Raw genomic sequence first — 114,706 nt, forward strand, 5'->3', positions numbered from 1 at the left:
TCGGGCTTCACGCGGCGCACCGTGTCGATATATTCATCCAGCTTCGGAATGTCGCTGTTGTGGCTGAACAGGTTCAGCGTCAGATAGGCGCGGCGACCATGGGCGTGGCAGAACTCCACCCCCTCAATCACATCCTCCAACGAGAACTGCGATTTGGTGCGCAATGACATATCCGGTGTGCCCAGATAAACCGCGTCGGCCCCGTACAGCACCGCCATTTTCAGCTTTCGAAGATTGCCCGCAGGCATCAAGAGTTCCGAGCGCCGACCGGGCGTATTCGTGGGCGTGTTTTGTGTGGTCTGGTTGGTCATGGCATCACCGTTTTGTTCGCGCATCTGGCGGCTTGACGTAAATTGCGAAGACCCCGCGCAATCCTTGCCGGGGTCTTCTGATTGGATTTTTATCAAATGAAATCAGAGGCCCAGCTTGGCCGTCACAATTTCATTCACCGCTTTCGGGTTGGCCTTGCCGCCGGTGGCTTTCATCACCTGACCGACAAAGAACCCAACCAGTTTGGGGTTCTGTTTCGCCTTCTCGACCTGGGCCGGGTTGGCGGCAATCACCTCGTCCACGGCGGCCTCAATCGCGCCCGTATCCGTCACCTGTTTCATACCGCGCGCCTCGACAATCTCGGCCGGGTCGCCGCCTTCGGTATAGACGATTTCAAACAGATCCTTGGCAATCTTGCCGGAAATGTCGCCTTTGGTGATCAGCGCAATGATCCCGCCCAACTGTTCGGGGCTGACCGGGCTGTCCTTGATCGAGTGGTCTTCTTTCTTCAGGCGACCAAACAGCTCGTTGATCACCCAGTTGGCGGCCAGTTTCCCGTCGCGCCCGTCGGCGACCTTTTCGAAAAATGCGGCGTTTTCGGCCTCGGCGGTCAACACGCCCGCGTCATATTCCGAGAGGCCAAAATCGGTCACAAACCGCGCTTTTTTCTCGTCCGGCAGTTCCGGCAGGGTCTTGGCGATATCGTCGACCCAATCCTGTTCGATCTCCAGCGGCAGCAGGTCGGGGCAGGGGAAATAGCGGTAGTCATGCGCTTCTTCCTTCGAGCGCATCGACCGGGTTTCGTTCTTGTCCGGGTCATACAGGCGGGTTTCCTGCACGATTTCACCGCCATCTTCAACAATGGCGATCTGGCGACGGGCTTCATATTCAATCGCGGCCTGAATGAACCGCATCGAATTCATGTTCTTGATCTCGCACCGGGTGCCGAGATGCGAGAAATCCTGGGTTTCCATGTATTTCTCATACTGACCCGGGCGACAGACCGACACGTTCACGTCAGCACGCAGGTTGCCGTTTTGCATATTGCCGTCACAGGTGCCCAGATAACGCAGGATCTGGCGCAGCTTGGTCACATAGGCGGCGGCCTCTTCGGGGCCGCGAATGTCGGGGCGCGAGACGATCTCCATCAGCGCCACGCCGGTGCGGTTCAGGTCGACAAAAGACATGTTCGGATCCATGTCATGCACCGATTTGCCCGCGTCCTGTTCCAGGTGAATGCGTTCAATGCGCACCTTGCGGGCCACGCCGGGGGCCATATCGACGATCACTTCGCCTTCGCCCACAATGGGGTGATAAAGCTGCGAAATCTGATAGCCCTGCGGCAGGTCCGGGTAGAAATAATTCTTGCGGTCAAAGGCAGAAAACAGGTTGATATCCGCCTTCAGGCCCAGCCCGGTGCGCACCGCCTGTTCCACGCAATATTCATTGATCACCGGCAACATGCCCGGCATGGCGGCGTCCACAAAGGCCACGTTCGAATTGGGTTCGGCCCCGAACTTGGTCGACGCGCCCGAAAACAGCTTGGCGTTGGAACTGACCTGCGCATGGATTTCCATCCCGATGACAAGTTCCCAATCTTCCTTGGCGCCCGCGATAACCTTGGGTTTCGGGGTTTCATAGGCGAGATGATCCAGCATGTGTGCGTTCCCGTGTATTCGTTTCCAATGCGTTCTAGGGCAGGGCGCAACAAGGGGCAAGAGGGCGAGGCCTTTCTATGTGCTGCGCAAAGAGGTGAAACCCCATTTTCTGCAGCACAAGAGATGCGCAGACTGTAACAGTTTCGGCAAAGCTTTGCGCATGACGTGCCACAGCGCGCTGCGGGCTTGCCCATGATGGTCAGCTTTCTTACGTCACGCGGATGGGATTGTCTGTGCGCCACTGGGGGTGATGTGATGATGAAAAAATGGGTGTTTGCCGTTGCTCTTCTGGTCTCCGGATGCATGTCAGGAGAAACGACCGAGATGGTGGCATCGCGATCGGAGCCGACGCTGACAATGCGCTGGGATCATCTGGACCACGGGGCGGCCTGGACCTCGGCCGCAATGACGGCGCTGGAGGCCCATGGGGCCGGGCTGGCAGGGCTGGTGCCTGCCGATATCGCCGATTGGTGCCCGGATTACCCGAACCAATCCGCCACCGGGCGAAATGCGTTCTGGGCGGGGATGTTGTCGACCTTGGCAAAACACGAAAGCACATGGCGCCAAACTGCGGTTGGTGGCGGTGGCAAATGGTATGGTTTGGTGCAAATCCTGCCCGGCACCGCCCGTGGCTATGGATGCGAGGCGCGCAGTGGGGCGGCGTTGAAAGATGGCCCCGCCAACCTAAGCTGTGCCGTGCGCATCATGGCCCATACCGTGCCGCGTGACGGGGTGGTTTCGCGCGGGATGCGGGGCATGGCGGCCGATTGGGGGCCGTTCCATTCCGCGAAGAAACGCGAAGATATGCGCGCCTGGGTGCAGTCGCAGCCCTACTGCCGTGTGCCCAGCTGACCCATGAGTTTTGAGGCATGAGTATTGGGGGCGGGAGGCCCTCAGCTTACGCTTCGGGCCGCTTCCGGTGGCCTCGCTTCGCTCGGCAGGGGCTCTGCCCCTCGCCCTGCGGTCTCACCCCGGGATATTTTTGATCAGGAAATGAAGGGGGCGAGATCTGCCGCCCCCCCAAGGGATTGGTGATCCGTTACCCGTTCAGGATCCGCCCCACCATTTCCTGTGTGTCGCTTGACAGCTCTGCTGTGGCCAATATCCGCTCCAGCTGTGCTTTCATCAATGCCTGGCGGTCCGCGTCCCAACGGCGCCAGGTTTCAAACCCGGTGGTCATGCGCGCGGTGATCTGGGCATTGACCGGGTCGAGCTTGATCAACCAATCAGCAAAGAGCGCATATCCCTTGCCGCTCGCCTCATGAAACCCTGCCTGGTTCATCATCAGAGCGCCAAAGACCGCGCGGAACCGGTTGGGGTTTTTCCAATTGAAATCAGGATCTTCGGTCAGGCGGGTCGCGATGTCGGCGGCCTGATCCGGGGCGCCATGGGCCACTTGCATGGCAAACCATTTGTCCATCACCAGCGCATCTCCTTCGAAACGCGTGCGGAAATCGGCCAGCGCCGCCTCGCCTTTTTGTGCTTCGAGCAGGCATCCCAACGCGCCCAGTCGCAGGGTCATATTGTCCGCCGCGTCATATTGCTGCTGCGCCGCGGCCCCCCCATCGAGGCGCGTGGTGAGTTTCAACATTTCCAGACCCAAAGCGCGTTTGCCGGCCTGTTCGGCATTGGGTTTGAACGGCGCGCTCACCGCCATCTCTGCGCTGAGACGCGGCAGAAGATCCTGCAAGTGTTCGGCCATCTGCTGACGCAGGGTCTGGTGGGCATTGTAAATCGCCATCGGGTCAGGGGTGACACCGCCATCGGCCAATGTCTGCGCCAGATCATCCTGCCCGGGCAACCCCATCGCCAGGGCGCGGAAGGCGGGATCCAGGCTGTCGTCGCGCAACATCGCGGCGACCGCGTCCAGATAGGCCGTGGTCGGCGCGCGCTCGCCGGTGATGATGCGGATCAAAACGTCTTTCGCCAGGGCGCGCCCGGCTTCCCATTTGTTGAATGGATCGGTGTCATGGGCCAAGAGGAAGGCGCGTTCCTCGGCCGAACTGTCACGCTCCAGAATGACCGGAGCCGAGAAGTGCCGCAGGATCGAGGGGGTGGGCTTGGCCCCAAGCCCGTCGAAGGTAAAGCTCTGCCTGGCCTCGGTCATCTCAAGGATCTGCGTGCCCAACACTTCGTCCCCGTTGGGACCCAGCAGGCCCACCGCGATCGGGATGTGCTGCGGCAGCTTATCCTCCTGGCCGGGCGTCGGCGGGGTTTCTTGTTTAAAATGAAGGGTGTAGGTGCCATCTTTGAAGTCATCCGTCACCTTCAGGCGCGGGGTGCCGGCCTGTTTGTACCAGCGACGGAACTGGGTCAGGTCGCGCCCGGTGCTGTCTTCAAAGACACGGACCCAATCCTCGATCGTGGCCGCCTCGCCATCGTGCCGGGTGAAGTAGAGATCGAGCGCCTTATAGTATTCCACATCCCCGACAAGCGTCTTCATCATGCGGATCAGCTCGGCGCCTTTTTCATAGATCGTGGCGGTGTAGAAATTGTTGATCTCCACAAAACTGTCGGGCTGCACCTGATGCGCCAGAGGCCCATTGTCTTCGCGGAACTGACGCCCGCGCAGCGCAATCACGTCATTGATCCGGCACACTGCCTTTGACCGCATGTCGCCCGAAAACTGCTGATCGCGGAACACGGTCAGCCCCTCTTTCAGGCTGAGTTGGAACCAGTCACGACAGGTGATCCGGTTGCCGGTCCAGTTGTGGAAATACTCATGCGCGATGATCGCTTCGATCCGTTCGAAATTCGCGTCGGTCGAGGTGTCGGGGCTGGCCAGCACGGCGGAGGTGTTGAAGATGTTCAGCCCCTTGTTTTCCATCGCCCCCATGTTGAAATCCGACACAGCGACGATCTGGAAGATATCGAGGTCATATTCGCGGCCATACACCTCTTCATCCCATGTCATGCTGTCCTTCAGCGCCTGCATGCCAAAGGCGGTCTTGCCCTCATCCCCCGGGCGGACCCACAGTTTCAGATCGACCTTTTTGCCGGACATGGTGGTAAAGCTGTCATCGCGCGCCACCAGATCGCCCGCGACCAGCGCAAAAAGATAGGCGGGTTTGGGCCAGGGGTCATCCCATTCGGCCCAGCCGTCACCCGAGGCTGACGGGTTGCCGTTCGACAGCATCACCGGCTCGCCCCCTTCGATCCGCACCTTGAACGGCGCCATCACGTCGGGGCGGTCGGGGTAAAATGTGATGCGGCGAAACCCTTCGGCCTCGCACTGGGTGCAATACATGCCGTTTGACATGTAAAGCCCCTCCAGCGCGGTGTTGGCCTCCGGGTTGATTTCCACCTCGGCGTCCCAGGTGAAGGGCGCATCGGGAACAACACACCGCAGCCCGCCATCGACGATCTCAGGGCGGGCATCCGTACCGTCAATACGTGAAGAAATCAGGGTAAGATGTTCGCCATGAAGGAAAAAATCTTTGCTTTTCGCCGCCGGGTTGGGCGCAAACCGGATCTTTGACAGGACCCGCGTGGCGGTCGGGTTCAGTTTGAAGGTCAGCTCGACCTGCTCGACCAGAAAGGCGGGCGGGGTGTAATCGGCGAGATAGATTTTCTGCGGGGTTTGATCGGTCATGGGGAACGCCCTTTGTTCTGTGGTTGGCGCTAACGTAATCGGCCCGCGAGGGGGCCGCAAGGTGGGGATGAAGGGGAGGAGCGATCTGGCCGGGGCACCGTGAAATCGCCGGTTCCAACTGCAGTATCGCATCACTTTGAAGGTCAGGATGGTGCGATTGATCCGTCGGTTCAGTTTTCCTTGACCGACCCGATGAGGAACTCGGTTGTATACGGGGGCGCACTGATGTTTCCTATCTGAAACACGCGTCGACACGCCCCGCGTCTATGACGCAACGTAGGAGGTACTTCATGGCTGACACCATCACCCGCGCCGGATTGACCGTGGCGCAAGACCTGGCTGATTTCATCGAGGGCAAGGCGCTGCCCGGCACGGGCGTCGACGCAAATGCCTTCTGGTCCGGCTTCGCCGAAATGGTCGCTGACCTCACGCCGAAAAACCGCGCGCTTTTGGAAAAACGCGCCGATATGCAACGTCAGTTGGATGGCTGGCATATGGCCCACAAAGGCCTGCCCCACGATCTGGCCGCGTATGAGGCGTTTTTGCGCGACATTGGCTATCTGGTGCCAGAAGGCCCGGATTTTCAGGTGGAAACCATCAATGTGGACGCCGAGATTGCCACGACGCCGGGGCCGCAATTGGTGGTGCCGATCATGAACGCCCGGTTCGCGCTGAACGCGGCCAATGCGCGCTGGGGCAGCCTTTATGATGCGCTCTATGGCACCGACGCGATGGGCGATTTGCCGGAGGGGGCGGGATATGACGCGGCCCGTGGAGCGCGCGTGATTGGCTGGGCGAAAGACTTCCTTGACAGCGCATTGCCGCTGAAGGGCGCCGGTTGGGCAGATGTCACTGGCTTGTCTGCGCAAAACGGTCTGGTGATCTCGACCAAGACCGGCACCGCGTCGCTGACCGATCCCGCGGCCTTTGCGGGATTTGCTGCGGACGGGTCGGAGTTTGTCTTCAAACACAATGGCTTGCACGTGATTGTTTGTGTGAACCCCTCTCATCCCATCGGCGAGGATGATCCGGCCCATATCTCTGACGTGATCCTTGAAAGTGCGGTGTCCACGATCATGGATTGCGAAGACAGCGTTGCCGCCGTGGATGCCGAGGACAAGGTGCTGGCCTATGCCAATTGGCTGGGCCTGATGCGCCGCGATCTGGAAGACCGGTTTGAAAAGGGTGGCAAGACGATCACCCGCCGCATGAACCCAGACCGCGCCTATATCGGTGCCGATGGCCAGAAGCTGACCCTGAAAGGGCGCGCGCTGATGCTGGTGCGCAATGTTGGCCACCTGATGACCAACCCCGCGATCCTGACCGCCGAGGGGGATGAAATCGGCGAAGGGCTGATGGATGCGATGATCACCACGCTCATTGCCATGCATGACCTGTCGCGCCCCGATGGCAATTCGCTGACCGGGTCGGTTTACGTGGTGAAACCCAAGATGCACGGGCCCGAAGAGGTGGCCTTCGCGGATGAGATCTTCACCCGTGTCGAAGCGGTTTTGGGCCTGCCGCGCTACACCGTGAAACTGGGCATCATGGACGAAGAGCGCCGCACGTCGGTGAACCTCAAGGAATGTATCCGCGCCGCCAAGCACCGCGTGGCCTTTATCAACACCGGTTTTCTGGATCGCACCGGGGATGAGATCCACAGCGCGATGGAAGCGGGGCCGATGATCCGCAAAGGCGACATGAAAGGGGCGAAGTGGATTGCCTCTTACGAGGACCGCAATGTGGATATTGGGTTGGCCTGCGGGCTGAAGGGCAGGGCGCAGATCGGCAAGGGGATGTGGGCCATGCCCGACCGGATGGCCGACATGCTGGACCAGAAAATCGGTCACCCGATGGCGGGGGCCACCTGCGCCTGGGTGCCCAGCCCAACCGCCGCCACGTTGCACGCGACGCACTACCATCAGGTCGATGTGCTGGCACGGCAGGGCGAGCTGGCCGAGGGCGGCGCCCGTGGCACGTTGGAGGATCTATTGACCATCCCGGTGGCCGAGGGCGCCAATTGGTCCGAGGGTGAAATCCGCGAAGAGGTGGAAAACAATGCGCAGGGCATTTTGGGGTATGTGGTGCGCTGGGTCGACCAGGGCGTCGGCTGTTCCAAAGTGCCGGACATTCATGATGTGGGCCTGATGGAAGATCGCGCCACCTGCCGGATCAGCTCGCAGGCCCTGGCGAACTGGCTGCATCACGGGGTGGTCAGCGAAGACGAGGTGATGGCGGCGATGAAGAAAATGGCCGCAATTGTGGACGCGCAAAACGCCGGTGATGCCGCCTATCGCCCAATGGCGCCCGGCTTTGACGGGCAGGCCTTTCAGGCCGCGTGCGACCTTGTCTTTAAGGGGCGGGCACAGCCGTCAGGCTATACCGAACCGGTGCTTCACGCGCGACGCCGTGCGTTGAAAGCGGAACGGACCCGTTAAGGGTCAGTTCCAGTTAAGTGCCAGTTAAATGCCAGATAAATGTATGGGGAAAACAATGACACTCACCGTGGATCAGGCGCGCGACATTATTCGCGTCGCGAAAGAAAAAGGCTTGGCCGAGGGGATGAAGCCCCTGTCAGTTGTCGTGGTGGATGCGGGCGGGCATGTGATGGCCTTTGAACGCGGCGAGGGCGCGCCCCCGGGCCGGTTCGATATTGCGCAGGGCAAGGCCTATGGCTCGATCATGTTGGGGATCGGCGGCACGGCGCAGCGCGACCGGGCCGAGGCGCAAAGCTATTTCATCCTCGCCGCAAACGGAGCTTACAACGGGCGTCTGGTGCCCGTGCCGGGTGGCATTCTGGTGCGTGATGCGGCGGGGGATGTCGTCGGTGCCGTGGGGGTGACGGGTGACACGTCTGAAAACGATCTACTGGCAGGGGCTGCCGGGATTGCGGCGGTGGGCCTGACCGCGGAGGGCTAGGCCACACATCAGCGAGGTCTGACCTGCGGCCTGAAAACGGCCGCACCCCGCCGGGGCAGGGTGCGACACAGCAGGGGTCAGCTCTCGGGGATGAGGACTTGGTCGATCACATGGATCACACCATTGCTGGCCCCCACATCAGCGGCGGTCACGGTGGCGCCGTTGATCTTGACCATGTCGCCCGACGCATCGACGGTGACGTCAACGCCGTTCACGGTGGTCGCGGCATCAAGCTTGATCACATCGGCGGCCATCACTTTGCCTGGGACCACGTGATAGGTCAGGATCGCGGTCAGCTGGTCTTTGTTTTCCGGCTTCAGCAGCGTGTCCACCGTGCCCTCGGGCAGGGCGGCAAAGGCCTCGTCGGTGGGCGCGAACACTGTGAACGGGCCGTCGCCCTTCAAGGTGTCAACCAAACCAGCCGCATCCAGCGCGGCGGCCAGGGTTGAAAACGATCCGGCAGAAACTGCGGTTTCCACGATATCGGAACCATTATCCCCTGCAAATGCAGGGGCAGCAGCCAGCGGAGCAAGACCAAGGGTCAGGGCCAGGGTCATGTCTTTCATGGTGGGCAGGTTGAGGGGCATTTCAGATCTTCCTTTCAGTCGATTTGCGTTTGGTGAATAAATATTGAATGATGTGAAAACAGCTGAATCTCAACACACGCTTTCGTGAGATGAACAATTTTGAAATTAGGTGAAAAATCCACCGGGCAGATTTTCCCAAGACGCAAGACCAGGTGCAAAAAAGGAGCAAAAACATGCTGTCTGACACGCTGATCGACCAGATCGACGCCTATCGAATCGGTCCGAAAATCCACCAATTGCGCACGGATAAACGTCTGGGGTTGGCTCAGTTGGGGGAACATACCGGCCTGTCGGCGGGGATGCTGTCAAAGCTGGAACGTGGCGTTGTCGTGCCGACGCTGCCCACTTTGGTGCGCATCGCCATGGTATTTGGGGTGGGGCTGGATCATTTTTTCACACCAGATGATGCCATGCCGGTTGCCGTTCATGTGAAGGCAGATGACCGCATTCAACTGCCAATCGAGGGGCCGGACGGTGTCAGCTATCTGTTCGAAAGCCTCGATTTTCCAGTGCCCGATCGGGTGATGGAGGCTTATCTGGCAGAGTTCCCGGCGGGGGCCAATCCCTCAAAACCCCACGCCCACGCAGGGATGGAGCTGGTCTATGTGCTGTCAGGGACGCTGACCCTGACCATCCATGGGGCACGCCGTTGCCTATCCAAGGGGGATGCGTTCTATTTCGATGCGGATTACGAACATGGGTACGAAAACGCCGAGGGCACACAACCCAGCCGGGCCTTGGTGGTTGTTGTGCCCAACCCACGACGCAGCCCGGATTTGGCCTCTGGTTGACCCCACGTCGCGTCGCCTCACTTCCCGGTCAACAGGGGTTCGCCCGTGGTTTCCAATCTGTTATCAGCAACAGGACGCGCAACATTCACCAACTCGGAGCAGATATGACCCGCCCCGTCATCGGCATCATCGGCAATTCCTATATTCTGAACGATCAATACCCGACCCACGCGGGCGGGACGATGAACTCCGAAGCGATCAGCCAGGTGTCGCAGTGCCTGCCGCTGATTGTGCCCAGCCACCCCGATTTTGTCAGCGTGGAGGAGCTTCTGGAGGTCTGCGACGGATTTCTCTTCACCGGCGGGCGTCCCAATGTGCATCCGGAAGAATACGGCGAAGACCCCACGGATGCCCATGGCGAGTTTGATCGCTGCCGCGACGCGATCACCCTGCCGCTGATCCGCGCCTGCGTGGAGCGTGGTCAGCCGTTTTTCGGCATTTGCCGCGGCTTTCAAGAGGTGAACGTGGCCATGGGCGGCACGCTTTACCCCGAAATTCGCGACCTGCCCGGGCGCATGAACCACCGGATGCCCCCGGACGGTACGCTGGACGAGAAATTTGAAATCCGCCATGACGTGCATTTCGACGCGGGCGGAGTGTTTCATAAGGTGCTGGGATCCACGCAGGTGCGCACCAACACGCTGCACGGGCAGGGGATCAAGACGGCAGGCCCCCGCGTGGTGATCGAAGGCCATGCCGATGACGGAACGCCTGAGGCGATTTATATCAAGGACGCGCCGGGGTTCACCCTGTCGGTTCAATGGCACCCGGAATACAAGGCAGCCGAAGATCCGGTGTCGCGCATGTTGTTCGAGGCTTTCGGCGATGCGGCGCGGGAATGGAAAACCCGGAAAACCAGCTGATATCTGGCGTCAGGACGCCTGACAGATCAGCCGGGCTTCAAATTCTTTCAACACCCGACGCGCGGTTGGGCCATAGCGGGACGGTGCGGACCTGAGCTCAGGAAAAAGGGCAAAAAGCTCCTCGCGCGTTTCGTTGATCAGTCCATCAAGCACAGGCTCTGCCGGGTGAAAGCTCTCACTCGGGACGCCTTCGGCAAAGATGATCTCATGCCGGTCAAAGAGCAGGTGATAATAGGTGACCTCTGGCCGGACCTCGCGATAGATCCGCCTCGCGTCCACCAGATGTTTGGCGGGGATCAACACTTCGTCTTGTCCAAACATCAGATTGGCGTCGCCCCCCCCATAAAGCATCCGATGCTGGGGGCTGACCAGCAGGGCACGGCTGTTGCCAATGGCCCCCTTGCATATCCGGATCGGGGCAAAGCGGCCCTTACCCACAACCGAGCGGGCACCGATCCATCGCACCGGTTGCAGGCCGTGATCGCGGGTGATCACCAGATCGCCGGGCTGCAGATCCTGTACCGGGCGCGGCCCGAACGGCGTGTCGATCCGGGTATTGCGGGCAAAGCAGATGATGATCTGCTCCATATTGCTGAAGGTGACCACCGTTCCGTCGCTGAGCGTGGCGGTGCCGCTTTCGGGGTCTGTTGTGCTGATGCTGACATCAGACCAATCATCCACCAACCCGTTCAGATCAAGGATGTCCGTGTCCAGATCGTCGCTGTCCTCGCCGCCATCCAATGTGATGGTCCCGCCAGAGCCATCCAGCGCATCGGTGGGGTCCAGCTCAAACCGATCCGATCCCGTGCCGCCGCCTGCCGTGTCTCCGGCCCCGACATGCAGAAGGTCATCGCCTTCGCCGCCCTCCAGCGTGTCTTGCCCGGCATCCCCGGACAAAGTGTCATTGCCACCGTCGCCCTGGATCAGGTCATTGCCGTCCCCCCCGGACAGGCTGTCATGTCCGCCCTGCGAAGGGTCTGGCACAGGGGTAAAGGTGACATTGGTCAGGTGATAGTCGGACCCGTCGGTCCCATCGGTTTGGGGGTTGGCCGTAAATTTGATTTCATCAAAATTACCATGACCGGAAATGGTGATTGTGCCATTGCCGCTGCCCGATCCCTGTTCGGTGAAATCCCCTTCGGCCACCAGGACGCCGTCATTGTAGACCGCCCAATGCCCCACTTCGCCATAGCTGGAGGTATAAAGATCGGCAAAGCTGAAACTGGCCTCACTTGCCTCGCCATCAAGCGAAACCGTGACGTTTTCCGACAGGCCCGAGGCCAGATCATAGCCAATCTGCGACGTGACCGCACTGTCGCTGTCCGATATCGTCCCGCTGGCCCCAAATCCCCCCCCGGCATAGGTTGAGATATTGGCAGAGCTGGCTGAGGTCAGCGCCCCCCCTTCGACATTTTGCGCCGTAACGGTATAGCCGTTTGACGTATCGCTGAAATTCCCTTCGTTGATCGAAACGGGGGCTGGGGTGTCGCCGGATAGATTGCCGTCCCCTTGAATGACGTCATCGCCACCGCCCCCCTCGACCGTGTCAGACCCGCTGCCGCCATAGATGGTATCACTGCCAAACCCGGCGGCAACCTGATCATCCCCGCCGCCTGCATCAATCACATCATTATTGTCACCCGCAGCGCCATCGCCGCCATCCACCTGTTCGCCATCTTCATCCGTAAAGGTGTCGTCAATGACGTCATTGCCGTCGCCACCTGTCAGAACATTGTCGTAACTCGTATAGCTTGGTGCGGATATGACAGAGGCCGAGCTGACCGTGTCGGCGGGACCATAATCTGAGACGAAGTAAACGTTTCCGTCACTTCCAAGATAATACGTCCCCGTTTCCACCTCATCGGTATAGGTCTGGCCCCCATATGTCCCGCTCCAGCTCCAGCTGCCGCCACCAAGAGAGCTGTCAGCAGTGAAATCGATAAGCGAGCTGGGAATCGTATCCCCAGCGTCAAGCGAACCGTCACCAAGTTGTACAAGATAGCCGATCGGCATTGTGTTTTCCCACCTTCACGCAATTGCGCCTACAGCCCCACAGCTGCCGGAGCATCATGACCGGGAAGTGGTAAGAAAGCCTGAATCACTCCGCCCACCCAAAAGGTCGGGAAGAGATTTCTGTTGACTATTTTATATAAATACCAGTGGTTAACGTGGGTCCGCTCTGTGCCGGACCGATTGGTTATGCCGCAAGGTTCAACGCGCGGGTCTCATAGCCCCGCAACACCATCCGTGCGGTCTGGCCATAAGAATTCGGGGCGGCGCGCAGCTCGGGAAACAGCTGAAACAACTCTTCGCGTGATGCGTCGCTGACAGCGGCCAGCCCCTGATGCCCGGGATGAAAGCTCTCGGTCGGGGCCCCTTCGGCAAACACCACCTCATGCTGATCAAACAGCAGGTGGAAATACGTCACCTCATTGCGGTCTTCGCGGGTGACGGTATGCCCGTTGATCAGATGCTTGGCCGGGATCATAACCTCGCTTTGATCAAACAAAAGCCGGGTGTCCACGCTTTGATGGACCATGCGGTGCTGCGGGCTGACCAAAAGCGCGCGGTCGTTGCCAAAGGCGCCTTTGGCGAAACGGATCGGGGCCATATCCCCCCGTCCAACAACAGATTTTGAGCCGACCCAACGCAGCGGTTGCGCGCCGTTATCGCGCGTGATCACCATGTCGCCGGGGCGCAGATCCTGCACGCGGCGGGGGCCGTAGGGCGTTTCAATCCGTGTGCCCCGGGTGAAGCAAATGATCAGGTTCTCGATGTTGGAGAAGTTGACAATCGTGCCGTCGGTCAGGGTCGCGGTGCCGTTTTCCGAATTGCCCGCGTCAAACACCACATCCGACCAGTCATTGACCAGCCCGTTCAGATCCAGCGTGTCCACGTCACTGTCATCGGCATCTTCGCCGCCATCCACGGTGATGGTGGGGCCCGACCCGTCCAGCGCATCGGTCAGATCCAGATCGAACGTGTCCGACCCAAAGCCACCTTCGGCCGTATCGCCCGCCCCAAGGGAAAAGCTGTCGGCCCCGTCACCGCCATAAAGCGCATCCTGACCTGCGCCGCCGATCAGCGTGTCATCGCCGTCTTCGCCGTAAATCGTGTCATTGCCTGCACCGCCGTCCAGGCTGTCATTGCCGCCTTCGGGGATCGGGGTGAAATGAATGTCGGTGATATCCACCGCATGGGTGACAGTGTCGCCATTGGCATATTCGATGATGATCTGCGACACAGGGCCAGCAATTTCCACCAGCAAAGAGGCTTCAGGGCTTGAGGTTTCGTAGTTGCCATTGCCGGTGGCCGAGTTGCCGCTGATCAGAATGCCGCTGCCGCCGGTCAGGATGACAGGTACCGGATTGCCATCCGCATCAAAGGCGGTGATCGTGATCTGGTCGATGTGATTTCCCACCACCGCATCCAGATCGTTGATCCGGAAGGACACATCGGTCACCTCTCCGGTCACATTCGCCCCGGTTGCAGCCGCGAAGTCGACCGTCAGAACAGCGGTTTCCGCATCCCCGTTGCCGTACAGACGCCCTGCAGAGTTGGTATCGTAGCCGTCGGAGCCGACATATTGCGTATTGCCGGTTTCCACTGCGAAGGTGGTGGCGTTGTTGCCCGGATCCGTGAAGCCGACCGTCACATCAATGTCACCGGTGTTCTGGGTGAACCCGCCAGACAAGTCGGTGCCATCGCCGCCCTGATCGGTCCAGTCCAGGACCTCTTCGGTGGACAGGGGTGTGTCGGGGTGACCGAAGTCGCCATAGATCAGGTCATCGCCCGCCCCCGCCAGAACCGTGTCATCGCCACCACCCGCTTCGACCTCATCCCCCTGACCAGAGGCGCCAGAACCATGACCGTCATCAATCGCATCGCCTTCCGGGTCGCCGGAATAACTTGCGTCAATGACGTCGTTGCCATCGGTGCCCTCCACCAGATCATCGCCCAGAAACTGATCGGAATAGGTGAAGGCAATGTCCCCGGCCGAGGCATCGGGGCTGGTATCATAGTCCAGAACTTCGTAATCGCGCCCCACGATAAGGGGCACTTCGGACATGGTGTGGTAGCCGGCCGCCCCCCCCGACAACACGTGGAAGGTGGCCACCTGAAACTCTTCGCCGGTGACCGTGTCACGCAGGGTCCAGACCTCTTCCGCCTCGACGGCCGCGCCTGTGGACGTGTCCGTCCCGATCGTCACATCGGCGGTTGCGGTTTCCCCGCCGCCATCATCCCCATCCAGCGTCAACCCCTCGATGCCCGCTTCATTATCGGTGATGGTGGCAGAGCCCACAGCCGTGGCCGGGCCGCTCCACGACACGGTGGCGCCAACTGTCGACCCTAAGATGTTCAGGGGGTCGGTGTCGTAAAACTCTACATCATACGTCGCCATGGGCTGCTCTTGCGGTCTTTGCGTCAAACGGGTTGGGCCGGCGCGTGCGGGGGGTGGCCCGCTGCACAATTCGGCTGATTGTTCTCAAATCGCGGAAAATTCGGTCCAAATTTGGGCAAAATTAAATCAATTCACGGAAAAACCGCCCAAATCCAAGGGGATTCAGGCGGTTTCTTGTAGAAAACAATCTCTGCGCGAGCGCCTTGGGCGCGGTTCCATCAGGTCAGAAAGCGGAACTGATCCATCAGCGGCAAGCGGCGCGCGCGGGTGCCGGTCAGGTCATAGAGCGCATTGGCCAGCGCCGGGGCCGCAGGGGGCGTGCCCGGCTCCCCGACACCGCCCATCCGCTCCATATTTTGCAGAAGTTTCACATGAAAACGCGGTGTGTTGCGCATCCGAAGGGCATCGTAATCGGGAAAGTTTTCCTGCTCTGCCATCCCGTCCGAAAAGGTGATCTGGCCGTGTAGGGCGGCGGACAAGCCAAAGATTGCCCCGCCGGTCAGCTGCGCCTCGACATTCAACGGGTCCAGCACCGTGCCCAGATCCGCGGCAATCCACATATCGCTCATCCGGATCAGCCCGTCCTCATCGCGCCGCAGCTCAACCACCTCAGCCACGGCTGTGCCGAAACTGAAGGTGAAGGCCACGCCGCGCCCAACCCCGTCGGGCGTTCTTCCCGTCCAGCCCGCCATGTCGCGCACGGTTTCCAATACCGTGGCCGAGGGCGCGTGTTCCGGGCGGATGTGGCGCAGGCGAAACTCCAGCGGATCCACCCCAGCCGCGTGGGCCAGTTCGTCAATGAAACTTTCGTGGAAAAACGCGTTCTGACTGGCCCCGACGGATCGCCAGAACCCCACCGGGATCGCCACATCCGCCGCATGGCCTCGGAAGCGTTGGTTGGGGATCGCGTAGGGCTGGTCATGCGCCCCCTCGGTCAGCGTGTTGTCCGCCGGGTTCATTTCGACGCCAAGCATGTTGGTCAGCAGTTGCTTCATGATCGAGGGCGCGGCCATCTGGCCGTCCAGTGCGGCAATGCGCTCGCCGTCCAGCGTGGCGCTCATCCGCGCAATCGCGCCGGGGCGATAGAAATCATGGCGCATGTCTTCTTCGCGCGACCAGGTGGTTTGAACCGGCACGCCGGGCAAGGCCATTGCCACCCGGGTGGCGATCTCGGCGTAATCCACCATGGCGCGGCGTCCGTAACCGCCGCCGAGGAAGGGCGTATGAACGCTCACGTTTTCGGGGTCCACATCCGCCGCCGCCGCACAGGCATCACGCACCAGCACGGGGGCCTGGTTGGGGGACCAGACCTCGACCTTGTCCTCCTTGATCAACACGGTGGAATTCATCGGTTCCATCGTTGCATGGGCCAAATAGGGCACGCGGTATTCGGCAGAAATGGCAGCCCCGGCAAAGGCAATGTCGGCATTGCCATCATCGCGCAGGGTGACATTTGGATCCGTCGAAAATGCCGCTTCGATTTTGTCGAAAATCGCTTCGTTTTCAGCGGGGTAGGGGGCGTCTTCCCAGGTGACATCAATGGCGTTCACCGCTTCGATGGCCAGCCATGTGTTGGTTGCGATCACCGCCACGCCGGCGCCCAGATCCACCACCTTCTCGACCCCGGGCATGGCTTCTGCTGCGCTGGCGTCAAAAGCGACCATGCCACCGCCCAAACGGGGCGACATGCGGACGGACGCAAATTTCATCCCCGGCAGGCGCACATCAATGCCAAACCCGGCGGTGCCTGTGGCCTTCGCAGGCTGGTCCTTGCGGGGTTGGCTTTTGCCCAGATAGCGCCATTCGGACGGGGGTTTCAGGCGTGGGTCCTGTTCCGGTTTCAATGCGGCCGCTGCGGGTGCCAGATCAGCGTAAGGAATGCGCGTGCCATCCGGTGTCACCACAAACCCGCCATCGGTTTTCAACCGATCAACACCCAAACCTGATCGGTTGGCGGCGGCCTGCAATAGGGTCGCGCGGGCCGAGGCCCCGGCCTGTCGCATCCGGTCAAACGCATCCAAAGTGGTGGTCGAGCCGCCGGTGATTTGCAGCGACAGCAGTTTCGGAAAGGCCTGAGCGATGCTGTGCCCCCAGCCATTGGGTGCCGGATCCTGACTGACCGTGTAATGGCGATCCGCCGTGACCGCTGCGTTGTAATAGGCTTTGGCCGCGGGGCCGTGCAGAACATTGACCGCGTCCAGATCCACGTCCAGCTCTTCTGCGACGAGGGCGGCCAGCGTGGTCATCACCCCTTGCCCCATCTCGGCCCGAGGGGTGATGATGGTCACACCGTCCTGGTTGATCATCACCCAAGGGTTCAGCGCGCCATCGTCTTGCGCGATTGGATTGTCCGGCGTTTCGGCCAGTTTATAGGCCCCAAAGGCAACACCGCCCGCGACGGCGGCAGAGCTGACCAGAAAGGCGCGGCGGGTAAAGGTTTTCAGCTTGCCCATGTTACGACAGCTCCATCTGCTTGGCCGCGTCATGAATGGCGGCGCGGATGCGCGGATAGGTGCCGCAGCGACACAGGTTTCCTGACATCGCGTCGTCAATTTCGTCATCGGTCGGGGTTGGGTTTTCCGTCAACAGATTGGCGGCCTGCATGATCTGACCCGACTGGCAATATCCGCATTGCGCCACTTGATGGGTGATCCAGGCCTGTTGCAAAACGCTTAACATCTGCGGCGTGCCGAGACCCTCGATGGTGGTCACAGGTCCGTCCACATCTTCCAGCGCCACCTGACACGAGCGCACGGCCTCGCCGTTCACATGCACGGTGCAGGCACCACAGGCGGCCACGCCACAGCCGAATTTGGTGCCGGTCAGGCCGATCTCATCGCGCAGCACCCAAAGCAAAGGCACCTCGCCGGGCAGCTCAACCTTGTGGGTCTTGCCATTGATGGTCAGGTCATGGGGCATGTGCAGTCCTCCCTTTGGGGTGGCGTTGGCAATCTGCGCGTCGCAGTCGCGCGTATCGCTGTGTGACGGCTTTTACTCAATGACAAAGTGGGTGCAAATTGTCAGTAAGTCAATTGACAAAATGTGATAAATCTGTCAGTATGAAACGATGAGTTCTGCCGCTGAGAAAATCACTGAGTTCATCGCCGCCAACGCACCCGAAATCGACCAAAAGCAAACGACCATTTTCATGGCTGCGCTTGAGGTGTTTCGCCTGTACGGGTTTCGCCGGTCGTCGATGGAAGATATTGCCAAGGCCGCCGGCATGTCGCGCGCGGCGCTTTATCTGCATTTCAAGAACAAGCAGGATCTGTTCTGTCGCCTTGTGGTGGTGTTCTTTACGCAGGCGGTGCAGGACATGCGCGCCGAACTGGCCCGCGATCCGGCGCGCCCGGTCACGGATACGCTGGTCGCCGCGCTTTTGGCCAAAGGCGGGGCAGGGATGGAGGCGCTGTTCAACTCGCCGCACGGGCATGAGTTGATGGAGGTGAAAACCTCCGCCGCCGAGGCAGAGGTGGCCCGGGGCATGGCCGATCTGGCTGCGGTTCTGGCCACCTGGTTTGACGAGCAAGCCAAAGCGGGGCGGATCGATCTGGACATTCCGGCGCTGGATCTGGCCAAGACTATGTTGGATGCGCTGGATGGGGTGAAATCCAACGCCACCACCTATCAGGAATATACCGACGGGATCAGCCGTATTGGGCGGGTGTTCGGCAAGGCGCTGTCCGTTTAACCCCTCAATTTGATCCTTTGCGGTCCGCCATGAAGGCTGCCAGTCGGGCGACACCTTCTTTGATATCCGCTGTCGAGCGCGCATAGGAAAACCGCAGGGTCTGCGCGCCCCGGCGTGGATCGAAATCAAGCCCCGGCGTCACCGCAACCCCCGCCTTTTCAAGGATCTCTGCCGCAAAACCCAGGCTGTCTTCGGTGTGCTCGCTCACATCACAATAGATGTAAAACGCACCATCCGCAGGGGCAAATTTACCAAAGCCGATTTTGGGCAGCTCTTCGGTCAGAATGCGCCGATTTTCCGCGTAAGTAGAAAGGTTTGCGTCGAGTTCCTCACGTGAATTCAGCGCGGCAATGGCGGCGATTTGGCTCGCATGTGGGGCACAGATGAACATGTTCTGGGCAATGCGCTCCACATGGCGAATGTGATCCTCGGGCACCACCATCCAGCCCACGCGCCAGCCGGTCATCGAGAAGTATTTCGAGAAGGAATTGATCACATATATATCGTCTGACACCTCCAGCGCCGACACCGCTCGCCCATCATATTGCAGCCCGTGATAAATCTCGTCCGAAATAAAGCTGGTGCCCTGATCGTGGCAGGTGCCGATCAGCGCCTCCAGGGCCGCATGGTCCAGCATGGTGCCTGACGGGTTGGCCGGCGAGGCGGTGAGCATCCCCTGCAGCCCGGCAGGAATGTCGGACGGAACTGGCTGATAGCGGTTCTCGGGCGCGGTCTGCAGGCCCACCGCCTCGATGCTCATCGCTTTCAGGATCTGACGATAGGATGGATAGCCGGGTTCGCCCAGCCCCACCTTGTCGCCCGCGTCAAACAGCGCGGAAAAGGCCAAGATAAAGGCGCCAGAGCTGCCCGGTGTGATCACAACTCGGGCCGGATCCAGATCGACATTATACCAATCTTTATAAAGGCTTGCGATGCCTTCGCGAAGTTCGGGAAGGCCCAGGGACACCGTATACCCCAGCGCGTCTTTTTCCATCTCTGCCACCAAGGCCTCTCGTGCGGCGCGGGGGGCCGGTGTGGCTGGCTGACCCACCTCCATATGAATGATATGGCGTCCTTGTGCCTCGGCGGCACGGGCCGCTTCCATCACATCCATCACGATGAAGGGGGCCACCTGGCCACGGGTCGATTTGCGCATTTTATCCTCGGGAAATGAACCGGTTTGATCCGTCTGGTGCCGTGCGCCCGATTGAAAGTCAACCGGGCAGCCCTTTGAAATCCGTCACGGGGCCGGGACAATCTGCCGCGCGACCTCTCGCTTGTTTGATCGCCCAAGTCCACCTGTGGGCTTGGCCCGCCTTGCGCAATCGCCTATGTCGGAGAGAACACTCGTTTCAACAAAGAGAGAGTTCCATGAACCGCATTACCACCATCCGTAAGATGGCCCTGACATCCGCCCTGCTGATCGGGGCCGCGATGCCCGCGTCGGCGCTTGACCTGACCAGCATGAGCGACGCCGAGCGCCAGGCCTTTCGCGATGAGGTGCGGGCCTATCTGCTGGACAACCCCGAGGTCATCATGGAAGCGGTCAGCGTGCTTGAGGAACGTCAGGCCGCACAGGCGGCCATGGATGATCTGGAACTGGTCAAGGTGAATGCCGAGGCGCTGTTCAATGATGGCTATTCCCATGTCGCGGGCAATCCGGATGGTGATGTGACCATTGTGGAATTTGTGGATTATCGCTGCGGGTATTGCCGCAAGGCCTATGACGAGGTGACGGAGCTTTTGGAGAAAGACGGCAATATCAAGCTGATCCTGAAGGAATACCCGATCCTGGGTGAGGACAGCCTGAATTCGGCGCGCTTTGCGGTGTCTGCCCAACAATTGCTTGGGGAAGAGGCGTATGACAAGCTGCACCACGAGCTGATTTCCCTGCGTGGATCGGCCAATATCGAAAACCTGATCGCCACGGCGGATGGGTTGGGGCTGGATGGCAAGGCGATTGCCGAGGGGATGGCGTCCGCGCGGGTGGACGAGATCCTGGGCGAAAACCATGCACTGGCCCGCCGTCTGAAAATCACCGGCACCCCGGCCTTCGTGATCGGGGACACCATGGCGCGCGGGTACATGCCGCTTGCTCAAATGGAAAGCTTTGTTGCGGAAATTCGCGCCGCCAACTGATGTGTACAGCGGGGCTGTTCAGGGTCGGGCGGTCTGATATGATCGCCCGAAAAACATGTGTCAGGAGCAGCCCGGTGCGTAATGTTCGCCTATTCATCTCGACAATTTGTGTTCTGCTAAGCCTGCCGCTGATGGCCCTGGCGCAGTCTACAACCTCATCAGATGGCGGGCTTTCGGCCCTGGCGCGGCTATCTGGAAATGGGGTCGTGGTCGACAGCAACTGGGGCGGGCTTGATCTGACGATCGAAATGACCCGCCCGGTGCCCTGGCGCGTTTTCACCCTGGATCAACCGCGCCGCTTGGTCATTGATTTTTCCGAACTGGACTGGACCGGGCTGGACCGCGAGGCGGTGCTTTACGAAAGCGACAAGATCGCTGATTTGCGCGCGGGTCTTTATCGTCCTGGGTGGTCACGCCTTGTGCTGGACCTGAACGCGCCCTTCTCGGTCATGCAATCGGAAATGCGCAGCGATGATGGCGTGACCCGGATGATACTGGGGTTGAAATCTGTTTCGGATGACGTGTTTGCCCAAGAGGCGGGGGTGCCAGAGGCGGTCGCCGCAGAACAGACGATCCTGCCGGTTGCTCCTGTCTCAACCCGGCAGCGGGGCGATGGGCCGTTGGTTGTGGTTCTCGACCCCGGTCACGGTGGCATTGATCCGGGTGCATCGCGCGATGGGGTGGTTGAAGCAGACCTGATGCTGACCTTTGCGAAAGAACTTCGGGATGTGTTGTTGCGCAGCGGTGGGTTCGAAATTGTGCTGACCCGCGAAGAGGACCACTTTGTTTCGCTGGAGGAACGGGTCCTGATTGCGCGCCGGGCCGGGGCCGATGTGTTCTTGTCTTTGCATGCAGACGCCCTGGCACAAGGGCGCGCCACAGGGGCCACCGTTTATACGCTGTCTCAAGAGGCGTCCAATGTGGCGTCGGAAAAACTGGCGGAGCGGCACAATCGTGGTGATCTTTTGGCAGGTGTCGATCTGAGCCGTCACGACGATGAAGTGGCCCTGGTCCTGATGGATCTGGCCCGCACCAACAATGCGCCGCGTTCGAATGCTTTGGCCGATGCGCTGGTCGAAGGCATACATTCCGCCACCGGGTCGATCTACAAGAACCCAAGACTTCAGGCCGGGTTTTCGGTGTTGAAAGCCGCAGATATTCCTTCGGTCCTGATCGAGCTGGGGTTTATGTCCTCGCCAAAGGATCTGGCCAAAATGGTTTCACCGGATTGGCGAAAGGATGCTGCGACGGGGATACGCGATGCGTTGCAGTACTGGGCCATTCAGGATGCGGCCCAGGCAGATCTTTTGCGAAAGTAGACCTGCGTGGATCAAGGTCGTCGCTTGTGGGACAGGAGATGTTATGAAATAACATTGCGGAACACGATGGGCCACCGCAAGCAGAGGTTAAAATGGGTCAAACGTCGCGACAAAACCTGAATACCAGCTTGCGCCGGAAACGCTCTCGCCGTCCGCCGATGCAGGAATATGATGCTTTGCCCCCGGAGCTGCGTCGATGGTTGTCCCAAGCGGCATTGCAATGGGCGGCCAGGCCGGTTCTGGCAGCCTGGCACAAGGCGCTCAGGGAGAATGGGGGATGTGCGCAGGGGGCAATTGCAAATCTGAACGCGGTTGAGGCGCGCTTGTTGGCGCGCGATGCTGCCAAAGTCTGGGGAAAGGGGCATCCGGTTGCACTATCCGGCAACACCCGCGACGCACAAACGCAAAAAGCGCCGACCCTGTAAGAGATCGGCGCTTTCGCGTGACTTTGGTATTGAACGCGATCAGAGCCCTTTGGCGCGATAGCTTTTTGCGATCCGGTCGATCGATACGATATAGGCCGCCATGCGCAGATCCGGCACGTCATCGCGCGAATGCCACACTTCGCGCATTGCCTGATAGGCGGTCCGCATCGTGTCATCGAGACCCGAGCGCACCAGCTCCAGCTCATCCGCGCCGCGCAGGTATTTCTCCTTGAATTGCGGGGTCATCGACCAGGCGTCGCCCAGATAGCGGTCGAGCCGTTCCAATTCGTCCACCACCAGCTGGTGACGCGCCTCTTCCTGGCGGCGCTGCATCCGGCCAAAGCGGATATGGCTGAGGTTCTTGACCCACTCGAAGTAGGACACGGTCACACCACCTGCGTTGGCATACATGTCGGGGATGATAACTGTGCCCTTTTCGCGCAGCACATCATCGGCCCCCGCGGTCACCGGGCCATTTGCGGCCTCAATGATCAACGGGGCTTTGATGCGATCGGCGTTGGACAGGTCAATCACCCCTTCCAGCGCGGCCGGGATCAGGATGTCGCAGTCCTTTTCCAGAACCTCTTTGCCGTTTTCGACATATTCTGCATTCGGGAAACCTTTCACACCGCCATTGGCGCCGATCCAGTTGCGCACGGCTTCGACGTCCAGACCATGGTCATCGACCAAGGCTCCATCGCGTTCGATAATGCCGGTGATCAGCGCGTGGTCTTCTTCCGACAGGAATTTCGCCGCGTGATAGCCCACATTGCCCAGCCCCTGCACGACGATGCGTTTGTCAGCCAGCTTGCCCGACAGGCCTGCCATTTCCTTGTCTTTCTCATGGCGGAAAAACTCGCGCAGGGCGTATTGCACGCCGCGCCCGGTGGCCTCGACCCGGCCCGAGATCCCCCCCGCGTGGGGCGGTTTGCCGGTCACACAGGCCTTGGCGTTGATGTCGGTGGTGTTCATCCGTGCGTATTGGTCGGCGATCCAGGCCATTTCCCGTTCACCCGTGCCCATATCGGGGGCAGGGACGTTTTGCGACGGGTTGATCAGGTCGCGCTTGGCCAGCTCATAGGCAAAGCGGCGGGTGATCAGTTCAAGCTCATGCTCTTCATATTCGCGCGGATCGATGCACAGACCGCCTTTGGACCCGCCAAAGGGGGTTTCCACCAGCGCACATTTATAGGTCATCAGGGCGGCAAGCGCCTCCACCTCATCCTGGTTCACGGCGCTGGCGTAGCGGATCCCGCCCTTGACCGGCTCCATATGTTCGGAATGCACCGACCGGTAGCCCACGAAGGTCTTGATCTCGCCGCGCAGGCGCACCCCGAAACGCACGGTATAAGTGGCGTTACAGACGCGGATCTTCTGCTTCAAACCGGGGGGCAGATCCATGATCTCGACCGCGCGGTCGAACATCAGGTCTACGGATTCACGGAAAGAAGGTTCTTGTGTTGAGGTCATTTGGGTGCTCCTGACTGCTGACCGATGACTCCGCAGGCGAATCGATGCCTGCGTCACTTTCACGCACACCCTATGCCGCTTTGGTTAACAACACATCCCGAAAATGGGAAATGTGAAGATTTGTTCTGGAATTCAGCTTGGGACCAAATCCAATTGAAAACAAACGGTTGCTAAGGCGTTTTGGCAAATGTGAACTGCATTGTTTGCGCCCTAATTTTGCCACAAGGATAGGGTTAACTCCTTTCGAGTAGGGATTGGGTGGCCCTGGTGCGGACGATTTCAGCCGCGCCAGCGAAGGGCCTTTTGCAAGGAAAGGGGATTTCAGGATGCGGTTTGCAGATTGGAAAACTCGGAAAAACCAACCGATGGACCGCGCGAGGACGCGCATTGTCCGACACTTTGCCCGGTTTCGGCGCGAAGAGGACGGATCCTTGATCATCTTCTCCCTGTTTCTGATCATCGGGATGCTGATCATCGGCGGGTTTGGTGTGGATCTGATGGTTTACGAAGCCCAACGCACGCGTGTGCAGGCCACAACCGACCGTGCCGTGCTGGCCGCCGCCCATCCCAACCAGACGCCCGGTGCCATTCAGGACCGCAAAGACGTGGTGATGTCCTATTTCACCAGTGCCGGTCTGGGGGCTTATATCTCTGAAGACGACATTAAGGTCGAAGCCTCTGGCACAGCCAGCGAAGTGTCGGCAGAGGCACGATTGCATGTCGAGCCATTATTGCTGCAGTTTATCGGCGGTAAGGGGTTTGACGCCGTCGGCAGCGCAACAGCAGCACAATCTGCGGGCCTGTCCGAAGTGTCTTTGGTCGTGGATATTTCCGGCTCGATGGGGGACCCGTCCAGCACGGGGCAATCCAAGATGTACGAGCTGAAGAGAGCCGCGAAAAAATTCGTGAATATCCTGTTGTGCAACCCGAACAAACCAGATCAGACCACGGATTGCATCATGCCTGCCGGCACCACATCCGTGTCCTTGGTGCCCTATGAGCAGCAGGTTGTTGCTGGGGCAGGGCTGCTGAAGAAATTCAGACGGCAGGGCGCGCATGATTTGTCTTATTGTGCAAGCTTTTATGAGGATGAGTTCACCACCACGGCGTTCAATGCAAACCTGGATATCCGCCAAACCGGCGTCTTCGATGGATCTACATCCTCCAGATACGAAAGCCCGAGTTCAAGCCGCTTTCCCTGCAAGACGCAAAGCTGGCGTGAAATCACACCGCTATCAACCTCGCACACAGCGTTGGCGACACGGATTGATGCGCTGCAACATGGCGGCTGGACCTCAAGTGATATTGGTCTGAAATGGGGGGTGACCCTTCTTGACCCGTCGGTCCGTTCGGTGGTGGACGGGCTTATCATCGACAAGGTGGTGGACAGTTCGTTCCTGGGGCGTCCGCGAAACTTTGGTGCCGAGAACAGCCAGAAGGTTGTTGTTCTGATGACGGATGGGGAAAACACCCGGCAGCCCTATTTGTACGATGAATACCGTTCCGGGCCATCGCGCGTGTGGATCGGGAATGACGGGGACACAAACCGGATGAGCATCCATTACGAAAACGACCCGGACACGGACAGTGACGATCAATGGTTCTGGCCATTCCTCTACAATGACAGTGTCTGGCCTTATAACGGACAGTTCATGGATCACCCTTATGGGGAAAACGACGGGGCTTCCTATTGTCGCGACCGCCGCTATTGGGGTTGCAATGGATGGGGAACCGAACGCGGCCCGGCCGTGAAGCTCACCTGGCAAGAGGTCTGGTTGAAGAAGCGTTGGGGCTGGTGGATGAAAATGCCCAAATCCCCGACCACCAGTGTCAAGAATGATCCGCCTGGCGTGTGGATCAACCGCTCAGGCCAATATATGGCCGATTCCGGTGGTGACGTTCGATACTATACCGATACGGATGACAACAAGGACGAGCGTCTGTTGGCGCTGTGTGACAAAGCCAAGACGGCCGGTATTGATATCTACACCATCGAGCTGGAAACCGACGGCGGTGGCACAGGTGGCAGTGTTTTGGAGAAGTGTTCCTCTGGGGAGGGGTACTATTTCAAGGTCGAAGGTGTTGACCTTGTGGAGACCTTCTCAACCATTGGCCAGAACATCGCTAAGTTGCGCTTGACCAAATGAGCAGGGGATTGCGATGAAACGTCTTAGATCACTCTGGCGGCGGATCCGCGGCGAAAAGGGCAATGCCACGATTGAATTCGTGATCCTGTTTCCGGCCTTCATGACCCTGTTCCTGACCTCGTTTGAAATCGGCATCTACACCATGCGGTCGGTGCTTTTGGAACGGGCACTGGACGTCAATATCCGCTTGTTGCGGTTGGGAACGCTTTCCCCCGCCACCACCGACGAGTTGAAGCGCCGCATGTGCAGCGAGATGATCTTTTTCCCGACCTGCACCACGGATCTTGCCGTGGACGTCCGTGGCATTTCGCAAACCACTTGGGATCTGCCGACAGGGGCCATTCCCTGCCGCAACAGGGTGGATGGGGTCGATCCGGGCAATTTGCTGTTTGCGCCCGGGGGGGATGCTGTTCCCACCCTGGTGCGGGCCTGTCTGGTCATGGATCCGTTTTTCGCCCCGACCCCCTTGGTGATCGACATGCCGCTTGATCCGTCAGGGGGATCTGTCATGGCGGCCTGGTCCACCTATGTGGCTGAACCGTAAGAAGGAAAAGAAAGATGTTTTTGACACTCCGCAATTTCCTGAAACGCGACGACGGCTCATTGTCGGTCGAGGCGGTGATCATCCTGCCGGTGATCCTTGTGGTCTTCATGGCAACCTACACCTATTTCGATCTCTTTCGGGCGAAAAGCCAATCGCTGAAGGCGAATTATGCCATTTCCGATATGCTGTCCCGGGATGACAACATTTTGAAGACAGAGCTGAAAGGGGCGGGAAAACTGTTCCGTTACCTGACACAAAGTTCGCCCAACAGTTGGGTGGCTGTGACTGTTGTGCGTTGCAAAAGGAATTGTGACAAGGCCAATCGCAGACTTGTCGTGGCAGGGTCTCGCGACCAGAATTGGAATAGGCACCTGACCACGTCACAGCTTCGTGCGCATTACAAAGACCTCATTCCCAAGATGTATCAGGGTGAATATCTGCTGATGGTGGAAACCAAAGCGCCGTACATCCCGCCATTTCACGGGGATTGGCATGGGATCTATCCTGTGGAAATGACCGACCTCGTTATCACCAAACCTCGTGACGCCCCAAAAATCTGTTTTGAAAACGCAGATTGCAACCCAACCTGATCCGGGATGCAGACACGAACAAAAGGCGCCACGGCGCCTTTTGTGCATTTTTGCAAAGACCTTTGCCGATTTGCGCAGATTGGTTCAAAGACAAAGAGCTCTTAAATTTGGAACGCGACGCAATCCGCATCCGTTAGGAGGTTCCCATGTCGATCCGACCCATTCTGTCGTCCAATTCTGCCACCCCAACCATCGAAGGGGCAGGGGTGCACCTGCACCGCGCCTTCGGGTTTCACGCCCCCGACGCCTATGACCCTTTCCTGCTGTTTGACGATTTCCGCACAGATGACCCCGCCTTGTCGCAACCAGGGTTTCCCTGGCATCCCCATCGCGGCATCGAAACAATCACCTATGTTCTGGCGGGGGAAGTGGAGCACGAAGACAGTCTTGGCAATGCCGGGCGGCTTGGGGCCGGGGATGTGCAATGGATGACGGCGGGATCTGGCATCCTGCATCAGGAAATGCCGATCGCGAACACCATAGGCCAGATGCACGGGTTTCAACTTTGGGCCAACCTGCCGCGTGACCTGAAGATGACCGCCCCCAATTATCAGGACGTGCCCTCGGCCGAAATCCCCGTCATTCAGGAAGATGACGGGACCGTCGTTCGCGTGATTGTCGGAACTTTCTGGGATCGCAAAGGTCCGGTGGACGGCATCGCCGCCGATCCGCTTTATCTTGATATCTCGATCCCTGCCGGCGTCACCCGCACCTTGCCCATCGATACCCGGCGTCAGGCCTTTGCCTATGTGTTCGAAGGGGGCGGTGTGTTCGATGATACGGCCCCGCCCCAAGGTGTGCTCCTGGAAAAAGAGGTGATGGGGCAAGAGGTCAACATCCGCGACCTGTCCGGCAACCGGACCGTGCTTCGCTTCGGCGCCGGGGATGACATCCGGGTGCAGGCTGGTCCGGAAGGGGTGCGCTTTCTTCTGGTCGCCGGTGCGCCCATTCGTGAACCTGTTGCGTGGCATGGACCAATTGTCATGAACACGCGCGACGAACTGCGCCAGGCCATGGCGGATCTCAGAAACGGAACATTCATCAAGCCTGCGCACTGATCCTGCTGGCCGCTGCGGACCTCAGACCCGGAAGGTCCGCAGCGTCATGCCCTTCACCCGTTGGAATGGATTGCCAATCCTTGCGTAAATGTTACAAGAGGTTTGGTTGGCGGAAACGAGTGGAAAAGAGTCGCGAAAAGACCATGAAGGTGTTGGATCTTCCCCCTGTTTGGCTGTTGGGAATGATGGCTTTGGCCTTCGCGATCGCGCGGCTTTTTCCTGGCATCACGGTTGACTTGCCCTGGATGAAAGCTGTTGGGGTGGGGCTTGCCGGGCTTGGCCTGATCATTATGGCCGCAGCGATGTGGGAGTTTCTGCGGGCCAAAACCACGATCATTCCCCGCCAGATTCCCAGTGCGTTTCTGCAACGCGGCATTTATCGACTGTCCCGCAATCCGATCTATCTGGGGGATGCCCTTGTGCTTTTCAGCGCAATCCTTTGGTGGGGCGCGCCTCTTGCGCTGCCCCTGGTTCCTTTGTTCATCCTTTTGATTACACACAGGTTTATCAAGGGGGAAGAGCGGGGGTTGCGGGCGAGATTTGGTGCCGAGTTTGAAGTTTGGGCCGGAAAAACGCGCCGTTGGCTGTGATGGTTTTTGAAACAAAATTGTCGCAATGCGGCGAAAAAGGATAGTATATTGCGCTGCGCCTGCGTATGGTCAGCGGGATCACGCGATAAAATCTGGGGCAGGACAGGGCTAAACCCACATCCCCCCAATGATGGGAGAAGAGGAAAAGACACGTGAAGATCGGTACTCCAAAGGAAGTCTTCGACGGTGAAAACCGGGTCGCGATGACCCCGGACAGCGCCAAGTTGCTTCAGAAACTCGGATATGAATGCATCATTGAAACCAAGGCCGGTCAGGCCGCCGGGTTCTCTGATGAAGCCTACAAGGACGCAGGGGTCGAGATTGCCAAGACCGCGGCCGCCCTGTGGAAAGAGGCAGATATCATCGCCAAGGTGCGCCAACCCAATGATACGGAGCTCAAGCGCCTGAACAAGGATAAGACCTTGATTTCCTTCTTCAATCCCGGTGGGAATGAAGGTGGCATGGAAAAGGCCAAGAAATCCGGCGCCAATGTGATTGCCATGGAAATGGTGCCGCGCATTTCGCGCGCCCAGAAAATGGACGCCCTGTCGTCGATGGCCAATATCGCGGGCTATCGCGCGGTGATCGAAGCGGGCAACAATTTCGGCCGGTTCTTCACCGGTCAGGTGACCGCCGCCGGTAAGGTGCCGCCCGCAAAGGTTCTGGTGGTTGGCGCCGGTGTGGCCGGTCTGGCCGCCATTGGCACCTCGACCTCGCTGGGCGCGATCACCTATGCGTTTGATGTGCGCCCCGAAGTGGCCGAGCAGGTGGAATCGATGGGCGCCGAGTTCGTCTATCTCGATTTCGAAGAAGAACAGCAGGATGGCGCCGCCACCGGTGGCTATGCGTCTGTCTCCAGCCCGGAGTTTCGCGAAGCCCAGCTGGCCAAGTTCCGCGAGCTCGCCCCCGAGATGGACATTGTGATCACCACCGCGCTGATCCCCAACCGCGAAGCCCCCAAGCTGTGGCTTGAGGACATGATCAAGGCGATGAAGCCGGGCTCGGTGATTGTTGATCTTGCGGCGGAAAAGGGCGGCAATGCCGAGGGCACCGTGGCCGACGAAAAGGTCGTGACCGACAATGGCGTGACCATCATCGGCTACACCGATTTCCCCTCGCGGATGGCGACGCAATCCTCGACGCTTTACGCCAACAACATCCGGCATATGATGTCCGACCTGACCCCGGAAAAGGACGGTCAGATCAACCATGATATGGAAGATGACGTGATCCGCGGTGCAACCGTGACCCATCAGGGCGAGATCACCTTCCCACCACCGCCGCCCAAGGTGCAGGCGATTGCCGCCAAGCCGAAAGAGGTGGTGCCGGAGCTGACCCCGGAAGAGAAGAAAGCCAAGGAACTGGCTGACTTTAAACAACAAACCAAGAACCAGGTGACCCTGCTTGCCATTGGCGCAGGTCTGATCATGGGCGTGGGGCTGATCCCGGATATGCCGGCCAGCTTCATGCAGCACTTCATCGTGTTTGTCCTGTCGGTCTTCATCGGCTTCCAGGTGATCTGGAACGTGGCGCATTCGCTGCACACGCCCTTGATGGCGGTGACCAACGCTATCTCCTCGATCATCATTCTTGGCGCGCTGATCCAGATCGGGTCTGGCGGGTTCCTCGTGGGGCTGCTCGCGGCGCTTTCGGTCTTCATGGCCGGTATCAACATCTTCGGTGGCTTCCTGGTCACCCGGCGCATGCTCGCCATGTTCCAGAAATCTTAAGGAAGGGCAGGGACAATGGAAAATTCGTTTACCATGGCAGCCTATGTGGTGGCTGGCGTTCTGTTCATCCTGTCGCTGGGCGGCTTGTCGGGACAGGAAAGCGCGAAACGCGCGGTGTGGTATGGCATTGTCGGCATGGCGCTGGCGGTGTTTGCCACCCTGATTGGCCCCGGCGCGGGCCTGTGGTGGCTGTCGATCATCCTGATCGCCATTGGCGGCGTGATCGGCACCTTTGTGGCGCAGCGCGTTCAGATGACCGAAATGCCGCAACTTGTCGCCGCGATGCACTCGCTGGTCGGTCTGGCCGCGGTGTTTGTGGGCTTCAACGCGGAAATGACCATCAATCTGGTTGAGGCCGCCAAGGCCGCGGGGGAAACCCTTGAGGGCACTTTTGCGATGCTTGTGGCCAAGAAGGAGCCGATCGAGATCGCGATCCTGAAGGTGGAGCTGTCGCTGGGGATCTGGATTGGCGCGGTGACCTTCACCGGGTCGGTGATTGCCTATGGCAAACTGGCGGGCAAGGTGACCTCGGCGGCAACCAAACTGCCGGGCGGGCATATCCTGAACGCCACAGCCGCTGGCCTGTCGCTGATCTGCCTGATTTGGTACCTCAATTCCGGTGCGCTTCTGCCGCTGATCATCCTGACCGTTGCGGCGCTCTTCATCGGCTACCACCTGATTATGGGCATTGGCGGCGCGGACATGCCAGTTGTTGTGTCGATGCTGAACTCCTATTCGGGCTGGGCCGCAGCTGCCATCGGCTTCTCGCTGGGCAATGACCTTTTGATCGTGGTTGGCGCGCTGGTGGGCTCGTCCGGTGCGATCCTCAGCTACATCATGTGTAAGGCGATGAACCGCAGCTTCATCTCGGTGATCCTTGGTGGGTTCGGCGGCGAAGCTGGTCCGGCGATGGAAATCGAGGGCGAACAGGTCGCCATTGACGCCGAAGGCGTGGCGGCAGCTCTGGAAGACGCGGACAGCGTGGTGATCATCCCGGGCTACGGCATGGCGGTTGCTCAGGCACAGCAAAACGTGGCGGAACTGACCCGCCGTTTGCGCGCCAAGGGCAAAGAAGTGCGCTTTGCGATCCACCCGGTGGCAGGCCGTCTGCCGGGCCACATGAACGTGCTCTTGGCCGAGGCCAAAGTGCCGTATGACATCGTGCTGGAAATGGACGAGATCAATGACGACTTCCCGGACACGGATGTGGCCATCGTGATCGGGTCGAACGACATCGTGAACCCGGCCGCGCAGGAAGATCCGAACAGCCCGATCGCCGGGATGCCGGTTCTGGAATGCTGGAAAGCCAAACAGGTGTTCGTGTCGAAACGCGGTCAGGGCACGGGGTATTCGGGCATCGAAAACCCCTTGTTCTTCAAGGAAAACACCCGGATGTTCTATGGCGATGCCAAGGCCAGCCTCGACACGCTGCTGACGATGATTTCGTAAGAAACGCAGAAACAGACAATGAAGCGGGCGCCAGGGATACACACCAGGCGCCCGTTTTCTTTTGCACACGCCCTTGTTGCGCAGGCCGTCACCCTCTAGACAAGATCGATGTCCCAAAGCACTGGAATACTCCTAAAACTCGCCTCCGTCGCGTTCATCCTGTCGATGCAAAGCCTGATCAAGGCGATGCAGGGTGCTGTGCCGCCGGGGGAAGTGGTGTTTTTTCGCGCGCTTTTGTCCATCCCGTTTCTTCTAATCTGGATCTGGTGGATGGGGCGACTGCCCGTGGTGCTGAAGACGCAGAACCTGGGAGGCAATGTGCTGCGTGGCATCATGGGGGCCTGCGCCATGGGGCTGACCTTTGCCTCGCTCACCTATCTGCCACTGCCCGAGGCCACAGCGATTTTCTATGTGGCCCCGATCCTGACAACGGTGCTGGCCGCCATCTTTCTGCGCGAACCTGTGCGCCTGATCCGGGTCAGCGCCGTGGCGGCTGGGCTGATCGGGGTTTTGGTGATCCTCTGGCCGCGGCTGGGTGGGTTTGCCGACGGGGCGGATGAGCAGGCCGCGCTGCGCGCCTTTGGCGCCATGCTGGCGTTAGGGGCCGCCTGTTTCATGGCAAGTGCGAAAATCCTGGTCCGGCGTCTGGTGGGCAAAGACCATCCCTCGACCGTCGTACTATACGCCGCAATTTGCGCGAGCCTCGCCGCCCTTGTTACCGTGCCGTTTGGTTGGGTCTGGCCCACGCCCACCCAGTGGGGCCATCTGGTTGCCGCCGGGTGTCTGGGGGCCGTGGGGCAGGCGCTTTTGACCTCGGCTTACAAATACGCCGACGCCTCGACCATTGCGCCGTTTGACTATTCCTCGATGATCTTTGCGATCCTCTTTGGCTATCTGGTCTTTGCCGAATGGCCCGAGGTGCAAACCCTGATCGGAGCCGCCATCGTCATCGGAGCTGGCGGGGTGATCTTGTGGCGCGAGACCCGGCTGGGGCTGGAAAGCACCAAGGCGCGGCAGGTCTCGCCGCCCGGACGATAGGGTGGCAATTCCTCGCGCATCTCTTTGTGCCCGCCTGATAAAGTGCTGGATGCAAAGGGAAAAATGCGCTAGTTTGCCTGCAATACCCCACACTTAGATGGGGGTCTCTGGCTGGGGCAAAGATCCCGAAGAAATAAAAAAGCCGGGGAAATCAACAAAGAACGAGCGGTATTTAAAGCAGTGACAGGCGGCAATCATGACTGAAATGGTGTATGGCGCGATCCCGAAAGCGGATGGCGATCCTATTCTTCCCCGTTGGTGGCGCACCGTCGACCGATGGTCGATTTCCTGCGTACTGGTGTTGTTTGGGCTTGGCATCCTTTTGGGGTTGGCCGCGTCGCCCCCCCTGGCAGAACGCAACGGGCTGGATTATTTCCACTATGTTGAACGCCAGCTTCTGTTTGGCACCACGGCCTTGGTCACTTTGTTTGCGACCACAATGCTAAGCCCCACAATGGTGCGCCGCCTGGGCGTAATCGGATTTGCGCTGGCCTTTGTCGCAGTGGTCATGCTGCCGGTGCTGGGCACGGATTTCGGCAAAGGGGCGGTGCGCTGGTATTCGCTTGGTTTCGCCTCGTTTCAGCCATCCGAGTTTCTGAAACCCGGCTTTGTGATTGTGGCCGCCTGGCTGATGGCCGCCAGTCATGAGTTGAACGGCCCGCCGGGCAAAGCCATGTCGCTGGGTCTGCTGGTGGTGATTGCGGCCTTTCTGGTGATGCAGCCGGATTATGGCCAGACCGCGCTGATCGCGTTTAGCTGGGGGGTGATGTATTTCCTCGCGGGCGCGCCGATCTTTGTCCTCGTGTCGCTGGTGGGGCTGGTGATCTTTGGCATGACCGTGGCCTACAACAATTCCGAACATGTGGCGCGCCGCATTGACGGGTTTCTGAATCCCGAGGTCGACCCGACGACCCAGCTGGGCTATGCCACCAACGCAATCCGCGAAGGCGGGTTCTTTGGGGTTGGCGTGGGCGAGGGGCAGGTGAAATGGTCGCTGCCGGATGCGCATACCGATTTCATCATTGCCGTGGCGGCCGAGGAATACGGGCTCATTCTGGTGCTGGTGATCATCCTGCTTTACGCCACCATCGTGGTGCGCAGCTTCATGCGCCTCATTCAGGAACGCGACACGTTCATCCGTCTGGCCGGCGCCGGGCTGGCCGCGATTTTCGGCGTTCAGGCGCTGATCAATATGGGGGTTGCGGTCCGGTTGCTGCCCGCCAAAGGCATGACTTTGCCGTTTGTGAGCTATGGCGGATCTTCGCTTATTGCAGGCGGCATCGCATTGGGTATGTTGCTGGCTTTCACCCGTTCGCGCCCACAGGGCCGGATGCAGGATGTGTTCACGCAACGACACTGACAGGCGACCAGACCGACATGACCCAAACCCAACCTCTTCTCGTGATTGCCGCCGGGGGCACCGGCGGCCACATGTTTCCTGCTCAGGCTCTGGCCGAGGCGATGCTGCGCAAGGGATGGCGGGTGAAGCTGTCGACCGATGCGCGCGGTGCGCGGTACACGGGCGGGTTCCCGCATGTGGTTGAGGTCGAGGAGGTCAGCTCTGCCACCTTCGCGCGCGGCGGCATTCTGGCCAAAGCCCTGGTGCCCCTGAAAATCCTGGGCGGCGTGTTGTCGATGGCGTGGCGTTTGCGCCGGGACCGCCCGGCGGCGGTTGTGGGGTTTGGCGGCTACCCGTCCATTCCGGCCCTTGGCGCGGCCTGGATGCTGGGCCTGCCGCGGATGATCCATGAGCAAAATGGCGTTTTGGGGCGGGTGAACAAACGCTTTGCCGACAAGGTGGATTTCGTCGCCTGCGGCACCTGGCCGACCAAAGCCCCGGAGGGATCCAACGCTATTCCCACCGGGAACCCGGTGCGCAGCGCGGTTCTGGAGCGCGCGGGTGCGCCGTATATCTCGCCCGGCGATTACCCGATGTCGATCCTAGTGATGGGCGGCAGCCAAGGCGCGCGCGCCTTGTCTGACACTGTGCCAGTCGCTATCGCAGCCCTTCCTCCGCATCTGCTTCACCATATCTCGGTCAGCCACCAAGCGCGCGAGGAAGATCACGACCGGGTTGTGACCTTTTATAACGACCACGGCATTCGTGCCGATGTGCAACCGTTTTTCACCGACATCCCCCGCCGCATGTCCGAAGCGCAGCTGGTGATCAGCCGGGCGGGGGCGTCGTCCGTGGCGGATATCTCGGTGATTGGTCGCCCGTCGATCCTGATCCCATACCCCCATGCCACCGAAGATCACCAGACCGCCAATGCGCGCGGGTTGGTGGATGCACAGGCGGCTATTCTCATCCCCGAAAGCCAGTTGGATGTCGGCGTCTTGTCGACCCAGATTGCCAACGTGCTTGACCATCCCGAAGGGGCCAGCCAAATGGCCCGTGCCGCCCTGTCACAGGGCATCCCCGACGCGACCGAGCGCCTCGTGGCGCTGGTCGAAGACCTGACAGGACCAAAATCATGAATGCAGCTGCCACCAAATTGCCTACCGAAATGGGTGCGATCCACTTTGTTGGCATCGGCGGCATCGGCATGTCGGGCATCGCCGAGGTGTTGCTCAATCACGGGTATCGCATTCAGGGATCGGATCTGAAAGCGTCCAAGATCACCGACCGGTTGGCGGAACTTGGGGCCAAGATCTTTATCGGTCAGAAGGCCGAGAACCTGGAAAATGCCGAGGTGGTTGTGATTTCTTCCGCCATCAAACCGGGCAACCCCGAGCTGGACACGGCGCGTGCGCGTGGCCTTCCCGTGGTGCGCCGGGCCGAAATGCTCGCCGAACTGATGCGCCTCAAGTCCAACATCGCGGTGGCGGGCACCCATGGCAAAACCACGACCACCACCATGGTGGCCGAACTGCTGGTGCATGGGCATATCGACCCGACCGTGATCAATGGCGGCATCATCCACGCCTATGGGTCAAATGCGCGGATGGGGCAGGGCGAATGGATGGTGGTTGAAGCCGATGAAAGCGACGGCACCTTCAACCGTCTGCCCGCAACCATTGCCATTGTCACCAATATCGACCCCGAGCATATGGAGCATTGGGGCGATTTTGATACGCTGCGTCAGGGCTTTCTCGACTTTGTCTCAAACATCCCGTTTTACGGTCTGGCCGTGTGTTGCACTGATCATCCCGAAGTGCAGGCGCTGGTGGGCAAGGTCACCGACCGTCGCGTCGTCACCTACGGCTTCAACGCCCAGGCAGATGTACGTGCGGTGAACCTGACCTATAAAGCTGGCGTTGCGCATTTCGACATCGAGTTGCACCACGAAAACGCACGCATCGAAGGCTGCACCCTGCCAATGCCGGGCGATCACAATGTGTCGAACGCCTTGTCCGCCGTGGCCGTCGCGCGCCACTTGGGCATGAAACGCGATGAAATCCGCGCCGCCCTCGCGGCATTTGGCGGGGTGAACCGGCGCTTCACCAAAGTGGGTGAGGTGGATGGCGTGACCATCATCGACGATTACGGTCACCACCCGGTCGAAATCGCCGCCGTTCTGAAAGCCGCGCGTCAGGCCTGCGAAGGTCGCGTGATCGCCGTGCATCAGCCCCACCGTTTCACCCGCCTGCATGACCTGTTTGAAGAGTTCTGTGCCTGTTTCAATGAGGCCGACGTGGTGGGCATTGCCGACGTGTTTGCCGCAGGCGAAGCGCCCATTGAAGGGGCCTCTCGCGATGATCTGGTGGCGGGGCTCGTGCGCCACGGCCACCGCCACGCCCACGCCGTCTCTACCGAAGAAGACCTGCTAGCTCTGGTCAAATCCGAGGCCAAACCGGGTGACATGGTCGTCTGCCTGGGGGCAGGGACCATCAGCGCCTGGGCCAATGGGTTGCCGGAAAAGCTCAGGGGGTGAACGATGGCGGTTCGGGCCTGTATCGCGGCACCTGTTGCATCAACGGCACCAACGACCTGGCAAAACCGGCCGATGCGCGCCCAGCGACGCGCCCCGGACCGGGGGCGCCGATGAGCTGGACCCTGCTTTTTGCCTGCCTTTGGATCATCGGCGCAAAACTCGCCTCGATGCGCCCGTCCGACAAAAAGCACTGGCCGCTGGCCTATGTGCTGATGATGCTCGGCGCGCCCCTTGTCGCGTTGGCGTGGTGGGAACACGATTGGGGCACCGCCCTTCTGGTTCTGGCGGCTGGCATGGTTGTGTTGCGTTGGCCTGTGATCTATTTGGGGCGACGTATTGTGAAACGCGTGAAAGGGGCAAGCGATGGCACGGCCTGATCAGATCGACATTCGTGGGCAGTTGATGGCCGATAAAGAGCTGGCCAGCCTGACCTGGATGCGCGTGGGTGGCCCGGCGGATTGGCTGTTCCTGCCGGCGGACGAGGATGATCTGGCGCATTTCCTGTCGCAGCTTGACGCGGAAATTCCTGTCTTTCCCATGGGTGTCGGATCCAACCTGATTGTGCGTGATGGCGGCATTCGCGGCGTGGTGATCCGCATGGGGCGCGGGTTCAACGGGATTGAATTTGACGGCACACGTGTGACCGCAGGGGTGGCCGCGCTCGACGCCCATGTGGCCCGCAAGGCGGCAGATCAAGGCCTGGACCTGACCTTCCTGCGCACCATTCCCGGCGCGATTGGCGGCGCGGTGCGGATGAACGCGGGCTGTTACGGATCCTACGTGGCGGATGTGTTTGTCGAAGCGCATGCGATCACGCGGACAGGCGAGCGGGTTACGCTCACCTCGGCTGACCTGGATTTCCAGTATCGCCAGACCGAGTTGCCCGAAGGCTGGGTGATCACCAAGGCGGTGTTTGAAGCCCCGAAGGGTGACCCCGAAACGCTGAAGACGCGGATGGAAGAGCAACTGGCAAAGCGGGATGAAACCCAACCCACCAAGGACCGCACCGCCGGCAGTACGTTCCGAAATCCGGCCGGGTTCAGCTCCACGGGGCGCGCTGACGACAGCCATGACCTGAAGGCGTGGAAGGTGATTGACGACGCCGGACTGCGCGGCGCCACGTTGGGCGGCGCACAGATGAACCAGATGCACTCCAACTTCCTCACCAACACGGGCGACGCCACCGCCGCCGACCTTGAAGGATTGGGCGAACAGGTGCGGAAAAAGGTTTACGACCATAGCGGGATCCAGTTACAATGGGAAATCAAGCGCGTGGGCGAACCTGCACAAAAATAAGCGGGCCACGGGCGATGGGAAGGCAGTGGTTTAACCAACCTTTCCGGTATTTCACGGGGCAGAGCAGCCTCCTTTAAAATTTGTGGGCATTTCTTCCGGGCAGGGGGAATCTGTCTCGAAAAAACAAGGGTCTAAACGGCCCGGGCAAACGATCGAGTATCGGGGGCAGTATGACGGGCAAGGCAAAACAGGCGGCCCTCAAAGTTGTGGTCTTATTGGGAGGCCCCTCGGCGGAACGCGAGGTGTCCCTGACCAGCGGGCGTGAATGCGCTGCGGCTTTGCGGGGCGAAGGATTTCAGGTGGTCGAACTGGACGCTGGCCCCGATCTTGTGGAGCGTCTGAAAAAAGAACAACCCGATGTCGTCTTCAACGCGCTGCATGGCCGGTGGGGCGAAGACGGCTGTGTGCAGGGCATTCTGGAATGGCTGGGTCTTCCCTATACCCATTCCGGCGTTTTGGCCTCGGCCCTTGCGATGGACAAAGAACGCACCAAGGACGTGTTTCGCGCCGAAGGCCTGCCAGTCGTCACATCGGTTCTGGCGGACCGGGACGAGGTGAAAAGCCGCCACGTGATGGCACCGCCCTATGTGGTGAAGCCTTTCAACGAAGGCAGCTCGGTTGGCATTTATATTGTCAGCGAAGGTGCAAACTCCCCGCCGCGACTGGCCGACACCATGCCGCAAACGGTGATGGTGGAAACCTATGTGCCGGGGCGCGAGCTGACCACCACGGTGATGGGGGCCTCGGGCGATGAACCGGCCCGCGCGCTTGGCGTGACCGACATCATCACCGATGGCTGGTATGACTATGACGCGAAATATGCCGAAGGCGGATCGCGTCACGAAATCCCTGCCAAGATCCCGGCAGAGATCGAAGCCGCCTGCCTGGACTACGCCGTGCGCGCGCATGAGGTGCTGGGCTGCAGAGGGGTGAGCCGCACCGATTTCCGCTGGGATGAAACACGGGGCATCGACGGTCTGATCCTGTTGGAAACCAACACCCAGCCCGGCATGACACCGACATCTTTGGTGCCCGAGCAGGCAGCACATCAGGGCATGACCTTTGGCGAACTTTGCGCCTGGATGGTGGGGGATGCGTCATGCAACAGGTAAGCGCGTCTCGCAAACCTGGCCTGAAACAGGACAGCGCGCCGCGGCGCGACCCGGCGCCCTCGCGCATCGCCTATAAAATCAATCGCCTTTGGCTGACCCCTTTGTTCCGCGCCACGCTGCGGGTGGGGCTGCCGGTGTTTCTGGTGTTGCTGGCGGCAGGTTGGTTCTTCTCAAACCCCACAAACCGCTATGCGATTGGTGAAAAAATCACTGAAATCAAACGCTCCGTGCAGGAGCGCCCGGAATTCATGGTCAAACTGATGGCCGTGGAAGGGGCGACGCCGATTGTCGACGACGCCGTGCGCACCATCTTGCCGATTGATTTCCCGATTTCGTCCTTTGACCTCGATCTTGACGTGATGCGTGGCGAGATCATGAAACTTGACGTGATCGCAGATGCCGAATTGCGCATCCGTCCCGGCGGCGTGTTGGAAGTTGCGATCACCGAACGCGAACCGGTGGTGATCTGGCGCGATGGCGATCTGCTGGATCTGCTTGATCAAACCGGCCATCGGGTGGCCAGCCTGACCGCGCGTTCCGCACGCGCCGACCTGCCAATGGTTGCAGGGGCCGGGGCCGATCAAGCCGTGCAAGAGGCGTTGGAGCTGATCGCCACCGCCCGCCCGCTGGCGGAAAAGCTGCGTGGCCTTGTGCGCGTTGGCGAACGCCGCTGGGATCTGATCCTGGACGGTGAAAAACGTATCATGCTGCCAGAAGATCAGCCCGTTTTGGCGCTGGAGCAGGTTCTGGCGCTCGATCAGGCCCAGGATCTTCTGGCCCGTGACCTCACCGCAATTGACATGCGAACCCCTTTGCGCCCGACGCTGCGCCTGGCCGAACCCGCCACGGAAGAGCTGCGCCGGATCAAGGCCTTGGAATTCGGAGATATTTCCAATGACTGAGCTTTACGCCCAACAACGCGCCATGCGATCGATGCGACAGGCCGCCATGCAACGTGGTGTGATTGCGATCCTTGATGTGGGGACCTCGAAAATCGGCTGTCTCGTGCTGCGCTTCGACGGGGCCGAGCAATATCGCGAAGGTGACGGGGTGGGCAGCCTGGCCGGACAAAGCGCGTTTCGGGTGATCGGCGCTGCGACGACCCGCTCACGCGGCGTGCGCTTTGGCGAGATTGACGCGATGCAGGAAACCGAACGGGCCATTCGCACCGCAGTTCAGGCGGCGCAGAAAATGGCCAATGTGCGTGTGGATCACGTGATCGCCTGTTTTTCCGGCGCCAATCCGCGCTCTTACGGGCTGGCAGGCGCGGTGGAGCTTGGCGAACGCGCGGTGTGCGAAGATGATGTGGCCCGGGTGCTGGCGTCTTGTGACGTGCCGGATTTCGGGACCGGGCGCGAGGTGCTTCATGCCCAGCCGGTAAATTTTGCGCTGGATCATCGGACCGGCCTGTCCGATCCACGTGGTCAGTTGGGAACGCGGCTGGCCGTTGACATGCACCTTCTGACCGTGGACAGCGCGGTCATCCAGAACCTGCTCTATTGCATCAAACGCTGCGATCTGGAAGTGGCCGGTCTGGCCAGTTCGGCCTATGTGTCCGGCATTTCGGCACTGGTGGAAGACGAACGCGAACTGGGGGCGGCCTGCATTGATTTGGGCGGCGGGGCGACCGGCATTTCGATCTTCATGAAAAAGCACATGATTTATGCGGATTCTGTGCGTCTGGGCGGCGATCATGTGACCTCGGACATCTCCAAGGGACTTCAAGTTCCCCTTGCAACTGCTGAAAGAATAAAGACATTTTACGGCGGCGTTGTGGCCACCGGCATGGATGATCGCGAGATGATCGAAATCGGCGGCGACACGGGCGATTGGGAACGCGACCGCCGCACGGTCAGCCGGGCCGAGCTGATCGGCATTATGCGCCCGCGTGTCGAAGAGATCCTGGAAGAGGTCCGCACCTGTCTGGATGCCGCCGGGTTTGATCACCTGCCCAGCCAGCAAATCGTGCTGACCGGCGGGGGCAGCCAGATCCCTGGTCTGGACGGGTTGGCGCCGAAGATCCTCGGGCAACAGGTGCGCATCGGTCGTCCGCTGCGCGTGCAGGGCCTGCCGCAGGCGGCCACGGGGGCCGGGTTTGCCTCTTCGGTTGGGCTTTGCTTGTTTGCCACAAACCCGCAAGACGAGTGGTGGGATTTCGACATTCCCGCAGAAAGCTATCCGGCGCGCAGCCTGAAGCGCGCGATGAAGTGGTTCAAGGATAACTGGTAAACCGCAAGCGCGCGCAGCAGGTCCCCCGAGTGGCGCGCCAGACCGAAGGCCAATAAATTCCATGGGTTCAACGGCATAGTTGATGTCTATGGGAGACCGGTTTAATTCATCCATATTTGGTGCAATGGGCGAAATCCTGCTGATTTTACAGCGGGTTTCCCCATATTTTGCGCCCAATACATCAATTGATGGGTGACGTCCCCCCCGCTTTTGCGGTAATGTGGCTGAAAAGAGGCAGTCACCGGCGATTCACGCCGACAAGAACACATCCCGCTGACGCAGGCCAGAGACGCCGCGCAGCACGCACATTAACAGGCGGACAGATCATGACATTGAACCTTACCATGCCTGGTCAGGAAGAATTGAAACCTCGTATCACGGTGTTTGGCGTGGGCGGTGCCGGCGGCAACGCGGTCAACAACATGATCGAGAAAGAACTGGAAGGCGTCGAGTTCGTCGTCGCCAACACCGACGCCCAGGCGCTGCAGCATTCGCGCGCCAAGGACCGCATCCAGATGGGAGTGAAGGTGACCGAAGGTCTGGGGGCAGGGGCCCGCGCGACCGTTGGCGCCGCGGCGGCCGAGGAAAGCATCGAACAGATCGTCGACCACCTGGCGGGCGCACACATGTGCTTTATCACCGCAGGCATGGGCGGCGGCACAGGTACGGGCGCAGCGCCGATCATCGCGCAGGCCGCGCGGGAGCTGGGCGTTCTGACGGTGGGTGTTGTCACCAAGCCGTTCCAGTTCGAAGGCGCGAAGCGCATGAAACAGGCGGAAGACGGGGTCGAGACCCTGCAAAAAATGGTCGACACGCTGATCATCATTCCGAACCAGAACCTGTTCCGTCTCGCCAATGAAAAAACCACCTTCACCGAGGCCTTCTCGATGGCCGATGACGTCCTGTATCAGGGCGTGAAAGGTGTGACCGACCTGATGGTCCGCCCGGGCCTGATCAACCTCGACTTTGCGGACGTGCGCGCCGTGATGGACGAGATGGGCAAAGCGATGATGGGCACCGGCGAAGCGACCGGCGAAGATCGCGCGGTTCAGGCGGCTGAAAAAGCCATCGCCAACCCGCTGTTGGACGAGATTTCGCTGCGCGGCGCCAAGGGTGTGCTGATCAACATCACCGGCGGCTATGACCTGACGCTGTTTGAACTGGATGAAGCCGCCAACCGCATTCGCGAAGAGGTGGACCAGGACGCCAATATCATCGTGGGCTCGACGCTCGACAACGATATGGAAGGCGGCATGCGCGTGTCCGTTGTGGCCACCGGGATCGATGCTGCGGAAATCCCGGCCGAAGTGCCGGTGCCGCGTCGCCGTCTGTCGGAACCGTTGCAAACCCCGATGGAAGTGGAAGAAAAGTTCGAAGCTCCGGAACAGGTGGCCCCGGCGGCCATGGTTGCCGAAGCGCCTGTTGAACCTTCGCTCTTTGGGGAAGACCTGAACGCGACCGAAGCCGCAGCAGAAGAGCAGGCCGAAAACGTGTTCCCGGCGGAAAGCGCCGGTGGCGATCTGCCGCCGCCCAGCTATCAGCCGCAACAGCACGTGGCCGAACAGCCCATGCCGCAGCATACGATGCAACAGCCGGTTCAACCCGCGCCGCAATACGATGAACAGCCCGCCGTGGCTCAATTCGTGGCGCCCAAGGCTCCGGCTCCGGGCACCCCGTCGCCAGAGGCCCTTGCCCGTTTGCAGGCCGCCGTGCACAACCAGCCGCGCGCCCAGCAAGCCCAGCCGCAGCGCCCGATGGAGCAGGCCGAGCCGCAAACCTCTGACAAGCCGCGCTTTGGGATCAACTCCCTGATCAACCGCATGACCGGGCACGGGGCCGCCGAAGGGGCCGCCGCCCGTCCGCAACCGCCGGTGGAGGCCCCGACGCAGCATCAGGCCCAGCATCAGGCCCAACAACCGCAGATGGATGCGGAGCAGGAAAAGGTGGAAATCCCCGCGTTCCTGCGCCGCCAGGCCAATTGATCGGTTTCTGACCGCCTGTTGCAAAGCTGACAGGTCAGCGTCTCAAAGGGGCTGAAACGACTTGGAAATCTTCACGAAGGGCTGCCTATCGGGCGGCCCTTTTTCTTTTTGTTTAGAATTGCTTATTACGGATTTCGGCGGGTTTTTGCCCAATTTGTTTACCTTTGGGGCACCATGTTTCAAACCGTTACAAATGATTGAGTTGTTGTCAGGCGGGGCGGGCATTACCCATAGGGATACCGGGGCAAAACCCGGTGGCCATCAATGAGGCGCTTCGTGCAAACCACAGTTACCAGCTCTGTCACCTTCTCGGGCACCGGACTGCATACCGGGCGCCCCGTGCGCATGACCGTGAAACCGGCGTCAGCCGAATACGGGATCTGGTTCAAACGGATTGACATTACAGATCGTGACAACATGATCCCGGCCCATTGGGCGTCGGTCGTGCCGTCGCGCCTGTGCACGCTGGTGCGCAATGAAACTGGCGTAGAGCTTTCGACCATTGAACATATCATGGCCGCGCTGGCCGGCTGTGGCATTCACAATGCGTTGATCGAGATCGACGGGGCAGAAGTGCCGATCCTGGATGGCAGCTCTGCCAGATTTGTCGAAGGTCTGATGCGCGCGGGCGTGCGTCACCTGTCGCAAAAAGCGCGGGTGATCGAGATCTTGAAACCGGTTGAGTTCCACGATGGTGATGCCTGGGCCCGGTTGGAACCGGCCGACGGGTTCCTGATGAATTTCCACATTTCATTCCCGGATGCCGCGATCGGCACGCAGAGCAAAAGCCTGGACCTGTCCAACGGCAATTTTGTCCGCGAGCTATCTGACTGTCGCACCTTCTGTCGTCAGGCAGATGTGGACGCGATGCAAGCCAATGGGCTTGCGCTTGGTGGCGTGCCCGGTGAAAACGCTGTGGTGGTTGATGGGGATCACGTGGTCAGCCCCGGTGGTCTGCGCCGCGCGGATGAGGCCGTGCGCCATAAGATGCTGGATGCGCTGGGTGATCTGGCGCTGGCGGGCGCGCCGCTCAAGGCACGATATGTCGGACACAAAGCTGGTCACGCCATGACAAATAAACTGTTGCGCGCCCTGTTCGACCAGCCCGACAGCTGGCGTCTGGTTGATTGCGACGATGCCTTGGCGCGCCTGTTGCCGGGCGTTGGTCTGCGCCGGTCTGACCTGCCAATGTCGGCCTGATCTTCCGCCTGATCGCGTTTTTTGTCCCCCACCAGGGACTTGCCCAAAGGCATCGATTGGCGACAAGTCGCGAAAAAGCCTGACTAGACCATTTTGCACCGCAAATTTCTGTGCTAGGACAAGCCGAACGGGTGGAAATTTCAGACCACCTGAGAATTGAGTTACGGGGTAGGCATCCATATGATCCGCGTCAATCTGATGAAGGCCGTATCGACGGCGCTCGTGTCAGGGGTTCTGCTGTCGGCCTGTTCAGGGGGTGGCAGCATCGGTTCGGCTGGCATTGGCAGCGGAGGCGGAGGCCTGTTTGGCGGCCTCTTCGGTGGCGATGAACAGGTTGTCAAAAAGCCGATCGAAGAATGGACCGCCGAAGACATCTTCAAGCGCGGCGAATACGAGCTCGACCGCGGCAAACCCGATAAGGCCGCGAAATGGTTTTCCGAGGTTGAACGCCTCTATCCCTATTCCGAATGGGCCAAACGCGCCTTGATCATGCAAGCGTTTTCCTATCACAAGGATAAGGAATACGAACAATCGCGGGCCACGGCGCAGCGCTTCATTGATCTGTACCCGGCCGATGAAGATGCGGCTTATGCGCAATATCTGCTGGCGATCAGCTTTTATGACCAGATCGACGAGGTTGGCCGCGATCAAGGCCTGACCTTCCAGGCTCTGCAGGCCCTGCGCGCGGTGATCGAGCTTTATCCAGACACCGAATATGCGAAATCCGCGATCCTCAAATTTGACCTGGCCTTTGACCACCTGGCCGGTAAAGAAATGGAAATCGGGCGCTACTACCTCAAGCGCAAGCATTACACCGCCTCCATCAACCGGTTCCGCGTGGTGGTCGAGAAGTTCCAGACCACCACCCATGTGGCCGAGGCCCTGCATCGCCTGGTCGAAAGCTATCTTTCGCTTGGCCTGACGGATGAGGCACAAACCGCAGGGGCCATTTTGGGGCATAACTTCCAGTCGACCGAATGGTATGCGGCAAGCCACCGTTTGCTGACACAGGCGGGTCTGCAGCCGAAGGCCAAGGGCGACAACTGGCTGAACACCATCTATCGTCAGCTGGTCAAGGGCGAATGGCTGTAAGCCTCTCGCAGGGGTGAGGGGCGTCATGCTGCGCGGATTGGACATTCGGGATTTGTTGATCATTGATCGGCTGGAACTGGAGTTTCAGCCCGGTCTGAACGTGTTGACCGGCGAAACCGGGGCCGGGAAATCCATCCTTCTGGACAGTCTGGGGTTTGTGCTGGGCTGGCGCGGTCGCGCCGATCTGGTGCGCGCGGGGGCCGAACAGGGCGAAGTGACCGCGATCTTTGATCTTCCCGCTGATCACCCGGCCCGCACGGTTTTGGACGAGGCCGGGATCAATGCCGAAGATGAGCTGATCCTGCGCCGGGTGAACCGCGCGGATGGGCGCAAGACCGCTTGGGTCAATGACCGCCGCGTGTCCGGTGACGTGCTGCGCGCGCTATCGGATACATTGGTCGAATTGCATGGCCAGCAAGATGATCGTGGCCTTCTGAATCCCCGTGTGCACCGCCAGCTGCTGGATGAATTTGGCGCGCTGGACGGAAAACTGGCCAATACCCGAACCGCCTGGCGGGTGCTTGCCTCGGTGCGCAAATCGCTGGATGAGGCACGCCGGGATCTGGCAGAGGTCCAGGCGGAAGAAGAGTTTTTGCGTCATGCTGTGGAAGAGCTCGACAAGCTCGATCCGCAACCCGGCGAAGAACCGGAACTGGACGCGCGCCGCCGGATGATGCAAGCCGCCGAAAAGATTGGCGAGGACATCCAGCGGGCGCATCAGGCGCTTGGGGCGGGCGACGGGGCAGAGGCCCGCATGGGCGATGCGCTGCGCTGGCTCGAAGGCGTGGCGGATCAGGCCGGGAACAATCTGGATGAGCCGCTCAATGCCCTCGGCCGCGCCATGGCCGAGCTGGGGGATGCGGTTGCGGGCGTCGAAGCGGTGATGGATCAGCTGGCCTTCAACCCACATGAGTTGGAAACCGTCGAAGAACGTCTTTTTGCCATTCGCGGCCTTGCCCGCAAACATCAGATCGCCCCGGAAGAGCTTGGCACATTCGCCGAAAATCTCCGCGCCCGCCTTCACGCGCTTGATGCAGGCGCCGGACAGATCTCCGCCATGGAAGCGGCTGTGACAGAGGCCGAGGCCGGCTATCAGACAGCGGCGCTTGCCTTGCGGCAGGCGCGGGCAAAAGCCGCCAAAGCACTGGATCAGGCGATGGGGGCGGAACTTGCGCCGCTCAAGATGGAACGCGCCGTGTTCACCACGCAGTTGACCGAGGCTGATCCCGGCCCGGACGGGATCGACGCGGTGACCTTCACCGTTGCCACCAACCCCGGCGCGCCCTCTGGCCCCTTAAACAAGATCGCCTCGGGCGGTGAACTCAGCCGTTTTCTGCTTGCTCTCAAGGTCTGCCTGACCCGTGACGCGCAAGGGCTGACCATGATTTTTGACGAGATTGACCGTGGGGTTGGCGGCGCCACCGCCGACGCCGTTGGGCGGCGCTTGAAAGACCTGTCCAACGGGGGGCAGGTGCTGGTGGTGACCCACTCGCCCCAGGTCGCGGCGCTTGGGGGGCATCATTGGCGGGTGCAAAAGGCCGTGCATAATGGCGTGACCCTGTCGACCGTTATGCCGCTGACCACAGATGACCGCGTCGAAGAGCTCGCCCGGATGATCTCTGGCGACACGGTGACCGAGGCGGCAAAAGCCGCAGCGCAGGAACTCCTAAACGGTTGATCAGATCTTATTTTCTAAAGCGTTTCGACTTATTGTTGAGACATAAGTTTCGACTTATTGTTGAGACATAAGAATGAGGCGAAACGCTCGAAACCTACCATGTTGCGGGCGTTTCGAAATCAACTTGTGGCTCAAGTTAATCTCGAAACGCTTTAATCGGAAATATCCCGGGGTGAGGCGGATAGCCGAGGGGCAGCGCCCCTGAAATCAATCCTGCTGCACCAGCTTGCCGGGGTTCAGAATACCGGTTGGATCCAGCGCCCGTTTGATCTCTCCCATCACCTGCCAGGCCGTGCCGTGCTCGGCCTGCATCAGGCCCAGCTTGCCCATGCCAATGCCGTGTTCGCCGGTGATGGTTCCGCCAAGCGCAAGGGCACGTTCACTCATCCGCCGAGCCAGTCCCTTGGCCGTTGCCATCTCGGCCGTATTGCCGTCTTCGATCAACAGGATGGCATGGAAATTTCCATCCCCCATATGGCCCAGAATGGGGCCGGGCAGGCCCGCGGCAGCAATATCCGCGCGGGTGTCTTCCACCGCTTGGGCCAGTTTCGAGATCGGCACACAGATGTCCGTCACCAACGCCTTTGCCCCGGGGCGCAGCGCGGTGACGGCGTAAAAGGCATTGTGGCGAATGTTCCACAGCCGGTTTCGGTCTTCGGTGCGCGTGGCGCTTTCATACCCGGTGGCGCCGAAATCTTTTGCGATCTCTCCAAACTCATCTGCGGCATCCGCCACCGCCGCGTCACTGCCATGAAACTCCACCAGAAGATGGGGGCACAGGGGCAGATCAATCCCTGCGTGGTCATTCACGGCGCGGGTGCTCTCGTCGTCCAGAAACTCGATCCGCGCCACAGGGATGCCCATCTGGATCACCTGCTGCACCGTGGCCACGGCCGACCCCATATCGGGAAAGGCGCACACCCCGGCGCTGATCGCTTCGGGCGTGCTAGAGAGGCGCAGGGTGAGTTCGGTGATAATGCCAAGCGTGCCTTCCGCCCCCAGCATCAGCGCGGTCAGGTCATAGCCGGACGCTGATTTCGCCGCACGTGATCCGGTTGTAATCACCCGCCCGTCCGCCAGCACCACGGTCAGCCCCAAGACATTGTCGCGCATCGACCCGTAGCGCACCGTTGTGGTGCCGGATGCCCGGGTGGAGGCCATGCCGCCAATGGTGGCGTTTGCGCCGGGATCCACGGGGAAGAACAGCCCCGTGGCGCGCAGATCTTCGTTCAACGCCTCCCGGGTCAGGCCGGGTTGCACCACCGCAACCATATCCCCGGGGTCGGCGGTCAGCAGTTGGTTCATCCGGGTCATGTCCAGGGACACCCCGCCGCGGATCGGGGTGGTGTGCCCCTCCAAGGACGTGCCAGCCCCAAAAGCGGTGACAGGGCAGCGATGGGCGTGGCAAATGGCCATGATCCGCGACACCTCTTGGGTGGACCCGGGCCAGACGACCAGTTCTGGCAAGACCATGTCAAAATGGGTCTCGGACCCGCCATGTTCCCTCAGATCGGACTTGGAGCGGCTTACACGATCGCCTAGAAACGAGGTAAGCTCGGTATAAACGGTGTCGATGGACATCCATCATCTCCCAAACAGCAGCCGAGACAGACTAGCCCGAATGGGCTATTGGGGAAAGGGTCGGGCAAAGTTTTGACAATGTTTAATCAAACAAAATTGTTTATAATCCGCGTATTAACGGCGAATTTTGAAGCATTGTCCACGACTTGGAAACTGTTGCGGCAAAAAGGCCCCTCGCAGGTGCAGTTCTGGTTGATTGCGCTGGTGATCGGTATCGTGTCGGGTGCGGCGGCGTTGGGTTTTCGAAAGGGAATCGAATGGTTGCAGGCCACGCTTTATGGCACAAACGATCTGGCTCATCTTCACAGTTTTGCCTCGACCCTGCCGTGGTACTGGATCCTGATCCTGCCGGCGCTTGGCGGATTGGTGGTTGGGGTCATCCTGAATTGGTTTACGCCAGATGGCAGGGTCCGTTCTGTTGCTGATGTGATTGAAGGGGCGGCCCTGTGGGAAGGGCGGGTAGAAAAACGTGCAGGGATCGGATCGGCACTGGCGTCTTTCATCACGCTGTCCACCGGCGGATCCACGGGGCGCGAAGGCCCGGTGGTGCATATGGCGGGTGTGGTGTCGAGCTGGATCGCCAACCGGATCCAGGCCAACGGCGTGACCGGGCGTGACCTATTGGGCTGTGCGGTGGCCGCCGCGGTCTCTGCCAGCTTCAACGCGCCGATTGCCGGGGCGCTTTTTGCGCTGGAGGTGGTGCTGCGCCATTTTGCGGTCCATGCCTTTGCCCCGATTGCCATTGCTGCCGTGTCGGGGACTGTGATCAACCGGTTGGAATATGGCGGCATGACGGAGTTTATCTTGCCGCAGGAAGGCAGTCTGGCGTTTTACGTGGAACTGCCCGCCTTCCTGATCCTTGGTGTGATCTGCGGGTTTGTGGCTGTGGTTTTGATGCGGGCGATCTTTTTTGCCGATGATCTGGGCAATGACCTTCAGGCGCGGATGGGTCTGCCCAAGGTGCTACGCCCGGCCTTGGCGGGTCTGATGCTGGGGGCGATTGCGATCTTTTATCCCCACATTATCGGGGTCGGTTATGAAACCACCTCGCTGGCGCTGACGGGCGAGTTGTTTTTGCATGAAGCAATTGTGTTCACCGTGGTCAAGGTTTTTGCCGTGTCAATCACCATGGCCGGGCGCATGGGGGGCGGTGTGTTTTCGCCATCCCTGATGGTCGGGGCCCTGACGGGGCTTGCGTTTGGCATTGTTGCCACGGCGATATTCCCCGACGTGTCCGGGTCAGAAACCCTTTATGCGCTGGCGGGTATGGGGGCTGTGGCCGCCGCGGTCTTGGGGGCACCGATTTCCACCACGCTTATCGTGTTTGAACTGACCGGGGACTGGCAGACCGGAATTGCCGTGATGGGCGCTGTGTCGCTCTCTACGGCCCTGTCCAGTCGGCTGGTGGACCGATCTTTCTTCCTGACCCAACTTGAACGGCGCAAGATCCACCTGGCGGCAGGGCCACAAGCCTATTTGCTCACCACGGTGCGGGTGGCCGAAGTGATGCGCGACATAGGGTCGGACCGTGCGCCGGACGAAGCGGAGTGCTGGGATTTGATCGAGCAGGGGGTCTATGTGGATGGCAATGCCACCCTGGAAGCGGTGATGCCCATCTTTGAAAACACCGGGGCGAGTTTCATACCTGTGGTGACCCTGGGGGGGGAAGCAGATACGCCGGACCTTTGGGGGTCTGTGCATCATGTAGATGCATTGAAAGCGTTCAATCGGGCGCTGTCTGCGACCGCTGAAGAAGAGCATTCTTAATATTTATCATATGCTTGCAGTTTTCTCTTGCAGCGGATGCGCAACTGGATTCTAGTTTTCTAGTTTTCTAGTTTTCTAGTTTTCTAGTTTTCTAGTTTTCTAGTTTTCTAGTTTTCTAGTTTTCTAGTTTTCTAGTTTTCTAGTTTTCTAGTTTTCTAGTTTTCTGGAGTTCCTCTCCCCGGTGCTTGTCTCTCGCGCCTTATGTCGTGCTCAGCGCGTGGGTGAGGGCGCAAAACTCTTCCAATCCAATCTCTTCCGCCCGCGACGTAGGTTTGATCCCGACCGAGGTCAGGATGTCTTCGATCTCGGGGCTCATGCCTTTCAGCGAGGCGCGCAGCATCTTGCGGCGTTGGTTGAACGCCATCGCCACCACTTTCTGCAGCTTACCTGCATCCGCCTCAAATCGCGGCTGGGGCAGGGCGTCCAGATGCACCACGGCGGAGCGGATCTTGGGCGGGGGGGTGAAGGCTTCGGGCGGCAGTTCCATCACGATGCGCGCGTCGCTGCGCCACTGGGCCAGCACCGCCAGCCGCCCATAGGCCTTGGAGCCTGGTTGGGCAACAATGCGCTGTGCGACCTCTTTTTGAAACATCAGGGTCAGGCTGGACCAGGCGGGCGGCCAGGTCTTGGGTGTCAGCCAGCGCACCAGCAATTCGGTTCCCACATTATAGGGCAGGTTGGCGACCACGCGGATCGGCGGGGTCAGATGCTCCAGCGGGTCCAGTTCCAGCGCATCGGCATTGATCACCTCAAGCCGCCCCGGATACGCCGCCTGGATTTCCGACAGTGGCCCCATGGCACGGCTGTCTTTTTCCACCGCCAGCACTTTGCGCGCGCCTTCTGCCAGCAAACCACGGGTCAGACCACCGGGACCGGGGCCCACTTCCAGCACGTCACAGCTGCTCAGATCCCCGGCTTGACGGGCGATTTTCGAGGTCAGGTTCAGATCCAGCAGAAAGTTTTGCCCCAGCGATTTTTTGGCGCGCATATCATGGGTTGCGATCACCTCGCGCAGGGGCGGAAGGCCGTCAATCTGTGTCATCTCACTGTTCCTCAAGGCGGGGGCTGCGGGCTTTGCCCATGGTCCAGGCCATGCGCAGGGCCGCAATCAGAGAGGTTGGATCGGCTTTGCCAGTGCCCGCGATATCAAACGCGGTGCCGTGATCGGGCGAGGTGCGCACGAAGGGCAGGCCGAGGGTCACATTCACACCGCCCGCAAAATCGATGGTCTTGATTGGGATCAGCGCCTGATCGTGATACATGCAGATCGCCGCGTCATATCCGGCGCGGGCACCCGCGTGAAACATCGTGTCCGCCGAGAGCGGCCCAATCAGATCCAGCGCTTCGTGACGCAGCTCTTCCAAGAGCGGCGCGATCATGTCGATCTCTTCCACACCCATGGCCCCCCCTTCACCCGCATGGGGGTTCAGCCCGGCAACGGCGATGCGTGGCTTGGCAATGCCGAAGTCACGGATCAGGGCGGCGTGGGTGGTAGAAATGACCTGCGCCAGTTTTTCGCGGGTCAGGGTCTTTGGCACATCAGACAGCGCGATATGGATGGTGGCGGGCACCACGCGCAATTCTTCGCAGGCCAGCATCATCACCACATCGGCATCGCCCTGATCCGAGCGGGCCAGATGGGCCAGAAATTCGGTGTGCCCCGGAAAGGCAAAATCGGCGCCATCTTTCAGGGCTTTTTTGTGGATGGGATTGGTGCAGATCGCGGAAACGGCCCCGGATTGGGCCAGGTTCACAGCGCGTTCAATCACCTCGATCACGTGCCGGGCATGGTCCGGCTGTGTCCGGCCCGGGGTGCGACCGGATCCAAACTCGTGCGGCAGCACCGGAACGGCCTGCGTGTCATGCGCGTCACTGGGGGTTTTGATCAGTTGAAATGCCGTCCCTGCCGGGAGGTGGGCCGGATCACCCATCCAGAAGAACGGCACGTGCCCCTTCAATGCCTCGAAGGCGGGGCCGACCAATTCGGGACCAATGCCCGCAGGCTCCCCGGCGGTCAGCGCCACGGGGGCCGGGCGGCGTGTGCCGCTGGTCATTTGTTGACGACATCCTTGATATAGGCGGCAGCGCGCAACTCTTCGAGATACCCTTTGGCAATGGTTTGCAGGCGCTCGTTCAAAAGCTGCAGGCGCACTTCGTCACGGCTGACCTCTTCGGGCAGATCGCGATTGCGCGAACACAGCATCAGGAAAACCAGGTTCTGACCATCAGACGTGGTCAGCGAAGACGAGGCTTCACCGGGGTCAAGCTTGGCGAGTTCCAACGCATAGGTTGTCGGCACTTCGTTGATCGGTTGGGCCTGTCGGGTCAGTTGCAGTTCAGACGCCCCCTTGGTCAGACCATACAGGTCGTCGCAGGTGTTCGCCCGCGCCCGTAGATTTGCGGCGGTGGTCTGGGCCTCGGACGTGTTGCCTCCGGGGATCAAATACGTGGCATAGTCGATCGTGACATTCGTGGGGGCCGGCACCTCGGTTTCTTCAATGGCGCGCATCTGAAACAAAGCAATCGCGTTTTGCACCGGAATCGGGTCGGTCACCATCCCGGGGGAAAGTGGCAAAACCTGCGCCGCCAGGGCGGGGGGCATGTTGGACAGATCCATCCAGTCCAGACGCCCGGACCGCCCCTTGGACGGCGAAGCCGAATAGCGGCGGGCGGCCGACGCAAATGCCGGGAGCGTCTTGATTTCCGCGATTTCGGTCGCACGCGCAGACGCCGCGCGCTGTTGGGCCGGGGTCTGGGCAGGCAGGATGATCTCGGACAAAAGAACCCGGACACCCGCCGCGCCGGGGCGGCTCAGATCAAGGCGCCGTTCGACATCATCATCCGAGATCACGATCTTTCCCCGATAACGTTCACGCACAACAGTGCGCCACAACAGCCCGGCCTCGACAAAATCACGGAAGGTTTCCATGGACACGCCCCCTTGGGCCAGCGCCACCTCAAACTGCTTCAGGTCGAGATTGAAGCGCGAGGTGAACTCTTCCATGCCGGCCTTGAGCTCTTCGGGCGGCAGGGAAATACCCGCGCGTTTCGCGGCCTCGCGCTGCAGCGCCTCGTCTTCCAGCTGTTTGCGGGCGAGCTCTTGCGGATTGCCCGGCGCGCGCAAGAGCGTCAGATAGGCGATGCGTTGTGACAGTTCATACGCGGTGATCACCCGGTCGTTGACCTTCACAACCGGGGCAAACAGGTTTTGGGCCCGGGCCGCTCCGTCAAGATGCGACAGGGCGGGGAGGCTTGCACAAACTGCTGCCAGCGCGATCGGCGCGGTCATCCGCAGGACAGTCCGCTTCACAAAAGAAAGGACAGGTGTCTTCTTGGTTCTGCTCATCATCTCACCCATGGCGTTTATCTGTGCGTTTATCTGCGTCCAAATTCATCTTGTATCGAAAGCATGCGGGGAAATCACCCCTTTGCATCCCTTCGGATCTCATGTCATTGCAGGCACTTGCGGGCCTTGCCCCCTGGTGCGCCGCCAAACCCAAGAAGTTCCACCTGAACCCCGACATCCGTTGTTGGGTCGACATTAGTCGAAGCGGTGAAACGGCGCGAGAGGGAAAAATCGACCGCCAGGCATTCATTCTTGTATTGCAGCCCCAGCTTGCCACTGGTCACCTGGCTTGCTGCGATGTCAACATCGCCTTCCGCACTGATGCGCCAGGAATCGTTCAACTGATAGGCCCCATCCAGACGCAGTTCGTGGATTGGGGCGTTGCGGTCTTCCATCGGGTCCGCTTCGACCCACAAATGGGCGGCGCTGATCTGCCAGACATCCTGGATATAGGCCAGGCGGCTTTCGGTTTTCGCAATATTCAAGTCATCATCAATCAGCGCACGCCCCTGAAGGGCAAACTGGCTGCCCAATTGCAGTTGCGTAGCCAATACCCAATCGGATTGATCCCCGGCCAGACCCGAGGCGCTGGAAAAGCTGTTGGTTCCGTCAAAGCGGAAGACCCGCCCGGCGGCGAAGGTCATGGCCCAGCCTGACGGGGTGAAGCGCGACCATTTCAATCCGACGGTTGCGCGGCTGCCTTCCTCTTGTTGGTCGAAACCGGGATATCGCGACAGATCGAACAGGTTGTTTTCGTCAAACTCGACAAAACGGCTGTCTTCATTGGGCAGGGTCGCGCCGACCTGGTCGCTCCAGGCCAGCTGCACGACCGGTTCGATGACATCAACCGCGCCATTGGCGGACACGCGCGAAAACGGCCAGCGCAGGGTGGCGGCGACAGAGGGCGTGGCAAAGCTCTGCTCCTGATCGTAATTGCTGTCTTGATTGATCCAATAGAGGCTGCCATTCAGACCCGCCTCAAACGACGCCAGCATGCCCATGGGCAGTTGCCAGTCCCGTTGCCAGTTGACCGAGGCCCCAAGGCGGTTCACGTCGCGTCCCACGCCATCGTCGGAACTTTCCCGAAAATAACTTTGCGCCGAGATCTGATAGACGGCCCGTCCGCCGATCCAGCCCGGTTGCCAGCGCCGCTCGTAAACGGCGTCGGCCTGTGCAAAGGGCAACTGGTCAGAGATGGGGATTTCCGAGGCGCGCAGCGTGTCATAGCGCGTGATCCCGGCGAAAATGAACTCGTCACGGCGCGCGCGGGTCAGTTCAAGGGCGTTGCGCAGACGATCCTCTTCGGAATAGTCGTAATCCAGCAGATAGCCGGGGTCGGAAACCTCCTGCAACTGGAAGCTCAGCTTGAAGTCATTGGGCAGGTCGAACGCGCCCTCGCCAAACACATAGAACCGCGTGGTGTCGGGTTGAATGCTGTCACGGCTGATCGCGCCCGAGAACAGGATGTCCCCGGTGCGAAAGGCCTGACGATACCGCAGTTCCAGCGTGCGGGAGCGGGTGGCCAGAAAGGGTGTCACGGTCAGGTCAGCGTGATCCCCCATCCGGATGAAATAGGGCGTCATCAACCCGGTGCCAAAGGTGGATCTGGTGCGGATTTTCGGGGCCAAAAACCCGGTGGCGCGTGTCAGCGTCGGGTCGGGCATGCGCAGGCGCGGCAGGAAAAAGACGGGCACATCCGCCACGCGCAGCTGTGCATTGTGGAAGTAAAGCTGCCGTTCTTGTTCGTCATGTACCACCCGTTCGGCGCGGATCTGCCACAGGGGCACCGGGTTTTTCGCACAAACCTGGCACGACGAGGTCACGACCTTATTGAGCTGCGTATAGCGCCCCTGGATCCGTTCAATCTCGACCGCGGCCACCTGCAATTGCTGATCCAGCACCAACCGCGCCGAGCGCAGGATGCCGTTGCGCAGGTCGCTGGTCAGGGCAGCGCTGTCGGCAAAAATCACCTGCTCCTTGCCGCGCTGCAGGACAATTGGCCCTTCGATGAACAGTTGGTCTTGCGGTTTGTCATAGCGCACCGCGCGCGCGGTCAGGGTTACGCCCTGAAAATGCACCAACACATTGCCCTGCGCCAGAAGGCCGGAATTGCCCTGAACCTCAACCCGATCAGCCACCAGCGTGGCCGGGGAGGTGGCGGCATTCTGGGCCAGGCTTGCGCCGGTGGCCCCCCCCAGGATGGCGGTGCTGGTTGCGAGGGCGCTCAGCAGGCTGCCCACCAACCCCGCCTTTCGGAGGCGCTTGAGATACGAGCTCATTATCCATCCTCCAGATGTAGCAGGATACCAAGGGACAGTAGGATGACGGCGATCGGGGGTGTCCAGGCGGCCAGAACCACCGGGATCTGTCCGTTTTCCCCGAGGATCTGCGCGAAGTTGCGAATGAAGTAAGACCCGAAACCAAGCGAGAGCGCCATCATGATCATCACGCCGGTGCGCCCGAACCGGGTGTGGCGCATGGTAAAGCCCGCCCCCACCAGCACCATAGCGACCAGAAACAGGGGCGTGGCCAGTTCAATATGCAGCCAGACCTGATGGGTGCGCGGGGAAAACCCGGCTTCTTCCAGACGTGTGATGAACGCCGGCAGATCCCAGATCGAGATATTGCTGGGTTTACCAAAACTGTCGCGGATCTGTTCTTCGGTCAGATTTGAGGCAATCCAATAGGCGGGCAGGTTCAGCGCGTCGCCCTCGGGGTTTTCATCGGTGTCCAGCCGCCAGACCTTGGCGGCGCGCAGGGCCCAGCGCCCGGGTTGCAGCGAGGCATGGGAGGCGGTGACCCGCATGGTTGGCACGCCCTCAGGAGAAAAGGCAAAGAACGTGACATCGGTCAGACGTGTGCCTTCCTGATCCGAGGCTTGCGCGTGAATGACTGTTTGACCCCGGTCATTGCCCTGTCTGAGCCAGACCCCGCGATCCGAAATCGACGACACAGAGGCGCTGCCGCCTTCAAACTGGGCGGACAGGCGGGCGTATTTCTTGGCTGTGGCGGCTGCAATCGGGTTGCCCACGGCCAATGCCAGCACGCCCAGCGCAAAGACCGTCAACACCGGGGACACCAGTGTCAGCATGGCGGACCGGCCAGAGGCACGGGTGACAACCATTTCCGAGCTGCGCGCCAGCGACAAGAACATCCAGATCGTCGCCAGGATAACCACCAGCGGAATGATGCGATACATCCACATTGGCATGTTCAGAAGGGTCAGGCCCAATATATCTGTGAACCCGATCTGGCTGGCGTCAAACTTGCGCATCCCCTCGACCATATCGAGCAGCACAAAGACCAGCCCCAGCACAATGAACATGGCGAAGAAGGAAAACAGGAAACGCCGGGCGAAATAGAAATGCAGTTTCATGACGCTCCCCCGCTGGCCGTGGGGGCCGCCAAGGCGCCACGTGACAATAATCGCGCCGTGCGCCGCCGTTTACGCAGATCAAACGGCGAGGGCTGGGTGGCCATCCAAAGGATAAAGCTGTTGAAGGCCAGGCCCAGTCCCGACGCCAGATAAACCAGCAAAAGCGCGTCTTCATTGCGCCGCGCTATGTCCAGCATGGTGTTGTCCACGGTCTGGAACGTGGCCACAACTCCGATGGCAATCACCACCTGTCGCCACATGCCAAAGCGGCTAAAGCCCGCAACAATCAACATGGAAAATCCGGCCAACCCGGCCACAATCACATAAAGCGCCTGAGCGTTGCGGAAATGCGCCTCGGCCCGCATCGCGGTGGCGGTTTCGCCGGTTTCCGCCAAAAGGGCCGGGGTCGGGTTCAAAAGCTCGCGCGTGTAAAGCTGGCGCACATCGCGATCACCGATCATGGGCCCGGTCAACAGCGCCGAGACATCATAGGTGAACTCTTTGAACCCGGTTGTGGTCAGCCGCCCGTCCGCCGACAGGATTTGGGCAAGACCTTCGTACATCAAAAGCCGCGGGCCCTCTTCGGTGTTCACAATCAACGCGCGCTGCGCGGTATAAGTGGCCTGCGCGCCGCCCGCGGCGACCTCGCGTTCATCTGACAGGAACAGATCCAGCAGTTCCCCTTCCGGGGTGATTTCGCGAATATACAGCGTGATCCCGTCGGCCGGGTGCACAAAACTGCCTTCGGTCAGGAACCGCGCAGTGACATTTTCGGCAATCTCGGCCTGGCGTTCGGCAAAGCGCAGCTGGCTCATCGGCACCAGAACATGGGTGAGGATCATCATGAAACCGGCGGCCATAATGCCAAAGACCAGAACAGGACGCGCCAGTCGAAACGGGCCGAACCCGGTTGATTGCGCCACCACCAGCTCGCTTTCCACATTCAGCCGGTTGGTCACGCTGACCGTCGAGGTGAAGGCGGCAATCGGCAGCACAAAGACGATCACGCCGGGCAGAATCATCGCGGAAAATTCCAGAAAGACCAGCGCCGTTTCCCCCGACGCGATGATCTGATCAAACAGGCGCACCGCGCGGTTGATCCAAAACAGAAGCACCAAAACCAGCCCGGCAAAGCCGAACTGGACCAGAAGCTGCGCCAAGATATATCTGTCGATTCTAGCCAAATTCCCCCCAAGGCCCGGCTGTGTGCCACTATATCTTGTGGGTTTCTACCTGATTGGGCGGCGGGGGAAAACTGCTATCTGGTCATTGGCTTGCCTGACCGTTAGGAATGGCAAAAGATTGCCGTACTTGTCTTATGGAAGGATCTCCCATGGCCACCCCCATTACGCCCCATTTTATTGCCACCGACCTGGATGCAATTGGCACCCATGAGGGGCGGATTGTCGTGATGCTTGCCGAGCCGGGCAAGCTCGACCCCGGCGCGCGCCGCGTGAATAAACTGATGCGCGGGGCGCTGGCACGATTTGCCGACAGCGAGGCGTTTGAAAAGATGAAAGAGGGCGAGGCGATTGAGCTGGCCTATCCCACCGGGCTGGTCGCCGAGGCCGTGCAGGTCATTCGCCTCTCGAAACAGGCCAAGGGCGAGGCCATGCGCAAGGCGGGTGCCGCCATTGGCAAATCCCTTTTGGGCAAGGATGTTCTGGTGCTGGCGGGCAATCGCCGCTTTGCCGATGAACTGGCGCTTGGGGCCTGCCTGCGGGCCTATGAATTTGTCGACCATATGTCCAAAGACGCGAAAGAGGGCGGCGCGCTGACCGTTATGGCGTCGAAGCCGGAAACCTATGAGGGCAAAGGCGACCTGACCGCGGCGCTGACCGACGGTGTGTTTTTCACCCGTGATCTGGTCAATGAACCCTCCAACGTCTTGACCACCAGCGAATTTGCCGACCGTCTGGTGGCGCTGAAGGACCTTGGGGTTGAGGTCACCGTCTTGGACGAACCCGAGCTGGAAAAGCTTGGCATGCGCGCGCTTTTGGGTGTGGGGCAGGGATCGGACAGCCCGTCCAAAGTGGTTGTGATGAAATGGAATGGCGGCGAAGCCGAGGCCGCGCCCCTTGCGCTGATCGGCAAGGGCGTGGTGTTCGACACCGGCGGGATCAGCCTGAAACCGGCGGCCGGCATGGAAGACATGACCATGGATATGGGCGGCGCGGGCACCGTGGCGGGCGCGATGAAGGCAATTGCCGGACGCAAGGCCAAGGCCAACGTCGTTGGCGTCGTGGGCCTCGTGGAAAACATGCCCGATGGCAAGGCGCAACGCCCCGGGGACATTGTGAAATCCATGAAGGGCGACACGATCGAGGTGATCAACACCGATGCCGAGGGGCGTTTGGTGCTGTGTGACATCATGTGGTACGCGCAGGAAACCTTCAAACCGATGGGGATGATTGACCTCGCCACCCTGACCGGCGCCATCATCATTGGCCTGGGCAATGAAAACACCGGGGTCTTCTCAAATGACGACCAGCTGTGCAACGCGATGCTGAAGGCCGCGCAGACCGAGGGCGAAGGCGCGTGGCGGATGCCGCTGGGCGATGCTTATGACAAGCTGATCAAATCCAACAAGGCGGATATGAAAAACGTCGGCGGCCGCGCTGCGGGGTCGATCACCGCCGCCCAGTTCCTGCAACGCTTCGTCAAGGATGACACCCCCTGGATCCACCTTGATATCGCGGGCACCGCGCAAACCGCGACCGACACCACCTATGCCCCGAAAGGCGCGACCGGTTGGGGCGTGCTGGCGCTGAACCGCCTAGTGGCGGACCTGTTCGAGGGCTGATTGCATGTCTCAAGCGGCTGAAACGGAAGGGGAAACGAAGACGACCGGAGAGGTTTTCTTCTACCACATGACCCTCACGCCGCTTGAGGCCACCTTGCCCGTGCTCCTGACCCGGTCTTTGCAAAATGGCTGGCGGGTGGTGGTGCGCGGGCGCAATGCCCAGCGATTGAATTGGCTCGATGAAAAACTGTGGTTGGAGCCTGAGGACGGGTTCCTGCCGCATGGCCGCGCCGGGGGCGCACATGACGCGGATCAGCCGGTGCTGCTCACGGACGGGCCGGACATTCCCAACGCGGCCAACACGCTGATCTCCATCGACGGGGCAGATGTGACGCCCGAGGAAATGACGGGGCTCGAGCGCGTTTCAATCCTGTTTGATGGCAACGACCCGGACGCCGTGGCCCATGCGCGTGGCCAGTGGAAAGCGGTGGTTGCGTCGGGCTGCACCGCCAAATACTGGTCGCAGGAAACGGGACGGTGGGAGATGAAGGCGAGCTCCTGATCCACAGGTTCTCCCGCACCTTTTCTCCCTTCGGTCAACAGGTTTGGGCATGGCTCACGTCGTGAGCCTGTGCCTCCGGCGGAGGTATTTAGGGCAAGAGGAAGGGGGCGGCGCACTTGACCTTCTTCTGAGGTGAACCATCACGAGGTCCGGACGCCCCTTCGCTGGCAATTAGCGCGTCAGCACCAGTTCATCCCGGCTGATTTCGATCTTTTCAAAGCGCTGCAAATAGGCATTGCCGAGCAGGGATTGCCCCATTTCTCCCTCGTTTACCCAGACCTCAACCCCATAATCTGTGATCCCTTCCAGCTCGACCCGCGCAATATTGGCGGGGGCGGTGCGGGTGGTGCCATTGGCGGTCTGGGCGCGGCCAAAGAAGCGAAGCGCATCAAGATCCACGCCGGCGCGCTCTGCATCCTCTTTGGTCAGAACCACGTTGCTGGCCCCGGTATCCACAACAAAATCAACAGGTTGCCCGTTTAACTTCAGGCGCGCATAAAAGTGCCCATCAAAAGCGCGCGGCAAGGTGATCTGGCCGGTGTTCTCAAGATAGCTTTGCCGCGGGGCAATGTCGTTGCGCACATCGTTCCACAGCCCGACCCCCGCCATGGCGCCGATGAAAATGAACACCCAGATCAGCGCGTGGCGCAGCGTTTGACCCAGATTGAACCGGTTTTCTGAGATGAAGTACCCGGCCACTGCGGTTAGCAATAGCGCCAGATACGCCAGCCGTGCATAATCATCTGCGGTCATCATCACCTCCGTTCCCAAAATATAGGAAGGCAGATGATGAATGTCACCCGCAGCGCCGCTTTTTTCCCAAGGAACAGGCGGTTACGCCCGGTCTCACATGCCGCCGACCATGCCAAAATCTTTCAGCCCATCCAGCACAAATTGCACGGCCAGGGCCGCCAGCAACATACCCAGAAGGCGCGTCAGCACGGTGATCCCGGTTTCGCGCAACACACGCTCCAGCAGGTTTGCGGCAAAGAACAAAACCAACGTGATCAGCAGCACCATCGACATGGCCACCAGCGCCAGCATTACGCCGGAATATCCCTCGCCCTGACCTGACAACAGGATCATCGTGGCAATTGCCCCGGGCCCGGCCATCAGCGGCATGGCCAGCGGAAAGACCGAAGGGTCATCTTCGGCATCAATGGTTTTCTCGGAGGTGTCCTTGCGCCGTTTGGTGCGTCGTTCAAACAACATATCCAGGGCGGTCAGCAGCAAGAGGATCCCACCGGAAATGCGGAAGGCGGCCATGGAAATGCCCAAAAACCCCAGCACATTGTCGCCGAAAAAAGCAAAGAGCGTCAGCAGAAACCCCGCCACCGCCGCCGCGCGCAGGGCAATCACCCGGCGCTGATGTCTGTTCATGCCCTGTGTCAGCGTCAGGAAAAGCGGGGTCAGACCGATCGGGTCCATCACCACAAACAGTGTCACGAAGGCGGGAATGAAATACTGAAGCTCGATCATCAACTGTCTGCCTTCTCAAGCTTTTCCTGCGCGGCCAGCCAAAGATCCTCGGCGCGGTCCAGCCCATCCATCACCTCGGCATATTTCTTTTGCCAGACTTCCATTTCGTCCAGTCGGTCGTCGTCATACAGCGCGGGGTCGGCCAGTTTCTGCGCCAGTTTATCCCGCATCTCGTTCAGCTTTTCCAGCCGCGCTTCACATTTGCGCACCTCGGATCGCATGGCAAGGATGTCATCGCGCGATGCTTTTTTCTGTGGCTTTTTGGCGGGCTTGTCTTTCTTGGGCGCATCTGAGGTCAGCAACAATTTGCGGTAATCTTCCAGATCGCCGTCAAACGGTTTCACGCGCCCCTGGCTCACCAGCCACAACCGATCCGCGACCAGCGACAGAAGGTGCATGTCGTGGCTGACCAGCACCACCGCACCGGAATAGGCCGTGAGCGCCTCGACCAATGCCTCGCGGCTTTCGATATCAAGGTGGTTGGTGGGTTCGTCGAGAATGAGCAGATGCGGCGCATCCAATGTGGCCAACAGCAGCGTCAGCCGCGCCTTTTGCCCGCCGGACAGGCGCGCGACCACGGTTTCCGCCTGTTCTGCCCCAAGGCCAAACCCTGACAGGCGCGCGCGGTGTCGGCCGGGCAATTCATCCGGTCGCAGGCGGCGCAGGTGCTCAATCGGGGTTTCATCGGGATAAAGCTCATCCATCTGGTGCTGGGCAAAATACCCGATGCGCAGCTTGGACGATTTGGTCATCCGGCCCGATTGCAGCTCCAGCCGGTCGGACAGAAGTTTCGACAGTGTGGATTTGCCCTGACCGTTCTTGCCCAGAAGTGCGATCCGGTCGTCTTGGTCAATCCGCAGGCTCATCCCCGACAGGATCGTGGTGTCGCCGTAACCGGTGGCCGCGCCTTCCATATTGATGATCGGGGGCGACAATTCTTCCGGTTCCGGAAAGCTGAACGCCTTCAACGCGGCCTCTTGCGGCGTCGTGATCGGTTTCAGCTTTTCAATCATTTTCAGGCGCGACTGGGCCTGGACGGCTTTTGACGCCTTATAACGGAAGCGATCCACGTAAGATTGCAGATGGGCCTTGCGCGCCGCGATCTTCTTGTTCTCACTTTCCGCCGCCGCAATCCGCGCCGCCCGTGTTTCGGCAAAGGTGTCATACGGCCCGGAATAATAGGTCAGCTTGCGATCTTCGAGATGCAGAATGCCGCCCACGGCCCGGTTCAAAAGCCCGCGGTCGTGGCTGACGATGATCACGGTGTGGGGGTATTTCGCCAGATATTGCTCCAGCCACAATGCGCCTTCAAGGTCGAGATAGTTGGTCGGTTCGTCCAAAAGCAGCAGGTCGGGCTGGGAAAACAACACCGCCGCCAGAGCGACCCGCATCCGCCAGCCGCCGGAAAAATCGGCGCAGGGCAGGGCGTGTTGATGATCGTCAAAGCCAAGCCCTTTCAGGATGGACGAGGCGCGGGCCTCGGCGCTCCAGGCATCAATATCCGTGAGCCGGGTCTGGATCTCGGCAATTCGGTGGGGGTCGGAGGCGTGGTCTGCCTCCTCCATCAGCGCGGCGCGTTCGGTGTCGGCGGCCAGAACCGTATCCAGAAGCGAGGTGTCAGAGGCCGGAACCTCCTGCGCCACGCCCCCGATCCGCGCGCCCCTGGGCACCGATATTTCGCCTGTTTCCAAGGTCAACTCGCCGCGGATCAGGCGAAACAGCGTGGTCTTCCCGGTGCCATTGCGCCCGACCAGCCCCACCTTGTGGCCCTCCGGGATGATTGCCGTGGCGTGTTCGATCAGGGGCCGACCTTCGACCGCGTATGAGATATCGGAAATCTTCAACATGCCTCCCATGTGCCTGAGCAGAGGCGGGGCGTCAATCGGCTCTTTTCAGAACGCGAAAGGCATGGTACGGGGGCGACCAAAGACACCGCCGATCCCGGCACAAGACACATCTTTTACGAAATGAGGACCGACATGGCCATTCAACGCACCTTCTCGATCATCAAACCCGATGCCACCAAACGCAACCTGACCGGTGCGATCAATGCCAAGATCGAGGCCGCCGGCCTGCGCATCATCGCCCAAAAGCGCATCCACATGACCCAAAAACAGGCCGAAACCTTTTACGGTGTGCACAAAGAACGCCCCTTCTTCGGCGAGCTGGTGGAATTCATGATTTCCGAGCCGGTTGTTGTTCAGGTTCTGGAAGGCGAAGACGCGATCAAAGCCTACCGCACCGTGATGGGCGCCACCAACCCGGCCGACGCTGACGAAGGCACCATCCGCAAAGAATTCGCCCAGTCGGTTGGCGAAAACTCGGTTCACGGGTCGGACGCCCCGGAAACCGCAGCCGAAGAAATCGCTTATTTCTTCTCGGGTCTCGAACTGGTGGGCTAAGCCCCCGTTCGATCCACGCGATCAGCCCGGCCCCCTACAAGGGGTCGGGTTTTTTATGCCTGACGGGCTTTGGCCAAGACCTTGTCCAGGCGGCTGTCCAGACAGGCGCTGATGTCGGTGGTGACGAATGTGCCGTCCAGAAACAGGCTAAAGATCGTGGCCGGGCTGGGCGCGGCGCGCGCTGCCTCAAGGCTGTCGATCTTGTGGATCTCCAGCGGCAGGCCGCGTTTGGCACAGCTTTCGCGCAAGGCCATTTCCACGTGATAGTCGGTGAACGGGCAGCGGTTGGCGTAATAGACACAGATGCCTTTGTCCGTGGCGGGCTGGCCATGGCGGGCGGCGGCGTTAAATCGGGGCAGGGGGGCGTCGGGATTTGCGCCGTCGGGTCCCGCATTATCGCCGTGTCGCACCAACAGGCTGAACCCGCTTTCGGTCCTATCAACCTCGCGAAACCCTTGCCGGATCAACCATTTGCCATCGCTTGAAAAGTGAAACTTCTTGCGCCCAACCACGGCCGCAAGCCCGCTGAGCCCGGCGGTTGTTGCTGCATTTTGGGCGTGATCCAGCAACGCTTTGCCGTGGCCCTGTTTCTTGAATTTTCCGGACACCCAGAAGCAGCCCAGCATCATCCAGTTGTCCGCTTCAACGGGCAACCAGGTCGCGGCCCCCGGACCATATTCAAGGAACACTTTACCGCGCGCATCCAACCGGTGAAAGCGGTACCCATGGGCGAATTCCTCGGTCAGCCAGCGTTTCTTTGCGTCATATCCCGCGCGGCATTTCTTATCTGAAAAGGCGCAGCAGATGTGCTCATCCGGCAGGGTGTCGGGGGTGAGGGTGAGATACGTCATGTGACCTCCTGAAGCTGATTGCAGCTTAGGCGGGCATCGGCGGTCTTGCCATGCGCGAGGTCAAATAAGCGCTATGGGTCGGCGGCGCGGATGCCAATCTCGTCCATGATCCGTTCAAAGGCGGCATCATGGGCCATCTCGTTGATTGCGCCGTTGGCCACCCGTGCCTTGATCTTGTCGAACCGCTTGCGCAGCTGGGCTTTCTCTTTGCCCTGACAATCATTCCAGGGCCGCCCCTGCACCCCCATCACCATCGCGTAATAGCCAATGAAATGCGGGGCATGGCCGGCATCAAGCAGCCGAAAATAGGCCTCGTCCGGGCCCAGGGTGCGCAATTGGTCGGCGCTGGTGATCCCGGCGCGGGCAAAGGCCTCGTCCGAGGCGGGGCCAAGATTTCGGATGCTGGAAACAGGGTCGCTCATACCCCGCAGATTAGCGCGAAATCCCGGCGGGAAAAAGGATCAGATGCTGGCCCAATCGGTGAAAATCACCGGCGGTGTTTTCTCTGGTTCTTTTGTGGTTGTGCGGGATTTGTCGCGCTGATGGGGTGGGGTGGGGTCCGACTTGTGCAACCGGCGTTCGGCTGGCGCAGTCAGATGCGTTTCGCGGGTTCTGGTCATCTCGCCTCTTCCTCCCCCCGGCATGCAGAATTCTGCACAAGTTAAAGGTTAACGCGGAAATGGGGCAGAAATGTGGCAACACCCACAAACCGGGCGGGAATGGGTGTGCCGTGTTTGCCGGAATTGTCGGCTTCCGGCGGGCCCAAAGAAGAGGCGAAACGGCTGAAGGTGCGGGCAACCCCAGGTTTGTAAAACAAGAAAAGCGACCCGATCAGGTCGCTTTTTCTTATGAAAACAATCCCTTGCGGGGATTTGGCTCCGGCGGTAGGGATCGAACCTACGACCAATTGATTAACAGTCAACTGCTCTACCGCTGAGCTACGCCGGAACAAATATGTAGCTTTCCCCGTGGGGGGATTTGGCTCCGGCGGTAGGGATCGAACCTACGACCAATTGATTAACAGTCAACTGCTCTACCGCTGAGCTACGCCGGAACTGAGCGGGTGTATAGCCATGGTGAAATTCCCCTGCAAGAGGGGAAATTGGATTTTTTTAACAGATCGGAAAAAACTTCGCCTCGGTTGAAAGCTGTGGCTCTGCACGGACCAACGCGCGTTGGTTCAGGTCGATAAGATGAGCAAAGACGTTTCGTTCCGCGGCTGGCATTAACGCCGCAGGGGTGTCCGAATATATATGGCGGGTCAGCCCGGCCACCGTGTTTTCAGCACCGCGCCGCAAGGTGTCAAGGATGTCAGCTTCCCGTTTTTTCCGGTGTGAAATCAGCCAGTTGATCCGTTCATTCGGATCTTCAACCGGGTCACCATGGCCAGGATAATAGATCCGATCATTTCGCTGGCGGAGGTTTTCACAAGACGCCATAAAGGCGGTCAGATCGCCATCGGGGGGCGAGACCAGAGAGCTGGCCCAGCCCATGACGTGATCCCCCGTGAAGACGGCGCCGTTTAGGGCAAAACTGATGTGATTTGCAAAATGGCCGGGGGTCCAGATCACGTCGATCTCATGACCTCCAACTGTGATGACTTCGCCGTCTGACAGGCAGATATCTGGCTGAAAATCCGCGTCCACTCCCTCTCCGCCGGTGCTAAGACCGCCTGCTACAAGGTCCTGCATCACCTGACTGCGCCCGGCCAAAGCGTCACCAAAGGCCAGCACAGGGGCGCCGGTGCGATCGGCCAGTGGGCGTGCCAGGGGGGAATGATCCAGATGGGCATGGGTGACCAGGATCTGCGCCACACGCTCGCCAGGGGCGAGGCCCGCCAGGATCGCCTCAAGATGCGTTTCATCCGCTGGGCCGGGGTCAATCACCGCCACGTCGCCCTCGCCAATCACATAGGTATTGGTGCCCCAATAGGTCATGGGCGAGGGGTTGGGGGCCAGGATGCGGCGGATGCCGGGTTCCAGTGCCTGCATCTGTCCGGCAGGTGGGCGGGTGTCAGCCATGTAAGTCCCCGTCATAGGTTGTGTCTTTGCGCCATAAAGGCCCCGGAGTGTTGGCTTGGCAAGGGGAACGCGGCGTTCAAAGTCGTTTCGACTTCAGTCTGAACAGAGGAAAGCCGAGCGCCGCAAATGACATCAATGTCATTGGGGGCGGCGGCGGCGTTTCGGGACAATCATGTGCTTCAAGTTTATCCCGAAACACTTTAGGGTTGGGCCATGTTTGGCTGGCTTAAAACCTTTATGCCGCGCAGCCTGTATGGGCGGGCGGCGCTGATCTTGATTGTTCCCATCGTCACCGTTCAACTGGTGGTGTCCGTGGTGTTCATCCAACGACACTTCAACCGGATCACCGTGCAGATGACCAGCGCGGTGGTGGTTGAGGTGGGGTATTTGCTACGCCAGGTGGATCAGGCGCCGACGCGCGCCCAGGCGTTGGACGCGATTTTGCCGCTGAGCGAACCTTTGGCGCTGGAAATTTCGCTGCCCGCCGCCCCGGTCACGCGGGCGCTTCGCCTGACCGATCTGACCGGGCCAGTTGTGGAACGAGTGCTGCGCGAAGGCCTGCCGGGGTTGAACGGCGTCGATATGGCCAGCGACCGGTCCAAGGTGGTGCTGGGGTTTGAGACACGGCATGGGGGGATGCGGGTCAGTTTCTCGCGGGATCGGGTCTCTGCGACCAATCCGCATCAGCTTTTGGTGCTGATGGTGGTGACCAGTTTCCTGATGACCGTGATTGCCTATCTGTTCCTGCGCAACCAATTGCGCCCGATCCGGCGTCTGGCCCGCGCGGCCGAAGCCTTTGGCAAGGGGCAGGTCGTGCCCTATCGGCTGGCAGGCGCCACCGAAGTGCGGGCTGCGGGCAAGGCGTTTTTGGATATGCGGGCACGGATCGAGCGGCAGATCGAACAGCGTACCTTGATGCTGTCGGGGGTCAGCCACGACCTGCGTACACCGCTGACGCGCATGAAGCTGAGCCTGTCGATGCTGGACGAAGACGACCGGGCCGATCTGGAACATGATGTCGAGGATATGTCGCGCCTGGTCGACAGTTTTTTGAACTTTGCAAGGTCTGATGCGGAAACCGAAGACACCGAAAAGGTGGATCCAAACGCCCTGGCGCGGCAGGTGATTTCCAAATGTAACAGGGGCGAGCGCCTGGTGGAAACGGGTGTGCTGGAGGCAGACGGGGCCATGAGGTTGCGCCCGGTCAGCATCGAACGCGCGCTTGATAACCTGGTCGGGAATGCGCTGCGCTATGGCGACAGGGTGCGCCTGTCCGTCCTGTCGGGTCGTGGCGATTTGCGGTTTGTCATCGAAGATGACGGGCCGGGCATTCCAAACGAGATGCGCGGGGAAGCGTTGAAGCCTTTTGCGCGGCTTGATGCGGCGCGCAATCAAAACAAGGGCTCTGGTGTCGGTCTGGGGCTGGCCATTGCCAATGACATTGCCCGCAGCCACGGGGGACATATCCGGTTGGGGGAAAGTGAGGATCTGGGCGGGCTCAAGATTGAACTGGTACTGCCGCGCTGATCGGCTGCTTTTACGATGCCCAGGGGGCTGTCCTGACAGGTGCGCAAATGCGCCAGAAGGGCGACATTCCGACACGTCTGTCGCCAACAAGATTGTCGCCAACAGGCCCTGCCTGATCGGGCTGAAACCGGTCTGAACCGGGGCAGGGAGGATTGGTAGGCCCGGCAGGATTCGAACCTGCAACCAAAGCGTTATGAGCGCTCTGCTCTAACCGTTGAGCTACAGGCCCACCTTGCCCCCTGAGTACCAAAGTTTCGCCCCGCGTCAAGCTGGGCGTAGACTCTTTTGTCCATGTAAGCTATCGCGTCCCTGAAAACATGGCTTCTCATCACCGGGGGACGAAATGAGCGACGGCAAGAACGGCATCACCTATGCGGATGCAGGTGTGGATATCGATGCAGGTAACGCATTGGTCGAACGGATCAAACCGGCGGCCAAACGCACCAATCGCCCTGGCGTCATGGCCGGCCTTGGTGGGTTCGGCGCATTGTTTGACCTGAAAGGCGCAGGGTTCAAGGATCCGGTGCTTGTGTCGGCAACCGACGGGGTGGGCACCAAGCTGCGCATCGCCATCGACACCGGGAATGTGGACACAATCGGCATCGATCTGGTCGCCATGTGCGTGAATGACCTGGTGTGCCAAGGCGCAGAACCGCTGTTTTTCCTGGACTATTTCGCCACCGGCCGGTTGGAAACCGACAAAGCCGCGCGGATCATCGAAGGCATTGCCAAGGGCTGTGAGCTGTCGCGCTGTGCGCTGATCGGCGGCGAAACCGCGGAAATGCCCGGCATGTATGAGGACGGTGATTTTGACCTTGCGGGTTTCTCGGTTGGCGCGCTGGAACGCGGCGAAGTGCTGCCGCGTGGCGTGCGCCCGGGCGACGTGCTGTTGGGGCTGGCGTCGGACGGCGTACATTCCAACGGCTACTCGCTGGTGCGCAAACTGGTTGACGTGTCCGGTCTTGGCTGGGATGCGACCTGCCCGTGGGACGACAGCATCACGCTGGGCGAGGCCCTGCTGGCCCCGACACGCCTGTATGTCACGCAGGTTCTTGAGGCGATCCAATCGGGCGGTGTGCACGCATTGGCCCATATCACCGGCGGGGGCCTGACCGAAAACCTGCCACGCGTTCTGCCCAAGGGTCTTGGCGCGCTGGTCGATCTGGATGCCTGGGATCTGCCGCCCGTGTTCAAATGGCTGGCGGCAACCGGCAATATGGACGAAGGGGAACTTTTGAAAACCTTCAACTCTGGTCAGGGGATGGTGCTGGTGGTGGACGCCAAATCAGCCAAGAAAATCACCGAGCTGCTGACCAAAGCCGGCGAGCGCGTCAGCCAGTTGGGGGTGATCCAGCCGGGTGAAGGTGTGAAATACCTGGGGTCGCTTCTGTGAGCGCAGAGGGCCGGAAACGGGTCGCCATCCTGATCTCAGGGGGCGGCTCGAACATGGTCACGCTGGCAAATTCCATGGTCGGTGATCACCCGGCGCGGCCCTGTCTGGTCCTGTCGAATGTGCCGGATGCGGGCGGGTTGAAAAAGGCCGCTGACATGGGCATTCCAACCGCCGTGGTGGATCATCGCGACTTCAAAGGCGATCGGGAAGGTTTTGAAAAGGCTCTGAATTCCTTGCTTGAAGACTATGCGCCCGACATCATCTGCCTGGCCGGGTTCATGCGCATCCTGACCGAAGGCTTTACCGGGCATTGGGCCGGGCGCTGCCTGAACATCCACCCGTCGCTTCTGCCGAAATACAAGGGGCTGAACACCCATCAACGCGCCATTGACGCGGGCGATACCGAAGCGGGCTGTTCCGTGCATGAGGTCACGGCTGAACTGGATGGCGGCCCGATCCTGGGACAGGCCCGTGTGCCGATATTGCCGGACGATGACGCCGCATCGCTGGCGGCGCGCGTGCTGGTCGAAGAACACAAGCTTTATCCGGCGGTGCTGAAACGCTTTGCCGCAGGGGACAAAACCCCGGTTTTGCTGCCGTAATCGCGGCCAAAGTGGGCCCGGGCTTTTCTTTCCGGCATTTTCCCCGTAAACACGCGCCAAACGGCAAGATCTATCGATCAGGATATTAGAATGATAACGATCACCACCACCGAAGCGCTGGCCGAATTTTGTGCCCGTGCCGCGCAGCATCCTTACGTCACGGTGGACACTGAATTTCTGCGCGAACGCACCTATTATTCCAAGCTTTGCCTTGTGCAAATGGCGGTGCCGGGCGAGGCAGAGGAAGATGCGGTTCTGGTGGATCCGCTGGTTGAGGGCCTGTCGCTGGAGCCGATGTATGATCTGTTTCGCAACGAAAACGTGGTCAAGGTGTTCCACGCCGCGCGGCAGGATCTGGAGATCTTTTTTGTCGAGGCAGGTGTTTTCCCGATCCCGCTATTTGACACGCAAGTGGCTGCGATGGTCTGCGGTTTTGGGGACCAGGTCGGATATGAAACGCTTGTGCGCAAGATCGCAAAGGCGCAGATGGACAAATCCAGCCGTTTCACCGATTGGTCGCGCCGCCCGCTGACACCAGCGCAGAAAAACTATGCCATTGGGGATGTGACCCATTTGCGGGTGATTTATGAATGGCTGTCGAAAGAGCTGGAGAAAACCGGTCGGGGTCCCTGGGTTCAGGAAGAACTGTCCGTTCTGACCGATCCGGCCACCTATACGATCCACCCCGATGATGCGTGGAAACGGGTGAAAACCCGCACCAATTCCGGACGGTTCCTGGGCATCGTGCGGGAACTGGCCCGGTTTCGCGAAACCCACGCCCAGTCGCGCAACATTCCCCGCAACCGGGTGATGAAGGATGATGCGCTGCTGGAACTGGCCTCGACCAAACCGAAAAACATTCAGGAATTGGGCCGCTCGCGCCTGTTGCTGCGCGAGGCCCGCAAGGGCGACATCGCTGACGGGATCCTGAAGGCCGTGGCAGATGGTCTTGCCTGTCCGCAGGAAAACCTGCCCAAGGTGGCGGATCAATCCAAGGAAAAGCTGCAGGTGAACCCGGCATTGGCCGATCTTCTGCGCGTGCTTCTGAAGGCGCGTTGCGAGCAGGAGAAGGTGGCGCAGAAACTGATTGCCTCTGCCGCGGATCTGGATGCATTGGCCGCAGGGAAACGCGATGTGCAGGCCCTGAAAGGGTGGCGGGCAGAGGTGTTTGGGGCGGATGCAGTGCGGCTTTGCGATGGCAAACTGGCACTCGCGGCCAAAGGCCAGCGGGTTGAAGTGTTTGAGGTCTGATAGGACCTCAAACTAAATTATTTCAGATGATTAGCGGCGCGCACTCATGCTGTTTGCGGCCCCTTTGACCACAATGCTGCGCACATTTCGCATCTTCGTATTTGAGATGAACCCACCCACATAGACCTCACGCTGATAAGGCGTGCCGGATTGGGTGCGATAGGCGGGTTCCGAGATGCGAAACTCCAGCGTCAAAACCCCGTTCTCCGGTTTGAAATTCGTGGTCGAGACCAGTTCGGCATCCCAATAGCCCAGGCGCGGCGGCAACCCCTTGGCGCGCAACACGGCCCCATCCGGGCTGCTCAGCACTTTGAACTCGGTGATCTGGTTGACCAGAAGCCGTTGATCCCTGTCTTGCGAAAACCCGCCCTCGGGAATGACGGCCACGGGTTTCGGCCCCGGATTGGAGAAGTAAGTCAATGGGTTGAGATCCGCCGCCCGGTCACAGGCTGTCACGGCGAGACACAGGGCGGGAAGGGCAGCAAAACGGATACGCATCAGAGCTCCTATTGGTTCTGTGAAAAGGGTTAGCGCATGGGGCCGCTTTTGAAAAGAGACCCTTTGCAGGGCTGGACCTTTTCAGCCGAAGCGCGTACCTAATCCCCGTCATAACGGAGAGCACCATGGCCAGCGCTGCATTTGAGGAAATTGTCGAGGATTTCGAGTTTCTGGACGACTGGGAAGACCGCTACGCAACGGTGATCGATATGGGCAAATCCATGGATCCCATGGAGGAGGCGCTGAAAGTGCCCGCCACCAAGGTGGAAGGATGCGCAAGCCAGGTCTGGCTGCAACCGATGATCCAAGGGGGCGAGTTTCGTTTCATTGGCGACAGCGATGCAATGATTGTGCGGGGCCTGATTGCCGTATTGGGCGCGCTTTACAACGGCGTGCCGGTGGCCGAGGTGGCCGAGATTGACGCCCATGCCGAACTCGCGCGCCTTGGTCTGAACGAACACCTGTCCTCGCAACGCTCAAACGGGGTGCGGGCGATGGTGGAGCGCATCCGCCATCACGCGCGCGAAGCCGCGTAACAGAAACTCTTCTGTAGAAAAACCCAACAAAGCTGCCCGTCGCCCGCCTTATTTTCTGGTCAAAAATATCCTGGGGTTCGAGGGCAATTTAGAATTGATCCGGGGGATGAGCGGGAGATGGAAACTGTCTGGGGGACAGTTTCCCCCGCGAACACGCGAAGCGTTTCGCCCGAAGAACGGGCGGAGCCCAGCGCTTGAGAGGCGAGGGGCAACGCCCCTGTCTTTACCTCGCCCCCACCACCGCTGTCTCCAGATCCCCATATCCCGTCATCTGGCGATGATACGCCAACCCCAGCCGATCAGCGGCGTCGCGCGCCATGGCATCGAGTTCGGGATTGTCGGTCTGCGCCATGTAAACCAGCCGCGTGTAGTGGCCAAAATACATGTCCCGCAGTTCCGGGTGCCGATCGAGCCCCAGCGGTTTGATCACAAAGTTCTCAAACCCTCGGGCCAGGAAATCGGTCAGGTAAAACGTGTCGATCTCGCCTTCGGCGCGGGCCTCAAAGGCGGCATTGCCTTCGAAGAAGGAATAGCAATGCGGTCCCTGGATCATCTCGATCCCATGCGCGGCACAGATCTCCGCCAGCTTGCCGCCGGTACCGCAATCGGCGTAGGCCAAAAACACGCTGTCGAACTGGTCTTTGTGCTTCTCCAGCGCCTCTTCCACGGCGGCCGGGATCTTGTCGGGCGTGTTGTGCAGGATCGCGGGCAGGCAGGTCAGGGTCAGGTGATCCAATTGATTTGCGCGGATGATCGCCAGGATCTCATTGGCCAACGCCCCGCAAGCCAGAACCAGCACTTTGCCTTTCTCGGTTGTGGGCGCAAGCCCATCGCGCGTCAGCGTATCATCGGTTGGAAGTGAAAATGGCATGGCTACCCCCTCTGGCGTCCTTTCGCCGGGAAAGGTGGCCTGAACTGTTCGCGTGTTGAATTCAGTTTGAGGGGCGATCAGCTTTGGTGCAAGGTCAAATGCGACCCTTCCGCTGCAAGGGATTGTTATATCAGTCTTTCTTGTCTGGATTGAGCGCGCGCCATGCAACTGTCACCAAAAGCAGCAGGGGCATCAGCGCCATGGCGGTTTGCCCGTTCAGATTGCCGCTGGAGGCCGCCATACCGGCCACCAAAATTGTCAATCCACCGGCAGAGATCACCAGGGCCAAAAGAAAGACATAACGCAGCTTGCTCATGTGGGGAATGTGGGGGTGCGGGGCCGAAAAGAGAAGGGGCAAAATGAAAAAGGCCCCGCCAAATGGGCAGGGCCTGATCTGTTGAACCAAAGGGCGGCTTACGTGGCGACGCCCTGATTGTGCTTGCGCGACATGAAGTCCTTGGCCATTTCCACGGCCACAGCCGCGTCACGGCAATATCCGTCAGCCCCAATCGCCTTGCCGAACTCTTCGTTCAAAGGCGCGCCACCGACCAGAACGGTGTAATCGTCGCGGATGCCTTTTTCGACCATCGCGTCAATCACAACCTTCATGTAGGGCATGGTGGTGGTCAGCAGGGCCGACATGCCAAGGATGTCGGGCTGTTCCGATTCCAGCGCTTCCAGATAGTTCTCGACCGGGTTGTTGATGCCCATGTCGTGCACTTCGAACCCGGCGCCTTCCATCATCATCGACACAAGGTTCTTGCCGATGTCGTGGATGTCGCCTTTTACGGTGCCAATCACCATCTTGCCCATGCGCGGTGCGCCGGTGGCGGCCAGCAGCGGCTTCAGGATCGCCATACCCGCTTTCATCGCGTTGGCTGCCAGCAGAACTTCGGGCACAAACAGGATGCCGTCACGGAAGTCTACGCCGACGATGGTCATGCCGCCCACCAGGGCTTCGGTCAGGACATTGTACGGTTCCCAACCACGTTCCAGCAGGATATTAACGCCTTCTTCGATCTCTTCCTTGAGACCGTCGTAAAGGTCGTCGTGCATCTGCTGAACAAGTTCTTCGTCGTTCAACTCGCTCAGGATGATATCTTCTTCGTCCGACATGGTTGCCTTTTCCCTTGGCTGAAACTCTGCGTTCTTAAACAAATGCGACGATTTGGCCGCTTTGGTCTGAACCGATTGCGACACTGAGTGCGCTTTGTACGACGCGAAAGCAAATGAATTCTTTGCAGGGAAATAGTGAGTTCTTTTCATATGTTCCTGATATGTTCTATGCTGAGTGTATGGAAAAATCAAAATTCCGACAGATCGAGGCAGAACGCCGACGGGGACGCGGCGCCACCAGCAATTTTGCGGGTCGGTTTGAACCCTATGCGACGGAAGATTTCGATGATGGGTGGGAAAAACAGGACCGGGGGCAGTTCCAAACTCAGGTCACTGTCGAATCGCCGCGCAAGGTGATCACCCGCAACACATCCCCCGACATTCCCTTTGATCGGTCGATCAACCCGTATCGCGGCTGTGAACACGGGTGCATCTATTGTTTTGCCCGTCCCACCCACGCCTATTTGGGCTATTCCCCGGGGCTGGATTTCGAAACCCGGCTGATCGCGCGCCCCTCCGCTCCGGCGCAATTGGCAAAGGAGTTGGCCGGGCGGCGCTATGATCCTGCGCCCATCGCGATCGGCACCAATACTGATCCGTATCAACCCATTGAACGCGACTACCGGGTCATGCGGGGGATCCTGAACGTGCTGCTCGATCATCGCCATCCGGTGACCATTGTAACCAAGGGCACGTTGATTGAACGTGATCTGGACCTGTTGTCAGAGCTTGCCGCGCAAAACCTTGTGCATGTGGGTATTTCCGTCACCTCGATGGATGCCCATGTCTCGCGTAAAATGGAACCCCGCGTGCCGGGACCTGCGCGGCGGATGCAGATGATCAAGGCCCTGTCCGGGGCCGGGGTGCCGGTGCGGGTGATGGTGGCCCCCGTGGTGCCCGCCCTGACCGATCATGAGCTTGAGGCGATCCTGTCTGCCAGCCATGACGCCGGGGCCATGGCCGCCAGCTACATCCTGCTGCGTCTGCCCAGCGAGGTGTCCCCGCTGTTTCAGGACTGGCTGGAAGAGGTGTTTCCCGATCGCGCGGCGCGTGTCATGGGCCGGATGCGCGAGATGCGGGGCGGCGAAGACTACCGGTCCGGGTTCAAAACGCGCTTGGTGGGGCAGGGGGAATATGCCCGCCTGCTGGCGCATCGGTTCCAGATCACCTGCCGGCGGTTGGGATTGGTCCGTGATCTGCCAGCGCTGGATTGCAGCCGCTTTCGCGTACCGCCAAAAGCGGGCGATCAGCTCTGCCTGTTCTGAAAGCGGCATGACATGAAAAAGGCCCGCGCGTGGCGGGCCTGTTCATCTTCACGTTGCAAGTGATTTAACCGCGGCGGCGACGTCCGCGACGGGCCGGGGCAGCGTCATCTTCGCCGGTGCCATCCGAGGCCGAAGAAAACCCGCCAAGTTTCTCGGCAATCTCTTCCAATGTTGGGCGGCTGTCCCCTTTGGGGCGCGTTTCCAGCGCCTCGCGCATGGACCGCAGATGTTCGGCGGTGGTGCCACAGCAGCCGCCAATGATCCGCGCGCCGCAATCACGGGCAATCACCGCGTAATCGCCCATCAGCTCCGGCGTGCCGTCATAGTGGATGTGCCCATCGACATATTTCGGGATACCCGCATTGCCCTTGGCAATGATCGGACGTTCGGTGCCCTGGGCGGCAAAGCCCAGAACGGTGCGCAGCAGATCGGCTGCCCCCACGCCGCAATTGGCCCCAAAGGCAATTGGCGGGTTGGGCAGGGTTTCGACCATCTGCGCCAGATCAGCCGAGGTGACGCCCATCATGGTGCGCCCGGCGGTGTCAAAGCTCATCGTGCCACACCAGGCCATTCCGGCAAGCTCTGCGGCTTTGGCGGCGGCTTTATACTCATCCCATGCGGAAATGGTTTCCACCCACAGCACATCTGCGCCACCGGCTTTCAGACCCTCAGCCTGTTCGTGGAACATCTCAACCGCGCCGTCAAAGGTCAGGCTGCCCATCGGCTCCATGATCTCGCCGGTGGGGCCAACCGACCCGGCCACGATCACCTTGCGGCCAGAGGCATCCGCCACGTCCCGGCCCAGCTCGGCCGCAGCCTTATTGAGTTCATACACCCGGCCCTCGGCCCCGTGCAGTTTCAGACGTGAGGCATTGCCGCCAAACGAGTTGGTCAGGAAAATGTCCGAGCCCGCATCCACCGCGCCTTTGTACAGCGCGCGGATCTTGTCCTGCTCGTCAACATTCCACAGCTCCGGCGCGTCGCCCGAGGTCAGCCCCATATTGAAAAGCGTGGTTCCCGTGGCGCCATCGGCCATCAGCCAATCACGTTCAGAAAGCAGGGTTGTCAGGGCATCGGCCATTGCAGGTCTCCGGGTTAGGGTCGAGTTGCGCCGTACCTGCCACGGAAATGGCCGGGACGCAAATTCAATTCCTTCATGAGTAACATGAAGGCGCCGCAAGTTTCTGACACGCGCCGGGGTGGGATCAACCCGTGTGCGCGCCCGGGCATTTTGCGGGGCGGGCGATTTCACGGGCCACATCCATCGCCCCAAAAACCAATGCGCGCCGGTTGGGGGCCGCCATATACAAGGTTTCCCAATTGGGGCCGAAGGCGGATTTGAACTGGCGCAGGCCCGCCGCGCCACTGATCTGGTCCAATGTATCGCGCAGTTTGTGAAACAGGGCCGGTTCATGGGCTTGTTTGCCCAGCGGCACAGCAGCCAGAGACAGGCGAGCGCAACCGGATTTTGCGGCATCTTCGATGGCTGCCGTTACCAGCATCTGCATGGTCCCATCCGGTGCGGTATTGGTCAAGCGCATCAGGTCAAGCACCTGTTCTTGCGTGTTTTTATGAAAAGTGGCGAAGCCGACAAGTTGGTCATTTTGATGGGCCAGAAACACCTGGGCATGGGGCAAGGTTTCAGGCTGCCAGGTGCCCATGGAAAAGCCCCGTTCGCCGCCCCGGGTTCGACACCAGGTGCGGGCAATCTGATCCATCTCGTCCACCGGAAGATCCGCGCCGCCCTTGCAGATGGTTACCCCGGCCTTTTCAGCCTGACGCAGTTTTCGCCGCAGCTGCCTGCGCGAAGATCCCTCGAGCGTAAAACCGGTCGGATTGAGCCAGGCTTCGCGCGCGATGGGCAGGGTCACCCAGCACGCACGTCGCGCGCTTAGCGCCATACGCGCGCCAATTTTGTAAAGGATAGGCGCCACGTAGCTTTCGGAGGCTAGCCGTTGAACATCCTGCAAAACCGCCGCGCTTTGCTGGTCCACTCGTAGCGGGTCCGACAGGAGGATCAGGCTTTGCCCGGATCGCCTGGCCATAAAGGCGGCACGCCCATTGCCCAGCTCAAGGGCAGACAATAGCCCCTGGCGCAAAAGCGCGGTTTCGGCGCGCGGGGCGTCTGAAATGGCACGCGACAGGCGCGCAGGTAAATTTGGGGCGAGGTCGAGCGGGACCAGCTTTGCCCGCGTGTCCGGGCGGTCCGGTTGGTCTTGTGGGCCACGAATGGTCAATACCGCAGCGATCAGGGCGGGGATGGCATAATAAATGGTGCGAAACACCAGGATGGCGGCAAGCAAGGGCTCCGGGTCCAGCTGCGGCAGAAGGGCAAGAAGGGTGACTTCAAACGGGCCCACCCCGCCCGGCGTGCCCGATATCAGCCCGGCCCCCAAGGCAATCATATAGGCCGCCACCAAGGGCAGAAGTTGAATGTCGCAATCGGCGGGCATCACGGCCCAAAGGGCGGCACCCGCAGCGGCGGTGTCGATGGCGGCAAGCATCACAAATGCGCCCATCGCTTTGACGGATGGCAGGTTCAGGCGCGACAGGAGGGCAGGGCGCAGGATCGACAGGCCCACAAGCAGCACCGCAGCGGTCAAAACCGCCCATGCAATCCAAACCGATCCGGGCAGGGCCAATGGCACACAGAGCGCAACCAAAGCGGCCACAACAGCCCAGGCGGACAGGAAGGACACGGACACGATCATCGAGATCTGCACAGCCCGCATCAGGGAAATCTGAGGCAACATGCGCCAACGTACCAGGGCCGAGCTGATCACACCAAGGCCGACGGTTTGAGACAGGGCAATGGCCGTGACGCCCGACAACTGCGCCGGACCAGACCGGATATCTGAGCCGATCAACCGATGCACCACCCGGTCATACCGCCCCAGTGCCCAGAATGAGAGGGCAGACAAAGCGGCCGCCAAACCCCATTGCATAGGGCTGACGGTTTTCAGCGATGACAAGACATGGCGAAAATCAAGCCCATCCAACTGCCCCCACAAGAGCCAGACAATGCCGATGGCAAACCCAAGTGGCAGCATTTGCCGGGCGAGGAGCCTGCGAACATCCACGCCATCTGCATCCGCCACTGTTGCTGCGCGCGCCATGGCAGCGGCAATGGTTTGCCGCATTCCACCTTTCGCAGCCCAGCTTGTCGCCCGGACATTGTGACCTTTTCTTTGCATGTTCCCCTCTCGCGTTTCCTGCAACAGAGTGCGCGGGCGGGGGCAAAGGGAGAGTTAACAGATCAAGTTTTCTGCATTTTTGCCCGGGGGCAGCATTGCCCCATCAGGCGCGCCAGACGCTCGAAAACATCGGGCCCAAACGAAAAAGGCGCGCCTTCGGGGCACGCCTTGGTCTTTGGATTTATGCGAGGATCAGGCTTCGCTGGCCAGCTCTTGTTTGGCTTCGATCAGGCATTCGGCGCGCTTGGCGCGAACGGTTTCGGCGGTCACGGTGTTGAGGTCCCCCACCACCTTGCGCACCACGTCCTCATGGCCTGCTTCCTCGAAATCCGCGGCGATCACCTCTTTGGCATAGGCCTGGGCCTCATCACCGGTTTTGCCCAGTTGTTCGGCCGCCCACAGGCCCAGTTTCTTGTTGGCGCGCGCCTGTGCCTTGAAGTTCATTTCTTCATCATGAGCAAACTTCGCTTCAAATGCCGTTTCGCGATCGTCAAAAGTGGTCATTCCGGTTTCCCTATCCTTGGGTGAACATGTGTTCCCTTTGATATGCCCATTGCGGGGCGATCTCGCAACCCCGCTAGCGCTCTCATCCACAGGATTTCACATCTGTTTTTAGAGGAACAGCAGGAAAGGCGGGATATTTCTGCCCAATTGTTGCTTCAAGCCAAGGAAATGCGTATAGCGCGTGCAACAGACGGGAGTCGTCGGGCTCCTGCGGGCTGCACATATTGGCGGAGACATCATGGCACGGCGCAAGAAACTTTACGAAGGCAAGGCAAAAGTTCTGTATGAAGGGCCAGAGCAGGGCACTTTGGTGCAGTATTTCAAGGATGATGCCACCGCTTTCAACGCCGAGAAGAAAGACGTGATTGACGGGAAGGGCGTGTTGAACAACCGCCTGTCAGAGTTCTTCATGACCGGGCTTGCCCAGATCGGCGTGCCGAACCATTTCATCAAACGCCTGAACATGCGCGAACAGCTGATCAAGGCGGCCGAGATCGTGCCGCTGGAAGTGATTGTGCGCAATGTGGCCGCCGGATCCATGGCAAAACGTCTGGGGCTGGAAGAGGGCACTAAACTGCCGCGCCCAATTGTCGAGTTTTCCTACAAAGACGATGCGCTTGGCGATCCGCTGGTGCCGGAAGAATATATCATGGCCTTTGGCTGGGCCACGCAACAGGAGTTGGGCGAGATTGTCGATATGGCCCTGCGCGTGAACGACTACCTGTCGGGTGTCATGTTTGGCGTGGGCATCAAGCTGATCGATTTCAAAATCGAATTTGGCCGCGTCTATGAAGGCGATTTCCAACGCCTGATCCTGGCCGATGAAATCAGCCCGGACAGCTGCCGCCTGTGGGATATTGAAACCGGCGAGAAGCTCGATAAAGACGTGTTCCGCCGTGACCTTGGCAACCTGACCGATGCCTATACCGAAGTGGCACGCCGTTTGGGGGTGCTGCCCTCGAACGTGACCCATCCCAACACCAAACCGACCCTGATCAACTGAGGAATCTCTCCTATGAAAGTTCGTGTAGATGTGATGCTGAAAACCGGCGTTCTGGACCCGCAGGGCGAGGCCGTGCGCCACGCGCTTGGCAACCTGGGTTTTGACGGCGTCGAGAAGGTCCGTCAGGGCAAGGTGATTGAACTGGAGGTTGCCGAGGGCACGTCGGAAGATCAGATCAAGGAGATGTGCGAAAAGCTGCTCGCCAACACCGTGATCGAAAACTACGCCATTCAGGTGCTGTGATGAAGGCGGGCGTCATTGTATTTCCGGGTTCAAACTGCGACCGCGATCTGGCGGTGGCTTTTGAGCGGGCGGGCGCTCAGGTCCAGATGATCTGGCACAAGGAAACCGAGCTGCCGGCAGACCTCGACATTGTCGGTGTGCCGGGCGGGTTTTCCTTTGGCGATTACCTGCGCTGCGGGGCGATTGCCGCCCAGTCGCCGATCACCAAATCGCTGATCAAGCACACGGAACGCGGCGGCTATGCCATTGGCATCTGCAACGGTTTTCAGGTGCTGACGGAAACCGGCATTCTGCCAGGGGCTTTGATGCGCAATTCCAACCTGAAGTTCATCTGCAAACCTGTTGGTTTGAAAGTGGAAACCACCGAAAATGACTTTACCGCAGGGTACAGTCAGGGGCAGGAGATCACCGTTCCGGTGGCGCATCACGATGGCAATTACAACGTCACCGATGAAAAGCTGGCGCAGCTGCGCGACGAAGGCCGGATTGCCTTCACCTATACCGACAATCCCAATGGGTCGACCGGCGACATTGCGGGCGTGATTTCCAAGAACCGTCGCGTGCTCGGCATGATGCCGCACCCGGAGCGCTGCGTGGACGAGACCCATGGCGGCACGGACGGGGTGGCAATGTTCCGCTCGTTGGTGGATGCGGTGGTCGCTGCATAAGCTCTCTGACTTGTGGCGCTTCGCCATGGCGCGTAGGATTGCGGCATGGCGGATGTCACCCAGAAACCTGCTCCGGAAGCTGTCAAACCGGTGCCGACACCGCGCCCGGGCGTCTCGCTCAGGGCGCGTCTTGTCTTGTTGGCGCTGGTGTCTTTGGCGGCCCTGGTGATTTTTGTCTCGAACCGCTGGCTGACTGAACGCTATACCGAAAGCACCCGCAACCGGGCGGAAGTGCGCGTGGCGCTGTATTCCGGCAACCTGATCAGCGAGTTACAGCGGAATTCGGTGGTGCCGCTGTTGTTGTCGCGCGATCCTGCGCTGATCAATGCGTTGAATTCAAACGACTTCTCTCAAAGCTCCGCCCGCCTGATTTCTTACCGGGAAGAGATTGAGGCCAAATCCCTTGTGCTGCTTGACGGGGATGGGCGCATCGTCGCGGCCACGGACCGCGAAACCCTGGGGGAAAGTCACCGCTCGGATCCGCATTTTGTGGATGCCCTGCGCAGTTCAGAGACGGTGTTTTCCGCGGTGCAATCCGAAGCGGGCGCGTATGAATTCACCTATTCGCGCAAGATCGAAGCGGGCAATCAGGTGATCGGCGTGATTGTCGTCGAGGTGGACCTGCGCAAGTTTGAAGAAAGCTGGGCGGGGATTTCTGACGCCATTCTGGTCACCAACTCCGAAGGCCAGGTGATTCTGGCCACCGAACCGCGTTGGCGCGGAAAACATGAAAGTGACGCCCTGAGTTTGGTGCCGGCCATGGCCGCGATCCGGCGCAATTTCCGAAACACAATCGAATGGTCGGCCTTGCCGTCAGAGATGTTGTTTCTGGGTGAGGCTGTGATGCGGCATGAAGCAAAAGTGCCGTTTCAAGGCTGGCGCATTGCGTCGTTTACGTCTTACGCCTCGGTGCGCGAAAAGGTAAACGCCTTCCTGTCGCTGGAGATCATGGCCTTTGCCATGTTGTTGTCGCTGACCTTCTATATGATCAGCCGTCGGGCGCAGTTCCGGTCGGTTGTCTTCGCGCAGGAATCGGCCGAGCTGAGGCAGCTGAACCAGCAATTGCAGCGCGAAATTGCCGAACGCCAACGCGCGGAAAAGAACCTGCAGGTGGCAGAACAGACGCTGGCGCAAAGTTCGAAACTCGCCGCCCTGGGGGAAATGTCCGCCGCGGTCAGCCATGAACTGAACCAACCCCTGGCCGCGATGAAAACCTATCTGGCTGGGGCGAAATTGCTGATGCAGCGCAAACGCCCGGACGAGGCCCTGTCCAGTTTCCAGCGTGTGGATGACCTGATCGAACGGATGGGGGCGATCACCAAACAGCTGAAATCCTATGCCCGCAAAGGCGGTGACGCGTTTGAACCGATGGATATCCGCGATTGCGTGTCCTCTGCCCTGTCGATGATGGAGCCGCAGTTGAAACGCCGCGAGGTCCGGATCACCCGCAATATCCCACGTGATCCGGTGATGGTGATGGGGGATCGCTTGCGGTTGGAACAGGTGCTGATCAACCTGATGCGCAACGCCATCGACGCCACCAAGACCATAGACGCGCCCCAGGTGGACATTATTGTCAGCCGCGGCGATTACGCGCTGATTTCGGTGCGCGACAACGGGGCAGGGGTTTCTGACCTCGATAACCTGTTTGAACCCTTTTACACCACCAAGGCCCCGGGGGATGGGGTTGGGCTTGGCCTCGCCATCTCTTCGGGCATTGTCAATGACTTCGGTGGGCGGTTAACCGCTCGAAATGGTCAGGACGGGGGGGCCGTGTTTGAAGTTGAGCTACCGATCCTGAAAGAAGAAGACGATGATGTTGAAGCTGCCGAATAAGGTGGCCATATAAAAGCGGTGCCCGAAGGGGAAACACGCCGCAGAGGAGTACCGATGGCTCAGGCAATGAAAATCGCAATCGTCGATGACGAACAGGATATGCGGCAATCCATTTCACAATGGCTGGCCCTGTCCGGGTTTCAGACCGAAACCTTCCCGTCTGCGGCGGACGCGCTGAAATCCATTGGCCCGGATTACCCCGGCGTGGTGATTTCCGACATCCGGATGCCGGGCATGGACGGGATGGATTTCCTGAAGAAACTCATGTCGGTCGACAGTTCGCTTCCGGTGATCATGATCACCGGGCACGGCGATGTTCCGATGGCGGTCGAGGCGATGCGGGTTGGGGCCTTTGATTTCCTCGAAAAACCCTTCAACCCGGACAATATGACCAATCTGGTCAAGAAGGCCACGCTCAAACGGCGTTTGGCGATGGATGCCCGCGCCCTGCGCAAGGAATTGGGCGACGGCACGACCATTATGAAAAAGCTGATCGGTGCCTCGCCCGTCATGTCGCGCCTGCGCGAAGATATCCTGGATCTGGGGCAATCGGACGGTCATGTGCTGATCGAAGGGGAAACCGGCACCGGTAAAACGCTGGTGGCCCATGCGCTGCACGCGGTGGGCGCGAAGGCCGGGAAAAAGTTTGTTGTGGTGCCCTGTCTGGGGCAGGACGAAGACGATCTCGGCCGCCGCCTGTTTGGTCCGATGGAAGATGGCGGCCAGCAACCCTATGTCGAAGAGGCGCGGGGTGGCACGCTGGTGCTCGAAGATATCGAGGCCCTGCCGATGGGGCTGCAGGCCCGGCTGCTGACATGGATGAACGATCAGGGCGCGCCGGCTGAAACCCGCGTTGTGGCGATCTGTAACCTGCAAGAACAGGGCAAGACCTGCGAAGATTGCCTGCGCCCCGATCTTTTCTATCGCTTGGCCGCGATGAAAATCACCCTGCCGCCGCTCAGGCAACGGGGCGAAGACATCCTGATGCTGTTCACCGGTTTTGCTGACCAGTTTGCCGAGGAATATGGCTGCGCCGCGCCAACCGTCAGCGTGCAGGAAGCGGCCCAGCTGATGCAGGCGCCGTGGCCCGGCAATATCCGCCAGCTGATCAACATCGCCGAACGCGCCGTGCTGCAATCGCGCCGTGGCACGGGGACCATTTCCTCGCTCCTGATGAACGACCACGAAGAGGTGCAGCCGGTGATGACCACCGAGGGCAAGCCTTTGAAGGAATATGTCGAAGCTTTTGAGCGCATGCTCATTGACAACACGATGCGCCGCCACAAGGGGTCAATCGTCGGCGTGATGGAAGAGCTGTGCCTGCCGCGCCGGACGCTCAACGAAAAAATGGCCAAATACGGCCTGCAACGCGCGGATTATTTGCAATAATGAGACTTCATGCAGATCTGACCAAAAACCAAAAGGGGCTCCGAAAAACGGCGCCCCTTTTTTCTTGTTCCAAATATCCCGGGGTGAGAGCGAAGCTCTAGGGGCAGAGCCCCTTCCTCCTTCGAGGCAGGGCGCATCAATCCTGTGGCACGCCATCCAGGCCTTTCAGCCCGTCCAGCATCACCCCCAGCTGATCTTCATACTGCCGCCAGCGCCCAATCGACGAGTTGTAAAGCGGTTGCCGTGCTTGGTGGATCGACAAGGTCTTCACCTTGCGGGTGTTCTCGTGGAAGGCCATGCAGGCGTCTTCCCAGTCCAACTCGCAAAACTCCAACAGCTTCCGCACCTGATTTTCCGGATCCGCCACCAGCTCTTCATACTGGATCTCGTAAATCCGATCCGCGGCGAGTTTGCGCCACGCCGCCAGATATTCGGTGAACAGGCGATAGACCTCCACCAGATCCGCCTGATCATAGGTATAGGTATGTGCGCCAGCGATGAACCGGTTTTTCAGCATCGAAAACAGGTTGTCGCGCGGATCACGGCGCAGCGCCACGATCTTGGCCTTGGGCAGGGCCAGCCAGACCAGCGGCGCCACCTTGTAGGTCGAGATCGACTTGTCGGTCACAATATCCGCACCGGGAAAACGCTTCAGCACCGCCTCGCGATATTCGCGCCCAATCTCGTCCAGCATCTTCGCATCGACATCGTTGATTGTCCCGCCCTCGGCCAACACCTGATTGGCGTGGTCAAAGCCGATGGTATGAAACAGCGCCATCTCGTCCCCGCCGGTCACACGCGAGTGGCTGGCAAGGATCTGTTCCACCAGCGTGGTGCCGGAGCGCGGCATGCCGGTGATGAAAATCGGGCTGTCCCCCTGAAACCCAACGGATCCGACGCGGGACAGGTCAATGTCCTTGGCAAAGCGCATCATCTTGTCAAATTCGCTCTGATCGCGGCCCTTCGGATTGGGGAACTCTTCAAGGCACAGCCTGTTGGCCTCTTCCAGATAGGGCCAGACCTTGTCGAACGCCTTGTTGTCTTCCATCAGCTTGACCAAAGCATATCCCAGATCGGCCCGGCCGGGCAGGTCGGGGTCATTGTCCCAGGCGGTCAACATGGTCTGCGCCATCGGATCGTCCAGCGGGATCTTGCGCCCGCTGGCAATCTGCCGATAGGCGGTGCCCGAGCGAAGGCCGTTTTCGATGGCTCTCGCAAGCAGGGTTTCCGCCTCGTCAAACTTGCCGTGTTGTTGCAACAGATTGGCCGCCATGGTGGCGACACGCGTCACGGTGGGGGCCTTTTCGACCGCGTCCCGGATCAGGGCCAGCGCGTCTTCGGGCTGCCCTGCTTGGTCCAGTGCCACCGCCCGCATTGCGACTTGCTCTGGTTGGGTGCGCAAATCATCCGGCATGGCGTCAAAATCCGCGAGTGCCTCTTCATGGCGCTCCAGCGTGATCAGGCAATCCACCCGCAACATGCGGGCCAGCCGATTGTTCGGGTCCGCCTTCAGCACCGCATCAAAATGCGGCACCGCCTCATGTGGGCGGCTCAGTTCCTTCAGCACATGGCCCAGATTGCCGCGCACACTCGGGTTCGACGGGATCTGGCGGAAGGCTTCTTTCAACAGGTCATGTGCCTCGGCAAACCGGCGCTGCTTGATCAAAAGCTCGCCGTAATACCCCATCACCTCGGCGTAATCCGGGGCAATTTCCAATGCTTCCCGATAGGCGGTTTCGGCCTCGGCCAGCTGCCCTTTGGCGGCCAGCGCGGCCCCCAGAACCAGGCGGATGATCTCGTTTTTCGGATTGGCCCTGGCCAGGGTTGCGGCCTCGGTGGCGACCGCATCAACCTCGCCGCCATTAAAGCGTGCCAGCAGGCTGTTTATCACCTCAGACGGGATGCCAACACTTTGACGCGAGGTCTGCGTGTTGCTTTTGGTCATCTGCGCCAGGATCTTTTTCTGGCTGGCCGCATTCATGCCCAGCTTTTTCATCAGCTTCTGCGCCCGTTTCACCGCCGCCTTGTCGCCCAGCATCGACAGCGCCTTGGCATATACGGTCCAGATCTGCGGATCGCGTGGCATCAGCCGCGCCGCATCATGAAACGCGTTTGCCGCATCCTTGAACCGCCCTTGCGACATCGCCGCCTGGCCCGCATTCACCGCCTTTTGCGCCTGGGCAAGCGCGGGGTTTGCGCCCAGGGGTGCGGCGGGTTTGGCCTGGCTGGCCAACGGAAACATCGGAGGTCTGGATTTGTATTGCGACATGGGTTGGCTCTCCACTGCGGACATGCCACACATCGAAGGCGGCAGGGTGTTCACATTGGCTATCCTGCCCAATCCCCTCGCGCAAGCGTGAACCCGGTCGGGGCAGGGGCGAGGGTGTTATTTTTCTTGACTTATACCTGAAATCCCCCGATAAGCCGCCAGTCTGGTAAGGGGATCCCTTTACCGGATCGTTTAATCTCTGCCCAAATGGGCGCGCCGTTCGAGGCACAGGCGGGATCGACCTGCCGCTGGAACTCCGGGTCAACCGGGGCCGTAGGACGCGGAAAATGAAGGAAGACCATATGTTTGCGGTTCTGAAAACCGGCGGCAAGCAATACAAGGTTCAGGCTGGTGACATCCTGCGCGTTGAAAAACTGGCTGCTGAAGCTGGCGAAACCGTCCAGTTCAACGAGATTCTCATGGTTGGCGCCACTGTTGGTACCCCGGTCGTCGAAGGCGCTGGTGTACAGGCAGAAGTGATCGACCAGATCAAAGGCGAAAAGGTCATTCACTTTGTGAAACGTCGCCGTAAGCACAGCTCCAAGCGCACCAAAGGTCACCGTCAGCAACTGACGCTGGTGAAGATCACCGACGTGCTGGAAAAAGGCGCCGAAAAATCGGGCGTGAAAGCTGCCATTGGTGCAGGTTCGGTTTCGGGTGCAGCGGCCCCGGCCGCCAAACCGGCCGCCAAGAAAGCTGCTCCGAAAGCTGAAGCCAAAGCCGAAGCCGCCGCTGGTGCAGACGATCTGACCAAAATCAACGGTGTCGGCCCGGCCGCTGCCAAAAAGCTGGCAGATGCCGGCATCACCACCTTCGCCCAGCTGGCCGCTGTCGACGTCGATGCCTTCGACGCCGTAAAAGTGAAACCCGAATGGGTTGAGCAGGCCAAAGAGCTGGCCTAAGTTCTGAGCTAAGGAGAGATAGCATGGCACATAAAAAAGCTGGCGGTTCATCCCGTAACGGCCGCGACTCAGCCGGTCGTCGCCTTGGTGTAAAGAAATATGGTGGCGAAGCCGTCATTCCGGGCAACATCATCGTGCGTCAGCGCGGTACCAAGATGTGGCCGGGCGCCAATGTGGGCATGGGCAAAGACCACACCATCTTCGCAACCAGCGAAGGCAAGGTGCAGTTCCACAAAGGCCTGAAAGGCCGCACCTTTATTTCGGTTCTCCCGGTGGCGGAGGCCGCTGAGTAAGCCGAAACCTGTAGGTTTGAAAATTCAGGGGCCGGCGTCATCGCCGGCCCTTTTTCTTTGACGGTTCTTTATTCAGCGATCTGTCGGCCCCATATGGACCTTGAGGATTTATTAACCAGTTTGTCGGAAGCTCCACGCGCGATGGAAGAGGGCACCCGGCAATCAACAGGCAAGAGCGGAGCGGATTGATCCCCTGTGGTCCGGACCCCCGCATTGTGAAATCAGAGCTTTTCGAGGAGGGAAAGCCATGATGCATGATATGATTACCAGCCAGCCCGTGATCGAGGCAGAACGGTTTGTCCTGCGCCCGGTGCGCAAGTCGGATGCTGGCCCAATGGAACTTTACGCAGGCGATGAACGGGTGGCCCGCGGCACGCGGTCGATCCCCCATCCCTTGCCGCCCGGTGCGACCGAAGGATTTATCGCCCGCGCGCTGGAAGCAGAGCGCAAACAGGATGTCTGGGTGATGGACGGCGCGCGCGACGGGCAGCGCGAGGTTTTGGGCGTGATCACGCTTCAACGTCTTGATCGCAACCAATCGGAACTCTCGTACTGGGTCGCGCCTGCCTTTTGGAATGGCGGGCTTGCGTCAGAAGCCGTGCGCGCGTTGATCGAAGCCAATCCCTTGGAAAACGACACGATTTTCGCGTCGGTTTTTCAGGACAGCCCGGCCTCTGCCCGGGTGCTGACCAATGCGGGGTTCGAATATATCGGCGACGCCGAAAGCCACTCCATCTCGCGCGGCGCCAATGTGCCAACCTGGACCTACCTGCGCAAACTGGGCTGAACGGGGCAAACAATGTTGATCACCACCCCCCGGTTCACCCTGCGCCCGCTGGGCGTTCAGGACCGTGACCAGGTGGTGGCGGGCCTGAACGACTATGAGGTCACAAAATGGCTTACCGTGGTGCCCTTTCCCTATGGGCCCGCGGATTTTGACGCATTTCTTGGGTTTCTCGAAGGCAAGCCCGCGCATGAGGCTCTGGCGATCTGCGAGGGCGACCGTGTTCTGGGCGTGACCGGCATTGGTGACAGCCTCGGCTATTGGTTGTCCCGCACCCATCATGGCCGCGGCGTGATGAGCGAAGCGGCAGGCGCGCTGGTGGACTGGTATTTCCGCAATACCGAAGCAAACGCGCTTTCATCCGGCTATTTCGAAGGCAATGCTGCGTCCGCCAAGGTCCTGAGAAAAATTGGGTTTTTGCCAACCGGCGCCACCGAAACCGCCCATTGCGTGTCACAAAAGACCGATCTGGATCTGGTGAAAGTGGCCCTGAGCAGGGCGACCTGGGAGGCGAGGATATGACCACACTCACCACCAAACGTCTGATGCTGCGTCTTGCCCAGCCTGCGGACCTTGACGCGTTGCATGCGCTTGTCTCGAACTATGACGTGGTCAAGATGACCGCCACCTGGCCCTGGCCAGCGGATCGCGACTTCACCGCCAGCCGCTCTGTCCCCTTTGATCCGGAAAAAGGTGTGGTGGGGCTGGTGTTTTGCGGTGAAGACATGGTTGGATCGATGGGGATCGCGGCCAAGGGTGACAAGGCAGAACTGGGCTATATGTTCGCGCCTGCCCATTGGGGCAAGGGATATGCCACGGAAATGGGGCGTGCTTTGATTGCCCATTGCTGGACCCGCTATCCGTGGGACGAAATCAACGCCTGCGTCTTTGATGACAACGGCGCATCGGGCCGCGTGCTTGAGAAACTGGGGTTTTCCGAAGGGCCGCGCTGTTCGGGGGAATGCCGGGCCCGTGGTGCCATCCTGCCAACGCGAACCTACCGTCTGGCGCGACCGTAATCCCGCCCAATCCCGGCAAATCCGGCCCAAACCCTTGCAAAGGCTTGAGCCTGCGCCCATTTCCCTCTATCGCCAGTAACCACACGCTGAAACGCCCCATTCGAAAGGCACAAGACATGAAATTTCTCGATCTCGCCAAGGTCTATATCCGTTCCGGCGGCGGCGGCGGCGGCTGTGTGTCGTTCCGGCGCGAGAAATACATCGAGTACGGTGGCCCCGACGGGGGCGATGGGGGCAAGGGCGGGTCCGTGGTCGCCGAAGCGGTCGAAGGGCTGAACACCCTGATTGATTTCCGCTATCAACAGCACTTTTTCGCTGACAATGGCCGTCCCGGCATGGGCAACCAGCGCACCGGTGCCTCGGGCGATGACATTGTCCTGCGCGTGCCGGTCGGGACCGAGATCCTGGACGAGGATCAGGAAACCGTGATTGCCGACCTGACCGAGGTGGGCCAGCGCGTGGTGCTTGCCAAGGGCGGCAATGGCGGCTTTGGCAACCTGCATTTCAAATCCTCGACCAACCAGGCCCCGCGCCGCGCCAATCCCGGCCAGCCCGGGGTCGAGCGGACCATCTGGCTGCGCCTGAAGCTGATCGCCGATGTGGGTCTGCTGGGCCTGCCCAATGCGGGCAAATCCACCTTCCTCGCGGCCACATCCAATGCGCGGCCGAAAATTGCCGATTACCCGTTCACCACGCTGCACCCCAATCTGGGTGTGGTTGGCGTGGATGGCGTGGAATTTGTGGTGGCGGATATTCCCGGCCTCATCGAAGGGGCCAGCGAGGGGCGTGGTTTGGGCGATCTGTTCCTCGGCCATGTGGAACGCTGCGCGGTGCTTTTGCATCTGGTGGATGGCACGTCCGAGGATGTGCCAGGCGACTGGCAGACCATTATCACCGAGGTCGAAGCCTATGGCGACATCTTGGGCGACAAGCCCCGCGTGACGGTTCTGAACAAGGTGGATGCGCTGACAGACGAAGAACTTGCCGAGAAGAAAGCCGAGCTTGAAGCCGTGGCCGGTCCGGTCATGCTGATGTCTGGCGCGGCGCAAAAAGGCACGACCGAGGTGCTGCGCGCGCTGCGCAAAGAGATTTCCGAAGACCGCATTCGCCAGAAACCCGTCGAGGAGCCCGAGAAATGGCAGCCCTAAGCGGGAAAGAACGCGGGAAACTCAGCGGCGCTAAGCGCATCGTGGTCAAGATCGGATCGGCGCTTTTGGTGGACACCACCACCGGCGCGCTGAAATCCGACTGGCTGGCCTCGCTGGCGGATGACGTGGCCTGGCTGAAGGGGCAGGGCGCGGATGTGGTTCTGGTATCCTCCGGCTCCATCGCGCTGGGGCGCGGGGTGCTGGGCCTGCCCCAAGCCGCGCTGTCGCTTGAACAATCGCAGGCCGCCGCCGCGGTGGGCCAGATCCGTCTGGCACGCGCTTATGAGGAAGCGCTGGCGAAACACGGTGCCACCACCGCGCAGGTGTTGGTCACGCTGGAAGACAGCGCCGATCGCCGCCGGTACCTGAACTCGCGCGCCACGCTGGAAACGCTGCTGTCCCTGGGCACAGTGCCGATCGTGAATGAAAACGACACGGTCGCCACGGACGAAATCCGCTTTGGCGACAATGACCGGTTGGCCGCCCAGGTGGCGGTGACCATCGGCGCCGATCATCTGGTGCTGCTCTCTGACGTGGATGGGCTTTACACCGGCAACCCGCGCGAAGACGCGACGGCCACTCGGTTTGACGTGGTCGAGGCCATCACGCCTGAAATCGAAGCGATGGCGGGGGATGCAGGCACCGGACTGTCGAAAGGTGGAATGAAGACCAAGGTGATGGCGGCAAAAACCGCAACGGGCGCAGGCTGCGCCATGACCATCACCGAAGGATCGCGCCTGAACCCATTGAAAACGCTAGAAGACGGCGCTGCGCATACGCTGTTTGTGGCGGGGTCTGACCCGAAGACATCGCGCAAGAAATGGATCGCTTCGATGAAGCCGCAGGGCGATATTGTGGTCGACGCGGGGGCCGAGCGTGCGCTGGGGCAAGGCAAATCCCTGCTGCCCGCCGGGGTCACCGCGGTCTACGGTGCGTTTGGGCGCGGCGACAGTGTCACGATCCACGGACCGGACGGCGCGCATATCGGTGCGGGGCTCGCGCGTTACACCAGCGACGAAGCGCGCGCCATTGCGGGCAAACGGTCGGATCAGATCGAAGAGGCGCTTGGCTATCCCGGTCGCGCGGCCTTGATTCATCGGGATGATATGTCCCTTTAAAACAATAAGATAAATACCAAACTTCATGCGGAGAGTGAGATGAACGAAGACATCAAGACCATGATGACCCAGATCGGGGAACGCGCAAAAGCGGCGTCCAAAGAGCTGGGTTTCGCTCCATCCGAGGCGAAGGAAAAGGCGCTGATGGCGGCAGCAGATGCCTGCTGGGCGCGCCGGGACGAGATCATTGCCGCCAATGCCAAAGACATGGAATTTGGCCGCGAGAAGGGCCTGTCGGACGCGATGATGGACCGGCTGATGCTTGATGAAACCCGCATCAAGGGCATGTGCGAGGGCTTGCGCGCGGTCGCGGCTCAGGACGATCCGGTGGGTCAGGTGACAGAAGAATGGGATCGCCCCTCGGGTCTGCACATTAAGCGCGTGCGCACGCCCTTGGGGGTGATCGGCGTGATCTACGAAAGCCGTCCGAATGTGACGGCGGACGCAGGTGCGCTGTGCCTGAAGGCCGGGAATGCGGTGATCCTGCGCGGCGGGTCGGAAAGCTTTCATTCCGCCGGGCTGATCCATGACTGCCTGCAAGATGGGCTGCGCGCCGCAGACCTGCCCGAAGACGCCATTCAACGCATCCCGACCCGCGACCGCGCCGCGGTCAGCGAACTTTTGACCATGACCGATCATGTGGATGTGATTGTGCCGCGTGGTGGCAAGGGGTTGGTTGGGTTGGTGCAACGTGAGGCCCGTGTGCCTGTTTTTGCCCATCTCGAAGGCATTGTGCATATCTATATCGACAAGGACGCCGACCCTGAGAAAACCGCGCGTGTGGTGATGAACGCCAAAACCCGCCGCACCGGGATTTGTGGCGCGGCCGAATGCCTGCTCATTCACAAAGACGCGCAGGATCTGGGCCAGACCATCATCAATGACCTGATCGCAGCCGGAGTCGAAGTGCGCGTGGGCGAGGGGCTGTCCGGCTCTGTCCCGGCCAGCGATGAGGATTGGGGCAAGGAATACCTCGACAGCATCATCGCCGCGAAACTGGTTGAGGATGTGGACGGGGCGATTGCCCATATCAACCGTTATTCCTCGTCCCACACCGATGCGATCATGACGGAAAATGATGACACCGCCGCGCGGTTCTTCACCCGGCTTGATAGCGCAATCCTGATGCGCAATGCCTCGACCCAGTTCGCGGATGGCGGCGAGTTTGGCATGGGGGCAGAGATCGGCATTGCCACCGGTAAAATGCACGCTCGTGGCCCGGTGGGGGCGATGCAGCTGACCAGCTTTAAATATCTGGTCGAAGGCGACGGAACCACCCGCGCCTGATTAACCAAAGGAACGGAAAAGGGGCATGGGAAATCCAGCGCCCCTTTTTTCTTGCGCTAAAGTGTTTCGGTTTCAACCCTACATCGGGAACAACCGAAACGCTTTAAATACCCCCGCCGGGGGCCTTGCACGCAGCGCAAATCATTTTCAGAACAATACGTTGATTGATTGATCTGACAGGTTCACCTCGGCCTGTCGCCCCTGACGCGACAGTTCGGGGGCCACCAAGGCGTAATGCACCTGTGCGGGCAACACGTCCAGGTCCGGGTTGGGCTGGGTCAACAACCCCCACAGGGCAGGGTCGGCGTTGAAACGCTCGGCCTCCGCCCACAGGCTCCAATGTCCGTCCTGTTCATTGACCACGATCCGCCCGCCCCAGGGCATCGCGGTTTCCATACATTGCAGCACCAGAAACGCCAGTTTCACCTGGCCGCGCGGTTGATCGCCCGTGGGGTTCCAGGTGATGTCGATCTTGCGACTGTCTGCCCCCGGCGCCAGCACCGCGCGCACCTCGCTTTCCGCCACGCGCTGATCCTCATTCGCTGCGCCAAACGCGATGCGGAAAAACCGGATCCGCGCATTGGCGTTCTGCACGCTTTCCGAAATCAGCGCCATTTCCGGGCTGTCGCCCAAACCGGACAGTTCCAACAGCTCGACCCCATTGCCGATCGCGCCCAAAGGGCTGATAAGGTCATGGCAGATGCGCGAACCGATCAAGGCGGTCAGATCTCTGGTTTCGGTGGTCATAAGGCGCTCCTATACGTGAAAGGCCAAAAAATGATGTCACTGTTGGAACCCGGCATGTTGGTGCACCACCCGGACCGTCCCGATTGGGGGCTGGGGCAGGTGCAGTCGAATATCGGGGGCAAGGTCACCGCGAATTTCGAACATGCGGGCAAGCAGGTGATTGATACGCAAGTGATTGAGCTGTTGCCTGTTTTTGATCCTGATGACACTCAATTCTAGACAATCCATGGGGGCTTCGCAACTGTTGCGTGTGTGCGATCCCGTTGCCACTTTGCCCGCCGTGGCGTAGAACCGCCGATAAACAGATCAAGGCCCGGATGATGCAGGCAACAGGCCCACAATTCGAGATCCGCCTGGCGCGCGATGAGGATGACCTTATGGCCGCGCAAAGGTTACGTTATGACGTGTTTGTTCGCGAGTTGGGCAGCGCCGGTGCCCTTGTGGATCACGCGGCAGGGTTGGAGCGAGACGCCTTTGATCCCTATTACGATCATCTGATCCTGTTTGATCACGCGCGTGAGGGATCGCCCGCCATTGGGGTATACCGTCTGATGCGCGATGATCAGGTGGCGCTTGAAAACGGTGGACCGGGGCGGTTTTACTCCGAAGATGAATATGACATTTCAACGCTGACATCCTCGGGGCGCAAGCTGTTGGAACTTGGCCGGTCCTGCCTACATCCCGACTATCGCGGGGGCCCGGCGATGATGCATTTGTGGAATGGGCTGGGTGATTACGTGCTGGACCACGGGATCGAGGTGCTCTTTGGGGTCGCCTCATTTCATGGCACGGATATTGACGCGCTCAAGGCGCCGTTGTCGTTGCTTCACCATCGCCATCTTGCGCCAGCGCACCTGCGCACCCGTGCTCAGCCCGATGTGTATCAAGAGATGAACCTGCTGCCGGAGGGCCAGATCAACCGACCGGAAGCCATGCGGGCGGTGCCAGCCCTGATCAAGGCCTATCTGCGGCTTGGCGGCTATGTGGGCGAGGGGGCCTATGTGGATCACGCTTTCAACACGACCGATGTCTGCCTGATCATGGATACCGAGCTGATGAGCGCCAAGCACAAGGCCTTTTACACTGAACGCGATAAGGGACGCCGGGTATGAGCGCGCTGTGGCATGGCGTCGATGAACCGCATGTGTTTCGGCCGGGACCGGGGGGGATCTTGCGGGCGGTATTGCGCGGGGTGCCGCTGGCGCTATTGGTGTTTGGCGGGTTGCTGGTTCTGCTTCTGGTGCGCCAGATTGAACGGCCCTTTTATGGCAAACGTCGGCCCATCACGCCCTATATCACCCAGTTCGTCTGTCGCAGCGCTTTTGTCATTCTGGGCATCCCGTTCCTTACCATCGGGCAACAGATGCGCGAGAAGGGCGCGGTGGTGGCCAATCACGGAGGCTGGCTTGATATCTTTTCGCTAAACGCCAAGAAGCGGGTCTATTTCGTGTCAAAGGCTGAGGTCGCGAACTGGCCGGGCATTGGCTGGCTCGCGCGGGCCACCGGGACGGTGTTCATCCAGCGTGACCGCAAAGAGGCCGCCAATCAGATCGAAGTCTTTCGCGAACGCCTGTCCATCGGGCATAAACTCCTGTTTTTTCCGGAAGGCACATCCTCTGATGCGCGCCGGGTTCTTCCCTTTAAATCAACACTTTTTGCGGCGTTCTTCGCGCCAGAACTGCGTGATTTCATGTGGGTGCAGCCGGTAACCGTGCGGTATTTTGCGCCAAAGGGGGAACGTGCCAGTTTCTATGGCTGGTGGGGCGATATGGAGTTTGCCCCGCATCTTCTGGAAACCCTTGCCGCACGGCGTCAGGGGCGGGTTGAGGTGGTGTATCACACCCCCGTCAAGGTGACGGATTTTCCCAACCGCAAGGCGCTTGCCGCCCATTGCGAAAGAGAGATTCGCGCGGGCCTGGGCGAACTGGATGTAGAGAACCAACATGCGCCGGACGAAGGGCTGGGCAGCATTCATCAGCAATAAAGCGACGGCGGTTTGGAAGGCTCGGGCGAAATACGCGGTGAAAATTGCTCCCCCGCCCGCGTTTCCCTGTTTGATCAGCAGAGATTTCCCGGTATTTTGGCGCAAAATCAGACGTTATCTGACACCATACATACTGGAGAGCAGTCCCATGCGCACCAAATCCCTTCTTGCCACCTGCCTTCTGGCCCTCGTGGCTTTGTCCGCCTGTGAAACGGTGAAAGGCGCGTCGCGCGATGTGCATTCGGGGGCAGAAGCGGTTCAGAATATGTTCTGACCTTGCGAGGCGCGCGATCCGCATAAAAAAGGCGTGCCAAAACACGCCTTTCACCCCTCAGGTCTACCCGGCGAAGCTTGGATGATTAGCCTTTCATGGCGTCGGTGAGGCTGGCCAACGCCGCAACGGGATCATCGCTGCGCCAAATCTCTTCGCCAATGGCAAAAAAGTCGGTGATCGGGGCCAGTTCGCGGATAATTTCGACGTCCAGCGCCCCTTCGGCCACCACGGGGACTTCGATCATCTCGGTCCACCAGGAAAACAGGTCACGTTCCGCGCGGGTGCCATCGCCCAGCGCGGAATGGCCTGCGGGGCCGAAGCTGATGTAATCCGCGCCGTTTTCGCCCGCGTTCATGCCCTCGTGGCGGCTGTCGGAACAATAAGCGCCGATAATGGCGTCTTGCCCCAGATCGGTGCGGGTTTTGCGCATCCGGCGCGCGCCGTCACCCAGATGCACCCCGTCCAGCCCAAGCCGTTCCACCATCAGCGCATGTTCCGCGATCACAATCGGCACGTCGCGGGCATGGGCCACCTCGCGGCAGGCATCGGCGGCGCGCATGATGCGGTCTTCGTCATGGGTGGCGAGGGTCAGGCGCAGACAGGCCACTTCGGTGTTGTCGAGCACCCGTGCCAGCTGGGTCGGAAAGGTCGACAGTTCAAATTCCGGCGGGGTCAGCAGGTAAAGCTGCGGATGTTCCATCTCTTGTTGCTCTGCCATGTCATGATCCTTTCCAGACGCCCGTCTAAAACCTTTCCGCGCTTATTGTGCGAATTGGCGGTTTTTGCAAGAGGGCGTGTCACTTGGCGGGCAGGGTGGCCACGAAGGAAAGCGCGAGGGACAAAAGCGCGCCCCGGATCGCGTCATCCTCCAGCGCCTCCCGGCTGGCGTCGACAAAGCCCCCCATCTTGCGTCCGGTAAACGCCATGTGGTCCACACCATCCAATGCCAGCGCCGCCGCATGATTGTCTTTGCCAACCCGATACATGGCGCCGCCTTTGTGCACCCCACACAGCATATTGCCCGCGAGCATGAAGACCACGCCGCCAAACATCTTTTTCTCTGCGACATCCGGGGTTGCCGCCAGATCGCGGGACAGGATCTCATAGATTTCCGGGTCAATCGCCATCGCTCGCGTCCTCTCTCGTCTTGCAAATCGGGGTGGGGGCAGCGTATCACGGCGCGGAGTTTTGGAAAGGTCTGATGAGATGAGCGAGAAGTCTGCGGACATGGGGCCCGATCCCGCAATTGTGCTGGTGCGCCCGCAGATGGGGGCCAATATCGGCGCCGCAGCGCGCGCGATGCTGAATTTCGGGCTGGAGCGGATGCGGGTTGTGGAGCCGCGCGATGGCTGGCCCAACCCCGATGCGGTGGCGATGGCGTCAGGCGCGGGGCGGGTGTTGGATGCGGCGACGGTGCATGACAGCGTGGCCGAGGCGGTGGGCGATTGCGACTTCGTCTTTGCCACCACGGCGCGCTCACGCGAGCTGAGCAAACCGATCTTCAGCCCGGAAGCGGCGATGGAATACGCCCGCCAGATGCAGAGCGAGGGCCGCAAGGTGGCGGTGCTGTTTGGCCCGGAACGCACGGGGCTTGAAAATGATGATGTGGCGGTGGCCAATGCGATCATCACCGTGCCGGTCAATCCGCAATTTGCGTCCTTGAACCTTGCGCAATGTGTGCTCTTGACCGCCTATGAATTCCGCCGCCAGTCGGTGGAGGTGCAGCATGAAGTGCTGTCACTGCCGACCACGGAAACCGCCAGCGTGATTGAAGTGGACAAGCTGGCCGAACATTACGAAACCCGGCTCGATGAACACGGGTTCTTTTTCCCCGAGACCAAAGCCGAGGTGATGAAGGTGGCCCTGCGCAATATGTGGAGCCGGATGCCGCTGACCCGTCAGGATGTGCAGATGTTCCATGGGATGCTGCGGCAATTGTTGCGCAATCGATAACAGTTACTTTCGGGATGCGGCGGTTTAGCCGCTTTGCACCGCATTAACGATCGGTTACCGCATTAACGATCGGTTAAGGTCCACTTGATTTGAATGCATTTTTCAAGTGGTGGTGGGATGTTTTATTTAATGATGTTGCTGGGCCTGGCTGGGACCGGCTTTTTGGTTGATGCCATTTTCAATGGCGATGATGACAACGATGCCAATGACGATGGATCAAGCAATGACGATACATCTGGCAATGACGCCGATGATGCAAACGTCACGGGCAATCTGATTGAAGGTGGCAACGGCGACGACACGCTGATTGGCACACAGAAATCCGATTATATCGATGGGAAAGGCGGCAATGACCTGATTGCAGGATCGGACCTGCAGGATTTCCCAGGGGTCACGCCTGCTTCCTATGATGGTGGCATTCAGATCGTTGGGGTGAAGGATGATGACGCGCCGGATACGCTGATTGGCGGAAACGGGGATGACACGATCCATGCCGCTGGTGAAGACGTGGTCATCACCGGAGAGGGCGCAGATGATGTGATTGTCTCGCTTGAAGATCTGCAGGATCGTGCGCCCGAAACCATGGTGACCATCGAGGATTTCGACGACAAGCAAGATCGCCTTGCCATCAGTTTCGCGGAGTATTCACGAGACGACCATGACACCTTGTTGGATCAGACAATCCTGCCCGATGGGGCCGGTACAATTGTATCCCTGAACGGGGTGGAGGCCGCGTTTTTGAAAGGCGTTGAAGGTGTTGATCCCTCGCGCATTTCCGTACAGCTGCAAAGTGACCCGGATGAAACAAGGGATATGTCGGGTGACGTTTACACGCGCGACAGCTACAGTATGGATGGAACGGACGGCGATGATGTTTTGATTGCCGGAGAATTCGTCAATGACGTGAATGCGCATGACGGCGATGATCGCATCGTCTTTTCCGGTCCGCGTGGTGAGGTTTCGGGTGGAAAAGGGGATGATGTCATTCATACCCATGGTAGGGCAGTGGTCTATGCCGGGGAAGGCGATGATACGATCCACTCCAGAAATGAGTTTGAACATGGCAGCGCATTGATCGGCGGCGAAGGGGATGACCTCTTCATCATCGACAAAGAGGACAACTATTATGCCATTCTTGATGAAAACCCCGCAGCCATCGAGCAAGACACCAGTGCCAATGGACGAAATGGCGACGATACGTTCATCGTAAAGCGCACAGCCTTGATCAATTGCGAGGATGAAACCGAAGGTCGCGATGTGGTGCGGATCGACATGGACAGCTATGTCGACCATGTCGCGGCGCATGGGCCTGACAACGGTAAAAATTTTGCTCAGATCATCAATTTCGAACCGGGGGTTGACCATCTGGCCTTTGATAACCTGCCCGACGGTGTGACGTTTGAGGTGACAACCTCACTTGATCGCTTTGACCAGCCAGTTGTAAACACCATCCGTGTAGGAGGAGAGAGTTTTTTGCATCTGGTCAGCCTGTCAGAGGTTTCAGACGCTGAATTTGATGCCATCTTTGGCGACAATTGGGTGCGCGTCTGATCGCATGTGATCGCAGGTATGTGCGGGGCCGGTCAGAGGGAACAATCCGGGGGATTAGTCCGCCTTGCGCGCCGCCATCACCCAGATCCCGGCCAGAACCAGAGACCCCAGCGCATTCAGGTTCGCCATGGTCACGCCAAACAGCTCCCACGGGATTTCATCACAGCGCACCAGTGGCGCGGTAAGGATCGAGTTCAGAAGATCTTCCTGGCTGAGCGCACCGATATTGCCGGATCCCGTGCAGGAACTTGGACCTTCCCACAATTTGCGTTCGACCCCCGAGTGATAAAAGCCGATGCCCGAAGTGATCAGGGCAGACCCCGCGCCCAGCCAGGCGATTAGGCGTTTCTGCGTGGCCACGGCCGCGCCGCCCAGCGCAATGGCGGCGGCATGGGGCCAGCGCTGCCACAGGCACAATTTGCACGGGGTATAGCCCAGCGCCTGAAAGGCAAAAGCACCGCCCAGCACAAAGATCGACCCGGCGGTTGCCAGAAGCACAAGATGGGTGAAGGTCAGGTTTCGGATCATGTTCATAGGTATTTCACCAGGTAGAAGCCACCAAGAAGGATCACCACAAAGGCGGTGAAGAGAAGGCCCAATCGTTTTTCAATAAAGTCGCGGATCGGCGCGCCGAACTTCCACAGCAAGGCGGCGACCACGAAAAACCGCAGGCCCCGGGCGATGATGGATGCCACCATGAAGACCCAGAAATTCAGCCCCGTCGACCCGGACAGGATCGTGATCACCTTGTAGGGGAAGGGGGTCACACCGGCAATCAGCACCGCCCAGGCCCCCCAGTCATTATACGTCTGCGAGAAGGTCTCGAACGTGTCGGCCTTGCCGTAAAACTCCAGCACCGGGCGGCCCACGCTTTCAAACACCCCCCAACCGATCAGATATCCGAACATGCCGCCCAGAACAGAGGCCACCAGTGCCACCCCGGCAATCACGAAGGCCTTGCGCGGCGCAGCGATGATCATCGGGATCATCAGGATGTCGGGCGGGATCGGAAAGACCGAGCTTTCCAGAAAGGCCACCACTGCCAACGCCCAAAGCGCCTGTGGGTGTTCCGCCAGTCCCATGGTCCAGTTGTAAAGGCGCCTGATCATGCTCGTCTCAATTGGATTTTATCTTTTTCTCCACGAAACATGACCGGGGGGCAAGGTCAAGGGAACAAACTTGCTGTGGGCGCGTTGACGGGTAAACTGGTCCTGTTTGTCAGGTGGAGGGTGTGATGAAGTGGAAAGGTCGGCGCGGCAGCCGCAATATCGAAGATCGACGCGGCCGGGGCGCGCGTGGTGGGTTGCAACTTGGCGGGCTTGGGCTGATTGCCGTCCTGGCTCTTGGCTACTTTACCGGAGTGGATGTCACCCCGCTTCTGGAAGACAGCCTGGCGCCGCAATCGGGCGGAGGTGAGATCACCGAAGCCGACCGGCAGGCAGGCGAGTTTGTATCCGTCACGCTGGCCGATACCGAAGAGGTCTGGGCCGGGATTTTCCGCGAACAATTGAACACGGAATATAACCCCGTCACGCTGGTCCTTTATAAAGGTGTCACGCAAAGTCCCTGCGGTGGGGCCTCTGGCGCCACAGGTCCGTTCTACTGTCCGGGGGATCGTAAGGTCTATCTCGATACCGCGTTTTTCACCACCCTGTCGCGCAAACTTGGGGCCGGGGGCGATTTTGCCGCCGCTTATGTGGTCGCGCATGAGGTCGCCCACCATGTGCAAAACGAATTGGGTATCCTGGGCAAGGCGAACCGGGTGCGTCAGCAGGTCAGTGAGGCCGAAAGCAATGCGATTTCCGTGCGGATCGAACTTCAGGCCGATTGTTTTTCAGGCCTCTGGGCGCGCGAGGTGCAACAGCAGTTTGGCACGCTGGAGCGGGGCGACCTGCAAGAGGCGGTCAATGCGGCCCGTCAGATCGGGGATGATACGCTGCAACGCAATGCCGGGCGCAGACCGATGCCGCACACATTCACCCATGGCACATCCGAACAACGTGCGCGCTGGTTTGAAACCGGATATACCAGCGGCGATATCCAGCAATGTGATACGTTTTCGACCAATCGTCTGTAACGATCTCTGCCCGGGGGACTGCAAAAGTGATTCCTGTCGTCCGGTTCATTTCGTGAACCGGGCAGGCTGCGTGCTTATCGAAATCCGACGAATTGTTACGGAAACCTAACAGGTTAAGCAAAATGTTGCGCTTGCAACGATTAGACGCTACGAAAGGATAGCGCGCGAAGAGTAAAGCCGACCGGACGGTCGAAAGTTCTTGCCTAATCGCGCCAAGCCTGCTTCTATCGCCTTGACGGGCAATTTTATTAGGCTGACGGGCCTTGCCCCGTAAGAAATGAAATATTCGCGTTTTGGGAGGAAGCGAAATGAAACTCACCTTGAAATCAGCACTTTTGGGCGTTGTGGCCTTGGGCGCCACCGCATCAGCCAGTTTTGCACAAGAAGTGACCCTGCGCTGTCAGCACTTCTTGCCGCCCAAAGGCTCGACGCCGCTCTATTTCATGACGCCGTGGGCTGAAAAAGTAGAGAAAGACAGCGGCGGCCGCATCAAGGTGGAGCTTTATCCGGCGATGCAACTGGGCGGCAAACCGCAGGCGCTTTACGACCAGATCCGCGATGGCGTGATCGATTGCGGCTGGGCGCTGCCCGCGTACACGCCGGGTCGTTTTCCGGAAGCCGAAGCCTTTGAACTGCCCTTCATGACCGGGCGCAATGCCGAAGCCTCCTCAAAAGCCGCATGGGAGTTTTCGGAAAAATACCTGATGGAGCGGATGGGCGACGTCAAACTTCTGGCCACCCACGTGCATGGCCCCGGTGTGATCCACAAAAAAGGCGAGCCGGTGATGGCACTGGCCGATTTTGACGGTCTGAAACTGCGCGGCCCGTCGCGTCAGGCCAATACGCTGTTTGAAACGCTGGGCGCGACCCCGGTGGGGATGCCGCTGCCGACCTTCCCGGAAAGCCTGTCGAAAGGTGTTGTCGAAGGCGGCGTGATCCCGTGGGAAATCGTCCCGCCGCTGAAAGTGCATGAACTGGCCGACAGCCACACCGAGATCCCGGGCGACCGGTCGCTTTACAACACGTTCTTCATCTGGGCGATGAACAAGGACACCTATGCCGGTCTGCCGGATGATCTGAAAGCGGTGATTGACGCAAACTCGGGCCTGGAAACCTCGGGCTGGGCTGGGGCATCCTTTGACAAAGGGGACGTGATTGGCCGTGAAATCGTGGCCGGCACCGACAACAAGATCCACGAGCTGGACCCGGCGCTGGTGGCTGAGATCAAGACCATGGGCGACAAACAGGTCGAAGCCTGGGCCGCCGATATGACCGAAAAAGGTCTGGATGGCGAAGGCATGGTGGCCTACGCAAAAGAACTGGTTGCCAAATACGCTGACCAGTGATCCGGTCGTGACGAATTGCTCCGGGCGGATCTGCGTGATCTGCCCGGAGTTTTCATAAGATCCCGGCAGTGAACCGGGCGAAACAAAGAGGGAGGGGGCATCGTGGCGATCGCGAAATCTGCGCAAGAACGCATTGGGCGCCTCATGGAATTTCTCAGCCGCTGGATGGCCTATTCGGGCGGGGCGGTGTTGGTGGCCATTGCCCTGACCACCGTCGTATCGATCATCGGACGGGCCTTGTCGGGTTTCGGTCTGATGCCGGTCAAAGGCGATTTCGAAATCGTCGAAATGGGCTGTGCGGTTGCGGTGTTTGCCTTCATGCCTTGGTGCCAGCTGAAACGCGGCCATGTGACCGTCGACATCTTCATCGCGCGCCTGTCGGACCGCAAACAGGCGATCCTTGGGTTCATCGGCGACGTGATGCTGACCGGCGCGGCCTTCATTATCCTGTGGCGTCTGTGGCTCGGCTTTGGCGAGAAGTTTCCCTATGGGTCGGACGCGACGCGCGCGTTCTTCAACCTGGGCCCCAAACCGTTTTTCGCAGAAAGCACCTATGAGCTTGAAGTGCCGCTGTGGATCCCCTTTGGCCTGTGCACCATCGGGGCCGGTTTCTTCCTGCTCGTCGCCGCTTATACCACCTGGCGGTCCTTCAATTGGGTTCTGGATGGCAAGGAGAGCCACGTATGACCGGTATCGAACTTGCAATCCTCGCCTTTGTACTGATGCTTTTGGCGATTTTCCTGCGCTTGCCCATTGGGCTTGCGATGGGGCTGACCGGGTTTTTCGGCATCTGGTACATGATGGGCCACCCGAAGGTGACGCTGAGCCAGTTGAAAACCCTCTCTTACGACACGTTTTCCAGCTATTCTCTGTCGATTGTGCCGCTGTTTTTGCTGATGGGACAGTTTGCCACCAAATCCGGCATGTCCGGGGCGCTGTTCAATGCGGCCTCCGACTGGCTGGGGCATCGCAAGGGCGGTGTGGCCATGGCCGCGGTTGGCGCCTGTGCGGGGTTTGGCGCGGTTTGTGGATCGTCGCTCGCGACCGCCTCGACCATGGGGCAGGTGGCCCTGCCGGAAATGCGCAAACGCGGCTATTCCGATGCGCTGTCGACCGGCGTGTTGGCCGCAGGCGGCACTTTGGGCATTCTCATCCCGCCCTCGGTGATCCTGGTGATTTACGCCATCCTGACCGAACAGAACATCGTGAAAATGTTCATCGCAGCGCTGGTGCCGGGCATTCTGGCGGCACTTGGCTATATGTTGACCGTGGCCGTGATGGTGCGCATCAACCCTGACAGCGCCACCACCGCGGAACGCGTGCCTTATGGGCATCGCTTCCGCACGCTCTTGTCGATCTGGCCGGTTGTCGTGATCTTTGGTCTGGTTATGGGCGGCATTGCCGGGGATTGGAACTGGAGCAAGGCCGGTGTGCAGGCGCTGTTTACCCCCACCGAAGGCGCGGCCGTGGGCGCGGCGGCGACCGGGATTTACGGGATCATGACCGGCGGGTTGACCTGGAAAGGGTTCCTGCAATCCATCCTTGCCACCGCGCAATCCACCGCGATGATCTTTTTCATCGTGCTGGGCGCGCAGATCTTCAACTCGTTCCTCGCCTTCACCCAAGCCCCGCAACAGCTGGCGGAATGGGTGGCCGGGCAGGGGTTTGCGCCGCTGATCGTCTTGACAATGATGCTGGTGGCCTACCTGGTGTTTGGCTGCGTGATGGACAGCCTGTCGATGATCCTTTTGACCATCCCGATCTTTTATCCAATTGTCGAAGTGCTGGATTTCGGCCTGACCCCGGAAGAGGCGGGCATCTGGTTCGGGATCCTCGCACTGATTGTGGTCGAGGTTGGTCTGATCACCCCGCCTGTGGGCATGAACCTCTTTATTATCAACTCGATGGCGCGCGACATTCCGATGGCGCAAACCTATCGTGGCGTGGCCCCCTTTGTGCTGTCAGACCTGATCCGCGTGGTGGTTCTGGTGGCGTTTCCGGGCATCACCCTGTGGCTGGTGGGGGTTCTCTTTTAGGGCACGCGGACCACGCATGACATGAATTGGCCCCGCGTCGTGAAAACCCGACGCGGGGCCTCACTTTATCGAAAAACCGTGTTTTCCCCCGTTGACCTCCTCGCGGTGCGATTGTATCCGGTGGTCAGTGCCCAAGTGGCGGAATGGTAGACGCAGGGGATTCAAAATCCCCCGCCTTCGGGCGTGCCGGTTCGAGTCCGGCCTTGGGTACCAAACTCCTCGCCAACCCCGATCTGCGGCCCCTATGATGGGGCGCGAGCAGTGGAGGGGGTTTTATGTCCGATCAGAAGAAATACGCAAAGGCGCTGCATCTGCGCGGGCAGGGGCTTGCGAAAGGCGCGCCCATTGCGCCGCCGCTGGTGACCAGTTCGATGTTTCACCTGCCGGGCGATCCAACCGGATTTGCGGGCTATGGACGGGTGGACAACCCCACCTGGGACACGCTCGAACATCTTCTGGGCCACCTCGAAGACGCGCCCTGCGTGGCGTTTCCCTCGGGCATGGGGGCGATTTCGGCCGCGCTTTTTGCCACGGTCAAAGCGGGCGACCGGGTGCTGATCCCGTCCGATGGCTACTACGTCACCCGCGTGTTGGCGCAGCAATTCCTGGCCGGTCTTGGCGTCGAGATCATCGAAAAGCCGACGCTGGACTATGACCATGACGACATGTCGACCTATCAGGTCGTGTTCATTGAGACCCCGTCCAACCCGGGGCTGGATCTGTGTGACCTTGCCGCAATCACCGCGCGGGTGCGGGCGGCGGGGGGCATCAGCATTGTCGACAACACCACCATGACGCCCCTGGGGCAGCGCCCGTTGGATCTGGGGGCCGACATCGTCGTCGCCTCGGACACCAAGGCCCCCGGCGGGCATTCCGACCTGTTGATGGGTCATGTGGCCACCCGTGACGATGCGATGCTTTTGAGGATCAAAGACTGGCGTAAAATGTCGGGGGCCATTCCGGCGCCTCAGGCGGCTTGGCTGCTACATCGCGGGTTGGAAACGTTGGAGGTGCGGTTTGAGCGCATGTGCCGGTCAGCGTCAGAGATTGCCACCGCGCTGCAGGGGCACCCGGCGTTGGTCGCATTGCGGTATCCCGGATTGCCGGCGGATCCCTCGTATGATCTGGCCCGTCGTCAGATGGCCCGGTTTGGGTTTCTGATGTCCCTGACCCTGCAGGGGGAGGCGGCGGCGGAGCGGTTCATTGCGGGGGCGGATTTTCTGCGCCCGGCGACGTCGTTTGGGGGGGTGCATTCCTCTGCTGAACGGCGCGCGAGATGGGGCGACAGCGTGCCCCCGGGATTTGTCCGCGTGTCGATTGGCTGCGAGCCCACCGAGGCGCTGTTGGACGACCTGAAACGCAGTCTCGACAGCCTGTAAAACGCTATGTTTTTATCAGATCTGCCTTGGAAACCCGTCAAATCGCCCCGGGAAGAGGGCGGGAAGAGGGATTGGGACGGGACCTGTCGGCGGTTTTTCGCAGATCTTTGTGGCACCTTTGTTGGACCCTTTGGCGGTCGGAGATTCGCGATTGGACTGATTCTCGTTTTCACTGTTAATGTTTCCATTTTCGCCTCAATGCTGTTTTCGGGGGGATATTGGTGGGGAGTTTGCAACTTTTTCCGTCGAAATTAGGTCAGAATATCGAAAAATCGAATGTATTTTGTTTACTGGTTAACCCGCGCGGAACTGTCACGGCATCGGAAACAAATGCCTCCACCATCACGCAGCGGCGTCTTGGTTATACAACCCAGAGGTGTCGTAAGCGGATTTTGGCCGAGTTTCAGCGGTTATTTATCACCCTTTGATTGAAAAATGCCACATCTGAGGAAACAATGCCCGGATCGCAGGGTGCGGCAAAGGCCCCGGTTTTCGAAAGAAATTAACCTTTTCGTCCTGGCCATGCCGCGATGCGGTCGCTTTTCCCCTTTGGATGTGTCGCGGATTTCGATAAATTGTAAGGGCCCAACTGGGGGGCGATGTCTATAGGCCACGGGGGCGGCCGCACAAAACCATGGTGGAACCCATGGGGAGAGTGTGTCCGCTGTTTGCCGGGTGGTAAATTGGCACATATTGATGTGAAGACGATAGCGGCGCAGATGCGCCCTATGTCTGCATCTTTGGTCCTGAACTGGGCCTCTCTCCTCATGTTTGGCGCGTATTGGGTGACGTTTGTGTGGTCGAGATCCGTGGCTTGCATCGTTCCACATCGGGTCTGGATGAACACTGAACGGGGAAGAGCGATGAGTGCATTGTTGACGAAAACAGGTGTCAAAAACGTGGCTGGGAAGGCCGCGATCCGCCTGTGGTCGCTCTCTGGCGGTGATGAAAGAAAAAACACGTTTCACCAAAAAGAAAACAATGCAGATGACCCGCGGGGGGGCGTCCGGATGGCGCGTACTGTGGTGATGAGCAAGGGGATTAATTGATATGACTGCCTATACATACCCAACTTTGATTTACCTTGGGAATTTCGCAACGACGGACAGCTATGAAGGGGATTACACCTCGGAGCACGCCAATAATCTGGTGGGGGTGTCGCGTGATCATTCCGAGATGAGCCTGGTGACAGTGACCTCGGTTGACCGGGATCATGATGGCGTCATGGAAGATGACGAATGCAACCCGTATAACGATTATATCACCTACAACACCGGGTCGGGATCGGTCAGCCAATATACCGACAGCACGATGGAAGCGCGGGTTGAAGTCACCCTGGCCGATGGGTCTACCCAGACCATCAAAGTGGTGGTCATGCAGATGCAGAACGGCGATCTGTTCATCTCTGACCTGCACAATAATGGCACGCTGGACAATCTTGAGATCTCGAATGTCGAGATTGTCGAGATCACCGGCGATACGTTCAATGGCTGGTACACGAACCAGAGCGTGGACAACACCACCCTGGCCGCGCCGGACCCGCAGCTGGATGGCATTGTGCAGGGCACAAGCGGCAATGATGTGATCAACGCATCCTATGCCGGGGATCCGCATGGCGACATGGTGGATGCCGGTGATGCGATCCTGGCTGGTGAAGCCCCGAATGACGACATCATTTTGGCCGGGGACGGCCATGATTCCGTCGAAGCGGGCCTTGGCAATGATGATGTTTATGCCGGTGCGGGTGATGACACCGTTCACGGTGGACAGGGCGATGACCTGATCTATGGCGACAACGACGGCGGTGCGGGCACCGGGAACACCGTGCGTGAAAGCTTTGAATGGGATCTGGCGCCTGACCCCGATAGCTCGGGCGCGGTTGACGATGGCGACGCCATCACCGGGTTCACCCAAAACACCGGCAATGTCGATGTAACCTACACGCTGGTCAGCCAAAGCTCGGGGGCCACCACCGAGTTTTCGACGGACGCGCAGAATGTAAACGACATGACCGGCGATGGGGCCGCGATTGACGACAACAGCTCGCTCGATAACATTCTGAATGGCCAATCCAACGAAGCTGTCCACAAGATCGAATTTGAACACGCAGTTTCGAATGTTTCCTTCAATATCAATGACATTGATGGCGATGGCGTGGTCAAGGTTTATGCCTGGGTAGATGGCGAACGGGTTGAGATCGAGTTCGACGCCGGGTCCAACCTGACGCTGTTGGATACAGACGGTCATGCCGGTGTGGAAACCATCGACAGCCAGGGCGGTTATGAGGCCGATACCAGCGAAAACTATTCTGCCACCATCAACATTGCCGGTCCGGTCGATAAGATCGTGATCGAGCATTCGCAGAATGGCGACAACAATTCGGGCATCAATATCACGGACGTGTATTTTGATGTGGCCGAAGGGATTGGTTCGGGTGGCACCGGGGCGGGCAACGACGTCCTGCATGGCGACGAAGGCGATGACACCATTCTCGGCGAAGAGGGCAATGATGTCATTGAAGGTGGAAGCGGCGAGGATCTGATCTCGGGCGGTTCCGGTGACGATGATATTGATGGTGGCACAGAAGATGACATCATTTTCGGAGACAGCTTTGACCCCAGCGCGGGCAGCGACACAGGCATCGACCCGGTCTCGCTGAACTTTGCGAATGTCGAACCGGGGTCCGAGACATCTGGTTCTTCCAGCGCCACGGCCGGCGACAGTGTTGTCTATAAAAATGTTGCTGTTCTGGACGATGGCACAATTGTCGAAGCCCGCCTGGTGCTCACGAGCAAATCCAGCGATGACCTTCAGGTGGATCTGGCCAACAGCACGGATTACGAAATTCTGCTGAATGGCAACAACGATGGGTCGATGAACGGGGAAACGGCAAGTTTCAAACTTGAGTTCTTTGATCAATCCACCGGAGAGCCTGTTCAGATTGAACCGGGGATCGTCTTTGCAGATCTGGACCAGAATGTTGGTCACGAGGTCCTGACCATCACTGACCCGGCCCTTGTCAATGTGGGGGTTCCCACCGACAGCTCCCTGGATGTCAGCTTTACCAATGGCACGCTTGTCGCCAATGGCACCGAGGATAACACCGACCCCAACGACCCGGATAGTCAGGTCGCAACTGTATTTGGTCCAACCACCTCGATCGAATTCACTCTGACCTCGCGTGGGGTCAATTCCGGAACCAACTTTGGGTCGACGGATGGTGGGGAATTCAACTATCTGGCTGATGGTGGTGACGATACAATTGATGGTGGCGAAGGCGATGACACCATCTATGGTCAGGCTGGCGACGATGTGATCACCGGCGGGGCCGGTGTTGATAACATGTCTGGCGGCGATGACCGTGACATGTTCAACGGGGCCAATGCCGGTGACTTTGTCGATGGTGGCGAAGGCGGCGACGATTATGACACGCTGGATCTGTCCACCTCCGGTCCGCTGAAGGTGGAATATGACCCGACCAACCCGGAAAACGGCACGGTCACCTTTCTGGACGACGATGGCAATCCGACCGGTACGATGGAATTCATCAATATCGAGAACGTGATCCTGCCGCCGAACTCCGGCCCGACCGCCAATGATGATGTGGCGACGGTGGATGAAGACGACAGCGTAACCATCGCGGTTCTGGACAATGACACCGATCCGGATGGCGACCCGCTGACCGTGACCTCGGCCACGGCGGACCATGGGAGTGTGACCATCAACCCCGATGGCACCATCACCTATGAACCTGATCCCAACTATAACGGGCCGGACACGATCACCTACACCGTCGATGACGGCAACGGTGGGACGGATACGGCAGAAGTGGCCGTGAATGTGACCCCGGTCAATGACGCACCGGATGCCAATGACGACACGGCCACCGTGGACGAAGACGGGTCTGTCGATATTCCCGTACTCGACAATGATACGGATGTGGACGGTGATCCGCTCACCGTGACCTCGGCCTCTGCGCCGAACGGCACGGTGACGATCAACCCCGACGGCACGCTGACCTATGAACCGGACCCGGATTTCAACGGCACCGACACGATCACCTACACCGTCGATGACGGCAATGGCGGGACGGACACCGCCGAAGTGACCGTGACCGTGACCCCGGTGAATGACGGCCCGGATGCGCAGGATGATACGGCGACAGTTGACGAGGATGGCTCGGTCGACATCCCGGTTCTGGACAATGATACCGATCCGGACGGCGATCCGCTCACCGTGACCTCGGCCTCTGCGCCGAATGGCACGGTGACGATCAACCCGGACGGCACGCTGACCTATGAACCGGACCCGGATTTCAACGGCACCGACACGATCACCTACACCGTCGATGACGGCAATGGTGGGACGGACACCGCCGAAGTGACCGTGACCGTGACCCCGGTCAATGACGCACCCGAGGCCAATGACGACACCGCCACCACCCCGTTCAACACAGCGGTGACCATTCCGGTGCTCGACAATGACACCGATGTGGATGGGGATCCGCTGACAGTCACTGCGGCCAGCTCGCCCAATGGCGATGTGACTATCAACCCCGATGGCACCATCACCTTTGATCCCACCCCGGGGTTTGAGGGCGAGGCGACCATCACCTACACCGTTGATGACGGAAACGGGGGCACGGACACCGCCGAGGTGACAGTCACCGTGGAAGAACAGCCGCTGGACGGGATTGTTCATGGCACGGCCGGGGATGACCTCATTGATGTGAACTACACCGGTGACCCGCAGGGCGACATGGTGGACAACAATGATGAGATCCTGCCGGGCGAAGGCCCCAATGATGATATCATCATTGCTGGCGCTGGGGATGACACCATCCTGGCGGGTGAAGGCAATGACGACATCTACGCCGGTGACGGTGATGATGAGATCGAAGGCGGCGTGGGCGATGATATCATCCGCGGCGAAGACGGCTCGGATACCGTGGACGGCGGCGATGGCAATGATGTGATCGACACGTCGGGATCGGACCCTGCGTCGGATTACGGCTTTGCGCCCTATGTGCCGCAAGACACCGATATGGAAGATGATCGTGACAGCGTCGATGGGGGTGCCGGCAACGACACCATCACCACGGGTGACGACCGCGACACCATCACCGGTGGCACTGGTGAGGACAGCATCGACGGTGGCCTTGATGATGACATCATCGATGGTGGCGCGGACAATGACTCGATCATCGGTGGCCACGGCGCTGACGATATCGAAGGCGGCACCGGCGATGATACGATCTGGGGTGGCCTTGGTTCAGGCACCGATGATCTGAACATCATCGACGCGTTGGATCCGCGCCCGGACAATGGGCTCGACACGATCCACGGTGGCGACGGCAACGACCTGATCTATGGTCAGGACGATGACGACGTGCTCTATGGCGACGATGGCAATGATACCATCGACGGCGGCATCGACGAAGACACCATCTTTGGTGGCGAAGGCGATGACAGCCTGATCGGTGGTCAGGGGGATGACCTGATTGATGGTGGCATCGGCGAAGATGACATGTTCGGTGGCGATGACCGCGACACCTTTGTCAATGTCAACGCAGGCGATCATGTCGATGGCAATGAAGGCGGCGATGATTATGACACGCTGGACCTGACCGGTTCCGCGCCCACCAATGGGTCGCTGCATGTCACCTATGACCCGAACAATGACGAAAACGGTGTGGTCGAATTTTTCGACGAAAACGGCGCCAGCACCGGCACGATGGAGTTCTTTAATATCGAGAACGTCATCCCCTGCTTCACGCCGGGCACCCTGATTGCCACGCCGAAAGGCGAGCGTCGGGTCGAAGAGCTGCAGGTCGGGGACCGGGTGATCACCCGCGACAACGGTATTCAGGAAATTCGCTGGACCGGCGCCAAGCCGATCAGCTGGCAAGAGCTGAACAGCTCGAACCACCTGAAGCCGATCCTGATCGCGGCCGGGTCGCTGGGCAATGGTCTGCCGGAACGTGACATGCTGGTCAGCCCGAACCACCGTGTTCTGGTCGCCAATGATCGCACCGCGCTGTACTTCGACGAACGCGAAGTGCTGGTGGCGGCCAAGCACCTGGTTGATAACAAAGGGATCTTCCAGGTCGAAACCCGCGGCACCACCTATATCCACTTCATGTTCGACAACCACGAAGTGGTGCTGTCGGATGGCGCCTGGACCGAGAGCTTCCAGCCGGGGGATTACTCGCTCAAGGGGATCGGCAATGCACAACGCAACGAGATCTTCGAACTCTTCCCTGAGCTTGAAACTCAGGAAGGGCTGGAAGACTTCTCAGCCGCACGCCGCACGCTGAAAAAGCATGAGGCGGCCTTGTTGAAGTGATCGGATCGGACCCGGTCCCAGTCCGGGTCCCTACGGTTTCAACGGGGGCTGAAACCGAAGGTCTCGCGCAATCTGCGCGGGGCCTTCTTGATTTTCGGGGGCGCGCGTCGGGTATTTCGTTAAAATTCCGGTCGAAATTTAAACCATTTGGGCGGCAATATGGTCTTCGGTTTCAATTTTCGACATTTTGCGCCACCGGGTGTCTGCAATTACCTTGCTCTGTTCACATTTCGGGCATGATTGATCTGTAATTCTAAACATGTGTTCAGTTGAGTTTTGAGGCAGTACATGTTTTTCCTGCGTGATGTGCAGACCGATTTCGAGCCGGAGCAAACCCGACAGGTGCTTTTGCACACCCATTCCACGCAGCTTCACCCTCTGCGGCGGCGCCCACACGGGTATTCTTCTTCTGGCATTTCCTCCAATGCCGTTGT

Annotated in this window: 104 protein-coding genes and 4 tRNA genes (2 of these 108 cut by a window edge); 67 read left to right on the plus strand and 41 right to left on the minus strand. The window is 59.8% G+C overall.

Translation table 11 applies throughout. From position 1 onward, the window contains the following. Both ACP15V_RS06900 and gatB read right to left on the minus strand, forming a co-directional pair. A protein-coding gene (locus ACP15V_RS06900) for a U32 family peptidase (protein WP_424942938.1) crosses the window boundary here: on the minus strand, window positions 1-335 show its 5' portion. The gene continues 1,450 nt to the left of window position 1, outside the view; 335 of the gene's 1,785 nt are visible here — the first part of the coding sequence; the start codon lies at window positions 333-335; the stop codon falls past the left edge of the window. 78 nt (window positions 336-413) lie between these two features. Further along, on the minus strand, window positions 414-1,928 hold the full coding sequence (gatB, locus tag ACP15V_RS06905) for an Asp-tRNA(Asn)/Glu-tRNA(Gln) amidotransferase subunit GatB (RefSeq protein ID WP_424942939.1): 1,515 nt from the start codon (window positions 1,926-1,928) through the stop codon (window positions 414-416). A 255-nt stretch (window positions 1,929-2,183) separates the two neighbouring features. On the opposite strand from gatB, the gene ACP15V_RS06910 reads away from it, so the two are divergent. After that, a complete protein-coding gene (locus tag ACP15V_RS06910; RefSeq protein WP_424942940.1) occupies window positions 2,184-2,780 on the plus strand; it encodes a transglycosylase SLT domain-containing protein in 597 nt (198 codons plus the stop codon). Between the two features lie 187 nt (window positions 2,781-2,967). On the opposite strand, the gene pepN is transcribed toward ACP15V_RS06910, so the two are convergent. Then, entirely contained in the window at window positions 2,968-5,520 is a 2,553-nt protein-coding gene (pepN, locus tag ACP15V_RS06915) for an aminopeptidase N (protein ID WP_424942941.1), read from the minus strand. Between the two features lie 290 nt (window positions 5,521-5,810). Here pepN and ACP15V_RS06920 point away from each other — a divergent pair, with 290 nt between their 5' ends. Further along, complete coding sequence (locus tag ACP15V_RS06920; protein ID WP_424942942.1) at window positions 5,811-7,958, plus strand: malate synthase G; 2,148 nt, start codon at window positions 5,811-5,813, stop codon at window positions 7,956-7,958. Between the two features lie 55 nt (window positions 7,959-8,013). Next, window positions 8,014-8,439, plus strand: a complete 426-nt coding sequence (locus ACP15V_RS06925; RefSeq protein ID WP_424942943.1) for a GlcG/HbpS family heme-binding protein — start codon at window positions 8,014-8,016, stop codon at window positions 8,437-8,439. A 77-nt stretch (window positions 8,440-8,516) separates the two neighbouring features. On the opposite strand, the gene ACP15V_RS06930 is transcribed toward ACP15V_RS06925, so the two are convergent. Then, complete coding sequence (locus tag ACP15V_RS06930) at window positions 8,517-8,996, minus strand: fasciclin domain-containing protein (protein ID WP_424943392.1); 480 nt, start codon at window positions 8,994-8,996, stop codon at window positions 8,517-8,519. Between the two features lie 203 nt (window positions 8,997-9,199). Between ACP15V_RS06930 and ACP15V_RS06935 the strand changes: the two genes are divergently transcribed. Together ACP15V_RS06935 and ACP15V_RS06940 are read left to right on the plus strand one after the other, a co-directional pair. Beyond that, a complete protein-coding gene (locus tag ACP15V_RS06935) occupies window positions 9,200-9,817 on the plus strand; it encodes a cupin domain-containing protein (protein ID WP_424942944.1) in 618 nt (205 codons plus the stop codon). A gap of 104 nt (window positions 9,818-9,921) precedes the next feature. Continuing rightward, a complete protein-coding gene (locus ACP15V_RS06940; protein ID WP_424942945.1) occupies window positions 9,922-10,680 on the plus strand; it encodes a gamma-glutamyl-gamma-aminobutyrate hydrolase family protein in 759 nt (252 codons plus the stop codon). A gap of 9 nt (window positions 10,681-10,689) precedes the next feature. Here ACP15V_RS06940 and ACP15V_RS06945 read toward each other — a convergent pair whose 3' ends face one another. From ACP15V_RS06945 to ACP15V_RS06960, 4 genes are all read right to left on the minus strand, one after another. Further along, window positions 10,690-12,693: a Hint domain-containing protein gene (locus ACP15V_RS06945; protein ID WP_424942946.1), complete on the minus strand. Its 2,004-nt coding sequence runs from the start codon at window positions 12,691-12,693 to the stop codon at window positions 10,690-10,692. Window positions 12,694-12,877: 184 nt separating this feature from the next. Then, window positions 12,878-15,082, minus strand: coding sequence for a Hint domain-containing protein (locus ACP15V_RS06950; RefSeq protein WP_424942947.1), 2,205 nt, complete (start codon window positions 15,080-15,082; stop codon window positions 12,878-12,880). 218 nt (window positions 15,083-15,300) lie between these two features. Beyond that, window positions 15,301-17,535: a molybdopterin cofactor-binding domain-containing protein gene (locus ACP15V_RS06955; RefSeq protein ID WP_424942948.1), complete on the minus strand. Its 2,235-nt coding sequence runs from the start codon at window positions 17,533-17,535 to the stop codon at window positions 15,301-15,303. Window position 17,536: 1 nt separating this feature from the next. Beyond that, the gene (locus ACP15V_RS06960) at window positions 17,537-18,001 is read right to left on the minus strand and encodes a (2Fe-2S)-binding protein (RefSeq protein ID WP_424942949.1); all 465 of its coding nucleotides are present in this window, start codon (window positions 17,999-18,001) and stop codon (window positions 17,537-17,539) included. Window positions 18,002-18,149: 148 nt separating this feature from the next. On the opposite strand from ACP15V_RS06960, the gene ACP15V_RS06965 reads away from it, so the two are divergent. Then, window positions 18,150-18,773, plus strand: coding sequence for a TetR/AcrR family transcriptional regulator (locus ACP15V_RS06965; RefSeq protein ID WP_424942950.1), 624 nt, complete (start codon window positions 18,150-18,152; stop codon window positions 18,771-18,773). A gap of 4 nt (window positions 18,774-18,777) precedes the next feature. Here the strand turns inward: ACP15V_RS06965 and ACP15V_RS06970 are convergent, their stop codons facing one another. Then, a complete protein-coding gene (locus ACP15V_RS06970; protein ID WP_424942951.1) occupies window positions 18,778-19,929 on the minus strand; it encodes a pyridoxal phosphate-dependent aminotransferase in 1,152 nt (383 codons plus the stop codon). Between the two features lie 215 nt (window positions 19,930-20,144). On the opposite strand from ACP15V_RS06970, the gene ACP15V_RS06975 reads away from it, so the two are divergent. The 3 genes from ACP15V_RS06975 to ACP15V_RS06985 all read left to right on the plus strand — a co-directional run bounded on the left by ACP15V_RS06975 (window position 20,145) and on the right by ACP15V_RS06985 (window position 22,656). Then, window positions 20,145-20,912 carry a DsbA family protein gene (locus ACP15V_RS06975; protein WP_424942952.1) on the plus strand — a complete coding sequence of 256 codons (768 nt, stop codon included), beginning with the start codon at window positions 20,145-20,147 and terminating at the stop codon, window positions 20,910-20,912. Between the two features lie 74 nt (window positions 20,913-20,986). Further along, the gene (locus tag ACP15V_RS06980; RefSeq protein WP_424942953.1) at window positions 20,987-22,231 is read left to right on the plus strand and encodes an N-acetylmuramoyl-L-alanine amidase; all 1,245 of its coding nucleotides are present in this window, start codon (window positions 20,987-20,989) and stop codon (window positions 22,229-22,231) included. Window positions 22,232-22,323: 92 nt separating this feature from the next. Continuing rightward, complete coding sequence (locus tag ACP15V_RS06985; protein WP_424942954.1) at window positions 22,324-22,656, plus strand: DUF6525 family protein; 333 nt, start codon at window positions 22,324-22,326, stop codon at window positions 22,654-22,656. Window positions 22,657-22,695: 39 nt separating this feature from the next. On the opposite strand, the gene ACP15V_RS06990 is transcribed toward ACP15V_RS06985, so the two are convergent. After that, complete coding sequence (locus ACP15V_RS06990) at window positions 22,696-24,126, minus strand: Glu/Leu/Phe/Val family dehydrogenase (RefSeq protein ID WP_424942955.1); 1,431 nt, start codon at window positions 24,124-24,126, stop codon at window positions 22,696-22,698. Window positions 24,127-24,557: 431 nt separating this feature from the next. Between ACP15V_RS06990 and ACP15V_RS06995 the strand changes: the two genes are divergently transcribed. The 20 genes from ACP15V_RS06995 to recN all read left to right on the plus strand — a co-directional run bounded on the left by ACP15V_RS06995 (window position 24,558) and on the right by recN (window position 47,736). Further along, the gene (locus tag ACP15V_RS06995) at window positions 24,558-26,273 is read left to right on the plus strand and encodes a pilus assembly protein TadG-related protein (RefSeq protein ID WP_424942956.1); all 1,716 of its coding nucleotides are present in this window, start codon (window positions 24,558-24,560) and stop codon (window positions 26,271-26,273) included. 13 nt (window positions 26,274-26,286) lie between these two features. Then, the gene (locus tag ACP15V_RS07000) at window positions 26,287-26,817 is read left to right on the plus strand and encodes a TadE/TadG family type IV pilus assembly protein (RefSeq protein ID WP_424942957.1); all 531 of its coding nucleotides are present in this window, start codon (window positions 26,287-26,289) and stop codon (window positions 26,815-26,817) included. 14 nt (window positions 26,818-26,831) lie between these two features. Continuing rightward, window positions 26,832-27,407, plus strand: a complete 576-nt coding sequence (locus tag ACP15V_RS07005; RefSeq protein WP_424942958.1) for a TadE/TadG family type IV pilus assembly protein — start codon at window positions 26,832-26,834, stop codon at window positions 27,405-27,407. 146 nt (window positions 27,408-27,553) lie between these two features. Beyond that, entirely contained in the window at window positions 27,554-28,465 is a 912-nt protein-coding gene (locus ACP15V_RS07010; protein ID WP_424942959.1) for a pirin family protein, read from the plus strand. Window positions 28,466-28,584: 119 nt separating this feature from the next. Then, the gene (locus tag ACP15V_RS07015) at window positions 28,585-29,055 is read left to right on the plus strand and encodes a methyltransferase (protein ID WP_424942960.1); all 471 of its coding nucleotides are present in this window, start codon (window positions 28,585-28,587) and stop codon (window positions 29,053-29,055) included. 152 nt (window positions 29,056-29,207) lie between these two features. Next, a complete protein-coding gene (locus tag ACP15V_RS07020; protein ID WP_424942961.1) occupies window positions 29,208-30,785 on the plus strand; it encodes a Re/Si-specific NAD(P)(+) transhydrogenase subunit alpha in 1,578 nt (525 codons plus the stop codon). 15 nt (window positions 30,786-30,800) lie between these two features. Continuing rightward, complete coding sequence (locus ACP15V_RS07025) at window positions 30,801-32,234, plus strand: NAD(P)(+) transhydrogenase (Re/Si-specific) subunit beta (protein WP_424942962.1); 1,434 nt, start codon at window positions 30,801-30,803, stop codon at window positions 32,232-32,234. Between the two features lie 108 nt (window positions 32,235-32,342). After that, window positions 32,343-33,272, plus strand: a complete 930-nt coding sequence (locus tag ACP15V_RS07030) for a DMT family transporter (protein ID WP_424942963.1) — start codon at window positions 32,343-32,345, stop codon at window positions 33,270-33,272. 196 nt (window positions 33,273-33,468) lie between these two features. Then, window positions 33,469-34,632, plus strand: a complete 1,164-nt coding sequence (ftsW, locus tag ACP15V_RS07035; protein ID WP_424942964.1) for a putative lipid II flippase FtsW — start codon at window positions 33,469-33,471, stop codon at window positions 34,630-34,632. Window positions 34,633-34,649: 17 nt separating this feature from the next. Further along, complete coding sequence (locus tag ACP15V_RS07040) at window positions 34,650-35,750, plus strand: UDP-N-acetylglucosamine--N-acetylmuramyl-(pentapeptide) pyrophosphoryl-undecaprenol N-acetylglucosamine transferase (RefSeq protein ID WP_424942965.1); 1,101 nt, start codon at window positions 34,650-34,652, stop codon at window positions 35,748-35,750. Then, window positions 35,747-37,147 carry a UDP-N-acetylmuramate--L-alanine ligase gene (gene murC / locus ACP15V_RS07045; protein ID WP_424942966.1) on the plus strand — a complete coding sequence of 467 codons (1,401 nt, stop codon included), beginning with the start codon at window positions 35,747-35,749 and terminating at the stop codon, window positions 37,145-37,147. The genes ACP15V_RS07040 and murC overlap by 4 nt, the downstream gene beginning before the upstream one ends. Then, on the plus strand, window positions 37,144-37,524 hold the full coding sequence (locus ACP15V_RS07050; RefSeq protein ID WP_424942967.1) for a DUF2484 family protein: 381 nt from the start codon (window positions 37,144-37,146) through the stop codon (window positions 37,522-37,524). Before murC ends, ACP15V_RS07050 begins: the two co-directional genes overlap by 4 nt. After that, window positions 37,511-38,443, plus strand: a complete 933-nt coding sequence (gene murB / locus ACP15V_RS07055) for a UDP-N-acetylmuramate dehydrogenase (protein ID WP_424942968.1) — start codon at window positions 37,511-37,513, stop codon at window positions 38,441-38,443. The genes ACP15V_RS07050 and murB overlap by 14 nt, the downstream gene beginning before the upstream one ends. A 170-nt stretch (window positions 38,444-38,613) precedes the next feature. Then, a complete protein-coding gene (locus ACP15V_RS07060; RefSeq protein WP_424942969.1) occupies window positions 38,614-39,555 on the plus strand; it encodes a D-alanine--D-alanine ligase in 942 nt (313 codons plus the stop codon). Continuing rightward, a complete protein-coding gene (locus tag ACP15V_RS07065) occupies window positions 39,543-40,457 on the plus strand; it encodes a cell division protein FtsQ/DivIB (protein ID WP_424942970.1) in 915 nt (304 codons plus the stop codon). The genes ACP15V_RS07060 and ACP15V_RS07065 overlap by 13 nt, the downstream gene beginning before the upstream one ends. Further along, window positions 40,450-41,784 carry a cell division protein FtsA gene (gene ftsA / locus ACP15V_RS07070; RefSeq protein ID WP_424942971.1) on the plus strand — a complete coding sequence of 445 codons (1,335 nt, stop codon included), beginning with the start codon at window positions 40,450-40,452 and terminating at the stop codon, window positions 41,782-41,784. The genes ACP15V_RS07065 and ftsA overlap by 8 nt, the downstream gene beginning before the upstream one ends. 326 nt (window positions 41,785-42,110) lie before the next feature. Continuing rightward, window positions 42,111-43,766, plus strand: coding sequence for a cell division protein FtsZ (ftsZ, locus tag ACP15V_RS07075; RefSeq protein ID WP_424942972.1), 1,656 nt, complete (start codon window positions 42,111-42,113; stop codon window positions 43,764-43,766). A gap of 276 nt (window positions 43,767-44,042) precedes the next feature. Further along, window positions 44,043-44,966: a UDP-3-O-acyl-N-acetylglucosamine deacetylase gene (lpxC, locus tag ACP15V_RS07080; RefSeq protein WP_424942973.1), complete on the plus strand. Its 924-nt coding sequence runs from the start codon at window positions 44,043-44,045 to the stop codon at window positions 44,964-44,966. A 180-nt stretch (window positions 44,967-45,146) separates the two neighbouring features. Continuing rightward, on the plus strand, window positions 45,147-46,058 hold the full coding sequence (locus tag ACP15V_RS07085; RefSeq protein WP_424942974.1) for an outer membrane protein assembly factor BamD: 912 nt from the start codon (window positions 45,147-45,149) through the stop codon (window positions 46,056-46,058). A gap of 25 nt (window positions 46,059-46,083) precedes the next feature. Next, window positions 46,084-47,736 carry a DNA repair protein RecN gene (recN, locus tag ACP15V_RS07090; protein ID WP_424942975.1) on the plus strand — a complete coding sequence of 551 codons (1,653 nt, stop codon included), beginning with the start codon at window positions 46,084-46,086 and terminating at the stop codon, window positions 47,734-47,736. Between the two features lie 207 nt (window positions 47,737-47,943). Here recN and ACP15V_RS07095 read toward each other — a convergent pair whose 3' ends face one another. Further along, a complete protein-coding gene (locus ACP15V_RS07095; protein ID WP_424942976.1) occupies window positions 47,944-49,317 on the minus strand; it encodes an FAD-binding oxidoreductase in 1,374 nt (457 codons plus the stop codon). A gap of 78 nt (window positions 49,318-49,395) precedes the next feature. Here ACP15V_RS07095 and ACP15V_RS07100 point away from each other — a divergent pair, with 78 nt between their 5' ends. Continuing rightward, window positions 49,396-51,084, plus strand: coding sequence for a chloride channel protein (locus tag ACP15V_RS07100; RefSeq protein WP_424942977.1), 1,689 nt, complete (start codon window positions 49,396-49,398; stop codon window positions 51,082-51,084). Window positions 51,085-51,283: 199 nt separating this feature from the next. On the opposite strand, the gene rsmA is transcribed toward ACP15V_RS07100, so the two are convergent. The 6 genes from rsmA to ACP15V_RS07130 all read right to left on the minus strand — a co-directional run bounded on the left by rsmA (window position 51,284) and on the right by ACP15V_RS07130 (window position 58,990). Continuing rightward, a complete protein-coding gene (gene rsmA / locus ACP15V_RS07105) occupies window positions 51,284-52,126 on the minus strand; it encodes a 16S rRNA (adenine(1518)-N(6)/adenine(1519)-N(6))-dimethyltransferase RsmA (RefSeq protein WP_424942978.1) in 843 nt (280 codons plus the stop codon). 1 nt (window position 52,127) lies between these two features. Continuing rightward, window positions 52,128-53,138: a 4-hydroxythreonine-4-phosphate dehydrogenase PdxA gene (gene pdxA, locus ACP15V_RS07110; protein WP_424942980.1), complete on the minus strand. Its 1,011-nt coding sequence runs from the start codon at window positions 53,136-53,138 to the stop codon at window positions 52,128-52,130. Next, complete coding sequence (locus tag ACP15V_RS07115; RefSeq protein ID WP_424942981.1) at window positions 53,135-54,373, minus strand: peptidylprolyl isomerase; 1,239 nt, start codon at window positions 54,371-54,373, stop codon at window positions 53,135-53,137. Before ACP15V_RS07115 ends, pdxA begins: the two co-directional genes overlap by 4 nt. Before the next feature lie 161 nt (window positions 54,374-54,534). Continuing rightward, complete coding sequence (locus tag ACP15V_RS07120; protein WP_424942982.1) at window positions 54,535-56,709, minus strand: LPS-assembly protein LptD; 2,175 nt, start codon at window positions 56,707-56,709, stop codon at window positions 54,535-54,537. Then, complete coding sequence (lptG, locus tag ACP15V_RS07125; protein WP_424942983.1) at window positions 56,709-57,806, minus strand: LPS export ABC transporter permease LptG; 1,098 nt, start codon at window positions 57,804-57,806, stop codon at window positions 56,709-56,711. Before lptG ends, ACP15V_RS07120 begins: the two co-directional genes overlap by 1 nt. Continuing rightward, a complete protein-coding gene (locus ACP15V_RS07130; RefSeq protein WP_424942984.1) occupies window positions 57,803-58,990 on the minus strand; it encodes an LptF/LptG family permease in 1,188 nt (395 codons plus the stop codon). Before ACP15V_RS07130 ends, lptG begins: the two co-directional genes overlap by 4 nt. 149 nt (window positions 58,991-59,139) lie before the next feature. On the opposite strand from ACP15V_RS07130, the gene ACP15V_RS07135 reads away from it, so the two are divergent. Both ACP15V_RS07135 and ACP15V_RS07140 read left to right on the plus strand, forming a co-directional pair. Continuing rightward, on the plus strand, window positions 59,140-60,609 hold the full coding sequence (locus tag ACP15V_RS07135) for a leucyl aminopeptidase (RefSeq protein WP_424942985.1): 1,470 nt from the start codon (window positions 59,140-59,142) through the stop codon (window positions 60,607-60,609). A gap of 4 nt (window positions 60,610-60,613) precedes the next feature. After that, complete coding sequence (locus tag ACP15V_RS07140; RefSeq protein ID WP_424942986.1) at window positions 60,614-61,111, plus strand: DNA polymerase III subunit chi; 498 nt, start codon at window positions 60,614-60,616, stop codon at window positions 61,109-61,111. 171 nt (window positions 61,112-61,282) lie between these two features. Here ACP15V_RS07140 and ACP15V_RS07145 read toward each other — a convergent pair whose 3' ends face one another. From ACP15V_RS07145 to ACP15V_RS07155, 3 genes are all read right to left on the minus strand, one after another. Continuing rightward, window positions 61,283-61,864 carry a retropepsin-like aspartic protease family protein gene (locus ACP15V_RS07145; RefSeq protein ID WP_424942987.1) on the minus strand — a complete coding sequence of 194 codons (582 nt, stop codon included), beginning with the start codon at window positions 61,862-61,864 and terminating at the stop codon, window positions 61,283-61,285. 93 nt (window positions 61,865-61,957) lie between these two features. Continuing rightward, a complete protein-coding gene (locus ACP15V_RS07150; protein WP_424942988.1) occupies window positions 61,958-62,590 on the minus strand; it encodes a MarC family protein in 633 nt (210 codons plus the stop codon). After that, window positions 62,590-64,437: an ABC-F family ATP-binding cassette domain-containing protein gene (locus tag ACP15V_RS07155; protein WP_424942989.1), complete on the minus strand. Its 1,848-nt coding sequence runs from the start codon at window positions 64,435-64,437 to the stop codon at window positions 62,590-62,592. The genes ACP15V_RS07150 and ACP15V_RS07155 overlap by 1 nt, the downstream gene beginning before the upstream one ends. 132 nt (window positions 64,438-64,569) lie before the next feature. On the opposite strand from ACP15V_RS07155, the gene ndk reads away from it, so the two are divergent. Continuing rightward, complete coding sequence (ndk, locus tag ACP15V_RS07160; RefSeq protein WP_055192699.1) at window positions 64,570-64,992, plus strand: nucleoside-diphosphate kinase; 423 nt, start codon at window positions 64,570-64,572, stop codon at window positions 64,990-64,992. A gap of 53 nt (window positions 64,993-65,045) precedes the next feature. Here ndk and ACP15V_RS07165 read toward each other — a convergent pair whose 3' ends face one another. The 7 genes from ACP15V_RS07165 to ACP15V_RS07195 all read right to left on the minus strand — a co-directional run bounded on the left by ACP15V_RS07165 (window position 65,046) and on the right by ACP15V_RS07195 (window position 67,864). Then, window positions 65,046-65,843 carry a YoaP domain-containing protein gene (locus tag ACP15V_RS07165; RefSeq protein WP_424942990.1) on the minus strand — a complete coding sequence of 266 codons (798 nt, stop codon included), beginning with the start codon at window positions 65,841-65,843 and terminating at the stop codon, window positions 65,046-65,048. A gap of 71 nt (window positions 65,844-65,914) precedes the next feature. After that, window positions 65,915-66,265, minus strand: coding sequence for a TfoX/Sxy family DNA transformation protein (locus ACP15V_RS07170; protein ID WP_424942991.1), 351 nt, complete (start codon window positions 66,263-66,265; stop codon window positions 65,915-65,917). Window positions 66,266-66,304: 39 nt separating this feature from the next. Then, window positions 66,305-66,463, minus strand: coding sequence for a hypothetical protein (locus ACP15V_RS07175; RefSeq protein WP_424942992.1), 159 nt, complete (start codon window positions 66,461-66,463; stop codon window positions 66,305-66,307). A 41-nt stretch (window positions 66,464-66,504) separates the two neighbouring features. Continuing rightward, on the minus strand, window positions 66,505-66,660 hold the full coding sequence (locus ACP15V_RS07180; RefSeq protein WP_424942993.1) for a hypothetical protein: 156 nt from the start codon (window positions 66,658-66,660) through the stop codon (window positions 66,505-66,507). Between the two features lie 56 nt (window positions 66,661-66,716). Further along, window positions 66,717-66,791 (minus strand) — tRNA-Asn (locus ACP15V_RS07185). 31 nt (window positions 66,792-66,822) lie between these two features. Next, a tRNA-Asn gene (locus tag ACP15V_RS07190) sits at window positions 66,823-66,897 on the minus strand. Between the two features lie 58 nt (window positions 66,898-66,955). After that, window positions 66,956-67,864, minus strand: a complete 909-nt coding sequence (locus tag ACP15V_RS07195; protein WP_424942994.1) for an MBL fold metallo-hydrolase — start codon at window positions 67,862-67,864, stop codon at window positions 66,956-66,958. Between the two features lie 213 nt (window positions 67,865-68,077). On the opposite strand from ACP15V_RS07195, the gene ACP15V_RS07200 reads away from it, so the two are divergent. Continuing rightward, a complete protein-coding gene (locus ACP15V_RS07200; protein WP_424942995.1) occupies window positions 68,078-69,391 on the plus strand; it encodes an ATP-binding protein in 1,314 nt (437 codons plus the stop codon). A 153-nt stretch (window positions 69,392-69,544) separates the two neighbouring features. Here the strand turns inward: ACP15V_RS07200 and ACP15V_RS07205 are convergent. Continuing rightward, a tRNA-Ile gene (locus ACP15V_RS07205) sits at window positions 69,545-69,620 on the minus strand. A gap of 114 nt (window positions 69,621-69,734) precedes the next feature. Here ACP15V_RS07205 and purM point away from each other — a divergent pair. The 3 genes from purM (at window position 69,735) to rnd (ending at window position 72,637) form a co-directional block, all read left to right on the plus strand. Beyond that, complete coding sequence (gene purM / locus ACP15V_RS07210) at window positions 69,735-70,784, plus strand: phosphoribosylformylglycinamidine cyclo-ligase (protein ID WP_424942996.1); 1,050 nt, start codon at window positions 69,735-69,737, stop codon at window positions 70,782-70,784. Further along, a complete protein-coding gene (purN, locus tag ACP15V_RS07215; protein WP_424942997.1) occupies window positions 70,781-71,386 on the plus strand; it encodes a phosphoribosylglycinamide formyltransferase in 606 nt (201 codons plus the stop codon). Before purM ends, purN begins: the two co-directional genes overlap by 4 nt. A 90-nt stretch (window positions 71,387-71,476) precedes the next feature. Then, entirely contained in the window at window positions 71,477-72,637 is a 1,161-nt protein-coding gene (rnd, locus tag ACP15V_RS07220) for a ribonuclease D (protein ID WP_424942998.1), read from the plus strand. Between the two features lie 30 nt (window positions 72,638-72,667). On the opposite strand, the gene ACP15V_RS07225 is transcribed toward rnd, so the two are convergent. After that, window positions 72,668-73,135 carry a hypothetical protein gene (locus tag ACP15V_RS07225; protein ID WP_424942999.1) on the minus strand — a complete coding sequence of 156 codons (468 nt, stop codon included), beginning with the start codon at window positions 73,133-73,135 and terminating at the stop codon, window positions 72,668-72,670. A gap of 125 nt (window positions 73,136-73,260) precedes the next feature. On the opposite strand from ACP15V_RS07225, the gene ACP15V_RS07230 reads away from it, so the two are divergent. Beyond that, window positions 73,261-73,671 carry a SufE family protein gene (locus tag ACP15V_RS07230; protein ID WP_424943000.1) on the plus strand — a complete coding sequence of 137 codons (411 nt, stop codon included), beginning with the start codon at window positions 73,261-73,263 and terminating at the stop codon, window positions 73,669-73,671. A gap of 223 nt (window positions 73,672-73,894) precedes the next feature. Here the strand turns inward: ACP15V_RS07230 and ACP15V_RS07235 are convergent, their stop codons facing one another. From ACP15V_RS07235 to ACP15V_RS07245, 3 genes are all read right to left on the minus strand, one after another. Then, the gene (locus ACP15V_RS07235; RefSeq protein WP_424943001.1) at window positions 73,895-74,542 is read right to left on the minus strand and encodes a DUF1638 domain-containing protein; all 648 of its coding nucleotides are present in this window, start codon (window positions 74,540-74,542) and stop codon (window positions 73,895-73,897) included. A 130-nt stretch (window positions 74,543-74,672) separates the two neighbouring features. Then, window positions 74,673-74,858, minus strand: coding sequence for a hypothetical protein (locus ACP15V_RS07240; RefSeq protein ID WP_424943002.1), 186 nt, complete (start codon window positions 74,856-74,858; stop codon window positions 74,673-74,675). A 98-nt stretch (window positions 74,859-74,956) separates the two neighbouring features. Beyond that, a complete protein-coding gene (locus ACP15V_RS07245) occupies window positions 74,957-75,658 on the minus strand; it encodes a corrinoid protein (protein WP_424943003.1) in 702 nt (233 codons plus the stop codon). Window positions 75,659-75,819: 161 nt separating this feature from the next. Between ACP15V_RS07245 and ACP15V_RS07250 the strand changes: the two genes are divergently transcribed. Continuing rightward, window positions 75,820-76,923: a PA0069 family radical SAM protein gene (locus ACP15V_RS07250; protein WP_424943004.1), complete on the plus strand. Its 1,104-nt coding sequence runs from the start codon at window positions 75,820-75,822 to the stop codon at window positions 76,921-76,923. 64 nt (window positions 76,924-76,987) lie between these two features. On the opposite strand, the gene bmt is transcribed toward ACP15V_RS07250, so the two are convergent. From bmt to ACP15V_RS07265, 3 genes are all read right to left on the minus strand, one after another. Next, on the minus strand, window positions 76,988-78,004 hold the full coding sequence (bmt, locus tag ACP15V_RS07255; RefSeq protein ID WP_424943005.1) for a betaine--homocysteine S-methyltransferase: 1,017 nt from the start codon (window positions 78,002-78,004) through the stop codon (window positions 76,988-76,990). 124 nt (window positions 78,005-78,128) lie between these two features. Further along, window positions 78,129-80,063 (minus strand): phosphatidylglycerol lysyltransferase domain-containing protein, encoded by a 1,935-nt coding sequence (locus ACP15V_RS07260; protein WP_424943006.1) that lies wholly within the window; start codon window positions 80,061-80,063, stop codon window positions 78,129-78,131. Between the two features lie 246 nt (window positions 80,064-80,309). Beyond that, the gene (locus ACP15V_RS07265) at window positions 80,310-80,621 is read right to left on the minus strand and encodes a DUF1476 domain-containing protein (protein WP_424943007.1); all 312 of its coding nucleotides are present in this window, start codon (window positions 80,619-80,621) and stop codon (window positions 80,310-80,312) included. Window positions 80,622-80,859: 238 nt separating this feature from the next. Between ACP15V_RS07265 and purC the strand changes: the two genes are divergently transcribed. Genes purC through ACP15V_RS07290 form a run of 5 tightly spaced genes read left to right on the plus strand, consistent with a single transcriptional unit; the run spans window position 80,860 to window position 85,760 of the window. After that, on the plus strand, window positions 80,860-81,624 hold the full coding sequence (gene purC, locus ACP15V_RS07270) for a phosphoribosylaminoimidazolesuccinocarboxamide synthase (RefSeq protein ID WP_424943008.1): 765 nt from the start codon (window positions 80,860-80,862) through the stop codon (window positions 81,622-81,624). Window positions 81,625-81,636: 12 nt separating this feature from the next. Beyond that, window positions 81,637-81,867, plus strand: coding sequence for a phosphoribosylformylglycinamidine synthase subunit PurS (gene purS, locus ACP15V_RS07275; RefSeq protein ID WP_424943009.1), 231 nt, complete (start codon window positions 81,637-81,639; stop codon window positions 81,865-81,867). Next, on the plus strand, window positions 81,867-82,535 hold the full coding sequence (gene purQ, locus ACP15V_RS07280; RefSeq protein ID WP_424943010.1) for a phosphoribosylformylglycinamidine synthase subunit PurQ: 669 nt from the start codon (window positions 81,867-81,869) through the stop codon (window positions 82,533-82,535). The genes purS and purQ overlap by 1 nt, the downstream gene beginning before the upstream one ends. 45 nt (window positions 82,536-82,580) lie before the next feature. Beyond that, window positions 82,581-84,371, plus strand: coding sequence for a sensor histidine kinase (locus ACP15V_RS07285; RefSeq protein ID WP_424943011.1), 1,791 nt, complete (start codon window positions 82,581-82,583; stop codon window positions 84,369-84,371). Window positions 84,372-84,425: 54 nt separating this feature from the next. Then, window positions 84,426-85,760, plus strand: coding sequence for a sigma-54-dependent transcriptional regulator (locus tag ACP15V_RS07290; RefSeq protein ID WP_424943012.1), 1,335 nt, complete (start codon window positions 84,426-84,428; stop codon window positions 85,758-85,760). A 136-nt stretch (window positions 85,761-85,896) separates the two neighbouring features. On the opposite strand, the gene ACP15V_RS07295 is transcribed toward ACP15V_RS07290, so the two are convergent. After that, the gene (locus ACP15V_RS07295) at window positions 85,897-88,053 is read right to left on the minus strand and encodes a sulfotransferase (protein ID WP_424943013.1); all 2,157 of its coding nucleotides are present in this window, start codon (window positions 88,051-88,053) and stop codon (window positions 85,897-85,899) included. Window positions 88,054-88,331: 278 nt separating this feature from the next. On the opposite strand from ACP15V_RS07295, the gene ACP15V_RS07300 reads away from it, so the two are divergent. The 8 genes from ACP15V_RS07300 to ACP15V_RS07335 all read left to right on the plus strand — a co-directional run bounded on the left by ACP15V_RS07300 (window position 88,332) and on the right by ACP15V_RS07335 (window position 94,580). Further along, a complete protein-coding gene (locus ACP15V_RS07300; protein ID WP_424943393.1) occupies window positions 88,332-88,931 on the plus strand; it encodes a 50S ribosomal protein L21 in 600 nt (199 codons plus the stop codon). 23 nt (window positions 88,932-88,954) lie between these two features. Further along, window positions 88,955-89,224: a 50S ribosomal protein L27 gene (rpmA, locus tag ACP15V_RS07305; RefSeq protein WP_055191863.1), complete on the plus strand. Its 270-nt coding sequence runs from the start codon at window positions 88,955-88,957 to the stop codon at window positions 89,222-89,224. A 247-nt stretch (window positions 89,225-89,471) separates the two neighbouring features. Then, complete coding sequence (locus ACP15V_RS07310) at window positions 89,472-90,011, plus strand: GNAT family N-acetyltransferase (protein ID WP_424943014.1); 540 nt, start codon at window positions 89,472-89,474, stop codon at window positions 90,009-90,011. A gap of 12 nt (window positions 90,012-90,023) precedes the next feature. After that, a complete protein-coding gene (locus ACP15V_RS07315; protein ID WP_424943015.1) occupies window positions 90,024-90,530 on the plus strand; it encodes a GNAT family N-acetyltransferase in 507 nt (168 codons plus the stop codon). After that, window positions 90,527-91,027 (plus strand): GNAT family N-acetyltransferase, encoded by a 501-nt coding sequence (locus ACP15V_RS07320; RefSeq protein WP_424943016.1) that lies wholly within the window; start codon window positions 90,527-90,529, stop codon window positions 91,025-91,027. The genes ACP15V_RS07315 and ACP15V_RS07320 overlap by 4 nt, the downstream gene beginning before the upstream one ends. A gap of 116 nt (window positions 91,028-91,143) precedes the next feature. Then, window positions 91,144-92,175 carry a GTPase ObgE gene (obgE, locus tag ACP15V_RS07325; RefSeq protein ID WP_424943017.1) on the plus strand — a complete coding sequence of 344 codons (1,032 nt, stop codon included), beginning with the start codon at window positions 91,144-91,146 and terminating at the stop codon, window positions 92,173-92,175. Further along, window positions 92,163-93,293, plus strand: coding sequence for a glutamate 5-kinase (proB, locus tag ACP15V_RS07330; RefSeq protein WP_424943018.1), 1,131 nt, complete (start codon window positions 92,163-92,165; stop codon window positions 93,291-93,293). Before obgE ends, proB begins: the two co-directional genes overlap by 13 nt. Before the next feature lie 39 nt (window positions 93,294-93,332). Continuing rightward, entirely contained in the window at window positions 93,333-94,580 is a 1,248-nt protein-coding gene (locus ACP15V_RS07335) for a glutamate-5-semialdehyde dehydrogenase (RefSeq protein ID WP_424943019.1), read from the plus strand. Between the two features lie 147 nt (window positions 94,581-94,727). On the opposite strand, the gene ACP15V_RS07340 is transcribed toward ACP15V_RS07335, so the two are convergent. After that, window positions 94,728-95,327 carry a histidine phosphotransferase family protein gene (locus ACP15V_RS07340; RefSeq protein ID WP_424943020.1) on the minus strand — a complete coding sequence of 200 codons (600 nt, stop codon included), beginning with the start codon at window positions 95,325-95,327 and terminating at the stop codon, window positions 94,728-94,730. A 30-nt stretch (window positions 95,328-95,357) separates the two neighbouring features. On the opposite strand from ACP15V_RS07340, the gene ACP15V_RS07345 reads away from it, so the two are divergent. From ACP15V_RS07345 to ACP15V_RS07360, 4 genes are all read left to right on the plus strand, one after another. Then, on the plus strand, window positions 95,358-95,546 hold the full coding sequence (locus tag ACP15V_RS07345; protein WP_424943021.1) for a DUF3553 domain-containing protein: 189 nt from the start codon (window positions 95,358-95,360) through the stop codon (window positions 95,544-95,546). Window positions 95,547-95,647: 101 nt separating this feature from the next. After that, a complete protein-coding gene (locus ACP15V_RS07350) occupies window positions 95,648-96,439 on the plus strand; it encodes a GNAT family N-acetyltransferase (RefSeq protein ID WP_424943022.1) in 792 nt (263 codons plus the stop codon). Further along, window positions 96,436-97,311, plus strand: coding sequence for a lysophospholipid acyltransferase family protein (locus ACP15V_RS07355; protein ID WP_424943023.1), 876 nt, complete (start codon window positions 96,436-96,438; stop codon window positions 97,309-97,311). Before ACP15V_RS07350 ends, ACP15V_RS07355 begins: the two co-directional genes overlap by 4 nt. A 148-nt stretch (window positions 97,312-97,459) precedes the next feature. Next, window positions 97,460-97,585 (plus strand): entericidin, EcnA/B family, encoded by a 126-nt coding sequence (locus tag ACP15V_RS07360; RefSeq protein ID WP_424943024.1) that lies wholly within the window; start codon window positions 97,460-97,462, stop codon window positions 97,583-97,585. A gap of 85 nt (window positions 97,586-97,670) precedes the next feature. Here ACP15V_RS07360 and ACP15V_RS07365 read toward each other — a convergent pair whose 3' ends face one another. Next, complete coding sequence (locus ACP15V_RS07365; protein WP_424943025.1) at window positions 97,671-98,303, minus strand: thiamine phosphate synthase; 633 nt, start codon at window positions 98,301-98,303, stop codon at window positions 97,671-97,673. Between the two features lie 79 nt (window positions 98,304-98,382). Beyond that, entirely contained in the window at window positions 98,383-98,712 is a 330-nt protein-coding gene (locus ACP15V_RS07370) for a TfoX/Sxy family protein (RefSeq protein ID WP_424943026.1), read from the minus strand. A gap of 100 nt (window positions 98,713-98,812) precedes the next feature. Here ACP15V_RS07370 and ACP15V_RS07375 point away from each other — a divergent pair, with 100 nt between their 5' ends. Together ACP15V_RS07375 and ACP15V_RS07380 are read left to right on the plus strand one after the other, a co-directional pair. Then, on the plus strand, window positions 98,813-99,538 hold the full coding sequence (locus tag ACP15V_RS07375) for an RNA methyltransferase (protein WP_424943394.1): 726 nt from the start codon (window positions 98,813-98,815) through the stop codon (window positions 99,536-99,538). 117 nt (window positions 99,539-99,655) lie between these two features. After that, complete coding sequence (locus tag ACP15V_RS07380; RefSeq protein WP_424943027.1) at window positions 99,656-101,089, plus strand: hypothetical protein; 1,434 nt, start codon at window positions 99,656-99,658, stop codon at window positions 101,087-101,089. Window positions 101,090-101,143: 54 nt separating this feature from the next. Here the strand turns inward: ACP15V_RS07380 and ACP15V_RS07385 are convergent, their stop codons facing one another. Next, entirely contained in the window at window positions 101,144-101,623 is a 480-nt protein-coding gene (locus ACP15V_RS07385; RefSeq protein WP_424943028.1) for a disulfide bond formation protein B, read from the minus strand. Further along, window positions 101,620-102,198, minus strand: coding sequence for a YqaA family protein (locus ACP15V_RS07390; RefSeq protein ID WP_424943029.1), 579 nt, complete (start codon window positions 102,196-102,198; stop codon window positions 101,620-101,622). Before ACP15V_RS07390 ends, ACP15V_RS07385 begins: the two co-directional genes overlap by 4 nt. A gap of 125 nt (window positions 102,199-102,323) precedes the next feature. On the opposite strand from ACP15V_RS07390, the gene ypfJ reads away from it, so the two are divergent. The 9 genes from ypfJ to ACP15V_RS07435 form a co-directional block, all read left to right on the plus strand. Continuing rightward, on the plus strand, window positions 102,324-103,166 hold the full coding sequence (gene ypfJ / locus ACP15V_RS07395; RefSeq protein WP_424943030.1) for a KPN_02809 family neutral zinc metallopeptidase: 843 nt from the start codon (window positions 102,324-102,326) through the stop codon (window positions 103,164-103,166). 308 nt (window positions 103,167-103,474) lie between these two features. Continuing rightward, complete coding sequence (locus tag ACP15V_RS07400; RefSeq protein ID WP_424943031.1) at window positions 103,475-104,512, plus strand: TRAP transporter substrate-binding protein; 1,038 nt, start codon at window positions 103,475-103,477, stop codon at window positions 104,510-104,512. A gap of 102 nt (window positions 104,513-104,614) precedes the next feature. Further along, window positions 104,615-105,199: a TRAP transporter small permease gene (locus ACP15V_RS07405; protein WP_424943032.1), complete on the plus strand. Its 585-nt coding sequence runs from the start codon at window positions 104,615-104,617 to the stop codon at window positions 105,197-105,199. Continuing rightward, on the plus strand, window positions 105,196-106,548 hold the full coding sequence (locus ACP15V_RS07410; RefSeq protein ID WP_424943033.1) for a TRAP transporter large permease: 1,353 nt from the start codon (window positions 105,196-105,198) through the stop codon (window positions 106,546-106,548). Before ACP15V_RS07405 ends, ACP15V_RS07410 begins: the two co-directional genes overlap by 4 nt. A gap of 129 nt (window positions 106,549-106,677) precedes the next feature. Further along, window positions 106,678-106,761, plus strand: a tRNA-Leu gene (locus tag ACP15V_RS07415). Window positions 106,762-106,823: 62 nt separating this feature from the next. Then, on the plus strand, window positions 106,824-107,927 hold the full coding sequence (locus tag ACP15V_RS07420) for a cystathionine gamma-lyase (protein WP_424943034.1): 1,104 nt from the start codon (window positions 106,824-106,826) through the stop codon (window positions 107,925-107,927). A gap of 863 nt (window positions 107,928-108,790) precedes the next feature. Continuing rightward, on the plus strand, window positions 108,791-108,976 hold the full coding sequence (locus ACP15V_RS07425) for a hypothetical protein (protein WP_424943035.1): 186 nt from the start codon (window positions 108,791-108,793) through the stop codon (window positions 108,974-108,976). Window position 108,977: 1 nt separating this feature from the next. Then, entirely contained in the window at window positions 108,978-114,272 is a 5,295-nt protein-coding gene (locus ACP15V_RS07430; RefSeq protein ID WP_424943036.1) for an Ig-like domain-containing protein, read from the plus strand. Window positions 114,273-114,560: 288 nt separating this feature from the next. Next, on the plus strand, window positions 114,561-114,706 hold the beginning of the coding sequence (locus tag ACP15V_RS07435; RefSeq protein WP_424943037.1) for a Hint domain-containing protein. 613 nt of this gene lie beyond the right edge of the window; the window shows 146 of its 759 coding nt (coding positions 1-146); its start codon is at window positions 114,561-114,563; its stop codon lies beyond the right edge, outside the window.

The sequence above is a fragment of the Aliiroseovarius crassostreae genome, assembly GCF_049803815.1.
GTDB lineage: Bacteria > Pseudomonadota > Alphaproteobacteria > Rhodobacterales > Rhodobacteraceae > Aliiroseovarius > Aliiroseovarius crassostreae_A.

Excerpts from the sequence above, each read along its gene's own strand:
- ACP15V_RS06990 (WP_424942955.1), bottom strand. The coding sequence starts at position 24,126 with ATGACCTCAACACAAGAACCTTCTTTCCGTGAATCCGTAGACCTGATG.
- pdxA (WP_424942980.1), bottom strand. The coding sequence starts at position 53,138 with ATGACCAGCGGCACACGCCGCCCGGCCCCCGTGGCGCTGACCGCCGGG.
- ACP15V_RS07155 (WP_424942989.1), bottom strand. The coding sequence starts at position 64,437 with ATGTTGAAGATTTCCGATATCTCATACGCGGTCGAAGGTCGGCCCCTG.
- ftsZ (WP_424942972.1), top strand. The coding sequence starts at position 42,111 with ATGACATTGAACCTTACCATGCCTGGTCAGGAAGAATTGAAACCTCGT.
- rpmA (WP_055191863.1), top strand. The coding sequence starts at position 88,955 with ATGGCACATAAAAAAGCTGGCGGTTCATCCCGTAACGGCCGCGACTCA.
- ACP15V_RS07285 (WP_424943011.1), top strand. The coding sequence starts at position 82,581 with ATGGCGGATGTCACCCAGAAACCTGCTCCGGAAGCTGTCAAACCGGTG.
- ACP15V_RS07345 (WP_424943021.1), top strand. The coding sequence starts at position 95,358 with ATGATGTCACTGTTGGAACCCGGCATGTTGGTGCACCACCCGGACCGT.
- ACP15V_RS07135 (WP_424942985.1), top strand. The coding sequence starts at position 59,140 with ATGGCCACCCCCATTACGCCCCATTTTATTGCCACCGACCTGGATGCA.
- ACP15V_RS07170 (WP_424942991.1), bottom strand. The coding sequence starts at position 66,265 with ATGAGCGACCCTGTTTCCAGCATCCGAAATCTTGGCCCCGCCTCGGAC.
- ACP15V_RS07030 (WP_424942963.1), top strand. The coding sequence starts at position 32,343 with ATGTCCCAAAGCACTGGAATACTCCTAAAACTCGCCTCCGTCGCGTTC.
- ACP15V_RS07400 (WP_424943031.1), top strand. The coding sequence starts at position 103,475 with ATGAAACTCACCTTGAAATCAGCACTTTTGGGCGTTGTGGCCTTGGGC.
- bmt (WP_424943005.1), bottom strand. The coding sequence starts at position 78,004 with ATGGCCGATGCCCTGACAACCCTGCTTTCTGAACGTGATTGGCTGATG.
- murC (WP_424942966.1), top strand. The coding sequence starts at position 35,747 with ATGAATGCAGCTGCCACCAAATTGCCTACCGAAATGGGTGCGATCCAC.
- purM (WP_424942996.1), top strand. The coding sequence starts at position 69,735 with ATGAGCGACGGCAAGAACGGCATCACCTATGCGGATGCAGGTGTGGAT.
- ACP15V_RS07140 (WP_424942986.1), top strand. The coding sequence starts at position 60,614 with ATGTCTCAAGCGGCTGAAACGGAAGGGGAAACGAAGACGACCGGAGAG.
- ypfJ (WP_424943030.1), top strand. The coding sequence starts at position 102,324 with ATGAAGTGGAAAGGTCGGCGCGGCAGCCGCAATATCGAAGATCGACGC.
- ACP15V_RS06985 (WP_424942954.1), top strand. The coding sequence starts at position 22,324 with ATGGGTCAAACGTCGCGACAAAACCTGAATACCAGCTTGCGCCGGAAA.
- ACP15V_RS06955 (WP_424942948.1), bottom strand. The coding sequence starts at position 17,535 with ATGGGCAAGCTGAAAACCTTTACCCGCCGCGCCTTTCTGGTCAGCTCT.
- ACP15V_RS07265 (WP_424943007.1), bottom strand. The coding sequence starts at position 80,621 with ATGACCACTTTTGACGATCGCGAAACGGCATTTGAAGCGAAGTTTGCT.
- ACP15V_RS07200 (WP_424942995.1), top strand. The coding sequence starts at position 68,078 with ATGTTTGGCTGGCTTAAAACCTTTATGCCGCGCAGCCTGTATGGGCGG.
- obgE (WP_424943017.1), top strand. The coding sequence starts at position 91,144 with ATGAAATTTCTCGATCTCGCCAAGGTCTATATCCGTTCCGGCGGCGGC.
- ACP15V_RS07085 (WP_424942974.1), top strand. The coding sequence starts at position 45,147 with ATGATCCGCGTCAATCTGATGAAGGCCGTATCGACGGCGCTCGTGTCA.
- ACP15V_RS06935 (WP_424942944.1), top strand. The coding sequence starts at position 9,200 with ATGCTGTCTGACACGCTGATCGACCAGATCGACGCCTATCGAATCGGT.
- ACP15V_RS07230 (WP_424943000.1), top strand. The coding sequence starts at position 73,261 with ATGGCCAGCGCTGCATTTGAGGAAATTGTCGAGGATTTCGAGTTTCTG.
- ACP15V_RS07165 (WP_424942990.1), bottom strand. The coding sequence starts at position 65,843 with ATGACGTATCTCACCCTCACCCCCGACACCCTGCCGGATGAGCACATC.
- ACP15V_RS06970 (WP_424942951.1), bottom strand. The coding sequence starts at position 19,929 with ATGCGCAAATCGACCCGTGGCCAGGTGGCCCCCTTCATCGTGATGGAT.
- ACP15V_RS06960 (WP_424942949.1), bottom strand. The coding sequence starts at position 18,001 with ATGCCCCATGACCTGACCATCAATGGCAAGACCCACAAGGTTGAGCTG.
- purS (WP_424943009.1), top strand. The coding sequence starts at position 81,637 with ATGAAAGTTCGTGTAGATGTGATGCTGAAAACCGGCGTTCTGGACCCG.
- ACP15V_RS07250 (WP_424943004.1), top strand. The coding sequence starts at position 75,820 with ATGTTCTATGCTGAGTGTATGGAAAAATCAAAATTCCGACAGATCGAG.
- ndk (WP_055192699.1), top strand. The coding sequence starts at position 64,570 with ATGGCCATTCAACGCACCTTCTCGATCATCAAACCCGATGCCACCAAA.
- ACP15V_RS07235 (WP_424943001.1), bottom strand. The coding sequence starts at position 74,542 with ATGCCATTTTCACTTCCAACCGATGATACGCTGACGCGCGATGGGCTT.
- purQ (WP_424943010.1), top strand. The coding sequence starts at position 81,867 with ATGAAGGCGGGCGTCATTGTATTTCCGGGTTCAAACTGCGACCGCGAT.
- rnd (WP_424942998.1), top strand. The coding sequence starts at position 71,477 with ATGATAACGATCACCACCACCGAAGCGCTGGCCGAATTTTGTGCCCGT.
- ACP15V_RS07005 (WP_424942958.1), top strand. The coding sequence starts at position 26,832 with ATGTTTTTGACACTCCGCAATTTCCTGAAACGCGACGACGGCTCATTG.
- ACP15V_RS06950 (WP_424942947.1), bottom strand. The coding sequence starts at position 15,082 with ATGGCGACGTATGATGTAGAGTTTTACGACACCGACCCCCTGAACATC.
- ACP15V_RS07335 (WP_424943019.1), top strand. The coding sequence starts at position 93,333 with ATGAACGAAGACATCAAGACCATGATGACCCAGATCGGGGAACGCGCA.
- ACP15V_RS07290 (WP_424943012.1), top strand. The coding sequence starts at position 84,426 with ATGGCTCAGGCAATGAAAATCGCAATCGTCGATGACGAACAGGATATG.
- ACP15V_RS07430 (WP_424943036.1), top strand. The coding sequence starts at position 108,978 with ATGACTGCCTATACATACCCAACTTTGATTTACCTTGGGAATTTCGCA.
- ftsA (WP_424942971.1), top strand. The coding sequence starts at position 40,450 with ATGACTGAGCTTTACGCCCAACAACGCGCCATGCGATCGATGCGACAG.
- ACP15V_RS07370 (WP_424943026.1), bottom strand. The coding sequence starts at position 98,712 with ATGGCGATTGACCCGGAAATCTATGAGATCCTGTCCCGCGATCTGGCG.
- ACP15V_RS07425 (WP_424943035.1), top strand. The coding sequence starts at position 108,791 with ATGAGTGCATTGTTGACGAAAACAGGTGTCAAAAACGTGGCTGGGAAG.
- ftsW (WP_424942964.1), top strand. The coding sequence starts at position 33,469 with ATGACTGAAATGGTGTATGGCGCGATCCCGAAAGCGGATGGCGATCCT.
- ACP15V_RS06965 (WP_424942950.1), top strand. The coding sequence starts at position 18,150 with ATGAGTTCTGCCGCTGAGAAAATCACTGAGTTCATCGCCGCCAACGCA.
- ACP15V_RS07145 (WP_424942987.1), bottom strand. The coding sequence starts at position 61,864 with ATGACCGCAGATGATTATGCACGGCTGGCGTATCTGGCGCTATTGCTA.
- ACP15V_RS06930 (WP_424943392.1), bottom strand. The coding sequence starts at position 8,996 with ATGACCCTGGCCCTGACCCTTGGTCTTGCTCCGCTGGCTGCTGCCCCT.
- ACP15V_RS07365 (WP_424943025.1), bottom strand. The coding sequence starts at position 98,303 with ATGGCAGAGCAACAAGAGATGGAACATCCGCAGCTTTACCTGCTGACC.
- ACP15V_RS07320 (WP_424943016.1), top strand. The coding sequence starts at position 90,527 with ATGACCACACTCACCACCAAACGTCTGATGCTGCGTCTTGCCCAGCCT.
- ACP15V_RS07295 (WP_424943013.1), bottom strand. The coding sequence starts at position 88,053 with ATGTCCGCAGTGGAGAGCCAACCCATGTCGCAATACAAATCCAGACCT.
- ACP15V_RS07340 (WP_424943020.1), bottom strand. The coding sequence starts at position 95,327 with ATGACCACCGAAACCAGAGATCTGACCGCCTTGATCGGTTCGCGCATC.
- ACP15V_RS07175 (WP_424942992.1), bottom strand. The coding sequence starts at position 66,463 with ATGACCAGAACCCGCGAAACGCATCTGACTGCGCCAGCCGAACGCCGG.
- lptG (WP_424942983.1), bottom strand. The coding sequence starts at position 57,806 with ATGAAACTGCATTTCTATTTCGCCCGGCGTTTCCTGTTTTCCTTCTTC.
- ACP15V_RS07355 (WP_424943023.1), top strand. The coding sequence starts at position 96,436 with ATGAGCGCGCTGTGGCATGGCGTCGATGAACCGCATGTGTTTCGGCCG.
- ACP15V_RS07100 (WP_424942977.1), top strand. The coding sequence starts at position 49,396 with ATGTTTAATCAAACAAAATTGTTTATAATCCGCGTATTAACGGCGAAT.
- murB (WP_424942968.1), top strand. The coding sequence starts at position 37,511 with ATGGCACGGCCTGATCAGATCGACATTCGTGGGCAGTTGATGGCCGAT.
- ACP15V_RS07260 (WP_424943006.1), bottom strand. The coding sequence starts at position 80,063 with ATGCGGCAAACCATTGCCGCTGCCATGGCGCGCGCAGCAACAGTGGCG.
- ACP15V_RS07065 (WP_424942970.1), top strand. The coding sequence starts at position 39,543 with ATGCAACAGGTAAGCGCGTCTCGCAAACCTGGCCTGAAACAGGACAGC.
- ACP15V_RS07000 (WP_424942957.1), top strand. The coding sequence starts at position 26,287 with ATGAAACGTCTTAGATCACTCTGGCGGCGGATCCGCGGCGAAAAGGGC.
- ACP15V_RS06920 (WP_424942942.1), top strand. The coding sequence starts at position 5,811 with ATGGCTGACACCATCACCCGCGCCGGATTGACCGTGGCGCAAGACCTG.
- ACP15V_RS07375 (WP_424943394.1), top strand. The coding sequence starts at position 98,813 with ATGGGGCCCGATCCCGCAATTGTGCTGGTGCGCCCGCAGATGGGGGCC.
- ACP15V_RS07390 (WP_424943029.1), bottom strand. The coding sequence starts at position 102,198 with ATGATCAGGCGCCTTTACAACTGGACCATGGGACTGGCGGAACACCCA.
- purC (WP_424943008.1), top strand. The coding sequence starts at position 80,860 with ATGGCACGGCGCAAGAAACTTTACGAAGGCAAGGCAAAAGTTCTGTAT.
- ACP15V_RS07115 (WP_424942981.1), bottom strand. The coding sequence starts at position 54,373 with ATGACCGCGCCGATCGCGCTGGCAGCAGTTTGTGCAAGCCTCCCCGCC.
- ACP15V_RS07150 (WP_424942988.1), bottom strand. The coding sequence starts at position 62,590 with ATGATCGAGCTTCAGTATTTCATTCCCGCCTTCGTGACACTGTTTGTG.
- gatB (WP_424942939.1), bottom strand. The coding sequence starts at position 1,928 with ATGCTGGATCATCTCGCCTATGAAACCCCGAAACCCAAGGTTATCGCG.
- ACP15V_RS07420 (WP_424943034.1), top strand. The coding sequence starts at position 106,824 with ATGTCCGATCAGAAGAAATACGCAAAGGCGCTGCATCTGCGCGGGCAG.
- ACP15V_RS07360 (WP_424943024.1), top strand. The coding sequence starts at position 97,460 with ATGCGCACCAAATCCCTTCTTGCCACCTGCCTTCTGGCCCTCGTGGCT.
- pepN (WP_424942941.1), bottom strand. The coding sequence starts at position 5,520 with ATGACCGATCAAACCCCGCAGAAAATCTATCTCGCCGATTACACCCCG.
- ACP15V_RS07315 (WP_424943015.1), top strand. The coding sequence starts at position 90,024 with ATGTTGATCACCACCCCCCGGTTCACCCTGCGCCCGCTGGGCGTTCAG.
- rsmA (WP_424942978.1), bottom strand. The coding sequence starts at position 52,126 with ATGACACAGATTGACGGCCTTCCGCCCCTGCGCGAGGTGATCGCAACC.
- proB (WP_424943018.1), top strand. The coding sequence starts at position 92,163 with ATGGCAGCCCTAAGCGGGAAAGAACGCGGGAAACTCAGCGGCGCTAAG.
- ACP15V_RS06940 (WP_424942945.1), top strand. The coding sequence starts at position 9,922 with ATGACCCGCCCCGTCATCGGCATCATCGGCAATTCCTATATTCTGAAC.
- ACP15V_RS06945 (WP_424942946.1), bottom strand. The coding sequence starts at position 12,693 with ATGCCGATCGGCTATCTTGTACAACTTGGTGACGGTTCGCTTGACGCT.
- ACP15V_RS07380 (WP_424943027.1), top strand. The coding sequence starts at position 99,656 with ATGTTTTATTTAATGATGTTGCTGGGCCTGGCTGGGACCGGCTTTTTG.
- ACP15V_RS07225 (WP_424942999.1), bottom strand. The coding sequence starts at position 73,135 with ATGCGTATCCGTTTTGCTGCCCTTCCCGCCCTGTGTCTCGCCGTGACA.
- ACP15V_RS07010 (WP_424942959.1), top strand. The coding sequence starts at position 27,554 with ATGTCGATCCGACCCATTCTGTCGTCCAATTCTGCCACCCCAACCATC.
- ACP15V_RS07025 (WP_424942962.1), top strand. The coding sequence starts at position 30,801 with ATGGAAAATTCGTTTACCATGGCAGCCTATGTGGTGGCTGGCGTTCTG.
- ACP15V_RS06925 (WP_424942943.1), top strand. The coding sequence starts at position 8,014 with ATGACACTCACCGTGGATCAGGCGCGCGACATTATTCGCGTCGCGAAA.
- ACP15V_RS07060 (WP_424942969.1), top strand. The coding sequence starts at position 38,614 with ATGACGGGCAAGGCAAAACAGGCGGCCCTCAAAGTTGTGGTCTTATTG.
- ACP15V_RS07300 (WP_424943393.1), top strand. The coding sequence starts at position 88,332 with ATGTTTGCGGTTCTGAAAACCGGCGGCAAGCAATACAAGGTTCAGGCT.
- ACP15V_RS06910 (WP_424942940.1), top strand. The coding sequence starts at position 2,184 with ATGATGAAAAAATGGGTGTTTGCCGTTGCTCTTCTGGTCTCCGGATGC.
- recN (WP_424942975.1), top strand. The coding sequence starts at position 46,084 with ATGCTGCGCGGATTGGACATTCGGGATTTGTTGATCATTGATCGGCTG.
- ACP15V_RS07310 (WP_424943014.1), top strand. The coding sequence starts at position 89,472 with ATGATGCATGATATGATTACCAGCCAGCCCGTGATCGAGGCAGAACGG.
- ACP15V_RS07195 (WP_424942994.1), bottom strand. The coding sequence starts at position 67,864 with ATGGCTGACACCCGCCCACCTGCCGGACAGATGCAGGCACTGGAACCC.
- ACP15V_RS07240 (WP_424943002.1), bottom strand. The coding sequence starts at position 74,858 with ATGAGCAAGCTGCGTTATGTCTTTCTTTTGGCCCTGGTGATCTCTGCC.
- ACP15V_RS07410 (WP_424943033.1), top strand. The coding sequence starts at position 105,196 with ATGACCGGTATCGAACTTGCAATCCTCGCCTTTGTACTGATGCTTTTG.
- ACP15V_RS07385 (WP_424943028.1), bottom strand. The coding sequence starts at position 101,623 with ATGAACATGATCCGAAACCTGACCTTCACCCATCTTGTGCTTCTGGCA.
- ACP15V_RS07120 (WP_424942982.1), bottom strand. The coding sequence starts at position 56,709 with ATGAGCTCGTATCTCAAGCGCCTCCGAAAGGCGGGGTTGGTGGGCAGC.
- ACP15V_RS06975 (WP_424942952.1), top strand. The coding sequence starts at position 20,145 with ATGAACCGCATTACCACCATCCGTAAGATGGCCCTGACATCCGCCCTG.
- ACP15V_RS07095 (WP_424942976.1), bottom strand. The coding sequence starts at position 49,317 with ATGTCCATCGACACCGTTTATACCGAGCTTACCTCGTTTCTAGGCGAT.
- ACP15V_RS07040 (WP_424942965.1), top strand. The coding sequence starts at position 34,650 with ATGACCCAAACCCAACCTCTTCTCGTGATTGCCGCCGGGGGCACCGGC.
- ACP15V_RS07350 (WP_424943022.1), top strand. The coding sequence starts at position 95,648 with ATGCAGGCAACAGGCCCACAATTCGAGATCCGCCTGGCGCGCGATGAG.
- ACP15V_RS07245 (WP_424943003.1), bottom strand. The coding sequence starts at position 75,658 with ATGTCGGACGAAGAAGATATCATCCTGAGCGAGTTGAACGACGAAGAA.